The organism is Granulosicoccus antarcticus IMCC3135, from assembly GCF_002215215.1.
Classification (GTDB): domain Bacteria; phylum Pseudomonadota; class Gammaproteobacteria; order Granulosicoccales; family Granulosicoccaceae; genus Granulosicoccus; species Granulosicoccus antarcticus.
Window position 1 is genome coordinate 6,034,327 of record NZ_CP018632.1, and the last position, 115,343, is coordinate 6,149,669.

Sequence of the window (115,343 nt, forward strand, 5' to 3'; positions counted from 1 at the left end):
CCGTGGTGGCTGTGCCATCGCTTAGCTCAACGACAAAAGAGGCTGTTGTCGTTTCACTGCCATCATGAAGAAAAGTCAGTTGACCACTGCTGAGTTGCTGATAGGTAAATGTTTCGCCATCAGAGAGTAATGAGTTTTGATATTTCAGCTGACCGTTTTGTTGAGCACTGACGATATAGAGGTAATCAGTACTCAGGTTGTCAACGTCACCGCTAACCAAAACCGTTTCGCCCAGCAGCAACTCATTGCCTTCCGCTACGTTAAACGGTGCACCAACGATACTCAGTGTCGGTGCATCATTCACAGGATCCACCGTGATGCTGACAGTCTGTGCTGCAGTGGTGGCGCTGCCATCGCTTAGCTCAACGATAAAAGAGGCTGCTGTGGTTTCACTGCCATCATGAAGAAAAGTAAACTGACCACTACTGAGTTGCTGATGGGTAAAGGTTTCGCCATCAGACAGCAATGTGCTCTGATACTTTATCTGACCGTTTTGTTGGGCACTGACGGTGTAGAGGTAATCAATAGTCAGGTTGTCAACGTCACCGCTAACCAAAACCGATTCGCTCAGTAGCAGCTCATTGCCTTCCGCTACGTTAAACGGTGCACCAACAATACTTAGCGTGGGTGCATCATTGACAGGGTTCACCGCAATGCTGACAGTCTGTGCCACCGTGGTGGCTGTCCCATCGGTCAGTACAATCGTAAATGAAGCAGTTGTCGTTTCACCGCTATCATGAAGAAAAGTTAATTGACCACTACTGAGCTGTTGGTAGGTAAATTTTTCGCCATCAGAGAGTAGTGTGTTCTGATATTTCAGCTGACCGTTTTGTTGAGCACTGACGATATAGAGGTAATCAGTACTCAGGTTGTCAACGTCACCGCTAACCAAAACCGTTTCGCCCAGCAGCAACTCATTGCCTTCCGCTACGTTAAACGGTGCACCAACGATACTCAGTGTCGGTGCATCATTCACAGGATCCACCGTGATGCTGACAGTCTGTGCTGCAGTGGTGGCGCTGCCATCGCTTAGCTCAACGATAAAAGAGGCTGCTGTGGTTTCACTGCCATCATGAAGAAAAGTAAACTGACCACTACTGAGTTGCTGATAGGTAAATGTTTCGCCATCTGACAGCAATGTGCTCTGATACTTTATCTGACCGTTTTGTTGGGCACTGACCGTGTAGAGGTAATCAGTGGCCAGGTTGTCAACGTCGCCGCTGACCAGTACCGTTTCGCCCAGCAGCAACTCATTGCCTTCCGCTACGTTAAACGGTGCACCAACGATACTCAGTGTCGGTGCATCGTTCACAGGGTTCACCGCAATGCTGACAGTCTGTGCCACCGTGCTAGCTGTGCCATCGCTTAGCTCAACGATAAAAGAGGCTGTTGTCGTTTCACTGCCATCATGTAGGAAAGTAAACTGACCACTACTGAGTTGCTGATGGGTGAAGGTTTCGCCATCAGACAGCAATGTGCTCTGATACTTTATCTGACCGTTTTGTTGGGCACTGACGGTGTAGAGGTAATCAGTAGTCAGGTTGTCAACGTCATTGCTGACCAGTACGGTTTCGCCCAGTAGCAACTCATTGCCTTCCGCTACGTTAAACGGTGCGCCAACAATACTTAGCGTGGGTGCATCATTCACAGGGTCCACTGCTATGCTGACAATCTGTGCTGCCGTGGTGGCTGTGCCATCGCTTAGCTCAACGACAAAAGAGGCTGTTGTCGTTTCACTGCCATCATGTAGGAAAGTAAACTGACCACTACTGAGTTGCTGATAAGAAAAGGTTTCACCATCAGACAACAGAGTACTCTGATACTTCAGCTGACCGTTCTGCTGAGCACTAACGGTGTAAAGGTAATCAGTGGTTGGGCTGTCCACATCGCTACTCAATAAAAGTGCCTGATCAACCGTCAACTCATCGCCTTCAGAGACTGTAAACGGAGCACCTGTAATAACCAGTGTGGGCGTATCGTTATCTGGCTCAATACCAATATCGAATGTAAACGGATCTGTGGTGTTTGACCCATCGGACACTTCAAATTGCAGCGACTCCGTTAAGGTCTCCGAACCATCATGCTGGTATGCAATAACAATATTACTGTCTTGCAGTTGAGCTTCAGTAAATGAGACTGCAGAACTATCTCCATTAACAATCAGATTGCCATTGAGCGGCGTGTTCAGCAGTGTATACACGATGTTTGAAGCATCGGTGTCTGAGTCGATCACTTCCAGCACACTGCTATCTATCGTAGCCAGACTGCCTTCCAACACTGTGAGCCCAGCGTTGACGTTAAGCTCAGGCATTGCAGAGGCAACGGTAGTTGATGTGGTGGCTATTTCAATAACATCTTGAGGATGACTGTAGCCAGCCAGCTCACTCCAGTCGCTCACACTCAGGGTTACGATTCGATTGCTTACGTCCGAAGAAAATATGACATTTCCGGTCGATTGATCCACACGCACCTCACCGGGATCCAGGTCAGGCAACGTGGCATGAAGAGTGGTTGTCTCGGTGCTCGTGTCAATTCGAGCAATACTGTCGCTTGTTTTTTCCGCGTAGTAAATGTATGTACTATCCGCATTGAGGGCAATGTTAGCCAGGCCTGTATCCGTCTCATGGATCTGTAAATCCCCGCCAGCCAGATCCGTAGAACGCACAGATTGAGTAAGCACGGTCGAGTTACCTTCAATCCAGTACAGGCGATTTCCATCAAAAGCCAGATCCTTGGGATCGGAAATACCGCTTGAAACCACAGTTTCCAATAAGCCACCGCCATCCAGATCATAGCGGTTGATGCGTCCTGTACCACCTTCAAATGCAACGTAGACATGACGATTAGCTGCATCCACAGCCAGACTACGAGCATTGACCAAGCCGGTGAGAAATGTGGTAACGGTGCCTGGATCACCCAATGCTGCTGACACGATTGTAGTACCACCTTGCTCAACCCAGTACAGTCGCCCGTCATCGAGATTGACAGAAAGAGAGTGCGGATCTGTACGGCCACTTATAAATAGCTGCACATTAGTAAAATCGGTATTGGAGCGATATATCGCCCCATTAGAATCAGACCAGAAGATCACGCTGTCGTTGGAGCTGTATTCCGCAGCACCAATATCAGCAAACTCATCCAGCACAACGCCCTGGCCGTCGGTGGTTTGTGAGGCATCAGCATTACCAGCATTGATAGCGGGACTGCCAGGAAGCAATGTATAGCCTCCTACTCGACCACTACTTGCATCATAAGCTCCCAATAGAGGGTCGATATTATTCAAATCTGTCTCAGAACCAGAGTTGAAATCTAACAAGTTATAGCCTCCTGTTACAACAGTGCCATCACTAAAAATGGTTATTCCAGCATCAGTGGCGGGATTGTTGTAGAAAATACTGCTGATAACGCTGATGAAACCACCTGTTCCTTCAATCACAGTGAAAGCAGTGCTTGCATCGTTTTCCACAAAGGTAGAACCACGAATTGTTCCGGCTCCACCGCTATGAATTGCACCTGCTCTGTCTGCAGAATTACCAGAAAATGTTGAACTGGTTACTGTGATTGATGTGTTGTCATTGTGATAGACAGCTCCACCCTCACCACTGCTTGCCGTATTCAGCCTAAAAGAGGATCGTTCAATAATCAGAGCCGTATTGACATAAACAGCACCGCCATTGGCAGCGCTTGTATTACTGCCAAACCCAGAGTCTGTCACCGTCAATGATTCATTGGCGAATATTGCACCACCGTCTTTCACCGCGTCGTTATATTGGAATCCGGAGTTACTAATATCCACAGCCTTACTGGCCAGAATTCCCCCACCTTCCTGCTCAGCTTTGTTCAGTATGAAATCAGTATCACTGATGAGACCTGTCTCAAGACTGTAGAGGCCGCCACCTTTCTCGGTAATTGATCTGTTGTTATTAAACTGGCCAGAATCAATGGTAAAGGTGTCCACAACGTACACACCTCCGCCGCTTGTTTGTGCGGTATTGTCCTTCACCATGAAGTTTGTCAGCTCAAGGGTACCGGTTACATACAAACCTCCCCCGTTAGCATTACTACTGGTATTACCCGTCACCCCACTATCGATGACAATGACATCCTGAGCCAACACACCACCGCCATTTCCAACACTGGTATTGCCAGAAACCTCCATATTGGACAATGAAGTAGCACCACTGGTGCTATAAATACCGCCTCCGCCGCCGTTACTACTATTGCCAGTAATCTTCCCAAGCTGGGCGGATACAGAACTACTGGCGTAGATCCCGCCACCATTGCCATTAGCCTGGTTGCCACTGATTTCAACGCCTGTCAGGATAATCTGCGAGCTGCCCTGGGCCCGAATGCCGCCACCATCACCCAGAGCACTGCCTCCGGTGATCTTCAACCCGTCCATCGTAAGCGTGCTGTCGAACACATCAACGACCCGCTCTCCAACCTCCGATATCTGAATATGGGTATTGTCGAGCCCTTCTCCCGTAATAATGATGTCATCAGCGATATCAAGATCACCCACTTGGGCATCATCATCGCTACCGGTAATGCTCAGCTGATAATTACCCGAACCCAGAATAATGGTATCAACACCGGATGCCCCCTGATTGGCCGCATAGACCGCTTCGCGCAAGGACACAATCTCCCCGTTCGATTGCAGCACCAAAAGCTCATCCAACGTAACACCCGCTGCTATATCAAACTCATCGACCAAGGTATCGACAACGATGGTGCCCAGTGAATGCGTCCACTGACTCTGCGCATCGTCATCCAGAGCAAAAGCCGTCTCGATCGTGCCGTTATGATATTCCAGGTCCCAATCACCACCCAGAGAATCATGCCCAGTGATATCGATACTGGCTGCCACATCGGCGCCACTCAGACGAGCCAGCTCATCGACAAATCGCAAACCTTCAGGCCCTGCGGCCACATCACAACCCATCAACAAAAAATCGGCATCCTCACTCAGCGCATTTGCCCAGCGACTCACCGCAACCTGATTAGCAATCAGCGTTGCCTCGTCAACTCGAACAGCGCCCAATTGCAGTTGACCCGGCTCTCCATGAGAGATGATCTGGACAGAGCTCAAGGAATCGTATTCTGCCAGTGTCTGGCTGATCAGCAGCAAGCCATCATCCTGGCTATTGATTGTGACGATTCTTGTATGCGCATCATCAAGGGTAGCCGTCAATGATTGACCCGACGGAACACTCTCGTCCAGAAAGATGATGTGATTGATGGATTCTATCTGAGGGGATGGCAGTTCAATGGGAATTAGATAATGATCATCATTCTCCTCACCCTCATCAAACAACAACGGCAGCAAACCTGACAAAGCATCGGCAGAATAGAGCAGGCGCGGCTCAAGCACATCCACGATCGGCTTTCGAGCGAGCTTGCCCTGGTGCTGACTCCGTCTTTTCATTACCCTGTTATTCAATGCTTCGCAGTCTTAATGCGCAATCCTTTGTCACGCTGCAAGCCATAGAAATCGGCAAAAAATCAGGGAACTAGAGTCTTTTGTGACGTTGGTGCATTTTAGTGCGACAAAACGAACCTATCGCCAGTTACATTCAAATGGCTAGTTGATCAAGTAGCAATTGTCGCAAGGAACGCCATGAGCGACTGCCCAGAGATTCTGCCTGATGAGTCAAGGTAACGTAGGCACGCCCGCCAATGCCTGATGAGGTCACCCCAGCAGGCAATTCCAGCTCCAGATGAAACACCGGCTCCACCGTCTCCCATTGCTGCTCAGAGCCAGAGGCCACAGCGATGGCACCGGGCCCGTTACCCGCCAGTGCCTGACTGGGCAATTGCCGATCCCCAGCGGGGGTTTGCTGAATCAGTGTGGCCTCCAGCGGCTGCGAGAACTGCTCAGCCAGCCTGACGCTAATATGATCGACACCGGCCTTCACTCGAGATATATCGCTTTGACGAACCACCGCCTTAACGTGCAACGACTCCTGATTGACAATATGCCCTAGCGAGGCGCCCGCTTCGACAAACTGCCCCACACGCAGCAAACGCGAATCCAGTTTGATGGTGCCTTGCGCACCGGCTCGAACCTGTAATGAGGCCACACGATCCGACAGTGCTGCCAAATTCTTGCGCTTCTCCTGCAGATCTTCACGATACGACGATGCACTGTCCTTGTCATTACTTAAAGCTGCCTGCACTTGCACCTTGAGAACCTCAAGCTCGCTTTGGGCCACCGCCAGTTGCTTGTTGAGCACCGGAGCGTTCAGTGTCAGTAACAACTGACCCGGCAGAACAAGCTGCCCATCGCTGATATTCAGGCTGGCAATCTCCCCAGACTGTGGTGCATACAGTCGAGCCTGCACAGGTACAGACACCACCCCTTGCGCCCGCGTGCTGGTAGGCATAGGAACCAGAAAAACCAGACCCATAAACATTGCCACCAGCGTACTGGAGACCATTATTCCCCTGGTCCTTTGCCCTGCCAGCTCGGAGGAATGGGCCAGGTAACCCACGCCTTTGAATAGCGGTTTAACGGCCAGCTGATAGAGGGCAAAAATCGCAAGCAAAGATCCCAGAATAGGAAAACGGGTTGCCAGATACAGGGCAATGCCCATGGTAATCACCCAACGGTAAACACCTGCACTCACCCCATAAAGAAAAAGCCACCGCCGCTCCCCCATACCCGATACCGGCGAGACAGCAGATTTTATATTAAGCAGATAACGCCGAAGCAGGTAACGCAGATAACGTGTGGCACGTGGTGCCAGGTTGGGAATATCCAGTAGATCTTGCAGGATCTGATAGCCATCAAATTTCAATAAAGGATTGGCATTGAATAAAACAGCCGACAAGGAGCCTGTCAACGCCAGCGCAAAGGCCATCTCGTGAATCAGCCCCGGTTCCACCAACGACCAGATAACAAGTGCAAGAGAAGCCACCACGCCTTCTGCCAGCATGCCGGCGGCACTCACCAGAATGCGGCGTCGACGGCTTTCAATCCGCCAGCTGTCTGAGGCATCCACATAGGGCACCGGCATCAGCACCAAGAGCGTAATACCCATCTCGTGCACAGCGCCTCCAAAGCGTTTGACGGCTATGGCATGGGCAAATTCATGCAGACATTTTAGAAACGGATACACCACGATCATCTGCCACCATTGATGCGGCGAACGAGCCATGAATGCCAGCTGCTCACCGAGTGCCTGTGTATTGACTGCTGCGACCAGAAAGCCGACGAGCAACAACAATAGTGCAAGCTGAACCATACGTGTGACAGAGACAACACGGCCTGCCTGAACCAGTGCTGCCAGGCGCTCATCCGGGTCCAACAGAGCAAAGCGCACCGCCAGCGGGTTATGCCACGCCCGCGGCTTGCGCTGATCAAACTGCTCGGCCTGCCGCTGTAAATGACTTTGCGCCTCAGCACTGCCTAAACTTATCAGCCCCAGATTAACCAGCGATAACAAGGCCGTAGCCAGAGCTTCAAGCGCTTCATCAGATAAAGAAATGCAGGCTTGTTCCAGCAGTTTTTCAATCGAGGTTTTAGCGTCAAGCAGATGTACCACCTGCCTTGCCAGCCCGTCGATTCTGACATGCTGGCCGGTTACCTCATTGTGCATGAAGGTCCACGGTTCTGAGCGCACCATTCGATCCTGATAGTGCACACCAACAACTCGCTGAGGTCGAAGGTGACGCACCCACTGCCACTGAGAGGGTTGCAGATTACTCACCCTAGCGAATCAGTCCCAGATGCCACAACCAGATCTTGACGGACTCACGCAATCGACGGGTATATACCCAGGCCAGAGATTGCGTACCGACTTGTAGTTTTGCGACCCCTTCCATTCCCGGACGTATGGCATCGGTTTTGTTATTCAGCTGTGCAGGCACCTGAAAGACATTGCCTTCATCCGTGCTTGTAGCCACCGGCAGCACCGCCTCGATGGTGGCTTCCCATATTCTGTTTGGCTGCGCCGCCAGCCGAACCCGGGTAGCTTGACCCGGCTTGACCAGCCCTACATCGCGCTCATCCACATCCAGTATCAATCGATAGGCATCACTGGAACCTACGGTAAACAGGGTATCCCCCTGCACCACCGATGAACCCAGCTGCTGACTCAAATCACCGCTGAGCACCACCCCATCAAAAGGTGCCCGCAGTTGCGCACGGGATAACTGTCGATCAACCAATAACTGCTCGGCCTCTATACGCGTGGCATCAGCACGCAGACGAGCAAGCTCGACCCGATCACGCGATGCCAGCGCCAAGTCCCGAGCCTGATCATTCTTGTTGGCCTCACTATGCCATTTACCTACCGCCAGCGTCAGATCCCTATCATCAAGCGTTGCCAGCAGTTGCCCCTTGCTGACACGATCACCGGCCCGCGCATGTGACGAGGCAATAAAGCCTGCCTGGGGAGCTACCAACACTTGTAGATCCTGAGCTTCAATCAATGCTCTGGCGCTGATGCGATGTGGCACCGGCCACAATAGAACCACTGCGGCCAGCAAAGCCCCAAAAATAGTGAACAACCGCCTACGAGTCATCGTGCGCCAAAAACTGACATCCAGCCATAGGCCAGCCTGTTGCCTACAGCGTTGCAACAGACCCGTATGTTCACGCACTCTACCCACCAGTAGACTACAGGCAGGTATCGCCTTTAGCTGAATACTCTCCTGTTCTGCCTGATCAAATTCACTCTCGGCAGCACGCTCGAGCAGAACCACCACAATCGTTGCATCCGCAGGTGGTGAATGTTCGATGCAAGCATCAGTGGCAGTCTCGGCATGTACGCAGGCAATGGATGACAATCTGCCCTGATCTTCAAACAGGCGGAAACTAGCCGGATACTGAGCCTCCATATAATCAGGCAGCTTGCCATGAAACAGACGCGGCTCTTTGCTATCAAGCATCTCCTGCATGGTAGATACAATCTGACTAGGCAACACCTTGCGGGCATCAATGCGCGATTGGTCCGACATGGCCAGAAGCTGCAAGTGTGATGAGCCGCAATGCCGGATAGCCAATGAGACCCGTTGACAGTTATGTATCCGTTTTAAAGTATTAACGATAGCAATGGCCATCGAGACAGGACTACGACAGGCCAGTAATGATGCCAACGTTGAATCGGGTGAAACCGGAGTTACACGATCAGGCGGGTATAGCCAGGTGCTGGCCCATCGGCACAGATTGACACAGGCTTCACGTTGTTTAGCGGCCAAAGGAGGGCCGCTGAAGATCAATACGCGATCAAAGGGCTTTGAAGCTTGTCTCAAGGGAATGGCAAACAGTACGGTACCCGAACTCGCTTTGGGATTGAGTTTGACCGAGGTTACTCGCCCCGACACCAGTGCTTTTCTGGCGACCAGCATGACAGCAGCCGGCGCTTTGGCATCAACGGGATATGAATGCGTAATAAATGTACCCGCCGTTGCCCCCTGCTCTATTACCCCCAACCACTCACAAGCAGGCAGCAGCGGACGCAGCCAGCCAAGCCACCCTGGCACGCCGGCATGCGCATCGATAGGCAGGCGGGTCTCTGACTGATGATGTCGTTCAGGGGCCTCTACAGCCATGACAATTTCCCAGGACTCCGTTGGGGAGGTTATCTGGTGGGAAATTGCAACTTGTAGGCCATTGATGGAATTGCCGTGGCGAACGAGGGAGGGAGGGAGGCCCGCTCACCGTGCAGGCTATCAAACATCATTCCTGAAAGCGACGCTGATGCCGAAGACATGAAATTTTAAGCAGTGGGTCAGATTCTGGACAAGCCTGGTTTCGCAATCCACAACACCTTCCTTCGCCTTGTTTCTACAAAATCCCCTTGTTACATGCCTTCAACTGCTCCATGAGTGCCTCATCATCACGGCGGCTCAGTGAGAAATCACTGGCATAGGACGGCAACTCTGCCCCTGTGACCCAGGCCGCACACAACTCACCCGCAGCACAGGCGGACATGGTGCCAAAGCCTGAGAGTGCGCAGTTCATGAATGCACCCTCGACTCCCATCGGACCGATGAGGGGCCAGTTTTCTTCAGTCATTGTGTACCAGCCGCCATAATGATGCATGTTACGCGGCAACTGACCGTAGTAGGCTTTCAGCGAGGGATTGAGTCGGGCAGCACCGCGCAGAACCACATCAGGGTAATGATCGTCCAGAGGTAATTGCCGCGTCGGTTCAGCAGGATTCTGATTATAGGCCCAACCTAGTTTTATCCAGCGCCCTGCATCCCCGCCATCGGGTCGACAATGTATGGCACCAGGCATTGACTCTGCCAACCAGCGAAAATCCGGATCCTCCAACAGCATCTCGCGCTCATCTTCCAGCCAATCGATATCTTGCCCATCCAGGTCAATTGAAAAGGGCATATCTCTTGGAATAAGCTGTTGACGATCCTCGAAAGCAATCTTTTGCTGGAAGGTATTGAACACGGGTAGCGAAGTATCCAGCATTCTGGCGATATCATTCGCAAACGGGCCAGCGGCATTCACGATCTTGCCCGCGCTGATTGACCTACGGCCTGTCTCACCAATGAGCTCCAATGTAAAGTCGCCTTTATGCTTTATTGCCTTGACTGTACCGTTAATACGTTGCGCCCCCTTCTCGCGCAGATACTCCAGCATGTGCATGCCCAGTTGCTGGCCACTGATATCACCACCACGACGAATATGGATGACAGTCTGGATGTCAGTCGCGTAAGAGGGGAACGTTGTCTTGATCAGATCGGGATTGCGCAAAATGTCCACACCTTCACGCACACCCTGCCAATCCGCCTTCAATGGTCGCTCATAACTGGACGCCTGCGAATCGTCGTGAAAACGCAACAGGCTTTCAGCTTCATCGCCCAACCCATCATGTAACTGCTGAAGCAACTCATCAATGTTGGATTCTCGGGTAGCCAATGCATAGCCTCGCCGATTCATATTGATTCTGTTGTCTGTTTCTCGGGCAATGTCCTCCAGCAAATCAATCGAACGATTCGTAAAAGAGACCATCGAGGGGTGCGGCCACCAGTTTCGATAGTTCTCACCGGACTGAGCAGAGGTAAACGCCATGGGCTGGCCACAGTCGATCAGGGCAATGTTACTGATGCCATGGAAGCGGCTCAGGTAATAGGCGGTTGCAAGCCCTATGGAACCACAGCCAATGACGGCGACATCGAAGGATTTTGAATTCATGAGGACAGGTACCGAGGCATCATTTTCTCAACAGTCAGATTAGCCAAAATATCGTATACGATTTCTAATCTTAGGATACTATTTTTTCTTATTGTATACTTTAGTGGATGAATTGCAATTGAAAGACTGTCATGAGAAATCTATCCACTCAAGATCAACCAGCCGCTTTCTACAACGTTTACCAGCACCTGAGAAAAGACATTCTTGCTGGAGATCTTCTGGGAGGCGCAGTGCTGAGGCAAGATGACATTGCCCTGCAGTATGGCGTGAGCAAAGTGCCGGTCAGAGAAGCGCTACGCCGTCTGGAAATGGAAGGTCTGGTGGAATTTCGCCCCCGACGAGGCGCTATCGTCAAACAGGTCACTGATAGTGACTTGCTGGAAATGCTGGACATTCGCATTGCATTGGAATGCCGTGCTCTGGAGCTGGCGATTCCGAACTTTGCCGACTCGGACTTCGATCTGGCGCAGGATGTTCTGGATGAATACGCGCTCACAACCGACAAGGAACGCTGGAGCGAATTGAACCAACGTTTTCATGGCTGTATTCTGGAACCCTGCGGCAACCACCAGTTACTGGCACTTATCAATGACTTCGAGCAACGCGTGGGGCCTCTGGTGCGCCTGCGTGTCACCGAGACAGCAGGCCTCGAGCGCCCAATGAAGGAGCATGCAGAGATTCTCGAACTCTGCAAAGCCCGAGCAGCTGAACCCGCAATCAAAGCACTGCGGGCTCACATAGAAACAACTCATCGGGAAGTCGCCGCCGCCATTCGCCGCAACGCTAACAAGGGCCCTTGATCTGCAAATGATCGGCAGTTTTGTGGGTCGACTTCATTCTCCACGCGGGAAACGTTGTTTCTCTTCCACGGTATCAAGGTTCATGTGGTTACGCATGTAACGATCCGATGCTTTCTGCAAGGGCTGGTAATCCCAAGGATAATACGCACCGTTTCGCAAAGCTTCATACACGACCCAGCGTCGTGCCTGCGAACGCCGAACATCATCGTCAAATCGATCAAGATCCCAGCGCGCATCTGCCAACGCACTGAGTCTCTCCAACACCTGCGCATAGGCCGGATCCTGCGCAAGATCCGTCAACTCATGAGGATCATTGGCCAGATCAAACAGCAAGTCCGGATCCAGCTTGCAACGCACGTATTTGAACTGCTCGTCACGCAACGCCACCAGTGGCGCATAGGAAGCCTCAGCGGCATATTCAATCGCAACAGGGCCACGCTTGAGCTTTTCCTGCGCAACACCCATCAGACTCTGGCCTTCTGTCCAGGGTAAAACAGCTTTCATATCGACACCGGCAAGCTCGGCCAGTGTTGGGCAGACATCAATTGTCGAGGCAGGTGCATCATAGCGACCCGGCGGTACACCGGGAGCTGAGATCATCAAGGGCACGCGTGAGGATCCTTCAAACATACTCATTTTGAACCACAGACCTCGCTCACCGAGCATGTCCCCATGGTCTGAGACAAATAGTATGGCGGCCTCTTGCCGAGTACTTTCCAGGACATCCAGGATTTCACCCACCTTGTCATCCAAGTAGCTGATGTTGGCAAAATAGGCTCGACGAGAACGACGAATATCCTCCTCCTTGATATCGAATTTGCGCCAGTCATTAGCATCAAAAATACGCTTGGAATGGGCATCCTGCTGCTCATAGGGAATGGCAGGAATCTCGGGAAGCAGATGCTCACAGCCTTCGTATAAATCCCAGTATTTTTTGCGTGTGACGTAAGGATCATGCGGATGGGTGAAACTGGCCGTCAGGCACCAGGGACGCTCGTCACGGCCACGCGCAAGATCGTACAGCTTGGCACAGGCGTGATAGGCCACTTCATCATCGTATTCCATCTGGTTGCTGATCTCTGCAACACCTGCCCCCGTAACCGACCCCAGGTTGTGATACCACCACTCGATACGCTCGCCAGGTTTTCGATAATCGGGTGTCCAGCCAAAGTCTGCAGGATAGATGTCAGTGGTCAATCGCTCTTCGAAGCCATGCATCTGATCCGGCCCGACAAAATGCATCTTGCCTGACAGACAGGTGTAGTAACCCGCAGCTCGAAGATGGTGTGCGTAGGTTGGAAGATCGGACGGGAATTCTGCAGCATTGTCGTAAACACCCGTCACCGAGGGCAACTGGCCGGACATGAAGCTGGCACGTGCGGGGGCGCACAAGGGAGATGCGGTATAACAATTTGAAAAGCGCGCTGAGCGTTCGGCTAATCGTTTCAGATTAGGCGCATGCAGCCACTCGGCCGGGCCATCCGGGAACAAGGTTCCGTTCAGCTGATCCACCATAATGATGAGTATATTCATAGTCAGACGGTACTCGGTAATAGCCAATCGCGACAGCGATCCCTGTGCCCTATCTTGATTGAATACGCCAAAGTTTTGTAGTAGGGTCGTGCCGATGACAGACCCAGTAAATTCCTATACCACGCTTGCAAAGTGTTCCGCGGATCTTTGTGCCTTCATGCTCGTGTGTGAACTGGGCAAGCTGTCTGCTGCGGCACAAGTGATGAATATTTCTCAGCCCAGCCTGAGTCAACGCATCAAGAATCTGGAATCTACGGTGGGTCGGCAGCTTTTCGTCCGACACTCCAGCGGTGTTGATTTAACACCACAGGGCAAGCTCTTGCTGCAGTTGCTGGAGGATCCACTCAAACAAGCGGCCACTCGTTTTCAGGAGTTTCAGACGAAGCAGACAAGCGATCGGGTTACGATCTCGGTAGATCATGCCTTCGCCTCGTTCTGGTTGCTGCCGCGCCTGCCACAGTTGCGTGAAAAGTCAGGCTCTACCGATATCTGCATCGTCAGCTCACAGGACCCATTTGTTAACGCCACCCCTGAAACAGACATCACCATTTTCATGGCTCAAGCAAAGGATGTGTCTGCAGGCTCGACCTGTTTACTGCAGGAACAGGTTTCAGCCATTTGCAGTCCACAATTTCTGGCCGATAACCCGGGTATTGACAGCCCGCAAGCGCTGCTTGAAAGAGGCTCACAGCTGCTGCACCTGAACACGCCCGGCACGCATACAGCCTGGCTGGATTGGGCCAAGTGGCTTGCAGCGTTGAATGCTTCACCTGAACAGCTGCCGGCTGAAATCGTGTTCAACAGCTATGAAATGATTATCAAGGCTGCATGCCAGGGTCAGGGAATCGCGCTGGGCTGGCATGGGCTGATTGACGATCTGTTGGCAGAAGCCGAACTGGTGGTGCTGTTGCCAGATACCGTCAACACCGATGTCGGTTATTACATCGAATTGGCGGGTACCAGCAAATCGTCAAAAACAGCTCTGATCCGGGACTGGGTTGTAGACCAGATCAACACCTGAGCCAAGCCCGGAACCACTCACTCAGGTAACGGATTGCGCTACCTGGAATGCCGGATCTGCCCAGCGTTTGTTATCCAGAATATCCTGCAGGATATCAACCGCTGCCACCACATCCGCCTCGTCCAGATACAGTGGTGTGAAGCCGAAGCGCATGATATTGGGAGCGCGAAAATCCCCGATAACGCCCTTGGCAATCAATGCCTGCATAGCGGCATAACCGTGTTCAAAGGCAAAGGATACCTGTGAGCCTCGTATTGTCGCATCACGTGGACTAGCCAGGACCAGAGCCGGACAACGTCGCTCGACTTCTGCTATGAAGCGCTCGGACAAGGCCACGCTTGTTGCTCGCAGATCATTCATGTCCACATCGTTCCAGACATCCAGTGCCGCTTCCAGTGCACTCATCTGGATAACCGGCGGTGTGCCGACCCGCATTCTTTCGATGGAAGTAGCAGGACGATAACCTTGTTCGAATGCAAACGGAGAGTCGTGCCCCATCCAGCCCGACAGTGCTGGCTGGGCGGTCTCGATCAGGTCAGGGCGCACATAGATGAAGGCCGGAGAACCGGGGCCACCATTGAGGTATTTATAGGTACAGCCGACGGCAAACTCACACCCGGAGCTGGCAAGCTCTACCGGTACCGCACCCGCACTATGGGCCAGATCCCACAAACTCACAGCACCGGCTTCATGGGTGAGCCTGGTAATGCGTGCCATGTCATGCATGCGACCGGATCGATAATCCACCTGTGTCAGCATCACCACAGCCACTGTTTCATCGATGGCTTGTTCGACAGCCTCAGGATCCACAACTCGCAGCTCGTAGTCCTTGCCAATGGTATCGATCAAACCTTCTGCCACATACAAATCGGAAGGAAAGTTGCCATTATCAGAGAGGATAACCCGGCGTTCGGGGCGCATTTTCACAGACGCCGCCAATGCTTGAAAGACCTTGATGGACAGCGTATCCCCCATCACCACACTACCCGCCGGTGCCCCCACCAGCGCTGCAATTCGGTCACCGACACGGCCCGGTTGTTCCATCCAGCCTGACTCATTCCACGCACGGATCAGCTGCTCGCCCCACTGCTCATTGACGACCTCGGCTATGCGCGCAGGCACCGCTTTGGGCAAAGGCCCGAGGGAATTTCCATCCAGGTAGATGACACCTTCAGGAATTGAAAACAGATCTTTTCTAGGTAGCGACTGGCTCATGGTTTCCATCTCATCAAGTCAAACATCAGGCTATGCAAAGGTTAGCAACGTTCATGGGTTTCACAGTCCGCCACGCATATGCCATAACTCGGGAAAGAGCTCAACTTCCAGCATACGCCGCAGATACTTGACACCACTGGTGCCACCAGTACCGCGCCGAAAGCCGATAACCCGCTCTACCGTGGTGACATGATTGAAACGCCAGCGTCGAAAGTAGTCCTCCAGATCGACCAGCTTTTCAGCCAGCTCATAGAGTACCCAATGCTCTTCTGGTGCCCGATAGATCTTGGTCCAGGCGGCAATGATCTCGTCGCTGGATTCATGCGGTGTATTCATGCGATACACCTCGGGCGCGAATGTCGTACCCGTTTCCACTTCCAGTGCATTGAGCGCAACATGGTATAGGGAGGGTTTCTCCAGCTCGGCTGCCAGCCTTGCGTGCAGGTCCGGTCGATGCTCATGGACTTGCAGCATATTGGTATTACGATTTCCGAGCATGAACTCAATCAGCCGGTACTGGTGGGATTGGAATCCCGAGGAGGCTCCCAGATCATCACGAAAATGAGAATAATCGCTGGGGGTCATGGTTCTGAGCACATCCCAGGCATTATTCAACTGCTCGAATATTCGAGCCACACGCGCCAGCATCTTGAAGGCCTGATTGTGCTTGCCGGCGGCGATCAATGGCCGGGCAGCACTGATTTCGTGCAATATAAGACGCATCCAGAGCTCGGATGTCTGATGCTGGATGATGAACAACATTTCATCATGGGCCGAAGACAAGGGCCGCTGTGCCGCCACCAGGTTGTCCATATCCAGGTAATCGCCATAGCTCATGTCGTTCTTGTACGACATCTTGGCACCGTCTTTTTCAGGATCGTAGGCGTCACTCATCTGGCTGTTATCTCATAGTGCAGTCAGACATCTTAGTGTAATCAGGTGTAAATGTGGCCAGGCGGCAGAGTCTCATACTCAACGACAAGTGCCTGCGTGACAACACGGCTGGCTGCGACTGGCTCATAATGAGTGGCTGCTCTCTACACTTACGCTATAGCCACCTTCTATGACTCATCGACAGTATTTGACACTTGCCGTGCTCGTCGCTCTCATGATGGCCATCGCCATCGGCCTCGGTCAGTGGTCTGCCAACCTGAATCCGGATGGCATCATTCCACACACACCCATAGCAGAGGTGGCACCTTCTGCAGAGTCGAACGAGGCCGCCGATGTGGTCGAATCGGTACCCGCAGAAGCACGCAGCGCATTCACCTTTGGCGCCTCCATGGGCTTGCTGGCAACAGGAATGCTGTATTGCATGCTGGCAGCGGTTCTGCTTTTGAAGGCAAAATCCCGAGGCTTTCCCGCTAGCAAATTCATCTACAGTGTGGCAGGGCTGGCGGTCGCCGGATTTGCATTGTCGTATCTGATAGACGACTATTTCTATTGAACAGACCGGTGCCTGAGCACCGGCCGACGTGCAGGTAGTTCTTACTCTGCCGGGACAATTCCGGCAGCATTGTTGGCCAGACCAGCAAGGGCCGCACTGATAGCCGTCAGACGCACATCCTGGCCGCTGATACCATGACGCTCTGCCAGATAAGCAGGATCGTTGTAGGCGATTGTCACCACACCATCCGCGTCTTCAAACACCAGCATCTTCTGCGGCAGATCGATACCAATGGTCTGCTCCGCCTGCATCAGCGGTGTGCCCGCATTCGGGTTACCGAAAATGACCAATCGCGTCGGGTTAAGATCCATTTCCACCGTCTGCGCATTGGCGGCATGGTCCAGCTCTGCGACCAGGATCAGCGCATCAGCGCTCTCAATTGAGGTAACCAACGCACTGTAGGTTGTGTCCATATCACGAGTACTGACTACCGTGATGATGCCCTCCCCCGGGAATGCTGAAGTTGAACCCTCCTCCGTATCTCCAGACGCCTCTTCAGCTGTGTTGCCTGATGCATTGCTTGCCAACGCATTCAAGGCATTGCCAATATTCTCTAGCGACGTCAGTGCTGCCTCGTTGCCTGCGATTGCATGTCGTTGTTGCAGGTAATCTGCTGAGTTGTAGGCCAGGTGTGTAGCACCATCTGCATCTTCCCAGGCAAGAATTTTCTGTGGCAGATCCAGTCCTGCCATCTGATTCACTTGCATCAGTGGCGTTCCCAGAGCAGGATTGCCGAACAATTGTACTGACGTTGGTCGTAGCTCTTCATCGATATTGGCTGCATTGGCCTGATGATCAATGAGAGGCAGTGATGTGATTGCCTCGTTATTGTCCAACGCCAGCTGTAACGCGCCAATAGCTTCACCAACCGGACGAGCACTATCGATGGTTATGAAACCCGGATTGCTGTTCAAGTCGCCATCGACGCCCCCTGTTGAATTGTCATCATCACTGCAACCGCTGACAACTCCGGCAGCAATGGCAACACTGAGGATGGCACCTTTAAAAAGGGCATTAGGCATCTAATTTTCACTCCGTTTTGATTGTTCAATTACCTCGCCTTGGAAAATCATTGAGGCAATAAGTTCCATCCTTTCGCCAATATGAACAGTTGGTAACGCGGAGCGCTTGTGACATCGACTTAGCGAGTGTGCCACTTGATGAATCTGACCCGGCATCAAGAGGCCAATAATCAGCCATGCAATATTCTTACAGCTGAATTTTCCGACTGCAGAATTAAAAAAACCCGCCAAAGCCACTGCCTGCAGACTCTCCACCATCTAACTAAACACTTCTAAATAGGTGTTTGCTAAAACGGAATATCATCGTCAAAATCAGTCTTGGCAGATGCCGCAGGAGCTTGAGGTGCCGCCGCAGGAGCTCTGGACCCTTGCGACTGGCCACCACCGCCACTGCTCTCACCACCACCCTCGCCGCCACGCGATATGCGCCAGGCTTGCAGATTGGTGAAATACTTGCCGTTCCACTCACGGCCACGCAGATCAAATTCGACTTCGATCGTGTCGCCTTCGGAATAATCATCCACCAGTGCACATTTGTCCTGCACTAACTGGAATTTGACCATCTGCGGGTATTGCCCGTCAGCCACTTCAATCACGAACTCGCGAGCCTGAAAGGATCCGCTTTTCTGTTCGGTATCAAAAATCTTTTCTAACTTTCCTTCGGCCTTGTAGCCCATGTATTAGCGCTCTACTTATTTGTTCGTGTATTGATTAACAGACCGGTGCGCTTATGCGCGGCCAGCCGGAATGATGGGGGTTCCTTGTTTTACATCGGCATTCTGTGCCCGATGACGCATGGCATGGTCAGCCAGCACCAGAGCCAGCATGGCTTCGGCGATAGGCGTTGCGCGAATGCCCACACAGGGATCATGACGTCCAGTGGTAATCACTTCAATATCATTACCCTGGATATCCACGCTGCGTCCGGGCAGACGCAAACTGGATGTCGGCTTCAGCGCCAGAGCTGCAGTAATGCTCTGACCCGATGAAATGCCGCCCAGCACACCACCTGCCTGATTCGACAGAAAACCCTGACTGGTGATTTCATCGCGATGCTCTGTACCACGTTGGGACACAGCGGCAAAGCCTGCCCCGATTTCCACACCCTTGACGGCATTGATACTCATCAAGCCATGTGCGATATCGGCGTCGAGTCTGTCAAAGACGGGCTCGCCCCAGCCAACCGGCACATTGTCCGCCTGCACATTGACCTTGGCACCAATAGAATCGCCATCCTTGCTCAGTTTCTGCATATAGGCTTCCAGTTCTGGTATCTGCGAGGCATTAGGCCAGAAGAAAGCATTGTTCTCGATTTCATCCCAGTCGAAGCCAGATCGATCCAGCACGATAGGGCCTAGTTGTGACAGATAACCACGCACCTTGACGCCACCGAACGAGGGCTGTGCCAGTGCAATCTTGGCAATCGAACCTGCGGCGACGCGCATCGCAGTTTCACGAGCTGAGGAACGCCCTCCACCTCGATAATCACGGAAGCCGTATTTTTGCTGATAGGTGTAGTCGGCATGTGCCGGACGAAACTGCTCTTTGATCTTGTCGTAATCGCGAGAGCGCTGATCGGTGTTGCGAATCAGCAAACCAATGGGCGTACCCGTCGTCTTGCCCTCGAACACGCCGGAGAGGATTTCCACCTCATCAGCCTCGCGCCGCTGTGTTGTATAGCGACTGGTGCCCGGTTTGCGCCGGTCCAGATCTTTTTGCAGATCTGCACTGGACAGGGGTAAGCCCGGAGGGCAACCATCCACGATACAACCCAATGCGGGACCATGACTCTCACCAAAGGTTGAGACGGTGAAGAGCTTGCCAAATGTATTTCCTGCCATGGGCGAGAGTATACCGCGCTAGTAGTCCTTCAACGTGATAATTGCGGGTTCAGAGGGGGCCACAATTAACACTTTGGGGCACGACTAATTGACTCGTTCAACATCTTGAACGTTCCTGAGTTGACGAATCTTGTCCATGATCGTGGTTAGTTCAGATGTATTGGCGATGTGCAGACCAATTTTCATATCGGCCGTCTGCGAGGCTTCATCGCTCAGTGTATTGACGGAGACGACATCGACGTTCAGCGCAGACAGAACCGTAGACACATCACGCAACAGCCCGTTACGGTCATACGCAATAATATGAATCTCGACCCGATACCGACTGCTACCGCTCTCCCCCCAGTCAACGTCAATCAGGCGCTCACGTTCAGATTCACGCAAATTGAGAATATTGCTGCAATCAGCCCGATGAATGGTTACGCCCTTGCCACGGGTAATGAAGCCAACGATGCTGTCCGGTGGTACCGCCTGACAACAGGGAGCAATGGTTGTCAGCAGATTCCCCACACCACGCACGTGAATCGCGCTATTCGAGTGATCCAGGCTATCTTGCCGATTGACAATGTCTGTAGATCGGGCAACCGGCTCTGCCAGGTGATCGATAGCACCGACGATCTGGGAGACCGTCACATCATTGCGACCAATGGCGACAAACAGATCATTGGCCTTGTCAAACTTCAACCGCTTGACCAGCGTATCGATGGCCAGCGAGGTGGCTCTATAGCGCTTGAGCTCACGGTCCAGAATGCTGCGACCATCACTCAGTTGCTGGTCATGGTCCTGCTGATTGAACCAGGCGCGCACTTTGCCGCGGGCTCGGCTGCTGTTGATATAACCCAGTGATTGATTCAGCCAGTCGCGACTGGGAGCGGGCTCCCGGGTGGTCAGTATTTCAACCTGATCGCCATTGGTCAGCGCATAGGTAAGCGGCACAATACGTCCGTTGATCTTGGCACCACGACAGCGGTGACCAATCTCGGAATGCACGTGATAGGCAAAATCCAGCGGTGTAGCGCCCTTGCTCAGATCGATGACCTCACCTTTGGGCGTAAAAACATAGACTCGCTGGGAATCCAGTTGCTGGGAAAAACCTTCGACCAGAAACTCATCATCATTATCATCGAGTAGCTGGCGCAGCGCATTGATCCCCTTCTGCAGATTCAGATCCACCGGTGCGCCTTCTTTATAGGCCCAGTGAGCTGCGACGCCATTTTCGGCATCATCATCCATCAGACGTGTACGGATCTGAATTTCCACCGGTTTGCCGCGCGGACCGATAACGGCCGTGTGCAATGAGCGATACCCGTTACCTTTGGGGTTTGCAATGTAGTCGTCAAATTCGCGACTGATCGGTTGCCAGATGCTGTGGGCAATACCCAGTACGCTGTAACACTGCTGGATATCATCGACCAGCACCCGAACCGCGCGTACATCGAAAAGATCAGAGAAGCCGATGTGCTTGTCGCGCATCTTCTTCCAGATGCTGTAGATATGCTTGGGACGACCAAAAACCGAGGCAATCTTGATACCGTGAGATTCCACACGGTTGGACAAATCGTTGACGAAATCCTCGATATAGACCTCTCGCGAGGCGCGGTTTTCCTCCAGTGCCTTGGCTATACGCTTGTAGGCCTCGGGCTCCACAATGCGGAACGCCACATCTTCCAGTTCCCATTTCAGCTGCCCCAGGCCCAAGCGGTTGGCTAGCGGGGTGTAGATGGTCAAGGTTTCCTGTGCAACCGCGATGCTGCGCTCGACTGGACCTGTCTTTATCAACTGATAAAGGCGCTGCGTCCGGTAGGCCAGCTTCACCAGCACCACTCGAACGTCGGTCACCATGGTGAGCACCATACGACGCAGGGTTTCAGCCTGATCGCCCGAGCCGAATGCATCACTGATCGTCAATGCATTCAACCAGCGCACACCATCGGTCAGCTGCGCGATTTCCTGGCCGTAGTGTTCACGGACAAAATCAATGGAATATTCCTTAGCAGCGACATCGGTGCCCAGCAGAGCGGACACCAGTATCGGCATGTCCGCTCGCATCTGCTTTAGCTGACCTGCCACGTGAATCGCTTCGGGATAACCGGTTTTGCGTTCTCGTACAGCCCAGCAATGTTCCACAGCTCGCCGAATGATAAGAGCCTGATTACGTGTACAGTTTTCTGTCAGGTAGTCCTGCGAGGACTCCATTGTTGCAAACGCTTCATCATCAGGACTGTAGGTATGCCTCATGGTCGCTCAAACACTGTTTGAGCCAGAGTTCCTGAATCGTAACAAGACCTCAGTTGGCATGGCGCAAGGCAACGATCGGCGGCGTATAAAGCACCCGCCGTGTTGCCAGATAGCCAGCTGTGGCAATTCCGAAAGCTCCACCAAAAATACCGATGATCCATAACCAGGCGTTCAGTTGAAACGGAAGTTCAAATACAAACTGACTCAAAGACCAGGCGATGAGCGTTGCAAACAAGGATGCCAGCAAGCCCGCGATGGCACCCAGTATGGCAAATTCTGCAATTACCGCCTCACGCAACTGCTGATGTGATGCTCCCAGTGCACGCAACAATGCGGACTCACGAATACGCTCGCCCCGGCTACTTTGCACGGCAGCCAGCAATACACAGAAACCGGCCAATAATGTGAACAGGAATACATATTCTACCGCTAAAGAGGCTCGATCCATCAAAGACTTGATTCGGGTAATGATTGCACCAACATCGAGCGTGGCAATGCCTGGAAATTGACGCACCCAACCGGTTGTTGTCGCGGCAAAATCCCCATCGATATGAAAGCTTGTGATGTATGTCGATGGCAGCCCTTCAAGCATTGCCGGAGAGGAAACGGCAAAAAAATTCACTTGAAAAGACTCCCAGTCCACTTCTCGCCAATTGGCAATAGTTGCACTTGTCTCCACCCCTGCACTCTTGAAGGTCAGAGTGTCACCAATGGCGTAACCTCGCTCTTCCGCCCATTCCTGCTCGACAGAGAGTAAAGGCGGTGCACTGCCATCGGTAGCCCACCACTCTCCGGACACAATCTGGTTACCTGCGGGAACACTGTTCGAATAGGAAAGGTTGTACTCGCGCCGAGCCCGTCGCTCATCCTGATCGCTGGAATCATCCGACAGAACCGGCTCGCCATTGTGGGCAACCAGACGGGCCCTGATCATCGGATGTATTCCCGTGCTCTGTATGCCCTGGGATTCGAGCTGAGCCGCCAGACCCTCAACCTGATCGGGTTGAATATTGACGATGAATACATTGGGGGCATCCTCAGGCAAGTCCTGCTCCCAGGCGGATAGCAGGTCAATCCGGACAATGGATATCAACAGCAGGGCCATGATACCCATGGCAAAAGCGGCCAGCTGTACGGTACTACTGGCGGCGCGGCGCTGCAAACCGGCAGTACTCAACCGAAATCGCGGCCCGGCCAGTGATCTTACGCCCTTGATCATGACGCGGCCAAACAGGCCAAAAATCGCCAACATGACAACCACGCCAAGCACCACGATAACGCTCAACAGCAAATCGCGAGACAGTAGAAAAACAACAATGAACGTGGCCACAAAACCAAACAAGGCGGTCGTCATGGCACTGGCGTCCATACTGGAATAATCTCTCTGTAAAACACGCATGACATTGACACGCCCTGCCTGAATGATAGGTAGAAGACCAAAACCTGCCAGTGCAATAAAGGCTGTCAATGTGCCTATAAGCGGAGCCATGAAGCCCGGCGCGGGTAGTGCCAGACCGAACCAGCCCTGCAGAAGATTGGCGAGTACCAACTGGGCGAACCAACCCAGAGTTATGCCGATTACCGAGGCAACCAGAGCAATCAATGCCAACCGTGTGGACAGCCATACAATCACTTCAGCACGGGTCGCACCCAGGGTGCGCATGACAGCACTGGCGTCAGCCTGCTTCAGGGCAAAATGACGAACAGCCAGAGCAATGGCAGCACCTGCCAACAGGACGGTGACAACCGAGGCCAGCCCCAGAAAACGCTGAGCCCGATCCAGAGCACGTTTCATCTGCGGGCTGCCATCACGCACTCCCTGCACACGTACCTCACTGGTGTATTCGGTTTCCAGAAAATCCCTTGCCGTGTCCACCGCTGCCGTTTCGCCAGCCATCAGCAAGGTATAGGTTGCCCGACTGCCTTCACCCAGCAACCCTGCCGCCTCCAGATCATCCAGACTGATCATGACCCGAGGTGCAAATTCGAAGGCATTCTCGCCCCGATCGGGCTCAAAAAGAATGATCTTGTCTACCGCAAACTGACTGGCGCCCAGTGTCAGAGTATCGCCAACACTCAGCTCCAGGGCCGAGCGTAACTGGCTGTCGACCCAGACAGTTCCGGGTGCCGGCGAACCAGCTTCGGCGTTGAAACTGGTCTCCGGCGTATTCATTTCTGCAAGGCGCAACGTGCCTCGCAGGGGGTAATTACCGGACACCGCCTTGATGGCAACGAGCTGTGATTCTTCGCGCTCATTAATGACAACACTCGGAAAACGCACGTATTGCGCTGTCTGCAGGTCCCGCTGCTCTATATTGCTGAGCAGCTCCGGCGGGAGCTTGAAGCCAGAGCTTGCCATCAGATCGGCTGCCAGCACATCGCCTGCCTGACGCTCGACGGCACGACCAATACGATCAGTAAAGAAACCCACGGCTGTGACCGAGGCGACGGCGACCAACAAGGCCAGCGCCAATACTCGCAGTTCACCAGCACGCAGATCTCGCCCCAGGGAACGCAGAGCAAACATGAATTGACGCAGCCAGCCGGCTTTGCGCTTTTGCTGAGCTGCCGGAATTGCGCCTTCGACGCTGACAGGATTCGCCAGGCTCATACCGCTTCCAACCGTCCGTTGCCCATACGCAGAATACGATCACAACGGCCCGCAAGTTTATCGTCATGGGTAACCAGAACCACTGCCGAGCCTTGCTGACGGGTCAGGGCAAACATCAGCTCTACGATCTTTTCACCCGTCTCGCTATCCAGATTACCGGTCGGCTCATCAGCAAACAGCAAAGCGGGCTCGGAAACAAAGGCACGAGCCAGCGCGACTCGCTGCTGTTCACCGCCTGACAGCTGCAAGGGCTGATGCCCTTCACGATGCTCCAGACCGACCTTGGCCAGCATGGCACGGGCTCGTTTGGCAGCATCAGCGTCACCAGTCAGTTCCAGTGGCAGCATGACATTCTCAAGTGCCGTCAGACCGGGCAACAACTGAAAGCTTTGAAAGACGAAACCAACCCGCCCTGCACGCAAACGGGCACGAGAATCCTCATCCATCGTCGACAGCGGCTTGTGCAAGAGCTCCACGGTACCTTCCGTCGGTGTATCAAGACCGGCCAGAATACCCAGCAAGGTAGATTTGCCTGAGCCGGACGGACCGACAATAGCAACAGCCTCGCCCGGGTGAATCTCGATATCCAACGCATGCAGGATAGTCAGATCACCCTCGGGACCGCTAACGCGCTTGGCAATCTGTTGACCGATTAGAACGGCATCCGATGTAGCAGCAACGGCACTATTGTCGCTGGCGCTGGTCTGACTATTCATACGGTCTCGCAAGAGTGGGGCTGCCAGCATTGCTTACTGCCAGCGTTAAAACGCGGATAATGGGGATATTTACGAGATGCACAAGCTATGAGATTCACTGCAGTCATTCGAAATTTGTTATTTCTCACTCTCATCCTGGGCGCCAATGGGGCTCGTGCTGAGAGCTACACGGTTCTGGTAATGGGTGACAGTATCGGTGCCGCCTACAACCTTGACGAGGCAGATGGTTGGGTCAACCTGCTAGGCGAGACCCTGCGCGAAGAAGACCTGGATGTGGAAATGGTCAACGCCAGCATTAGCGGTGACACCACCTCTGGCGGACTGCGTCGTCTACCCGACGCCCTGGACCGGTTTACACCTGATCTTTTGGTCATAGAGCTGGGTGGTAACGATGGTCTGCGCGGTTATCCACCGAAAAACATGCAGAAGAACCTGGAAGATATGGCAAATATTGCTCGTGAACGCGATATTGATGTCCTGATACTGGGCATGTTGATACCAACAAATTATGGCAACGCCTATCTGAAGATGTTTGCCAAAGCATTTTCCACGGCTGCAGAAAATACCGACAGCACACTGATTCCTTTTCTTCTGGAACCTATTGCTCAGGATCGAGCCTATTTCCAGGCTGATGGCATCCACCCGACCGCCGAGGCCCAACCCTTGCTGATGAAACATACACTTCCGTTCATCAGAACATTCGTTGCAGGAGACAGTTGATATGCCAGCTCGCCGTAAGTTCAATTTCGAAGGTTCACAAGGGGAGCAGCTGTCTGCACTGCTGGAAACACCAGACCAGGAACCCTTAGCCACAGCTCTGTTTGCACACTGCTTTACCTGTGGTAAAGACATTGCAGCCGCTTCCAGAATCTCCCGAGCTCTTGTCAAGCGCGGCTATGCCGTCATGCGTTTCGACTTCACCGGATTGGGTAATAGCGACGGCGATTTTGCCAATACCAATTTTTCCTCCAATGTGCGCGACCTGGTAGCCGCTGCCGACCATTTACGCGAAGAAGGTCTGCCACCTTCCATTCTGATCGGGCACAGTCTTGGAGGTACCGCAGTACTGACGGCGGCCCATCAGGTTCCCGAATGCCTGGGCGTGGTCACCATCGGCTCACCCGGTGATGCGCGGCACGTGTCAGCACAATTTGCCTGCGATATCGGCACCATAGAAGAGAATGGCGAAGCTGAGGTTAGCCTGGCGGGCCGCAAGTTCACCATTCGCAAACAGTTTCTGGACGATATCAACCAGACATCCATCGATCATATCGGCAAGCTCAAGAAAGCCTTGCTGGTCATGCACTCTCCCATTGATGCCACTGTCAGCATTAGCGAAGCCGAGCGTATCTATAAAGCGGCGCATCACCCCAAGAGTTTTGTCAGCCTCGATGATGCAGATCATCTGCTAACCCGTGCGGCCGACTCTGAATATGTAGCGGATATCATTGCCGCCTGGGCTTCCCGGAAAATCCCCATGCAGGCCGCTGCAACTCGACCAGACATCAAGTCTGGTGAGGTGAAAATCAGTGAGCGTGATCATAAATTCATGCTGGATGTCTACAGCGATGACCATCAATGGATTGCTGATGAACCGACCAAAGTGGGCGGTCGCAATGCCGGACCCGACCCTTATGAACATCTGCTGGCCTCGGTTGGCGCCTGCACGGCAATGACTCTTCGCATGTACGCGGCTCGCAAGCAATGGCCACTGGATTCTGCCGAAGTGGTTCTACGACACAATCGGGAGCATTTGCAAGATTGCGAAGGCTGTGATGAAAAACCGATGCAGCTGGATGTGATTGATCGAGACATCACCTTGCATGGTGATCTGGATGAAGAACAACACGAGCGACTCATGGCCATTGCCGACAAATGCCCGGTACATCGAACTCTCACAGGAGAGCTGAGTATCCGGACACGTCAGATTCGCGCATGACGACAGCATAATCCCCATCCCCTGCTGGAGAGTTCTGGATCTAGTCTGAAGTCGACTAGAATCAGAAAAACGATTCAGGAGTTTCCGTACAGCCGCTCTTCAAGTGATTTGCCGCGCGATATCTGGCGATAACGCCAGCCTTTGTCAGACAGCAGTTGCATTAATACCAGACTGCCGTGCATATCATCATCTGCCTGAATCAAATAGTCTCCCTGAGCACTGCGACTGGCCTGCCGGATACCCGGCAGCTTCGCAGCTGCTTCGAGAAATTCGTCCTCAGGCACTGTGGCAAGCCGCAGTGTGATGAAACCTTGATCATTGTCCTCCACTACCAGTGGTCCACTACTGATCAAGCGCCCTTTTTCCAGATAGACAACCGAATTGCAGAGACGCTCAAGCTCATCCAGATTATGCGAGCTGACAATAAATGTCGTGTCCCGGGATTGCTGACGAATCAGATCGCGTATCAGCTTTGCGTTCGGTGGATCGATACCCGCCGTCGGCTCGTCCAGCAGTACCAGCCGGGGCGCACCCAGCAGGGCCTGTGCGATGGCAATGCGTTTTCGCATGCCATGGCTCAGATCAGAAGGCTTGGTATTGATCGACTCCAACAGATCAACCGTCTCCAATACACGCTGCACATCTGCACGCGCCTCACGACGGTTCATGCCCTGTAAGCGCGCAAAAAAACGTAACTGCCTGCCAACACTCAAACGTGGATCAAGCAGAGCGTCCTGTGGCAATGCCGCCAATTGTCCACTCAGCGACTGTGCACCCGGCTTGCCGCCAAGTACGGAAATCTGACCACTGCTTTTACCAATAAAGCCGCAGATCAGACTGATCAGTGTCGTTTTACCGGCCCCATTGGGACCAATCAAGGCGATAGGTTCGCCGGTTGATAGCGACAGGGAAACATTATCCAGTGCTAGCTGGCTGCCATAGCGCTTGGATAAACCCTGGCATTCGATGAGTGTTTCAGACATTTTTACAGATCGCGCCTTTGCATCATGAATGCACCCACCAGTAACAGAATAACCGTGTGCAGCACGGGAATCGCTGCAAAATTCAGCGTCTGCCAATCAGACAAACGCAGAAGCTGCCCTACCTGAGAACCTGGCAAGACCCAGTCAAGCACAGGCAAGGGACCAAATCGTGATTGCAGAAAACCAACCAGCAAAGAGACACCCAACCACAAGATGGTGGCGTACAAGGTTGCTTGGCGGGCAGAACGCGCCAAAACTGACACCCACGCCATCAAGGCAATATAAGGCAGGACCAACAAGACAAGATTGATGACAATCACCGGTACACGTGCCATCGCTGCAGGCATCAGATCGGCAGAATTCAGGCTGATAACCAACATGACACTACCCAGTGTTGCCAGAACCACTAGCGTCATGATCACGCATTGGCCCAGAAAGCGGCCGAGAAAAATCTCCAGCCGCGAACAGCGCAAAATCAGAAAGCGCAGGGTGCCACGGCTGCGGTCCGAGGCTGTCTGGTCGGCTGAAACAATGATCGCCATGAACGGTAGAAGATACAGACAGACAACCCAGTAGACGGCCAGCTCAGGAGCTGGCCATTGCTGCCAGGCCGTTAATCCCAGCCTGGGCAGCAGCGCCTCTGCCAGACCGGATTCATTGGCGCCTGCAAAAAATGCCGATGCCGGCAATATGCCGTAATTCAGAACACCTGCCCAGATCAGTACGAACCCGAACAGCGATAATACGCCGCGTCGGGTCGACAACAATCGCAGGATTTCATCCTGCGCAATGGTGAATATTCTCATACTGAAATCAGGGTCTCGCTGATGGATCTACTGGCAGCGATATCAGGCTTCCGGTCGCATATGTGGAAACAAGACGACATCACGAATACTGGGCGATGCTGTCAGCAACATGACCAACCGATCGATACCAATGCCCTGCCCGGCAGTCGGCGGCATGCCGTATTCCAGAGCTCGCACGTAGTCTGCATCGTAATGCATGGCCTCTTCATCGCCCGCATCCTTGTCGGCTACTTGCGCCTTGAAACGCTCAGCCTGATCTTCCGCATCATTCAACTCAGAGAAGCCATTGCAGATTTCCCGTCCGCCGACGAACATCTCGAACCGGTCTGTGACAAAAGGGTTGTCATCATTGCGACGCGATAGTGGCGATACTTCTGTCGGGTAGAGTGTAATGAAAGTCGGGTCCATCAACTTCTCTTCCACCGTAGCTTCGAAGATCTCTGTCTGGATCTTGCCAAGGCCCCAGTTAGGCTTCACCGTGATGTGCAGCGCACGTGCCAGAGTGGTTGCACTCTCAATGTTCTGCAACTGCTCAGCGGTGACATCTGCGTTATAGGCAAGAATGGAATCAAACAGGCTCAACCGTGTAAAAGGCTTTTCGAAATCGTAGTGCTGATCACCCTTTTCCGAGGGTATCTGCAGGGTGCCAATAACATCACTGGCCAGCCCCCGAAACAAGGTTTCAGTCATATTCATCAGGTCGGTGTAATCGGCGTAGGCCTGATAGAACTCAATCATGGTGAACTCGGGGTTGTGCCGTGTGCTCAGCCCCTCATTGCGAAAATTCCTGTTGATCTCAAACACGCGATCGAAACCACCAACCACTAGTCGCTTGAGATACAACTCCGGTGCAATGCGCAGATAGAGCTGCATATCCAGTGCGTTGTGATGAGTCTCGAACGGCTTGGCTGCAGCACCTCCGGGAATCACATGCATCATGGGAGTTTCCACTTCCAGATAATCACGTTCGAGAAAGAAATCTCGAATATAAGCAATGATTGCCGAACGCAGTCGGAAGGTCTTTCTGGTCTCCTCACTAGTCATCAGGTCGACGTAGCGCTGACGGTAGCGTGTTTCCAGATCAGATAGTCCGTGAAACTTTTCAGGCAAAGGACGCAGTGACTTGGTCATCAGTTCAAAGTTGAGCACTTTGACGGACAATTCGCCCGTCTTGGTAATGAACACCGTGCCGCTCACACCCAGAATATCGCCCAGGTCCAGACGCTTGAATTGCTCATATAGCTCTTCACCCAGAGTGCCTTGGTGGAAGAAAAGCTGGATAGTGCCACTGACGTCCTGCAAGTCGGCGAAACTGGCCTTGCCCATGATGCGCTGAGACATCATGCGACCGGCAACCTTGACGCTCACCGACTCTTCAGCCAGAACCTCTTTTTCCTTCTCACCGTGCTCAGCCAGCAATTGCGCTGCCTGATGTGTCGGCCGGAAGGTGTTGGGGAAAGGATTGCCCACTGTCCGCTGTTCGGCAAGCTTGGCTCGCCGTTGCTGGATCAACTGGTTGTCATCGTCACTCATGTGCAAGGTCTGGTTTCTGTCAGTGTGTCTGACGGGTTAAAGAAATCTGTGCGGCTCGTTGGCCGACCAGAAAGCCGACTAGAGGCCGGCTTTCAGGCTTTCGGTAAGGAATGCGGTGATGTCACCGTCCAATACGGCTTGTGTGTTGCTGGTCTCGATACCGGTACGCAAGTCCTTGATACGGGATTGATCCAGTACGTAGGAGCGAATCTGACTGCCCCAGCCGATATCCGACTTGCCCTCTTCCACCACCTGCTGATCGCCCATGCGTCGCTGCAACTCAGCTTCGTACAGCTTGGACTTCAACTGTTTCATGGCGGTTGCCTTGTTCTTGTGCTGCGAACGGTCGTTCTGGCACTGCACCACGATGCCACTGGGGCCATGTGTGATACGAACGGCGGACTCTGTCCGGTTAACGTGCTGACCACCGGCACCGCTGGCGCGGTAGACGTCGATACGCAGATCAGCCGGGTTGATATCGATGTCGATATCATCATCGACCTCAGGGGAGACGAATACCGCAGCGAAGGATGTATGGCGCCGACTACCCGAATCGAAGGGGCTCTTGCGCACTAGCCGATGCACACCGATCTCGGTGCGTAACCAGCCAAAGGCGTGATCACCTTCGAAACGGATCGTCGCTGACTTGATACCGGCAACATCACCGGCCGACACTTCAATGAGCTCGGTCTTGAAGCCCTGACGGTCGCCCCAGCGAAGATACATGCGTAGCAGCATCTCGGCCCAGTCCTGGGCTTCGGTACCGCCACTGCCGGACTGAATGTCCAGAAAGGCTGGAGCAGCATCCGCTTCGCCAGAAAACATACGACGAAATTCCAGTCCTGCAACGCGCTCTTCCAGACTGGCCAGATCGGCAGCGACTGCCGTCACGGTATCCTCGTCGTCTTCCTCACGAGCCATTTCCAGCAAATCAGCAGCATCTCCCAGTCCGGAATCCATTGCCTCGATGATGTCTATAGTCTCTTGCAAGGTCGCCCGACGCTGACCCAGCTTCTGAGCCTTGTCAGGATCGTTCCAGACCTTGGGATCTTCCAGCTCTCGAAGAACTTCTTCTAGCTCTTCCTTTTTGCCTTCGTAGTCAAAGATACCCCCGGAGGGAGTCGGCACGCAGCCGCAGATCCTCGATGTGGGTGATGTAGGGGTTGATTTCAATCATGACAGCAGGAGCTTGGATAGATTAGGACACAGGATGCAAGTTTACCGCAATACGACCGCTTCCAGATGATGCACTCGTAGCTGAACCTGTTGACGATCACGCCAGGTATTCATCTCCAGAGAGTAGACAAGCCTGACCTCCTCCCCAGGGGAGGCCACAGCAACGCAATTGAAGGCGATCGCATCCACGCTGGCGTGATTCTGCGGGTCTTCCAACGTCAATTTCAGGTGTTTGCCATCACCCACTTCACGCTGACTGGCGATAATGAAATTCCCGGCAAACAAGGGAGCCTCGAACCCCTGCCCCCACGGCATCAGGTTCTCCAGCAAGCGGGCATTGTCCAGGTTACGTTCGTCACAATCCAGAGTGCCATCGACCTCATATTCACGCTCGACCAGACGCCCACCCATGGCCTGACGTACGGTTTCTTCAAAATAGCCACGAAACAGCTCAAAACTGGCTCGCGGCAGACTCAGGCCGGCAGCCATGGCGTGACCTCCGAACTTTTCTATCATGCCCGGATGAAGAGTCGCGATCGATTGCAACACATCGCGGATATGCACGCCTTTGATCGAGCGAGCCGAGCCTTTCAGATTGTCACCATCACCCCCTGCGAAGACGACACAGGGCCGATGCAGGCTCTCTTTGATACGCCCGGCCAGAATACCAATGACGCCTTCATGCCAGTCCTCATCCATCAGGCATACCGAGAACGAGTCGTTCTGTTCCAAGCCGTTGATGTCCATATTCAGCAATTGCTCTTCTGCAGACTCACGCATGTCCTGTTCGATGGTACGGCGCCGCTGGTTCAGATCATTGAGCGAGCTTGCCAGCGGCATGGCGCTCGATTCTGAAGTGGCCATCAGACAACGCACTCCAACGGACATATCGTCCAGCCTGCCCGCTGCATTCAACCGCGGGCCAATGCCAAAGCCGATATCCTGCGTTGAGATAGTGGCGGGATCCTTGCCAGCTACCTGCATCAATGCCAGTACACCCGGACGAGTATGAGCGCTTCGAATACGTCGCAAACCCTGCTCAACCAGTATCCGGTTACAGCGATCCAGCGGCACCACATCGGCAACCGTGCCGATCGCAACCAGATCCAGCAGATCTGCCAGGCGCGCCTTGCCATGCGCATCGCCCTGCTCTGCCAGCTGGCGACGCATGGCCAGCAGGACATAGAAAATAACGCCCACACCTGCCAGATTCTTCGCCGGAAAGGTAGAACCAGGCACATTCGGATTAACGATGGCTGTCGCAAGCGGCAAGATTTCAGGGGCCAGATGATGATCAGTGACAACGACATCAATTCCCCAGTGCCTTGCCGTTTCAACACCTTCAACCGAGGCAACACCATTATCGACGGTCAGGATCACAGCCGGCTGGTGCAGTTCCTGAGCAACATCGACAATGGCGGGTGACAGGCCGTAGCCAAACTTGAAACGACTGGGTATGAGAAAATCGATGTGTTCAAAACCCAGCATTCGCAAACCCAGCAAGGCAACGGTGGTGCTCGTCGCACCATCGCAATCGTAGTCACCCACTACCAGCAGACGTTCACCCTGATCACGCGCCTGAAGCAGTCGTGTAACCGCCTTGTCGATATCAGGCAACAAGTCTGGTCGCGGCAGATCCGCCGGTGAAAAGTCCAGCTCGGCGACATCCGTAACACCGCGTGCCGCCAGCAAGCGATGCACCAATGCATTGGAGTGCAGCACGACCGGCAACTCGGGCACGGCTCGCTCGATGATGTGAACCGCCAATGCTTTGCTTGTACTGACCATTACGATCTTCCTGCAAGTCGGTTCCAGAGCTTTCCGGCAGTGACAGCAAGGCTGTCCCTCAGGCGCTCTGCTGCGGACATTTGCAAGACTCTGGCAGCATGCTCAGCAGATGCAGCGGCAGTGATGGTGTCAGCGTTCATCAACCCTTGGAAACCGTCTTCATTAAGAATCTTGAGTTCGATAGCATCACCTTGCTTCATTCTGCTCAATAGTGGTGCAAGCCAGTTATCTACCAGTTGGCCTTCTGCTGCGTCCAGGGCTGGCTCATCATCGCTGAACAGTGCTTGTGCCAGGCGTGTATCAACCAACAGGGAGTGCGGATGAGCAGAGTCTGGACTGTAGGCATCAAGTGGTTCGCATACCACTCCCAGATAGGCGGCAAGCGCTACCGTGTACTCATCATCGGCATAAAGCCGCAACGACTGTTGTAGCTCAGAGCTAGCGACCTGACCGGATTGCAGCGCAGCACCGCCCCAGAACCAGACACTATTGATTGGCAGGTAGCCATTTTGTTCGCGTTCAATATTGACCGGATGCGTGTGCAGCAGCATCTGCAACTCGGTCATCAGGCGCCGCCAGTCGCCCGATGCGTCACCCTCTGGCAGAAAGGCGGATGCATTGCGATAAGCCAGAAACGACGGAGGATAACTGGATAGAGCTGTGCCCTCCTTGCCACCCATGAACCAGCGCCCAGCCTCGGTTCGGCCAAAACGCAAACCATCTGCCTGCACAAAATCATTGATTGATTTCAGTAGTGCATCCGCCTCGCTTGCCTGCAGGTTCAACTTGTCGACGGGTATCAGAGTTGCGGAATCCCGATCAGCACGAAAGTGGATCGGATCCGCACAAACCAGCATATTTTCGAATTCTTGCACGAATGTGCACTCATTCGCACTATGCGAACGACGAAAAAGCTCTGCCGCTGGTAAATGCTGAGCATCCCAGTCGGAGTGCGCAATCAGTCGCGATAACTGCGCCTGCCAGGGCTCCATGGCATGGCCCTCGCTCCAATGTAGCGCCCCAATTTGTGACGTACGCGGAAAAACCGGAGCCAACACGGTTACATTGATCTGGGGACTGACCATCATCAGAAACTCTCGGAGGAACTCTCGGGGGAACTCTCAGCAGACTCTGCACTCACAAACTGGCAATACTGCTGTGTGTGGAACCTGTTTGCACTACCGGTGGAATCCGATATAGCTGACTATTCTACGCTGCTAGTACCAACAGCCACCAATAGTCAGTCTCACCTTCGAGAGTGTTTGAACAAGAATGCAGAACCGCAAGCTACTTATCTCAGTCCTGGTCATTTTAGTGGCAGGTTTTTTCTTTTTCGATATCGGGCGGTTTTTCAGCCTCGAGTATCTGAAAAACGAACAGGCGGCACTGGCTACATTCTATGAGCAACAGCCACTACTGGTCATAGCCATTTTCTTCTTTGGCTATATTGCAGTGACAGCACTGTCACTGCCGGGCGCCGCCATTCTGACTTTGGCAGCCGGGGCTCAATTCGGTCTGCTCACAGGCACCGTGATTGTCTCCTTCGCCTCGACCATTGGAGCCACTCTTGCATTTTTAGTGTCACGCTACCTGCTTAGAGACACGATTGAGAGCCGTTTTGGCGACAAACTCAAGACCTTCAATCGAAACATCGAAAAGGACGGCGCTTTCTATCTGTTCACAGTACGCCTGGTCCCCGTCTTCCCCTTCTTTCTAGTGAACCTTGTCATGGGACTCACGCCACTGAAAACCGGTGTTTTTTACATCGTAAGCCAGATCGGCATGCTCGCAGGAACACTCGTATTCGTTAACGCCGGCACACAATTGGCGAAAATCGACAGCCTGAGCGGCATATTGTCTCCGGGCCTGATTTTCTCCTTTGCTTTGTTAGGCATTTTTCCACTTGTTGCAAAAAAGGTAATCGACATGATCAAGGCCGGCAAACGGTTTGAAGGCTATACCAAACCGCAGAAATTCGACCAGGACATCGTAGTACTGGGAGCCGGCTCAGGCGGACTCGTAAGTGCCTATATAGGCGCCGTGGTCAAGGCCAAGGTGACGCTGATTGAAAAAGCTCAGATGGGCGGTGACTGTCTCAACACCGGCTGTGTGCCTTCCAAGGCGCTGATCCGCAGTGGCAAACTGATGCACAACATCAAGAACAGCGAAAAATACGGCATCCAGAATGCCAGTGGCGAGGTCGATTTCGCCAAGACCATGCAGCGTGTTCACGATGTCATTGCCAAAATCGAACCTCACGACTCGGTCGAGCGTTATTCCAGCCTGGGTGTCAATGTGATTCAAGGCGAAGGCCGTATCACATCCCCGTGGACTGTCGAGGTCAACGGCCAGACTCTAACGACACGCAACATCATCATCGCTACCGGTGGTTCACCGTTTGTGCCTCCCATTCCGGGCCTGGACAAGGTGAACTATCTGACATCACACAACCTCTGGGAGCTGAAAACTCATCCCAAGCGCCTGGTTGTTCTTGGTGGCGGCCCTATCGGTTGCGAACTGACACAGTCATTCCGACGACTCGGCAGTGAAGTGGTACAGGTTGAACAGGCCCCACAAATCATGGGTCGTGAGGATCCGGACGTGGCCGAAATGATTCGTCAGCGATTTGTGAACGAAGGCGTGCAGGTGATGGTCAACACCAAGGCGGTGTCTGTGGAGCTCAACGGCGACGAGAAATCACTGGTGTGCGAAGCTAATGGCGAAACCATCAAGGTCCCGTTTGATGAAATCATCATCGCTGTCGGGCGCAAGGCCAACACCTCCGGGTTCGGTCTTGAAGAGCTGAAAATCAGTCTCAACAAGAACGGCACAGTTGCCACCAATGAGTATCTGCAAACCGACTTCCCGAACATCTATGCAGTCGGTGATGTAGCTGGCCCTTACCAGTTCACCCATGTCGCCGCTCATCAGGCCTGGTATGCAGCTGTCAACTCCCTGTTCGGCATGTTCAAGAAGTTTCGAGCCGACTACCGGGTCATTCCCTGGGCAACTTTCACCGATCCGGAGGTTGCTCGTGTAGGACTGAACGAGTCCGACGCTAAAGAGCAGAATATTGCCTACGAACTGACCACTTACGGTATCGACGATCTGGACAGAGCCATTGCCGACAGTAGCGATTATGGTGTCGTAAAAGTCCTGACCAAACCGGGTAAAGACAAAATTCTGGGCGTCACGATTGTCGGTGAACACGCTGGCGACCTGATTGCCGAATATGTACTGGCCATGAAACACGGCTTGGGGCTGAACAAGATTCTTGGCACCATACACATCTACCCCACCCTCTCAGAGGCCAATAAATACGCGGCAGGCGAGTGGAAACGAGCCCACCAACCTGAAAAGCTGCTGGCCTGGGTTGAAAAGTTTCACACCTGGCGTCGAGGCTGAATTTAGCAAGTTACTCTGGATCTGTTCAATTCAAGGATCCAGAGGGTTTGCTCATGGAAATTCCCAATCTCGACAGCAAGTCGTTGACCCTAATGCGGACTTGATTGACTGCAATCTGGGCATGATTGACGGCTCATTCCCTGACACCTTCAAGTCGCCCACAAAAAAGGCGGCTGATAGTTTTCACTATCAGCCGCCTTTCGACGCAACCCTTTCCAAGAAAGGCCGTTGACTAAGTCAACGGCTCTAGTTCTTGGTAATCGTTGCTTTTTACTGCTTCTTGTAGACGCGAACGTAGTCGATCTCAAGTGCAGGATTGGAGAACTCAACCAGATCATTGGCATTAGGGTAACGATTGTTGGAATCACGTCCCAGACCACCCGAGTTAGCTGGGAAGTTGGTCCAGTTACCACCCATGGCCAGGTTGAGCATGACGTACAGTTCTTCGAAGTTTGCCTCGTTGTTGACCATTCGACTTGTCTCTACGCCATCGATGTACCAAACGACAGTGCCTGGAGTCCAGTCAACAGCATAGACATGATAGTCCTCGCTGTAGTCTTTACCGGTGTACACCTGACCACTGGGAGAAGGCTTGATGAAGTTGGCATCACCGCTGTAGGTTGCAGTCACGTTCTTGAAATAATGGAATGAATTGTAGATATACCAAGGTGCATGACCCAGGTTTTCCATGATGTCGATTTCAGTACGCTGTGTACCTTCCCATGCACGGTTTTCATGGAACAGCCAGAAAGCCGGGAATGTACCTACATGACTTGGAATCTTGATTCGAGCTTCAAAGTAGCCGTACTTCTGGCTGAACTTCTCATGTGTTGAGATTGCGCCGGAAAGGAAGGTCTGCTGTGCAGACATTTCGTCCAGAGAACCGTAAGTACGCTTGTTGGTATTGGTCTGCAAAGGATTCTTGGCGGCACGAATAGAAAGCGTTGAGCCATTGAACTGGAAAGGATTATAAACCGGGACCACTTTCTCGGTATGTGCAGAATCGGGACTGAGCACGTTGACATAGAACTGATCTTCGCCATTGATGACGCGATATTCGTAACGCTCGCCATTGAACTCACCGTCCCAACGCAGCTGCGAATGCCAACGGTAAGGGTTCAGAGCAGTACCGTTGAACTCATCACTGAAAACCAGCTCGTAGCCACTCTTCTGTGATGTTTCCGAATAATTGTATGAAGCCGGGTCGATCAGGCTTTGCACACTGGATGCACTCTCGTCGCCCACTATCTGTTCCGGTGGTGGCGCAGTAGAGTCACTCAAGAGAACGCCGCTGCTGCTTCTGCCGTTTCCAAGAGTTGTTACATTGGCCTTGAAGGTCTCTGACTGAACAGATTTGAGGCCATTGGCGTCAACCGCCTTGACTGTCAGTGAATGCTCGCCAACCCAGAGGTTGCTGCTGGTATATAGCAATTCTGAAGTTTCGCCAGCATAAGCACCATCAACGGTGACTTCGTAAGTGCTGGCGCCCTCTACGCTGCCCCAGCTCCAGACGATCGAGCCATTACCGTCTTCGGTGCCACGACCATCACCAGGAGCTGTAAAGCCACTGCTAGCGTTGCGTGAGACGGGTACCACACTGTTGTTGTTGCTGCTGGCTGCCTGCTGAGTTCCACCAATGACAGTACTGCGGCTGACAGATGAGGCGTTGAACTGGCTATTGACAGTGATCTTGACCGTATTGGTGCTCACTGAAGAGGTGCCGTTGGCTTCGATCGCACGCACTTGCATGGAGTGATCGCCCTGCCAGAGGTTACGACTGAAATATTGAGGATCTCGAGTAATACCCTCGTAGTTACCGTCGATGGAGATCTCATAGTGAGCAGCACCAGGAACACTGGCCCACTCCCATTTGACAGTAGATTGGGCTACCTCAGTACCGCGAGGATCCTGTGGGGCATCGATAGCGTAAGCCACGGAAGTTGTGAGTCCTGAACCTACCAGAACAAGCAACATGCACGACCTAATTACAAAGTTATTACTGGTCATCGTTTATCGTCTAAATTCTCATCAGCACTATGCGCTTCAAGGGAGGTCCTACCTTGGCCCCCTGAAGACAATAAATGCCTTGGTGTAATTAGCAGAAACCATTTGCGCTTGAAAATCCTCTCGCGGCAAACGGCTTACAACGTATGAAGTAAAGTAGTTTCGAGCTGCCCCAGACTTAGGTCTCGGTACTGCACACACATGAAATATCCACTACAGATTAAAAGTCTACGGGAAAACTACCGTAAACCCGGCCAAACCTTGCCTGTAATTCGTGAGGATTTGGACATGATAGAAGGGCAAAAAGGGGCCAAAAGGCCCATGCCAATAGCATTGACAATCAGGAATAAGTCTTATTCTTGACTAAATGGCAAGGATAAAGTCATTACTGAATTGGTGCTACATCAGGCTTAAACTATAAAAAATAGTAATATAAATCACTATTTTAACGGTAAAATTTCTTTTATTCAAGCTCAGGAAATTAATTCTGGCTCACCCAAATGGAAACCCTGGCCAAAGTCAATACCTATTTCCCTAACAGCATCCAGCAGCTGTGGTGACTCGATAAATTCGGCAACGGTGCGTTTTCCGAGCGATTTGCTGATATCGCTGATGGCTTTTACCAGGGTGAAATCAGTCTCGTCATCCAGAATATCCTTGATCAACAAACCGTCTATTTTCAGAAAATCGACGGGTAATTTTCTAAGATAGGCAAAGGAGGACAAACCTGAGCCGAAGTCGTCAATACCGAAACGGCAACCAATTGCAGACAGCTCATGCATGAAGGCGCTGACCTTTGACAGATTGGTTATGGCGGCAGTTTCGGCAATTTCGAAACACAGCTTACTGGCCGGCACTGGACTGCTGGCAATTGACTTGACCAGTCGCTGGCAAAACTGCGCATCCGTGAAGGAGCCTGCTGACAAGTTGATGGAGACGTGTCGAATGTTATGCAGCAACTCCGAATTGGCACTGAGCCAGCTCAACGTCAATTCTATTGCTCTCTCGTCCAGCGCCGAAACCAGCCCATAGCGCTCAGCGGAGGGTAGAAAGGCCTGCGGCACGATCAACTCTCCATTAGGCAACTCCAATCGCAACAGCATTTCGAATCGCAATCCGTCAGAAGCCTTGTTCAACGGCATGATTCTCTGACAGGCCAGGCGCAGCCGCCCCGTCTCCAGAGCGGCGTTGATTTCCTCTACCCAATGGGTCGACACTTTGCGATTGCTCGCATTGCCCTCGCCTTCCCGGTAGACAACGACTCGATTACGGCCTTCGTTCTTGGCGATATAGCAGGCTGAATCAACGGCACCGAACAGGGACTGGATGCTCTCCCATCGATCATCCACCACCACCAGCCCCACACTGACACCGATCGTGAAGCGGTTCTCGTGCCAGAGAAACTGAAAATTCTCGACTTCGTGCCGAATCTGATTCGCCAGTTTGAGCGCTTCAGGAACACCACACTTATATAGCAGCACACCAAATTCATCGCCACCCAATCGAGCCAATACGTCACTTTTTCGCACCAGAGAGTCAAATAGCTGAGTCAGCTGACGCAACAGCTCATCGCCTGCCTGATGACCGCAGGTATCGTTGACGATCTTGAAGGAGTCCAGATCCATGAAGCACAGGGCGTGTGCCTGTCGCGTCAACCGGGAAGCGACCAGGGCTTCTTGCACCGTACTCTCAAAACTACGCCGATTCACCAGACCTGTCAGTGCATCGTGACTGGCATGATAGGCCGTTGTCTCAGCCTGGCGAACCGAGGCGGTCACATCGCACCCGACACCCCGGTAACCAACAAATTCGCGCGCCTGATTGAAGACCGGAATACCGCTATAACGTACAACGCGAGTTTCGCCACCCACAGACCATCGGAATTCAAAATCACGAAAAGGCCGGCAAGCACGCAACTGTTTCAAATGCCCAGCCCAATGGGACTCTGTATTGATATTGGCTGGATGATCCAGCAGTTGGTCGATTGTTCGACCGACAATATTTTCGCGCGTAATACCCAGCACACGTGCCAGACCGTCCGATGCCACTCGAAAAGTCAGTTTGGCATCCAGCTCCCAGAAAAAATCGGCAGCCGCACTTGCATAATGCCGGTAACGTTGTTCATTGGCGCGAATGCGCTGCATTTCTGCCAGTTGTTTTTTCAATTCACCAGCCCGCATGGCCAGTGCGACATTTTGTGGTTGCTGAGTAATTGCCACATCGACGAAAGACAGAAGAGTGGCTTGCGTTTGCCCCCACTGTACTTGCGTGACTCGGGCAATCAACCGCACCAGACTGCCGGTTTGCGATTGCGCCTGCAAATTGATGCGCTGTTCTTCAGCACGCACCGCAGAGATCTGATCAGTGAGCGCCATACGAGTCGCACGCTGCAACTCTTGAGCACTGAACAACTCACTGACCTGCCCATTTTCCATCAGAGCCTGAGCGCTGGGATAACCGAGCACCCGTGCAGCCATGTCGTTGGCGAACAGTATCGTGGTGCGATCAATGATCAGGCTGCCCTGGATACCATCGTTGACAAGGGTCTGATAGTCGATGGTAACCGCGGAGTTCGGCAAGTTCAGTTGCGGGCCGCCGATCAACCGGATATCGATGCCACGAACCTTGTTATCACTCGTAATGATCGGTGTCCGCACAATCATGGCTTGCACCTGCCCCTCGTCACGAGCAAGGGAATCAAGACGGATTGCGCTGATGTCAGCCTGCGCGGAAAATATGGCCTGACTGTCCAGAGCCATCTGCTCACGGGCAATTTCACCGGAAAACAGATCAAAATCGGTTCTGCCAATGACTTCGTCAGGCGACCCGCGACCGACGCTGAGAGCGAAAGCCATTGAACATGCACGATAGATCAGGCGTTCGTCCTTGAGGGCAACTCGGTCGCTACCTTGCCCAAGGACGCCACCCCGAATCAGCATCTGCACATTGATTCCATTCTTGAGCAACTGAGGTTCACGGAGAAACAGGCATCTCGTTCTGGCCACCGGAAGGAACTTGATTATAGTTTAATATCCAAAGACAAACGTTATACGTGTCAGTGAATATTGTTGAATCTTTGCGACAAAATGCGTGGTTTACACGTTTCTGGCTGCCACCAGCAGCTGCTGACACAATATGTGACATTACCGCCCTGTTCGTTGAATTTCAAACCTTGTCAAAGCCTGCCTGATCGGACGATACCTCATCATGAAAATAATGCCCACCGACCCCATCGTCATCGTAGAAGCCGCCCGCACCCCGATGGGGGGATTCCAGGGAGACCTGTCGCCGGTTTCAGCAACCGAGCTGGGTGCCGTCAGCATTCGGGCAATACTGGAACGTACCGGCATCAACGTCGAGGAGATTGACGAAGTCATCATGGGCTGCGTTCTGCCTGCCGGTCTTGGCCAGGCGCCGGCCCGCCAGGCATCTCTGGCAGCCGGCTTGCCCGACTCTGTTGGTTGTTCAACGGTTAACAAAATGTGTGGTTCTGGCATGAAGGCCACCATGTTCGCTCATGACCAGCTGCTGGCTGGCACCAACAAGATTGTGGTGGCAGGTGGTTTTGAAAGCATGAGCAATGCTCCCTACCTACTTCCCAAGGCCCGGGAAGGTTTGCGTATGGGGCACGGCGAGGTCAAAGATCATATGTTCCTCGACGGCCTGGAAGATGCCTACGAGACTGGCAAGTTGATGGGCCACTTCGCCGAGCTCACGGCCACTCATTATCAATTTACACGTGAAGCTCAGGATGCCTTTGCCATCACATCGTTGCAACGTGCTCGACAGGCAATTGAGTCTGGCGCGTTTTCCCGCGAAATTGCGCCGGTTACCGTCAAGAGTCGCAAAGGCGACACACAGATTTTGCACGATGAGCAACCGCCCAAGGCCAACCTGGAACGCATACCCGGACTGCGCGCCGCCTTTGCCAAGGACGGTACCGTCACCGCTGCCAACGCCAGCTCCATATCCGATGGCTCTGCAGCCATGCTACTGATGCGTGAGTCCGAAGCCGAGCGACGCGGCCTGACGCCACGAGCCCGCATTCTGGCACACGCGACCCATGCGCAGGCACCCGCCTGGTTCACCACGGCACCGGTCTATGCGATGGAAAAATTACTGGCAAAAATAGGCCGACAAGCCAGTGATATCGACCTGTATGAGATCAACGAAGCCTTCGCTGTCGTCACCATGGCCGCCATGCACGAACTCAAACTGCCGCATGAGAAGGTTAACGTTCATGGCGGTGCCTGTGCTCTGGGCCATCCCATTGGTGCCTCAGGTGCGCGCATTCTGGTTACCTTGTTGCACGCACTCGAACATCATTCGCTATCTCTGGGCATGGCCTCTCTGTGTATCGGTGGCGGCGAAGCAACAGCAGTTGCAATAGAGAGAGTCATATGATGTGATTACAGCGCTGGAAAAACAAAAAGGAATCGGATGAGCAACTGCATAGACTTCTATTTTGACTACTCTTCGCCCTACGGCTATCTTGCCTGTGAACGAATTGAAGCGATTGCCGCCAAATCCGGTTGCACGGTGGTTTGGCATCCGATATTGCTGGGTGCCGTTTTCAAGATCACCGGACAGAAGCCTCTGACTGAATCGCCTCTGAGAGGCGACTATGCTGTCAGAGATTTTTCTCGTTCAGCGCGGGAGCACCAGCTCGAGTATCAGCACCCTGCCCAGTTCCCTATTGGCGCAATCGCCGCCTCACGCGCTAGCTTATGGCTACGAGACAACAGCGACCCGCAATTAAGAGCCAAAACCGCAGACTTCATCCATGCGATTTATCGTGCCTATTTCAGTGCGGGCCAGGACATTACCGATGCCACCGTCATCGCGGCGGTAGCCGGTTCGCTAGACATCGATTCTGAGGCGCTACTACTGGCCATCGCAACACAAGCGGTCAAGGACTCTTTGCGCATTGAAATCGAGCAGGCAATTTCTGCAGGTGTTTTTGGTTCTCCCACCATGATTGTCAACAATGAGCCTTTCTGGGGACACGACCGACTGGAACAAATGGAACGCTGGATCAGCAGTGGTGGCTGGTAAGCCTACCGCGCTGCGATTTCGAATTCAGTCCGCTTGACGTAATTCTGTGATGCCCGCTATTGATCGTGATGGCCGTTGTGGCTTATCGTCTGTCTCTGGATCTTAATCACTGACTGACACCGAACCCGTTATTACATGGCTTACCTGAAAACTGAAACCGATACACGCGGCGTTACTACCATTACGCTGAATCGCCCCGACCATCACAACGCAATGGATCGTGCGTTCATCGATGAATTCACGGCCACACTGAGTCATCTTTTTTCCAGCAACACCCGCATATTGATCATCAGAGCCACTGGCAAGAACTTCTGCGCCGGTGCCGACATCAACTGGATGAAAGCCTCGGTCAAGCTTAGTCCCGAGCAAAACGCCGCCGATGCCATGGCATTGTCAAACATGCTCGATGCCTTGAACTCGTTCGACCGCCCGACCATTGCCCGCGTTAGTGGAGCCGCCCTGGGTGGCGGCACCGGCCTGGTGTGCTGCTGCGATATCGTCGTTGCCGATGAAACCGCTCAATTTGGTTTCTCAGAGGTTCGCCTCGGCATCATCCCTGCCACCATCAGTCCCTATGCCATTGCTGCGATTGGGCCACGAGTCGCCAGACGCTACTTTCTGACCGGCGAACGCATCGACGCTGTCGAGGCCTACCGAATTCGACTGATCCATGATGTCTGCTCCAGCGACAATATGGACCGCCGGGTTAACGAGAAGGTCAGCGCGTTACTGGCAGGTGGTGCGATGGCTCAAGGCGCCTCCAAGAAACTGATCGCCGACGTCACCGGCAAACCCATCGACGAACAACTCAGAACCACCCTTAGCCAGCGACTGGCACACATTCGTGCAGAGGACGAGGCTCAGGAAGGGCTCGCAGCATTTCTGGAAAAACGTCCCACCAGCTGGTCCAAGCAGTAGCCAAGTCTAATTGGTCACCACACTACACATTGCCATTTTCAGAACAAATTACCACTTGTTTATTGGAATCAAGGATAAATGGCTAGCTGTTGTCAAGAAAACTACCTATCCGTAAATGTAATTTTTACAAAAAAATGACAACAAAAATCGTGCTCGATCTAGACGGAACGCCTCAGCCTCATATCTTTATAGTGCTAGCGATTCATCAAGCTCATGATTTCCAGGGTTTCAGCACTATCTTCACCAAACGTTAATTTGCTTGCCGTTAATGCCTTTTCATAATAATTATTTGCAATAGCGAATTCTTTTTTCAGGCCATGGATATTTCCCAATTTTTTAAAGGCAGATATAGTGGCTTCATTGTTTAGCCTAATGTATCTTAATCGCGAATTATGCATCCCTGTAATCATACCTTCTTCTTCCTTTTTTATATTTTCCGTATCACCCAATCTTTTTAATAAGGATTTTTCATAATACATTTGTGCTTGATCATATTGCTTATCGTCTTCAGCAAGTGATCCCAGCTTATCGTATGTGTTAGCAAAGCCATACATATCTGATTCCTTCAGTTGCTCTTTTATATGTAAAGATTTCAGATAATAATTTTTTTCTTCCACCTTGCTGCCAAGCAACAAAGATAGCCTTGCCATCTCTTCATAAATAGCCGCTGTTTCGGCATTATTTTCATTGTCGTCCTTTATCCGTTCTTCAATAATTTTTTGATAAAGGTCCAGTGCAATGTTGTTTTCTCCTTTATCTACCGCTTCTTTTATGGATAGTTCTTGTTTGCTTTTTGTTAGATTTCCAAAAAAATCAGGGTAGATAAAATGAATGATTAAAGCGTAAATAATGATGGATATAACGCTATAAAATATTATGTTCGATTGACGGTTTGTCATTAAATCCTGTTTATTGATCGTTCTGAATAATTAATCGGAATATGGTCATTTTATATTTTTATACCTCATTACACTTACAAAACCATCTCACACTGTAAATCGATTAGCTCTACAGATAAAAAATCTGCTAATTTTTCAGAATCACTCTTCAATTGAACAAGGTCATTATGATTAAGGATATTAATTCGACGACCATTCTTGGTTAACATATTGAGCTCGTAACATGGGTAATTTAGCCCGTTCTTACTCGTAATCACTTTATCGAGTATTTGTAATGAGACGATGTTTCCAAGTTCTACCTTACGATCGATATTATTTCTGAATGAACCTCTATTCTTATCAAAAGTAACCTGCTTGACAAAAGGCATGACCAGGGTGATACCGAAAGTCAGAATGGCTATCCCAAACGCTCCAAGGAAGATTGTAAAATCTAATTGATGATTTTTCACATAGACAATCACTGCCAGTAGCAATAGAAACAAACCCACTACGATATAGATAACACAAAATAACAGTGAGCTGATGGTAGGTTTAAGATCGGCTACATTCTCATTAAAAATAATCGTATGTGATCTAAATTTCGGCCCTTTTTGCAGTAAAGCTTTTTTGAGATCTATGGGTGTATCTTTTACCTTCATTAGAATTATTCCTGCTAATTATTTTTCGTACATTTCTGTTATTTATTACTAACACACATAAAAAAAGCCCACCTGAGTGGGCTTTTTTTTAACTACGTGGATTTGTTAAATCCATTATTTGTATTTTTTGATTTCACCTGATTTTACGCGAGCTACAAATGAAGCTAACTCATCTTTAACAATCGGCATCAAGAAGTACAAACCAATAATATTGAAGATAGACATTGCAAATATTGCCGCGTCAGAGAAGTCGATTACCGCACCGAACTGGATAGTTGCGCCAACGACTACGAAGATACAGAAAATTATTTTAAATATCATCTCTGTTGCTTTGCCTTCACCAAAAAGGTAAGTCCAGGCTTTAAGACCGTAGTAAGACCATGAAATCATCGTTGAGAATGCAAACATGATTACTGCTACAGCAAGGAAGTATTTGAAAACACCAATTGAATCTGAGAATGAAGCAGCTGTTAATTGAACACCTGTCAAGTCAGCGCCATCAAATGGAGCTACGTTCAAACCTGCAATAGTAATTACCAATGCAGTCATCGTACAAATAACCACTGTATCGATGAATGGCTCAAGTGTTGCAACCAAGCCTTCTGTAATTGGCTCTTTTGTTTTAACTGCTGAGTGAGCAATTGCCGCAGAACCGACACCCGCCTCATTAGAGAACGTTGCACGTTTCAGACCCTGAATCATTGCACCGATAACACCACCTACAACACCTGCTCCTGTAAATGCACCGTCGAATATTGCACCGAAAGCAGCTCCGATTTGACCCGCATTCAGCGCAATAACAATGATACCCATACCAAGGTATAGAGCAGCCATGTAAGGAACAATCTTCTCAGTTACTGATGCAATTGAAGGCATACCACCGACAATTACCGAGAACACTAATGCTGCAATAACCACACCTGTGATGACTCCGAACTCAGCAGGAACACCAAATGCATAAGTTAACATCGCATGAGCCTGGTTAGCTTGGAACATGTTACCGCCACCAAGTGAGCCCAAGATACACATTAATGCAAAACCAATGGCAAGGAACTTCCCTAAGCCACCAAAGCCTCTTTCTGCCATTGCATCACGCAGGTAATACATTGGACCACCAGAAATAGCTCCTGAAGGAAGAACTGTTCTATATTTAACACCCAAAGTACACTCAAAGAATTTTGAAGCCATACCTAACAGGCCACACAAAATCATCCAGAAAGTTGCACCTGGTCCACCGATAGCTACCGCAACGCCAACACCTGCGATATTACCCAAACCAACTGTACCTGATAACGCCGTTGTTAAAGCCTGGAAATGAGAAACCTCACCATCTTCTTTCGCGTCTGGATCAGAATATTTACCACTAACAATACCTAAAGCCAAACCAGAACGTCTGAATTGAACAAATCCGAAGTAGATCGTAAAAATTATTGCTGCAATAAACAACCAACCGACGATTAAAGGAAATGCAGTATCACCGACAGGGACACTATAGAAAATAAGATTAACAAACCAACCTAAATAATCCTTGAAAAAGGTATCTACCCCAACACTTATACTTGTAAGCAATGAACTGAAAGCACCTGGATCTCCTTCAGCAGCATATGCACTCATTGTAAAAAAAGTTAAAAATATCCCTATGGGATATCTATTCGGTTTTTTCATAAAATATAAACCTTATGTTTTGATTTGTAGGGTTTCAAAAATGACTGCTGAGAAGCTATGCAGCTTTAGTAACTAAAAATCCAAGTAGCTTACCCTAGTGTCCTGTAAAAACAGTTGTGTAAACGTGTGACTATTCACCTATAGCAGCAAACCCATTGTGACTTTCTTATTTACTGAGAAATCACCGGGAGTGAGGTTTCAGTACATCGTATTTTTACCGTTTCCAGAAAGAGGATGCGGGTTGAATTGAAATAAAATGGAATTGTGAAGTTACACTCAAATCAACACAGCCCGCACGATGAAACATAGCAAATCTGACGTTCCTTGTAAATTTATGCTCGTCTGAATAGTCAGAGAGAACAAGTACTGGAATGCAGATCAAGACTATCCTGAATCACGTCCAGAAGTTCAAGTCTTTTGTGCACGGAGAGGTCCGATTGCTGGCAAACACCAAGCAGCCTATCCTGGATAGTCGAGGTGCAATAGGATTGAGCAGATGCCCTGGGCACTGGGCAAGCGACCTTAGATCTTCGACGGCGCCTTTACGGGTCTGGGAGTCGCTGGTGGTTTCGTTGCTGCTCTGATTCAAGGCTTCAGGTGAGCCGCTTTCCCCAATGAAGCGGGTGTCGGGTTATGCAACGATTGCTCACTCAGCGGTAAAAACCAAAGAGCCAATCACAGAGGGCTTTGCCTCTCTGCGTTTGAAGTCAGGCTACCGCCCTTTTTATTGGTCGCCCGTTCGCAGCTGCTTGGCAGTCTCGAACCAGAAGTTCAGCAAGTTGCTGATATCCGTCCTGATAGTCTTGATGTCTATGCCCTTGGACATATAGGCGTTGGCATGATGCTGATAGCAGAATTCGATATCGTCCGGGTTCTCGGATGTCGTCATCATGACCACCGGAATCTCCTGATATTCCTCGCTCTTCTTCAAAAAAGCCAGAGTTTCACGCCCGTCCATCAAGGGCATGCGAATATCCATGATGATCAGCCTGGGACGCAAGGTAGCCAGAGCGACAATGGCCTCACGACCATTGATGGCCCTCACAATTTTGACATCCGGACGCAAGACAGTGATGCTGCGCTTGAGCATCATCGCATCAATATCATCATCCTCAACCAGCAGAATTGTATTTTCACTAATCATGTCAGATTCGGGCATCAAGTTTTTTCAAATTGGCTTGGCAAGGTAACGTTATACAAATGCGCGTCCCCCCTCGATAATCGTCGTCTACTTTGATCTGCCCACCATGAGCATTCACTACGGTTCTAGCAAGAGATAGACCGATACCGGTCCCTGAGTACTCTGCCTGGCCTGAATGCAAACGCTGCAGAGGTTCGAAAACCCGTTGTGCATGCTCACACGGAATGCCAATCCCGTTGTCGCTTATCACTATTTGCATTGCCCCCCCTTCCAGATCATCAAGATACTTCGCTACTATGTTGACGTCCGGAGGCAGGCCCGTCTTCATGTATTTAAGACTGTTATCCATCAGATTGTGCAATACACGACGTATTAACAAGGCGTCTGCCAATATTTTGCCTTCGGCCTGCACTGTAACCCTTGCGTGCGTCTCATCTATGGGTATCTGAAACTCCGAGACGACATCCATGATGAGCGGCTTGATGTCTATCAGTATCAGTTCAGGCTGTTTAAAACCGGTCTTGGTGAAATCCAGCAGACTGCTGATCAACTCGGTTATACGCAATACCGACGCCTGACTCATGCAAACGTGATTTCGAACCATTTCCCCGTTGTCTATATCTTCCAGAATCTGGTTGTTGAACAAACTGATATGACGCAGCGGGCCTTTCAGGTCGTGAGAGACGATGCCCGCAAACTGTTTCAATGAGGTGTTGGCTTCCGTCAATCGGGAGTTACTGGCGGCCAGTTGTTCATTGAGCGCATCAATCGAAATCATATGCTCATTGCGGTGACGACGCTGTATGAACAGGGTCAAAATCAATAATGACAACGCGATGGTGCCAGCCAGACTTACCAGGTTCAGGATTCGTCCCTGCGTTTCGATGTTCTCGACCTGAAAATTAACTGACACCGACAACTGATCCAGCAGACTGCTGATCTCCTGAATGGCGAATCGGTCATCCAGTCTCAGCGCTCTGTCCAGTTGATGGGCGGACATGCCAGAATCGACCAATCCGGGAATGCGTTGCAGCCTCTCACTGTAGCCATCAATTATGGAGCGTGTGTTCGACAGGGTTGTTTCGAAACCCAGACTACTGGCGCTTTGCTCCAGCTCCCAAACCAGTTCATCGGCAGTTCTTGCAGCCTCTTTGCCGGCCTCCAGATACTGTATCTCGTCAGGTCGCAGCAGAAAATTCTTGAAATGATGGATGAGCCCACCGTAACCCAACACCTGAGTCAACTCCAATGCCACACCATAGGTGGTATTCAGACTGTGGCGAAGATCCAGAGTTCGTGCCTGCACACGAGCACCGACCCAGAATTGCACAGAGATCAACAGAACGATGATCAACGGCACAATAAACCACTGAACTCCTCGCGGTTTCAGAATGTTTGAGAACCCCATAGTTGGTTCAACTCAACAATAGAAAGGCTCGAATCATCATCGTATGAAGGAATCTGCATTACATATCCATTGCGCACTAGCCATTTTCATCCTCTGAATTACCAACTGCTCGCCGACCTTAACCCAAAAGATATAGCCGTCAACTGCCATAGTGTTACAGAAATTTACACTTCCATTTATCGGATCGTAAACCCCATTTTTCAAAAATCAACGTTCTGCTTATTACTACTTACAGAAAGTTGACCTACGAACATGAAAAAATTGACGCAGTCCACTACTTGCCTGGTCCTGACCTCGCTCACTCTGATGACAGCGGGTTGTTATCGGGAAAATGCAGGTATTACCCGGTCTTCGCCTGATCAGATTGCTTCAGACTCACCGGTCAGGGTGTCTCCTTCACCCACTACGTCGAGTAAAGGTCGCCAGGCTGAAATGCCAATGGGGATAGTCAGCGACGAAGCCGTGTCGCAACCTCAAAGTGCCATGAGCTTCACACGCCAAAAGATCCAGAGCAACGAGCACCGGCAAGCACCAGTGAATGCATATTCTGCCCAGAGCCAGGAAACCTATGCAGCATTGATACGCAATGCGACGGTGCAAACGTCGACACAAGCTGTGTCTACCTTCAGCATCGATGTCGACACAGGAGCCTATTCAAATGTTCGACGGTTTATCCAGAACGGCCAGCTGCCACCTGAGAATGCCGTGCGAGTTGAGGAATTACTGAACTATTTCTCCTATAACTATGAAGCAGCAACTGATACGCAAGTGCCCTTCAGCGTTACCACGGAAGTGGGCAAGACGCCATGGAATGACAAAACCCAACTGCTGCACATAGGTCTGAAAGGCTACGTTCCCCCGGCAGCGGACACTATCGCTGCCAATCTCGTTTTTCTGATTGATGTCTCCGGTTCGATGGATAGCCCCGACAAACTCGGCTTGCTGAAGTCGTCCATCAGCCTGCTAAGCCATGAACTGTCGGCCAACGACACCGTCAGCATTGTTGTCTACGCCGGATCCTCGGGCACGGTACTGGAGCCCACCCCCGGCAACCAGCATCAAAAAATTGACCAGGCATTGAACCGGTTAACCGCTGGCGGCTCCACCAACGGAGCTCAAGGCATTGAGCTGGCGTATCAACTGGCCAATGAAAATTTTCAGATCAATGGTATAAATCGCATCATTCTGGCCACCGATGGTGATTTCAATGTCGGCAACAGCGATGTCAAATCACTCACAAAACTGATCACCAGAAAACGTGAATCGGGTATCGCTCTGACGACTCTGGGATTTGGTACTGGCAATTACAATGACCAACTGATGGAACAGTTGGCCGATGCGGGCAACGGCTCCCATGCCTATATCGACACCTTGGGAGAGGCTCGCAAAGTCCTGGTTGATGAAATGCAGGCAACCTTGCTTACGATTGCAGGAGACGTCAAAATCCAGGTCGAATTCAATCCTGAACAGGTCAGCGAGTACCGTCTCATCGGCTACAGCAACCGGCAGCTTGCCAACGAGGACTTCAATAATGATCGTGTGGATGCTGGCGAGATAGGAGCCGGTCATACAGTCACAGCGCTTTATGAAATTGCCTTGCAAGGCGATGGCGGCGAAAGGCATTCAGCCAAACGATACGAAACGTCAGCACAGGCAGAGAAAGAGTTGAACGGTGTGGCTTCGAGCGATCCTCGACTGGATGAAATTGCCCAGGTTCACCTGCGCTACAAATTGCCGGATGAGACAAAGAGCCGCCTGACGACGCATATCATCAAGAAACCCGATCCGGAACACCCGGCACCACTGTCAGAGGATTTTTTGTTTTCGGCAAGCGTTGCAGCATTCGGACAATTGCTGCAAGGCGACAATCGACTGGAATCTTTCAGCTATCAGGACGTTCGCCAATTGGGCGCAGGCTCCCTGGGTGACGATCCTTTCGGTTACCGGGCAGAATATCTGCGCCTGGTTGACATGAGCGGCAGTCTGGACCGATTCAGCCGTCTTGAAAATCGTGCTGACATACCCGATGCAGGTTGATTGGATATCACGCCCTGATCGTCGCTCATCATGTTGATGAGCGACGTTGCACTGCTATCATCGATGACTACTGAGCGATGGGGGCAGCAGCTTTCAGTCGCAGGAGCCGGCATTCACTTGACGACCGATATGGACGAAGATGGGCAATTGATGAAAGCCTATGCAGGCGGCGACGCCGCAGCATTTGAAACCTTGTACTCACGCCACAAACAACCGTTGTTTCGATTTGTAAAAAACAGTTGTGGCAACGAAGCTATCGCACATGAACTCTATCAGGACATCTGGTTGCATGTGATAAAAGGTCGATCAAGCTATCGTCTGGAGTCGCCGTTCCGAGCCTGGCTCTACCGCATCGCACGCAATCGCCTGATTGACCATTACCGCCAACAGCCGGTACTAGCCGATAGCTCGTTTGATCCGGACACCCATGTCATCAGTCTATCCACAATGACCAGCGCGCCATTGACACCCGATGAAATTGCCGAACTCGGTGAGCGCGCACAGGTGCTTCATGCGGCACTGCAAACCCTGCCCGCAACACAACGAGAGAGTTTACTGCTGCGCTACATTGCCGGCATGAGCCTCAAAGAGGTTGCCGCAATAGTCAACGAAGGTACTGAAACAATAAAGAGTCGATTACGCTACGCCACCGCCAAACTGAGAACGCAACTGAAGGAGTTGTCGCAATGAGCAACGACAAAGAGGTCGCCTCATCAGACGACCGCGATCTGGTCGAACTATTCGACTCGCAACAGGAGAGTGTTCCCGAAGCGCTGGACAAGTACATTCTGAATGCGGCGCAGGATGCCGTATCACAAACCGGTACAACGGACGATAGACAAACCGGTGTCGGGATCAAGGGCTGGTTCGCAATAGCGGCAACCCTATTGCTCGGTGTGACAATCACGCCCCTGCTTCTGCAGTCTCCAGAGTCTGCACTCAAGAGCACTACATCCAGGGTTACGGCGACAGCAGATGCTGCGTCCGAGTCCGCCTTCGAACCCGAATCCGCCACCCAATCCGAATCCCGTTACCTGGCTTCGGCAGATAGAGAAGAGATCGTCTCTCCAGCAGCCGACGCCCCCATTCTTGAGAGCCCTGACAATCAAATCAGCGCAGATAGTGCCATTACCCATGAGCAAGCCGGCATCGTGGCTGCCAGTCCCATGGTATCTGCCATTCGAGCACCGAGCCCCACCGCAAAAAGTGAACGTGGCGAGCTGGTTGAAAACCGCAATGTGCCGGATGAGCCTCTGTATCGTCAGTCAGCAAAGGATTGGATCAAGGAAATTAGTCGTTTGGTGGATGACAAAAACCCTGACAAAGCCCAGACAGAATACGATCTTTTCCGAAAGGTCTACCCGGAATATGAACCAGATTTCCAACTGGACTACTAGTGGACTATTCATGTGCTTCGCCACTCTGATATCGCCACCCTACTCCCTCATGGCACCGAAACACGACACAACAATATGAACCTGAAGACCAAGAAGTACTGGCTGTTCGACATGGACGGAACTCTGACTCAAGCCATGCATGATTTTGATGCCATGCGCAGTACCCTCGGACTGCCAGCCGGCATGCCGATCCTGGAAGCTCTGGCAGCCATGGATCCCGAACAAGCCAAGGTGAAACATGCCGCTCTGGATGCCATGGAGCTGGACATGGCCGCAGATGCAATACCTCAACCAGGTAGCCACGAATTGCTTTCTCTATTACAAAGTCAAGGGGCTACACTTGGCATAGTAACTCGCAATGGCAAGCAGATAGCCAATGTAACATTGGCGGCTTGCGGTCTGGATGAGTTTTTCTCCGATGCGGACATCATCAGTCGTGACTGCTGCGTTGCCAAACCGGATCCAGCCGGTGTTCAACTACTGCTGTCTCGCTGGACAGCTGATCCTGCCGATGCTGTCATGGTAGGCGACTACCTGTTCGATTTGCAGGCCGGTCATTCTGCAGGAATTGACACTGTTCATATGGATGTAGACAGCCGCTTCGAATGGCCTCAGTACACCAGCGTTTCCGTGAATTCCTTGCAGGCGTTGACTGCTTATATAAGCCCTTAGGGATCGTGAAACAATCCCTTAGGACTAGCGAGAAACCACCATCTCAATTGAAACTCATTTATGCTCCCCGGTGAAAAAATCAGGAAATTCGCAAGCAATCTGATCAATGGACTTGAGGATGCCTTGCAAGTGTTTTCGCATCTGTTCAATGGCATCCAGGGGCTGGCCCTTCGCAATGGCAGACACGATATCTGCATGCTGGCTGACCAGACGCTCCATGTGAAAATCGTTGAATGAAAGAAAACGCACTCGATCCATTTGCGTCTTCACGTCTTCAATGACACGCCAGGCGTAAGGTTTGCCTGCAGCTTCCGCCAGTGTCCGGTGGAATTCGTCATCCAGCTTCATGAATTGCACCGGTGGCTGCTTCAGCAGTTTTTTCTGTGCTGCCAGCAAGGCCTTTAGCTCTTTGATGACAGAACTCTCGGCAGACTCAGCCACGACTCTGACGATATCAGCCTCAATCGCTTCGCGCACAAAGCGCGCATCCAGCACCGCTGGCACCGATATACGCCTGACAAAGGTGCCTCGCTGTGGGCGGACGTCCAGCAGGTCTTCTGCCTGCAATCGCATGAAAGCCTCGCGAATAGGCTGACGGCTGATGTCCCATGTTTTTGCCAGCTCGATATCGGACAGGCGCTGACCAGGCAGCATATCTGCTCTGATGATTGCTTCCTTGAGCATCTGGTAGACCTGCGGACTCAAGGCACTACCCGGATCGATCTCTCCTGTCAGAACGGCAGCCATGCGGCGTTATCCAGTTGCGTAGGATACTAATATATTACTATACTAGTTTCGCACGCAAGCCTTTTTTGGCGGTTTGGTTCCCCAGGGCGCAATATGGTCCTGTCAGCTTTCATTCAACAACGCATGGACATACGAACATGAAGCACACATGGCGATGGTTTGGTCCCAAGGATCTGGTTAGCATTGATGATGTCTGCCAGGCAGGGGCAAAGGGAATAGTCTCCGCCCTTCACCATATCGACAATGGTGAAATCTGGAGTCCGCAGGAAATCCAGACGCGCCAACAGGCCATTGCAGTACGCAAGGACAATTCAGCCTCGGGGCTGACATGGGATGTCGTGGAGAGCGTACCCGTCTCGGAAGACATCAAGAAACAGGATGGCCAATGGCACACTCATATCCAGAACTATAACCAGACACTCACCAATCTGGCGGCAGCCGGTATAGAGACGGTCTGTTACAACTTCATGCCGATACTGGACTGGACACGCACTGATTTGCGCTGGGAACTACCCAATGGCGGCACCTGCATGCGCTTTGATCTGACTGACTTTGCGCTGTTTGATATCCACTTGCTAAAACGCCCGGGAGCCGCTGAGGATTACCCTGAACAGATTGTCGAAGCCTGTACACGCAAACATCGCAGCCTGTCTGACGAGCAACTGAAGCAGCTGCAAACCTCGATTGTCTGTGGTCTGCCCGGAGCCAATCAGGAACTGACTATTGACGATGTGCGTGCACTGCTTTCACAGTACGATGCCATTGATGCCGATCGACTTCGCAAGCATCACCATCAGTTTCTGGAGATGGTCGCCCCGCATGCACAGAGTCTGGGTATGCGCCTTTGCTGCCACCCTGATGATCCACCGTTTTCACTGCTGGGTCTGCCTCGCGTGGTGTCTACCGAGGCGGATTATCAGGCCATGCTAGAGGCGGTTGATGTCCATGCCAATGGCGTCACTCTATGCAGCGGATCGCTGGGTGCACGTGCCGACAATGACCTGCCTGGAATGATGCGACGCCTGGGTTCACGCGTGCATTTTCTGCATATGCGCAATGTCACACGTGACAATGACGACCTGCCCTGCTCTTTCTACGAAGCAGAGCACCTGGCCGGCAGCACCGATATGGTGGCGCTGATTGGTGCAGCCCTTGATGAAGAGCAGCGCCGCCGCGATGCCGGTCAGAGTGACTGGCAGATCCCGATGCGGCCAGATCATGGTCAGGATATTCTCGATGACCTGGGCCGCCGAACGCAACCCGGCTATCCGTCCATCGGCAGGCTCAAAGGTCTGGCCGAGCTGCGAGGGGTGGAAACCGCACTGGCCTCCTTGAAACAGACCGTCGTCGCCTGATCAGGAATTATCTTGCAAGCAGCTGCGCCGGGCCCGTACTACGGGGTGACGGCGCAGCCATAAAGTCAGGGCCAGCAGCCATGGCAGCACAACACCTGCTCCACTGCCACTCTCGCCACTGGTCTCAGAGACTTCATCTTCAGCAGGTCTCTGGCCAGCTTCAGTGCCATCAATGCCTCGCCCCGTGTTATTGGCAAAACTGACAGCATCGCCGATGGCACTTGCCACCTCCTGACGCGAAGCCTCGCTACCCGAAGGACATAGATCGGTGGGCAATAGTGCTCCCGCCAGACAGACATCCAGGGCATGCTCGCCTTCGCGAATCAGTTGCAGCTGAGAACTCGCTCCCGAGCCCGCACCGCACTGAACGATTTCCCGCAACGTGTCAGGTTGTTCCACTTCGGCATCCAGAGCCAGTAATTGCCTGCCCGCCAAAGCGTCACACAGACGAACGGACTGTCGCGCCTCAACCAGCCCATCCTGCATGCCATGCACCATGAACACAGGTGGTATATCGATTCCTTCCTGCACGATTCGCAGTGGAAAACTATTTTCCGGGATCGGCGACGCACTCACATCGGCCTCATCGGCACTCACATTCAGCAAGCGCTCAAGAATGCCCAGACCTTGCTCGTCGGTGTAGAAGCCCTGCTGCGCACGCAGAGCAAAATCCGTGAAATCTGTCGGCGTATAGAACAACACGGCGCTTGCCACTTCGCTGGACCTGTTAACTGCCAGAGAAGTAGCCAGATGTGCCCCGGCCGATTGCCCAAAGACCACCGGCTTGGGAGAGCTGCCATAGTCGGTCGCATGAATCTGCACCCAGTCCAGCGCAGCCGCCGCATCATCACTGATCTGTTCGATACTCGCCTCATTACAGGCAGCACTCCCTTCAGAATCTCCCAGCAGACGATAGAACGGTGCATAAACCACAAACCCTGCGTCAACATAATGCGGGATAGTCATTTCAAGGCCGAAGAAACCAAATCCGCGGCTACTCCAGCTGCCACCATGCAAGGCGAGCAACGAAGGCCGCTGTTCACCCTCACTCACCGGACTCGGAGCGTAGACTCGCATTTCCAGAGCACACTCCCCCCGCAACGTCTGCACCGTGCGATAGATCTGCCGTTGCAGATAAGGCTGCTGCACACCCTCCAGCGAACGGGCACCCACATCCAATCGTGTACCCGGTGGAAGAGTCCATACCGGCGGTGTATTGATGCCCTGCCCCTCACCCAGTTGGTCAGCATTGAGCAGTAACTCGCAATGACTGGCGAGTGTAGTCGGCTCGAAGGCGACGGGGATTTCACAGCCAGCATCACTGAAATAGTCTTGATCAAGTTCATCAGGTACGCGGCTGACACAACGCCCCTGCTCCTGCCGATACAGAGGCGTAACCCTCATGTCTGCCAACAATGGCTCTATCAACGCGCAGGCCAGAGAACTTCTGAAAATATCGCTCAACGATGGCTGGGCTGCCACTGCACTCGTTGTCGATAGCAAGCTGAGGATCAGCAGCGTGCCATAAGCGGAACATCTAGCGAACGTTCTTTTACTACTGCATTCTGGCTTCAAGAATGACCACCCTGAGTTGATTTGCCTGTTGCTGCGTCAAGCGACGCTTCGTATCGATCTGATGCCGCTGTCCGGCAGGGATTACCTGACGAACACTGTGCAGCTGCTGTCGTGACCCCGATCTAGCGCTAATACCCAGCTTTACAAAGCCAATATCACGAGATGTCTGGTTGATCAGTTCAATCGCAAATGTACCCCGACTGGTCAGCCCCTGACGCACCAGCAGAGTGGTCTCGGGACCGACCGGTGGATCCAGTCGCATGAGTGAGGCACGCGCCTTGCTCGCCTCATCTCCTGTTGCCTGAGCGGCCATCGCATAATAACGCTTCGCCACCGAGAGTTTGCCAGCCCGCTCGGCATACTGCCCCAGACTGAGTTGAGCCGCCGTTGTCGGCAGCAACTTGATACTGTTGGCGTAGTCGGCCTGGGCTGCCCGTGAGTTTTTCTGCAGCTCGTTGATCTTGCCACGTTGCAGATAGTAGTAATAGAATTTGTCGTTCAGCGAAATAGCCTTGTCGAATGAGCGCTTGGCACTGGACAGATGACGCTGCGAGAGTGCGATATCACCCATCAGTGAATGGAAATGGGCCTCATTGGGCTCAATACGCATGGCTTCGCGTAGCAGAGCCGATGCCTGTTTCGAATTCTTTTTCTGGAAAGCCAGCTGCGCCATATCAAAGTCTTTATAGGCTTTTTCCGTCTTGAACAGACGCGCCATGGCTCGGCGATATTCGCTCTGTCCTACCTTGCCACCCTTGCTCAGGCCACTGGCGGTCTTGATATTCTGAGCCACTCGTTTTTCTGACGGCGGATGACTGGCAAACAGCCGCGACAGCGAATCACTTCTCTGCCCTTTGGACAAGGCGACGAAAGTTCGCTGTAACTCGACCGCGCCCTGCGGATCATAGCCAGCCTTGGCCATGTAATCCATGCCATAACGGTCCGATTCCAGCTCGGCACCCTGACCGTACTGACTGTTGATGATTTGCGCACCCACACTGGAAACCAACTGCACCTGCTGGCCATAGCCTTCACGTGCCCCCAGGATGGATGCGGTCATGATGCCCACCTGCAAGCCGATTCCACGAGTCTGCCCTTTAGCACCATGCTTGGCGGCTGCATGCACAATTTCGTGACCCAACACGGCCGCCAGTTCAGATTCGCTCTTCAACCGGACAAGCAGGCCCCGGTTGATGCTGATCTTGCCTCCCGGCAAAGCCCAGGCATTCGGGGTGGAATCGTTGATGACATGAAACTCATACGCCAGCTTCCGGTCACTATGGGCGGCCAGTCGTTGCCCGACTGACTTTACATAGGCCTCCACGCTCGGATCAACGACATAGTCACCACCTTGAGCCTGCCGCTGAGGCAGGTATTCCCGCGCCCCCACCTGCATTTCCCAGTCTTCGGATACCAGCAGAAAATCCTTTTTGCCTGTCACCGGGTTCTGTACGCAGGCACTGAGCACCAGCATACTGAGCATGCCAGTGGCAGGCAGCATTCTCCATCGCTGCACAACAGCCCGGATACTGCTGTTCTGAAGATATGTTCGTAGTCCTGAGCAAATCATGTACTGGAACCCTTTGGCTGTTTACTCGTTGAAAGCGCCTGCACTGCAAACCCTGCAATCGAGATTTAGTGGTGGTGTCCACCCACCCCATGAGCATGCCCATGGGCACGCTCTTCAGCACTTGACTCACGAACTGAAACGATCTGTATATCAAAGGTCAGATCAACCCCTGCCAACGGATGATTGACGTCCACATCAATATTGAATTTTCCCACTTTGATCACGGTGGCTGGACTCGGCCCGTGCTCACCTTGCATGGTAATCACCTGACCGGGACGGAACGTTTGCTGTTTGCCTCCGTCTATCTTCTTGCGAGGCAGGCGCTGCTTGCGATCGGGGTAGCGTCTGCCATAGGCCTTTTCATGGGGTATGGTTATCGAAAAATCATCACCGGCAACCTTGCCAACAAAGGCATCCTGTAATGCCAGCAACACGCCGCGTTCGCCGTGTAAACACAGGACGGGCTCGCCTGCTTTGGATGATTCCATCTTTTGCGCTTTGCCGTCATACAGGTCGTAATGAAAACCGATAACCATATTCGGCCCTGCAACAGCACCACTGTTGCTACCCGTGCCTTCGCTGGCATCTGCTTCTATAGGTGTCTGATCGTCTGGCATTCTAGTGTCTCTGCTGCTCTTCAAAGTGTCGACAGTGTCATCCTCGATGCGTCAGTAGAAGGCAGACGCGCGTTGTACACTGGAGTGACCATGATAACCACTACTCCACAGCCGCGGGCAACTCGCAAGCACTTGTCTGATCTGCCACGTATCATCTCTGCTCTGGCCCTGCTACTCATGCTTGCCAGCTGCACCAACAGCAAATTGCTGGTCACGCCTTTCTATAATAAGCTTGATGACAAGATTCTCGCTGAATTCAACAAGCTCGCCGACTTCAACAAAGCCCAGAGCGCTGTTTTTGAACAAGCTGTCGGTACCTTTCATGTCTGGCACAGGCAATCTGAACTACCGCAGTATGCCCAGCTGCTACAGGACATTGCCCGCACAATCACAGAGCCCGAGGCCACCACGGACAAGGCAGTCACACAATGGGTGAACACGGCTGAAACACTCTCGCGCTCTGTACGTGAATGCTATCCGATCAATTTCATGGCCGGCACTGCCAAGACGCTCACTGACAAGCAGATCAATAGCATCGAGAGCTATATCCAGAACGAACAACGCGAGGATCGCCAGCGCCATGAATCACTCAGTGCCGAAGAGCGCATGGACAGACGCGTAAAAAATGCCGACAAATGGGCTGACCGTATCGACCTGAAACTGACTCAGCAACAACGCGATGCTTTGCGTGACAGCTTCTCCCGGCAAATCAGCCTTCGCAAACAATATCTGGACCTGCTGGAGACCTGGAACCAACAATTGTTTGCCATCGCACGCAATCAACAAGACAAGAATTACGAAGCAAAAATCCAGGCGCATATCGCCAAGCGATGGACGTTGCTTGAAACCAATCATGCGGATGAATCGCGGAGCAACCGCCAGCTGTTTCGAGAGACGGTTCAGGAATTTGTTCACAGCCTGGATGCACAGCAACGCCGCAGTGTCAGTCGCTGGGTAGGCAAGATGGGATCCACGCTACAGGCGGTGTCGCAAGACAAGCCCTCATTCAGACCAGGCAAAGATGCCAGCGTCGGCTGTCTGGTGCAAACGGCAAACTGAGAGCACCTCCCCTGATCAGGCAAGCCTGTCGGGGGACACCGCTCGTCGATGCTCGGCAAAGGCTGCAACCATGGCATTGACATCGCGCAGCGTTCGCAATCTGGCGAACAATTCATTGGCTTCCGGATAGGTCCGCTTCAGATACGCCAGCCACTGTTTCGTCCGGTTACCGACATGCCGCGGGCTCTGACTGTCCGATCGCAGAAACTGCGCCTCCACATGCTGTGATATATCCAGCCATGCCATGGGAGCCAGTGGCGCCTGGCCTGCAGCCGCTGCGCGGATACGCAGCGCCAGATCGGGAGCTGCCAGTGCTCCGCGCCCCAACATCAAATGCCGACAACCGCTGGCCAGACGCGCCCGCACACTGTCATCTACATTCCAGATTTCACCATTGATATAGGTCATGTTGTCATCGGGCTGCACGACACTCGCCACCTCAGCCCACCACGCCGGTGGCTTGTAACCGTCAAACTTGGTGCGGGCATGAATGGCCAGTTCGGTTGCACCCGCTTCACGAACCCCCTGGACTATCTCGGCCAGGGCGTCGCTGTTGTCGTAACCGAGACGAATCTTGGCCGTCACCGGTACTTCGGCCGGAACCGCATCCCGCACAGCTCGCACGATACTGGCAACCTTTTGCGGTTCGCGCAACAGAATCGAACCTCCCAGGCTGTTGTTGACCGTTTTTGCAGGACAACCAAAATTCAGATCGACTCCTGGCGCCCCCAACTCCACCGCCCTGCGGGCGTTGGCCGCCAGACATTGCGCATTACTGCCCAATAACTGCGTGTAGACCGGCACACCACTTTCGGTCTGACCGTCGGTCTCCAGCTCCGGACAAAGTCGCAGAAAGACCTTTTCAGGCAGCAGGACCGTGGTTACCCGGATGAACTCTGTCACACAGCGGCTGTATCCTCCCAGCCCGGTCAGCAAGCGTCGCATGGGCGCATCGATGACGCCTTCCATGGGTGCAAGCACGATTTGCCCTATGGGTAGCTGGTCCCTTGTTAAGGGCGAGGCAGAGATCGGATCGAGCACGATAAGTAGAATTATTGTCAAAAACCAGGACAGACATCTTATACGGAACGCATTCTCGACGGGTTTTACGACATCACAGGACGCGAAGTAGTAGCATCCCGCGGCTTACCCGCCTAAACTGCCCAGATAATGGATATTGGCCTGACACAAGAACTTGTCGTTCTCGAACGCAACCGCAACTCACTGCTGCTGGACGATGGCGCTGGAGGTGTGGTCCCTCTCCCGACCAATGAAGCTGAATTGGCAGAACCGGGAGAGCTCCTGCGCGTGTTCATTTTCGTCGATGCTCAGGGAAAACCGCTGGCCACCACGAAACAACCACTGGTCGAACGCAATCAATGCGCCTCTTTGAAGGTGGTGGACATCACCAATGCCGGTGCATTCCTGGACTGGGGTCTGGCCAAGAATCTGCTGCTGCCCTTTGCCGAACAGCGCAGACCTCTGGAAGTCGGACGCCATGAAAGCGTGCTGGTCTATCTGGACAAGAGCGGACGCCTGGCTGCCAGCAGCCGTCTGGATCATCATATGCCTGAGACCGGTGAAGATTTTCAACCTTGGCAGAGCGTTTCTCTCCTGATCTTTCAACGCACCGATCTGGGCTTGAAAGCCGTGATCGACAACCGCGTCCTGGGGCTGCTCTACAAAGATGAGATCTTTCAGGACGTACGTGTGGGTGACACACATCAAGGCTATATCAAGCGCGTGCGACCCGATGGACGTATTGATCTGACATTGCAGCCACAAAAAAAGATGCTCCAGCCCAATCTGGCCGATGCGATCATCGAGAATCTGCAAGCTAACAATGGCGTGTGCTTTCTCAGCGACAAAAGCTCACCAGAAGCCATCCAATCAGTATTCCAGGTCAGCAAGAAGAATTTCAAGCAGACTTTGAGCACGCTATACAGGGAACGACGCATCACCATCCATCCGGACCGAATAGAGCTCGTTGAACCTGACACGGGCAATCACTGATGGCTATTCAGTGGTTTCCCGGGCATATGCACAAAGCCCGCAAGGAAATGGCCAAGGTATTGCCCGAAGTCGATGTAATCATCGAGGTTCTGGATGCCCGCATTCCCTGGAGCAGCGAGAACCCGATGCTGGCCAACATTGCCGGCGACAAGCCCTTGTTACGGGTTCTGACAAAAGCCGATCTTGCCGACCCTGTCCGGACTGAGCAATGGCTGGTCGAATTACGTCGCCACGAGCGGCACGATGCCATTGCAATCACTGCCGGTGACCCGGCGATCACCAAGGCCATACCGCAACGCCTCAAAGCACTGGTCCCACCTCCGACCTCACCTCGCCTCAAGCCCTATGTCGCCATGGTGATGGGCATTCCCAATGTTGGCAAATCCACATTGATCAACAAACTGGCAGGTCGGGTTGTGGCTAAAACCGGCAATGAGCCTGCCATCACCAAACGACAGCAGCTGATCACTCTCAGCGAACACTGGCGCCTGCGCGACACCCCGGGCATGCTGTGGCCCAAGGTTGAGAACGAAGCCAGCGGCTACCGGCTGGCTGCTACGGGAGCGGTGCGAGATACCGCCATGGACAGCTCAGAAGTAGCGGCCTACCTGCTGGATCACCTCTGTGTTCACTACGCAGAAGCATTACGGGCCCGTTACGGCAAGACGCTACCGTTGGATGAGAGCGTGCAGACGCTAGAGGCCATTGGCAAGATGCGCGGCTGCCTTGGTGGCGGTGGATTGATCGATTTTGATCGAGCCGGACGTCTGCTGTTGTCCGAATTTCGTGCCGGCCTACTGGGTGGAATGACGCTTGAGACTCCGGCCATGCGCCAGAAAGAGGAGGCAGAAACCGCCAAACGGCTCGCTGAAATCGCCGCACGACGCGAACAGCGTCGCGAAAAGAAATCCGAAGAGCGCAGTGCCAGAAAAGCACGCAAGAAAAACAGTTAGGGATTGTTTCACGATCCCTTAAGCGAGTAAGCAGTGGCGATCGTTCACAACTGAACAGTCGCCGACTCGGTGTCCAGGAGCCTAAAACCTTGACCACTCCACAGAACAGGCCTGCAATCGCTCCGAATATGCCGCCATCGCGAGTCACTGCTCGATAAAATAACCCCAACGCCGCTAATTTCTCTACCTGCCTCGGCTTCATTAGGTTTTCGACAGGTTTGGAGGCTTCCGAACCTGTCGGAAGGGAGATACAGCAATGTCCGGCGACAAGATTTCGATCGTACCTGCACTACTCATCAGTGTCAGTTTACTGGGCGCGTGTTCCACCACGCCCAGCTCTCACAAGGCACAGCAGGGCGAAATCATTGCGCGCTGGACTCATTGCATTCAAAAATTCAGCCATGCATACACAGGCTCAGCTGCCATGATGGCGCGGCGAGCAGAGGCGCACTGCGAAGGGCACCGTCGGGATGTTGTTGCCACCTTCCCGGGGCACTTGAAGAACCGGATTGAATCGCTACTTTCACAACGTGCATACAAGATAACCACAGCGCAAGTTATCAAGACGACTGGTAGTGACTCCTGGAGTGCCTCGAAAGATGCCCAATTTGACATCTTGAGGATGCGCTTGCTGGAGGCGCGAAAGGCCGATCTGTGACATAGTGCCGAGGTTTTCAAATCTACCTCTATTCTTTCAAGACAAGGATCGGATCGACTAATGAAACGAACACTACTAGCTTCCGCCACGGCTGCAATACTCACCGGTGCGCTGGCCAGCTCAGCTATCGCGCAAGACACAACCCTCGAAACTCCAGAGTCCAAGATCAGCTACGGTCTGGGCATGATGATCGGTGAACGCGTTCTGCAGCAATATGGCGAACTGGACTACGACCTGCTTATGCAAGGTATGAAAGCCCAGAAAGCCGGTGAAGAAACGCTGATCACGATGGAAGAGGCACAAATGGCTCTTCAGGCTCAGCAGGAAGAAGTTGCGGCAGCCGCAGCTGCTGTTGCTCAGGAAAAAGGCGACGGCTTTCTGGCTGAGAACAAAGCAAAAGAAGGTGTTGCAGTCACTGATAGCGGCCTGCAGTATGAAGTCATCACTGAAGGCGACGGCGCCAAGCCAACTGCCGATGACACGGTCAGTGTTCACTATGTCGGTACGCTGATGGACGGCACTGAGTTCGATAGCTCAATTGCTCGTGGCGAACCAGCCTCTTTCCCTCTCAAGGGCGTCATTCCGGGCTGGACCGAAGGTCTGCAGCTGATGAATGTTGGCAGCAAGTACCGCTTCGTGATTCCTTCTGATCTGGCTTATGGTGAGCGTGGCGCTGGCCAGGCGATCGGACCCGGCGAGACACTGGTATTCGAAGTCGAACTGCTTGAAATCAAGTCGTAATAACGACTAGTCAGTGAAGTCGCATGGCGGGCCGATACTCTGGCCCGCCATGCAAAATAGCCCGATCAGACTGCTTTTCTGTCGTGTCCAGTCTTGGACCGTTGCAGATTTCGCCAGTCATCCGGCTCCCACACTGGCGCATCTTCCGCTGGTAGTGACTTGCCCCTGATCAGATCAGCGGCACGCTCAGCCACCATCATGCTTGGTGCATTCAGATTGCCATTGGTGATACTGGGGAAAATCGAAGAATCGACCACCCGCAAGCCCTGGGCTCCGCGAACACGGCAATCCTGATCCAGCACCGCCATCGGATCATTGTCGGCCCCCATCTTGACGGTACACGAAGGATGATAGGCACTTTCCACATTAGCCTTGACCCAGCGATCAATCGACTCATCTGATTCCACATCGAAACCTGGCTGAATTTCGTCGCCACGAAAAGGTGCCAGAGATTTTTGTTGCAATACTTCCCGGGTCAGCCGAATGCAGTCACGCCAGTCCTGGATATCCTGCTTGTCCTGCAGATAGTTGAACTGAATCTTCGGCGGCTGGAACGGATCAGCCGAACTGATTGCGACATGCCCGCGACTACGCGGCTTGTTCGGTCCGACGTGAACCTGAAAACCATCACCGGCAAAAGCGGCACGTCCGTCATAACGCATGGCACCTGGCAGGAAGTGGTACTGGACGTTTGGCCATTTAAGACCGGCGCGTGAACGGATAAAGCCACAGGACTCAAAATGATTGGTAGCGCCCAGGCCCTGCTTGGTGAAAACCCAGCGAGCACCGATCAACCCCTTGCGCCACCATGACAACTCACGATTAAGCGAGATTGGCTGTGTGCATTTGTACTGGAAATAGACTTCCAGGTGATCCTGCAGATTGGCACCGACACCGGGAGACTCTATTACAACGGGTACATCAGCCGCCGACAGAACATCGACAGGACCAATGCCAGAGCGTTGCAATATGGCTGGTGAACCGATGGAGCCTGCCGACAGAATTACTTCACCGCGCGTGAATATCTTCATCTGGCGACCGGCGGTGCGATAACTCACACCTATAGCCCGAGTACCTTCCATGATCACCTGATCGACAACGACGCGTGGAATGATCTTCAGATTAGAACGACCACGTATCGGCTTGAGGTAACTGCGAGAGGCTGAGGCGCGCTGGCCTCCGGCAATCGACATGTTCTTCTGACCAAAGCCTTCCTGCTGATAACCGTTGTAGTCGGCAGTAAAGGGATAGCCGGCATCTTCGCCGGCGTCAATAAAGGCCTGATAAAGCGGGTTGAGACGCATATCGTTGCCGCCGTTGACCCCCACAGGTCCGTCACCACCACGATAGCGATTCTCGCCGTGATGCCAGGCTTCCATGCGCTTGTAATAGGGCAGGCAATTGGCGTAGTTCCAGCCGGTGGCACCGGCCTCTTCCCATTCATCAATATCGCAGGCATGCCCCCTCACGAACGCCATGCCATTGATGGAAGAGGAACCACCAATAACCTTGCCACGTGGGCAATCCATGCGACGCCCGTCAAGCCCGGGCTCCGGATCCGACTCGAACCCCCAGTTGTATTTCTTCATGTTCATGGGAATTGACAGCGCCGTAGGCATTCGGATCAACAAGCTACCGTCATCCCCGCCCGCCTCCAGCAAGGCAACCGACACACTGGGATCTTCTGACAGCCGTGCAGCCAGCACACAACCGGCTGAACCGGCCCCTACAATGACGTAGTCAAATTCGATCATGAATAATTTTTCTCAGTTCGCTCGTGAAACCTCTGACTACTTGGTACCGAAGATGCGGTCACCGGCATCACCGAGACCCGGGACGATATAGCCATGGTCGTTGAGTTTTTCGTCAACAGCTGCCGTCACGACCGGTACGTCCGGATGTGCCTTGTTGAATGCTTCGACGCCTTCTGGGGCGCTGATCAGGCAGACAAAGCGTATATCACGAGCACCACCTTGCTTCAGGCGATGAATCGCGGAAATAGCCGAATTTCCGGTAGCCAGCATGGGGTCGACGACAACAATCAGACGATCCTCCATGTTGTTGGGCACCTTGTAGTAGTACTCAACCGCCTGCAGCGTTTCCGGATCCCTGTACAGACCGACATGCCCGACCCGGGCAGAAGGAATGACGTCGAGCATACCGTCGAGCATGCCATTACCGGCACGCAAGATGGAGATGAAAGCCAGCTTGCGACCCTTCAGCATGGGTGCATCCATGGCCTGTACCGGCGTCTCGATACTGCGATTTTCCAGAGGCTGATCGCGCGTGACTTCAAAACACAGCAACCACGATATTTCGCGCAGCAACGCGCGAAAAGCCGATGTCGGCTGCTCTTTCATGCGCATCAGGGTCAGCTTGTGCTGCACCAATGGATGGCGAACGATGGTGGCCTTCAGGCCTCTGTCAATCAAGTCCTGTTCAGTCAGCATGTTTTTGAGGTTTCCGTGTCGTGGTTAGTCTTGATCTCATTGTCCAGCAGCCGTTCAAACAGCCAGTTTCTTGTAACGTACACGCTTGGGCTGACTCGCAGACTCACCCAGGCGTTCGCGACGATCGGCTTCGTACTCGGTGTAGTTACCGTCAAAGAAATTGATTTCACTGGGGTCTTCGTAAGACAGAATATGGGTAGCCACACGATCCAGGAACCAGCGATCATGCGAGATGACAATGGCGCAGCCGGCAAAATCCAGCAGTGCCTCTTCCAGTGCACGCAGTGTTTCAACGTCCAGATCGTTTGAGGGCTCATCGAGCAGCAAGACGTTGGCGCCCTGCTTGAGGGTCATGGCCAGATGTAGTCGTCCACGCTCTCCACCGGACAGATCCTTGACGAACTTCTGCTGATCGCTGCCTTTGAAATTGAAGCGTCCCACGTATTGGCGCGCAGGCATTTCATAGTTGTTGATGGAGATCATCTCACTGCCTTCAGCAAGCACATCGAAGACAGTTTTCTCGCCATTCAGATCATCACGACTCTGATCCACGTAGGCCAGTTCAACGGTTTCACCGATAGTGATTGCACCAGAATCTGGCTGTTCCTCACCCATCAACATGCGGAACAAGGTCGATTTACCTGCCCCGTTGCCACCAATGACACCCACGATGGCGCCTTTGGGAATACTGAAGGAGAGATCTTCTATCAGGACTCTGTCACCGTAGGACTTGGTAACATTTTCAAAATCAATGACCTTGTCACCCAGACGCGGGCCAGGTGGGATATATATTTCGTTGGTCTCGGAACGCTTCTGAAATTCCTGAGACTGCATTTCCTCGAAACGCTGCAAGCGCGCCTTGGACTTGGACTGACGGCCCTTGGCACCTTGTCGTACCCATTCCAGTTCTGCCTTCATGGCCTTGGCATGGGAAGATTCTTGCTTGGACTCGGCATCAAGTCGGGCGGATTTCTGATCAAGCCAGCCTGAATAGTTGCCTTCGTAGGGAATGCCTTGCCCCCGATCCAGCTCCAGAATCCAGCCAGCCACGTTGTCCAGAAAGTAACGGTCATGGGTAATGGCAACCACAGTACCGTTGAAATCGTGCAGAAAGTGCTCCAGCCAGGCAACCGAATCGGCGTCCAGATGGTTGGTTGGCTCATCGAGCAACAACATGTCGGGGCCAGAGAGCAGCAAACGACACAAGGCGACTCGTCGTTTCTCACCACCGGACAAATGGGCGACATTCTCGTCCCAGGGTGGCAGTCTCAGGGCGTCTGCTGCGATATCCATCTGATGTTGCAGATTGTGGGCATCGGATGCCTCGATAATGGCTTCCAGTCTACCCTGCTCTGCTGCCAGAGCGTCGAAATCAGCATCGGGCTCGGCATAGGCGGCATAGACCTCGTCCAGCCGTGCCTGAGCGCTCTTGATCTCGTCAACAGCCTCTTCGACCACTTCACGCACGCTCTTGGCCGGATCCAGCTGGGGCTCCTGCTCCAGGTAACCCACCTTGATGCCCGGCATGGGCCGTGCTTCACCTTCTATTTCCTCATCCAGACCAGCCATGATCTTGAGTAAGGTAGATTTACCGGAACCATTCAGGCCCAGCACGCCGATCTTGGCGCCGGGAAAGAACGAGAGCGATATGTTCTTGAGAATTTGTCGCTTGGGTGGCACAACCTTGCCAACCCGGTTCATGGTGTAAACGTACTGAGCCATTGATTATCCGGCGAGCTATAAAGAACCCTAGTGTATCGAAAATGGCGCCGACTCCCCAGTATCAGGAGCTTCTGGACGACCTTGACGGGTCTTTAATAACCACAAACTGCGAACTTGTCATTTCCAAACTAGACTAAGCCAGCATTCGTACGGCTTTGACGGCTGCGCCTGAGCCATCGCCAAGCCTTCTCCGACACTTCTTCAGATCCAGAACGCCTCATGTTCCAATCCTTTTTCCCCAGACCCAAGGTCTTTTTTCTTTCCGCTGTGGCATGGTTTTTTGTCTGCCTGGCCATCTGGTATGGTTTTGCTGATGGACTGGCTGATCAACTCAGTCTCATGCGAGAGGCCATGCCGACGATTGAGGGTGAACGCCCTCCTTTCCTGGACCCAGACAAGGTATGGGTCTATCAATTCATCGTGCTGGCAACTGCGTTGTTCTGTGTCGCCTGGTATTTCATTGATCGTAACCGCTGGTATTGGTGGGCTGTGTGCGGTAGTGCCGTGATTCTGCTGGTCTCCTACTTCCAGGTACAGCTAGGTGTCTGGTTGAACAACTGGTATGGCGATTTTTACGACCTGATTCAGCTGGCACTCTCGGAACAGGGCGTCAGCAAGATTACCACCGAACAGTTCTATGGCCAGCTGCTCACAGCGCTCTATATCCTGGTTCCCAATATCATCATTCTGGTTACCTTCGCATTCTTCACGTCGCACTATGTTTTCCGCTGGAGAACAGCAATGAACGACTACTACATGACGCACTGGCAGGTTTTGCGTAACGTGGAAGGTGCCGCGCAGCGTGTCCAGGAAGACACCATGCGATTCGCCAGCATCATGGAAGGGCTGGGCTCAGCGTTCGTCAGCTCCATCATGACGCTGATTGCCTTTCTGCCATTGCTCTGGACTCTCTCAACCCATATTACAGAACTGCCTCTGGTGGGTGCCGTCAACGGCTCTCTGGTTTTTCTGGCGCTGATGTCTGCCATCTTCGGGACCGTCTTGCTGGCCCTGGTTGGCTACCGCCTGCCGGGATTGGAGTTCAACAACCAGAAAGTCGAAGCGGCTTACCGAAAAGAGCTGGTGTACGGTGAAGACAGTGACGAACGGGCTGCGCCACCCACTATTCGCAATCTGTTCAGCGATGTACGCCGAAACTACTTCAAGCTGTACTTCAACTATCTTTATTTCAATGTCTTTCGCTACGCCTACCTGCAGGGTGCCAACTTCATTCCGCTGATTGCTCTGGGCCCGACCTTTGTTGCTGGCGTCATCACCTTCGGTCTGTATCAGCAAATCAGCAATGCCTTCGGTCGTGTCGAGAACTCCTTCCAATTTCTGGTCAATTCATGGACCACCATCGTCGAGCTGATGTCAATTCACAAGCGTCTGAAAACATTCGAGTCACGCATAGATACCAGCCCGCAAGCTGCCGTCAAGCCTTCTCTAGAGCTATAAGTCCAAGCGCTGGAACAAGCCACGAGGAAATATTGCCTCGTGGCTGCAGTCACTGTCAGGGGATCAAAATATCGGGTTGTATCACTCTTGGGCCCTTAGCATCTGACCACCGATAATTCGTTGTTATACAGATCAATCTTGTCCTTGTAGTTTTGTGCAGCCTTTGACAAATCCACCAAGGCCGCCTCACTCAGAGGCTTGATGATCTTGGCCGGCGAGCCCAGCACCATTGAGCCATCAGGCACGATGGTGCCTTCGGTCACCAGGGCATTGGCGCCTATCAGGCAATTCTTGCCTATCACCGCATTATTGAGTACCACCGCATTCATGCCAATCAGGCTGCCATCGCCAATGGTGCAGCCATGCAGCATGACCTTGTGGCCCACCGTGACATTCTTGCCGATACTCAGCGGTACGCCCTCATCCACATGCAGCACTGAACATTCCTGAATGTTGCTGCCCTCGCCAATCTCGATTGCCGCGTTGTCGCCACGAATGACGGCGTTAAACCAGATGCTGACATCTTCGCCGATCGTGACATTGCCGATCACCACTGCATCAGGGGCAATGAAATGACGCTCACTCAGGACAGGCTGGTTATCTCCCAGGGCATACAGCATGGCGTTTCATCCGATTTTGTGAAAATGAGCTAAATCTTAACGTAGTCGCCCCTCATCGTGATAATTGCGGGTTCGCAGGGGGCTGCATTAACAGTCATCGCTGAAGGACTACTCAGCTCTCATGAAATCAAGGTTTGTGAAACACATCTCAGCTTGAGCAACAGTGGGACGACAAAGTACCAGCGCAGATACTTTCCGACCTTCAGCATCGCCCCCAACAAACCGCTAAGACAGAGGTAACACAAAACAGCAGAGCCTCATGAGTCACTCGAACGTTCTAGATCAAAGTGCGATCAAAGCCGAGAAGACTGCGCAAAGACGCAGCGTCCTCAACGCCGTCTGGCAACCGTTTCTGCAATTCAAATTGCTTATGTACATGCTCGGTAGCACGGCGCTGGTAGCCGTGTTGTTAGGAGCATTTCTATACTTTGCTTTCAGCGACCTGATCAGTGTCATGACGGGCCAGGCTGAGGCGACCAGCTACTACGGTGAGATGATCGAGATTCAGCTGGTGCATCTGTTCCGCTACTGTGGTGCTCTCTTCGTTCTGTATATCCTGCTGCTGGCAGCTGTCTGTGTTGCCTACACACACCGCCTGATCGGCCCACTGCGCCCTTTCACCCGGCATGTGGAGTCTTTGAGCAAGGGCGACTACGGCAGTCGGATCGTATTGAGAAAAAGCGACCTTGAGTTGTATACCGACTATGCCGCGAAGCTCAATGAGCTGGCTGTGCATCTGGAGATGAAAGAAAACGATCGCTGATCGTTGCCTTGTGTTGATGTCCTGAACTGGCTGCCAGGCTGTGCGATTGCCTGGCGGTCAGCCAAATTTCAGACGCTACCCTGCCCACTCACACAGCCTTGCAACGCCTCAACATCGGCTGCAACAATCAGCTCAAGATGCTCTGTGATTTTTTCGACAGGCCAATCCCACCAGGCGATTGATTCAAGCACGGTGATCACATCCGGTTCGAACCGGTATCTTATCGGCTTGGCCGGATTACCACCCACGACACAGTAGGCTGGTACATCAGCGCTCACCACCGAGCGCGATGAAATGATGGCGCCATTGCCGATATTGACGCCTGGCATGATCAAGGCCTCATAGCCGATCCAGACATCATTGCCAATGATGGTGTCGCCCTTGTAAGGTAACTCTCCCGGTTTGGGCATGGCTTTCTCCCAGCCATTGCCAAAGATATAAAACGGATAGGTGGAGATACCATCAAGCTTGTGGTTGGCACCGTTCATGATGAACCGGGTGCCTCGTGCAATAGCGCAGAACCTGCCGATGATCAGCTTGTCGCCGATAAAGGGAAAGTGATAGAGAACGTTGCGTTCGAAGTTCTCGGCATCCTCAGGGTCGTCGTAGTAGGTGTAATCCCCAACGATGATATTGGGGTTGTCCACGGTGTTCTTGATGAAACACACTTGTGGGAAGCCTGTCAGCGGATGCTTGTTATAGGGGCTTGGGCCTCTCGTGGATTGATCTTCCATTTTTCCTCCCCAACCGCAGCGCAGTCAAGCTGCCCTGAGACACTGGCCCAAGCCGGGCCAGCTCCAACAATTCGACATCAACTACTTGTTCGTGAACTACTTGATCATGATCTCCGGTCCCATCATCACTGTTGGCAACCAGGTTGACAGTGGCGGCCAGTAGGTCACCAGAATCAGGAAGGCAAACAGGATGGCGACAAACGGTAGTGCTGCGCGAACAACATTCAATACGGACAGCTTGGCAACTCCTGCCGTAACGAACAGGTTCAGCCCTACAGGTGGCGTGATCATGCCTATTTCCATATTGACCACCATGATGATGCCCAGATGAATCGGATCGATCCCCAGCTCCATGGCAATGGGGAATACCAGCGGCGCCACGATAATCAGCAAGCCCGACGGCTCCATGAATTGTCCACCGATCAGTAGCAACAGATTGACCACCACCAGAAACATGATGGGACCCAGACCGGCACCCAACATCAGATCAGCGATAGCCTGAGGGATCTGCTCTTCGGTTAATACATGCTTGAGTATCAGAGCGTTGGCAATGATGAACATCAGCATGACGGTCAGCTTGCCGGACTCGAACAGGACCTTGCGTGTGTCCTTGTGCAACCAGACAGTCAACAGACTTTGTGGGTTTTTCCACAGAGACAGATGTGGATTACCATCGGGTGTCACCAGAGGTCCCATGTCCTTGTAGACGAAATTGGCGATGAAAAAGGCATACATGGCTGCAACGGCTGCCGCCTCTGTCGGTGTGAATTTGCCACTGTAGATACCACCCAGGATGATCACGATCAGCAGCAGTCCCCACAAGGCATCCAGACCCGAAGCGCCAATCTCTTTCCAGCCTTTCCATGGCTGACTAGGTAGCTTCTTGATGCGCGCCATCACATAGATGCCGATCATCAGAAACACACCGGCCAACAGACCCGGGAAAACTCCAGCAAGAAACAATCGCCCAACCGATACATCGGTTGCAGCGGCATACACCACCATGACTATGGAGGGTGGAATAAGAATACCCAGCGTTCCGGCACTACAGATGACACCGGACGCAAATTCCTTGGTATAGCCCACCTCACGCATACCGGCAATGACGATGGTACCGATAGCGACTACCGTCGCCGGTGAGGAACCGGACAAGGCTGCAAACATCATGCAGGCAAATACCGATGCGATAGCAAGGCCACCGCGCATATGGCCTACCACGGCGATGGCAAAACGAATAATGCGTTTGGCCACACCGCCCGTGGACATGAAGCCCGAGGCCAGCACGAAGAAGGGAATGGCCAGCAAAGTGTAGTGACCCGTAAAGGCACTCATCAGAGTCTGGGCCATGGACGCCAATGAAGCGTCGGAGAAAATCATCAGAAAACCGATACTGGAAAAACCCAGAGACACGGCGATGGGCACGCCCATCAACATCAGACCGATGACAACAAGAAATAGTAGTAGCGCATCCATATCAGTCAGCTACCTTTGCGTCGATGAGATCTGATTCAGCTTCATGACTTTCGATGATGAGAATTTGTTCGTTGCGCCAGATACGCAGTCCCGCCTGAATAAAACGGATGGTCAACAGCAAGGTGCTAAAGGGCAATACGATATAAGGCATGAAACGCGGCATTTTTTCGTACAACTCGCCATCATTGAGCCAGTGTGCGAAAAACTGCAAAAAGCCTGGCATGGGTATGTCGTTGACTTCATAGAAGGCACGACTACTGGCAAACGGCCACCAGTAATCCCAGCTGCCTTTTAGCAGCAGCAGACTGAAGGCAATGCAAACAGCGACTGCAAACAAAGTGACTATTCGTCGCTTTGCCGGTGCCAACAATTGCACGGCCACATCAATACCGATATGAAAATTGTGCTTGACGGCGTACGAGGCTCCGATAAGCACCAACCAGGCAAACAGGAATACGGTTGCCTCCAGAGCCCAGAGTATATTGCTGCTCATGAGACGTGCGATCACATTGGCAAATGTGATCAAGGTCATGGCGCCCAGCAGAAACGCCATTGTCGATTCTTCAATGCTGTCGCCAAAACTTCTACCGTGATCAACGGGACTGGCCATGCACTTCTCCGCAGAGTTTCTGGCTGATTGGAATCAAACAGGCGCCAACCGGTCGAGGTTCGACGATCGGCGCCTGAGTCACATCTTTAGTTAAACGATTGAGCCGCTTCGATCATGTCGGCACCGACATCACCTTCGAACTGTTCCCAAACAGGTTTCAGAACTTCAACCCAGGCAGCACGCTGCTCATCAGTAAGCTCACGCACCACGCCACCGGCGGCGATGATAGCAGCCTTGGCCTCTTCATTGACTCGGGTGGACTCGGCGTTGCGAGTTTCAGTCACCTCTTTCAAAATAGTAGCCAGCTGATCACGTACCGGCGCATCCAGCCCTTCCCACCAATCGGAACCGGTGACGACCAGGTAGTCCAGTACGCCATGATTTGACTCGGTAGTACCATCCTGTACTTCAAAGAATTTCTGACCGTAGACGTTGGACCAGGTGTTCTCCTGTCCATCGACAACACCCGTTTGCAGCGCGCCATAGACTTCGCTGAACGCCATCTTCTGTGGGCTGGCCTTGAGTGCATCGAACTGGGCGACCAGAACATCTGAAGGTTGTACGCGGAATTTGAGTCCAGCCGCATCACCTGGCAGCTCAAGCGGCTTGTTGGCCGAGATCTGCTTCATGCCGTTATGCCAGAAACCCAGCCCTTGCAGACCGCGCTTGTTCATGGAGTTCAGCATGGACTGACCAGCTTCCGAGTTCTGGAAAGCATCGACTGAGTCAATGTTCTTGAACATGAAAGGCAGGTCGAATATGCGGTATTTCTTGGTGAAAGTTTCGAACTTTGACAAGGATGGAGCTGCCATCTGGACGTCGCCATTCAGCATCGCTTCCAGCACTTTATCATCGTCATACAGCACTGAGTTGGGGAACACTTCCATGCAGGCAACGCCGTTCATTTCCTCGTTAACCCGCTTTTGCAGCAAGGAGGCAGCGATTCCCTTGGGGTGTTTGTCGGTGTTGGTGACATGGCTGAACTTGATCACCATTTCGCCATCATCACAATCTGCCTGAGCAGCGCCGGACAGCCCAGCCAGCAACAGGGCTGTGGCTATAACACTTGTTCGCAATTTCATATCAGATCCTCTGTGTCGTTTCAATGACATACGGTGGTCTAGTGTGAAAATAAAAATCACATTCGGCTTCTTCAACGTCCGGGCAATCTGTGCCTGATCGTCGCAACACTGCCAACCATATGCAGGCAATTTCCTGTTCGCATGTTACGACAGGCGGGAAAGAAATACCGCTAACTCAGGTAAGAATTAACCAAAAGTGCGATCCGACCCTAATGGGACTTGGCAGAATCGAGCAGGCGCTGACGGCTCCACTCCCGCCCCGGTATGGCTTCCAGCAGTTCACGGGTATAGGGGTGTGTTGCATTTTCGAACAAGCCAGCCGTGGGCCCCTGCTCCACCACTTTGCCAAGCCGCATGACAGCGATACGATCACAAACCTGGGCCGCAACACGCAGATCGTGGGTAATGAAGACCATCGATAGTTGTAACCGCTCCCGAATGTCTGCCAACAGATCCAGAACCTGAGCCTGAATTGAAACATCCAGTGCCGAGACGGGCTCATCGGCGACAAGAATCTCCGGACGCATGACCAGCGCGCGCGCCAGTCCAATCCGCTGCCGCTGCCCACCGCTGAACTCGTGTGGATATCGATCAAATGCGCGAGCATCCAGGCCGACCGTTTCCAGCATTTCTCGGGCACGCGATTCTGCAACCTTTGCAGACTCTCCCATGATGATGGGACCGACGGTCAGAATACGACCCACCGTGGCTCGAGGGTTCAAGGATGCATAAGGATCCTGAAAAACCATCTGTATTTTAGAGCGGTACGGTCTCATGGCTGATCGATCAAGCGAACACAAGTCCTGTCCTCGATAGATGATCTGGCCAGAATCGGTGGTATGCAGACGCACAATACAACGTGCCAGTGTGGACTTCCCCGAACCGGACTCCCCGACAATGCCGAGCGTCTCGCTTTCATTGAGTGTCACATCGACATGGTCACAGGCATGCACCTCTTTCTGCGGTTTGCCCAAACCTAAAAAGCCGCCACCGGATCGGTAGCTCTTCACCAGTTGGTTGACCTTCAGAATGACAGCACCGCTATCCGATTTCAAAGGCCGTGGCTGCAGACTGGGCACCGCATTGATCAATGCGCGTGTGTATTCGTGTTGTGGATGATTCAGAACCTTGTCGACCGTGTCTATTTCGACAATCTGCCCATGCTGCATGACTGCCACCCGATCGGCAATATCGGCCACCACACCAATATCGTGCGTGATGAACAAGACTCCCGTATCGTGCTTCGCCTGCAGCTCCTTGATCAGGTGCAGTATCTGCGCCTGCGTGGTGACATCCAGCGCCGTGGTTGGCTCATCGGCTATCAATACCTTGGGTTCCAGCGCCAGTGCCATCGCAATCATGGCTCGCTGTCGCTGCCCACCGGACAACTCATGTGGATACGCGCTCATGATGCGTGGTGGGTCTGGCAGGTGGACGTCGGCCAGCAAAGACAAGGCCAGTTCATGCCGTGCTTTGCGCGGCAGTTTTTCATGGAAGCGAATCACTTCATCAATCTGGTCACCGATACGCATCACTGGATTCAGCGCGGTCATCGGTTCCTGGAAAATCATGGATATCTCACTACCTCGAACCTGCCGCATACGCTCTGGGCTGGCTTGAGTGAGATCTTCTCCCTGAAACAGAATGCGCCCTTTTTCGTAGAGTACGTGCGGTGCCGGCAGCAATCCCATGATAGCGCGCGCTGTCAGTGACTTGCCTGAGCCGGACTCACCCACGACACACAGTATTTCGCGAGGAGCCAGCGAATAGCTGACATTCTCCACCGCGTGGGTGCGCTCACTGCCCAGGGGTAGTTGCACATGCAGACCTTCTATAGTCAGAACAGGAACTGACGAATCACTGTGCGTCGAGGCAGTCTGTGCCACACCTTTCATCTGCTCTGAGATTTTCATGAGCGTTCGCGCAACCGTGGATTGAGGGCATCGTTCAGACCCTCACCGACCAGATTGATGGCCAGAACTGTCAGCATGATGGCAATACCGGGAAAAGTGCAGACCCACCAGGCACTTCGCAAAACCGTACGGCCAGCACCGATCTGAAACCCCCAGCTGATGATGTTCGGATCACCAAGACCCAGAAACGCCAGAGCGCTTTCAATCAGAATGGCCGAAGCCACCATGAGTGAACCTGTCACGATAATGGGCGACAGACAGTTGGGCAGTATTTCCCTGACCATGATGCGCCAGTCACTCATGCCGATGATATGGCAGGCCTGCACGAATTCACGATTACGCATGGACATGAATTCGCCACGCACTAGTCTGGCCACCGCTGGCCAGCTGACAACAGCGATAGCGAGTACCACACTGTAGATTGACGGCTTTATGATGGCCACGATCAAAATGGCGAATATGAATGAAGGAATGGTCTGGAAAATCTCGGTGATACGCATCAGCACATCATCCACCCAGCCACCAAAATAGCCAGCCAGAGCACCCAGCAACACACCCAACATGACGGCAACTGATGTGGCAAGTAATCCGATCATCAAGGACACTCGAGCACCATGAGCCATACCGGCAGCGACATCCCGACCGAGCGTGTCACTACCGAGCAGAAAACCGTTCTCTCCCGGGGGCGACATAGCCTTCCCGACCAGCCTGAACGGATCCTCGGGAAAGATGACATCCGCCATGATTGCGACGAATAACACGGTTCCCAGTATTGCCAGGCCGATCACTGCCGAGCGACTTCGGCAGAACCGCCTCCAGAAAGACTTATTCATGCCACCTCGATGCGAGGATCAAGAAATGAATACAACAGATCCACCACCAGATTGATTGCTACCACCAATAGAGCTGAGAGCAGGAAGATTCCCAACAACAGATTGAGATCGCGTGAAAACAGGGCTTCGAAAGCCAGCATACCCAGACCAGGCCATGCGAATACAGACTCGACAATGACTGAGCCACCTATCAGAGAACCGACTTGTACACCCGCCATGGTCACGACAGGTAACAAGGCATTTCGAAGAATGTGCACAAAGACGATCCGACGTTCTGTCAGCCCCTTGGCTCGAGCCGTGGTGACATAGTCCATATCAGCCTGCTCCAGCATGGAGGCCCGCATGAGACGTGTGTACAGGGCAAGATAGAACAACGACAGTGTCAAGGTTGGCATAACCAGATGGTGGGCAATGTCCTTAACCCGCTCCCATCCCTCGTAGAACATAGCTACATTCTCCATACCGCTGGTTGGAAACCAGTGAAGTTTCAGGGAGAACACCACGATCATCATCAGACCTACCCAGAACAACGGTGTGGCATAGGAGATGAGTGCAAACACACTGATGACAGTGTCGCGCCAGTTGTTGAGATTGGATGCTGCAATCAGCCCCAGTACGATACCAAAGCCAACTGCCAGCGTAATGGTGCTGACCATCAGCAACATCGTTGGCATCAGACGGTCCAGCACCAATTGCGCAACAGGCATGTCATGTCTGAATGAATAGCCCAGATCAAAACTCAGCACATTTTTCATGTACACACCCAGCTGCACCAGCAGGGGTTGATCGAGACCGAATTTTTGCCGTAACTGCGCCATGTACTCAGGCGTGGCAGAACCTGCCTCGCCTGCCAGCACATCGACCGCATCGCCTTCTGCAAGTTGTAACAGGAAGAAGTTGATCACCACAATGGCAATCACAACCGGTACAGCCTGCAGAAGACGCTTCAACACATAACGCGAACGTTGAGCCGTTTGACTCATGATAACTGTCTACTCTACTTGTCGAGATAAGCGCGATCAAAGGAACCATAAGGACCCATTGCCGAGACGGTATGATCCTTCAGCTTTTCGCTATAGACCGTAAGAAACTCCATCTCGAACAGATTCACGACAGGCAACTCGTCTGCAAGAATATTCTGCAATTCGGCATAGATGGCACCGCGCTTGTCAGCGTTCGCCTCGACGGCACCCGCCTCCAGCAGTTCATCTACCCGCGCGTTAGAGTATCGGGCAGAGTTGACGAAAGGTGTGCCCTGACGAATCTGATCAGTACCGTAATGGCGTTGAACGCCGATGACCGGATCGGGTAGCTGATAGAAGTAGTTGATATTAAGCGAGAAGTCATAGTCCGCATACACTCGCTTGAGCCACGTTGGCACATCCTCGTATCGCAATTCCAGCTTGACGCCGATGTCACCCAAAGACTGTTTGAGGTATTCACCCACTCGTCTCCATTCTTCACCGTAGGGAATGAGATCAATGACTGCCGTTGCCCGGACGCCATCGGCATCAGGCTTGATACCAGCAGCATCCAGCAAGGCAATCGCTGCAGGAACATCGGCTGTGGATGGGTAGTTTGCAGTTGGTGTGTACAGACCCAAAGGTGCGTAGTTAGAGGTCATGGCGCTGGTAGCAGGCTTGCCATATCCGAACCAGATATTATCGATCATGAACTGACGATCAACGGCCAGAGAGATAGCCTGACGCATGGCCTTGCTATCGAACGGAGGTTTGGTGACGTCAAACTCTATCAAGGCCATGGGATTGATCATGGCATATCCATCAGTGGTCACACCGATCTCATCAAAGTCACGCAGGCGAATCACATCGACATTCGGAATGGCACCGAACGCACCATAATGTACCTCACCACTTTCCATGGCCGCTGTACGGGTTGATGCATCAGGGATGACCCGGGCAACGATCCGGTCCAGCAGTGGATAGCCTTTCTTCCAGTAATCAGGGTTTTTATCCAGCCTTATATACTGACCTTTTTTCCACTCGACGAATTTGAATGGACCTGTGCCCACCGGGTTATTTGACAGATCAGCCTCACGGACATCTTTGCCTTCCAGTAAATGTTTGGGCACTATCGGAGATTCGTAGGCGGAGAATGCGCGCAGCATATAAGGCGCTGGTCGTTCCAGATTGAAGACGGCGGTCAGTTCATCAGGTGTATCGATTGAGTTGACTTCACGAAAAGTGTTAGGTCCGCGCGGATGGAATTTTTTCAACACTTCCATGATCGAGAACTGAACATCAGCGGATGTAAAGGGCTCTCCATCGTGCCAAGTGACACCTTTGCGCAAGTTGAATGTCATTGTCTTGCCATCTTCACTGATGTCGAAAGACTCTGCCAGATCTCCTATCGGGTTCAGCTGAAGATCGTAGTCCAGCAAACCACTGTAGATCTTTGGAGCCACCAGACCGATCGGACCGGAGGTTGACAGATAAGGCGCTAATGACGGTGGCTCTGGCTGGGCAATCATCACCATGGTGCCACCCGCGTTTTGAGCGATGGCATGTGATGAGACCGCCAGAGCGAGTGTAGCCAAAACGGAGGCACACACTTTCTTGACTAGTGTCTCTGGCATTAAAGACTTCAACGAACAACGGGTCATGAACGACTCCTTGATTTCAGGAATTGACGGACAACCGTAGTCGAACGGCTATTGCGTAGATGATCCGGACAAACATAACCTTGCAAGCCTCTTGCAGTCAAAACTAATTTCATCAGGCAATAGCGACTAGCAGCATCCCAACCGCAGAGCCTGATCAGAACTGCCCTGCACCAGTGCAAAACGGGTAGACGTATTGTATTAGTGCAAACCCGTAGCTTGCCTTCGACTGGATCTTCGGATGAAACAATAAATTGTTTCACCACCATTAACGGCTTTTCAACAATCTCTCGACGGCTCGACCGGTAGCCAGTAAACGCGCATCATGATTCAGTGGCATGGTCATCTGCAAGCCGGTGGGCAGACTACCAACAGCGCTCGTATCATGCATGGGCAGTGTCAGTCCACACATATCCAGTAGATTGCCTGGCTGTGTATTACGAGAGGCGAGCAACGCCCGTTCGTGGATGGCAGGATTAGCCAGGTCGGCCAGTGGCATCGGCACGATCGGACAGGTAGGTGAAAGCCAGAGGTCAACATCATTGAAAGTCGCATTGGCCATTTCTATTAATGCTCGCCGCCGATGCTGCGCCTTGACGTAGACATGCGCTGGAGTCTCCAGACCGACCGAAGCTCTTGCCTCCGTCACTGGGTCCACGCCATCGCGAATCGCCATAAACCGCTCAGGTGTCAGTGTTTTTATCAGCTCAGCTGGCACGATGGCACTGAACAATGAGGTGCGTTCATGCACTTCGGGAAATGACAGCGGTACTCGGGTAGCTCCGTAACGCTCCAGAAGCTGGCAGGCCCGTTCGAAATCCTCCGCAACCTGTGGATCGAGATCGTCCATGAAAAGATCATCGATAATTCCCAACCGCAGTCCGCTGACATCCGCTCGATCAGCCACTGGCTCGCCCGTCATGAAAGTATGCATCAATGCCGCATCATCAACGGTTCGGCATAACGGACCGGCCGAGTCCAGCGTCGAGGAGAGCGAGAAAATACCGTCCAGCGGCCAGATCCCTACCGAGCTCTTGTAACCCACGATTCCTGTCAGACAGGCTGGCGCCCGAATGGAGCCGCCGGTGTCCGACCCCAAAGCCATGCCAACCATACCGCTGGCGGTAGCGACAGCCGAACCACTGGATGAGCCACCCGGAATACGATGAACTTCTCTATCGACCGGGTTCCAGGGTGTGCCGCGCGAGGTGTTCACACCTGTTGCACCCAGGGCGAACTCGACCGTCCGCGTTTTTCCCAGGGGAATCAGTCCTGCCATGCGCAAACGCCTGACCAGCCTGCCTTCACCACCGGTCAGTTCAGCCGTATCGGCGTTCGAGCCATTGGTCGTCGGCAACCCTTCGACAGCCATGATGTCCTTGACGCCCATGGGCAATCCCATCATGGGACCCAGATCAGTACCCTGTGCCAAGAGTGCATCCAGTGCGGCAGCCGTGCCAAGCGCACGCTGCGCATCCATGCATTCAAAGGCGTCCAGCGACTGATTGTCATCAACACGTTGCAGACAATTTTGCACGCTTTGTACAAAACTCAGCGAACCGTCGCGCACCCGTTCGGCCCAGGGCTGAATACCATCGGCAAAAAGATCATCGGTTGTCTGCGTATCAGTCATGTAACGATCCTGCCGTTGGCCGGAAAAATGAAGAGACTTGAATGATAGCGCCCTGTCGCGCTCGCCCACAAGCTGCGCCGAAAGACAAGACGGACCGGAACTTGTCGTTGAATCAGCTGCCTCACACTTTTACTAAAGTCGGCCTACACTAATCAGTGTAGTCGACGCCCGATTACCGATGCAATCTGCCCCCGACAAAGCTCGCCATGGCTCGATAGTGAAAAAAAATTTAGTAAATCCCGACGCAGTACCTCGGTGGCATGGACGAATACCAATAACCATCACACTGGCGGCGGCCATTGGTTTGCTGGTGCTGGTCACTGTCGGCGTCGTATTTGGTGTCGGTGTCTGGATTGCACAGAAAAACACCTTCGATCTGCTCAATCTCAATGCTCAACAAACCGTGGCCGCTGAGGTCAACCAGTTCGAACAGCACCTCAGACCTTCAGAGAATCTGACACGATTTCTGGCCGAGCGGATCTCCCGAGGTGAAGTCGATCCCGCAAACAAGGAGCAGTTCAGCCGCATGCTGATCGGCGCCCTTGCCGGCGTACAGCAGGTTGAAGTGATCGGCTTCATCGATACGCAACTGCAATCTACCTCCGCTCGGCGCGAGCGTGAGCTAGGCAGCGTCATCGTCAGCAATACCGATCAATCCAGTGACCCGGTGTTTCAGAGCCTTCTGGGTCGTGTTTCCGAAGGAGCTGTCTGGGGTCCGCCGGCATGGCGTGAGGAAATCCAGCGATCCTACCTCTACCGAGCGCATCCGGTCAGGCGCAACGGCGAGCTGATCGGTGCCATGGTCGCCGTGACATCGATCGAGGGCCTGTCAACCTTCATCAGTGAGCACGGAATCAAATCAGCGGGTAACAGCTTCATCCTCTACGGACGAGATGAGGTGCTGGCACACTGGCTCCTGATCGACGGCTATCCGAATCGATCCAGCGAATATCCGCTACCCAGCCTGTCACGATTTGGTGATCCGGTGCTGGCATCGATCTGGCAGCCGGCTGAACCATCACGAAACCCGAACAAGCCTGTGGATGGCATTCAGACTCATCTTCTGGAACTGTTCAACGATAGCTACGTCTATGTGTATCGCAGCCTGAAGGGTTTTGGGCCGGAGCCCATGATCATCGGTGCCTATTTCCAGGCCAACAACTCCGTCAAGGAAATCCGGCGGATGTTCGCCGCATTGGTGGCAGGCATCGTTGCACTACTGATTTCACTCATTGCAGCCATCATTCTCGGCCATCGGATAGCACGTCCCATCGTGCGCTTTTCGGCCGCTGCAGGCCAGATTCGGGAACTTGATGTCTCCCAGATAGAGGACCTGCCCGGTAGCATGTTGAGGGAACTCAACGACCAGTCAATCGCGTTCAACACCATGCTCAGGGCATTACGCTGGTTCGAACTCTACGTGCCAAAGAAGATTGTAGAACGCCTGATCAGACAAGCTGATGTTCGTGACACCATTTCGGATGCGCGCGAAATCACAGTCATGTTCACCGACATTGCCGGATTCACCAGCGTCTCGGAAGGCATGCTCGCGCCTGAAGTTGCAGCATTTGTGAACCATCACTTCTCACTGCTGGCAGATTGCATAGAGGCTGAAGAGGGCACCATCGACAAGTTCATGGGAGATGCCGTCATGGCCTTCTGGGGAGCTCCCGATGAGCAGACCGACAGCGCCGAACGCGCCTGCCGAGCCGCGCTTGCTATCGCCAGCACCATCCATGAAGACAACAAACAACGGCTGGCCAACGGAGAACAGGCTGTCGATATACGTATTGGCATTCATACGGGCATGGCCACCGTGGGCAATATCGGCGCACCAGGCCGGCTTAATTACACCGTCATTGGCGACACTGTCAATATCGGCCAGCGGCTGGAGCAATTGGGCAAAGAGATCTACCCGACTCACAACAAGGTGTCTATTCTGGTCAGCGACAAGACGGCCATCAAACTCAGCTCTGCCTTCACCCTCGCTGCAGCAGGCAATCACAAACTCAAGGGCCGCCAGGATGGAATGGCAGTATTTGAAATTGTCACTGATATTGCCTGATCAAGGCAACGGGCTGCCATTGACGCTCGCCTATTCTGACAAGGACCAGCAGGGCTTTCAGTTGTTACTGAACTCGCGGCCATCCGCCCCGCTGGACAAGCGCTGTTTGCGTCTGGACTCGCGATGCACCGTGTAGATGGAAGCCCCGATAATGATTGCAGCGCCCACCCAGGTGCTTATGCCCGGCAATTCACTGAACAACCACCAGCCGAACAGTGTGGCGTACACAAGGCGCACATAGTCCAGAGATGCCAGCAACGACGCTTCACCATAGGAATAGGCGTAAATATTGGCTTTCTGCGAAAAGTAGGACACCACGCCGATACCCGCCAGTAAAACCCACTCATGCAAGGTGGGCGGCACCCAGTAAATATAGGCGGGGATAGCCATGACCAGGCCCACCCCTATAGCCTGAAAAGCGAGGATCGTACTGGGCGCCTCGGTTCGTGAGAGCATGCGGATGATCACCATGACCAGCCCGGCGCTGGCAGCGCCTGTCACAGCCATCAGACCGTAGATTGTGAAACCATCAGCGCCGGGCCTCAACATCACCAATACACCGATAAAGCCGATTGCCACAGCCGACCATCGATAGAGCCCGATAGTCTCCTTGAGAAACCACACCGCAAAGATGGTGACGAAAAAACTCTTGGCGAAAGCAATGGCGGTTGCATCAGCCAAGGGCATATTCAGAATAGCTGTGAAGCCACACAGCATGGCAATCATGGCCAATAGAATTCGGGCAATCTGCAACGGTAAACGGGATGTTCGCAGCGAATCAGGAAAAGTCCTGACCAGCACAGGAGCCAGCATCACGGTCATACCCAGCTGACGGACAAACAGAATCTGGGTGACCGGCAGGCGTTCTCCCACCAGCTTGATCATGGCGACCATCAGGGAGAAACCAAAGGCTGCCAGCATCAATATCAGAGCACCCTTGACGTTGTCAGACTGCTTGTCGAAATGCTCCAATTAATTCTCTGCCCTTGAGTAGAGAGTCAGCTTACCGAAAAAAACTACTGCAGAATACCGCTCATTGCTTGATCGGCCTGATCGTTTTTCTGGTCGGGTCACCCACGACAATCATGACCTCTCGCGAGGCGCGCTGGAGTGTGTCGCCCGGGTTGATGGCCGTAAAGCGGAAAACATGCTCCCCCTCATCATCATTGTCCGTGTCCCAGTAAAATGTACGACTGCCGTCGCCATTGGCCTCGAAGCTGGCAGTGTATGGCAGCCTGTCTACCTGCAACACGGGAATCAGACCACCGGGCAGGATTGCATCCACATGCAGACTGACAACAACACCGGCGCTGACAACCTGGTTAGGCAGCTCAATCAGCATGGGTTCAGCAGCAGAGTCCACAGCCCAACCCGAGGGCAGATAGTCCTCCTTCGGCTCAAGCAAGGACTTCTGCCAGGATTCCTGCAAGAGCTCAGGGGGCGCTACTGCCCGCCCTGTTTTCATAGCGCGTTGAATCAACAGATCACGACTCTCCAGCATCTGGCCGGTGTCGACATTGGAGAGCAATATTTCGATTCGGGTTTCCAGAGCGAGATCGGGCCCTGCTCGCCAGTCCACGAATAACTGCCCTGCATCGTCCACAACCAGACGCGCGCCCGCCGGCGCATCGCCCAGGGAGACCTGGACCCGCACACCCTGATCGGTCACCGCCGCCATCGGCTGCTGCAAATGCTCGCCCGGCGCCAGCATGAGGGACTTTGTCACGACCAGGTTAGCGGCGTTCGCGGCGGACATTCCCACCATTGCCAACACGACCAACAACACGCCACCTGGAGTCACTGTCCTATGCCTCTTGCAATAACTGTATTTCAAAACCCTACCCCTCCATGTCATAGCGCCTTGCGAAACGTCAGATTCCAGCGCACCGGGCCAAAACGTGGATGCTCGGAAAACTTGAGTTTGCGCACCCCGTGAAAAAACAGACGTGCCGGACCACCAAATACCAGTACGTCACCGTCGCTCAAGTTTACTGGGATTGAGCTCCCCCGTCGCTCTGATCCGAGCACGAAAAAGCGTGCATTAATCCCTAAAGATACTGAAACGATAGGTGCATCACAATCTGACTCATCCCTATCCTGGTGAGCCCCCATTTGTGTGCCGGGCTGATAGTAATTGATCAGGCAGGCATCCGGTCGAAAGCCTGGAAATCCGGCCAACTCCGCAGCCGTTTCTGCCAGCTGGCGAAAAATTACAGGCATCACCGGCCACGGCTCTCCTGTCAGCGGATCAATGTCGCTGTAGCGGTACCCTTGCCGGTCAGACAACCAGCCAAACTGGCCGCAATTGCTGGTCTGCACAGACATATACGAGCCTCTTGATGTCTGCATGCGGCGCAACGGCGCCGCCATCAGAACCGACTCGAGCTCACCCTGCAAAGCAGCCGAGTCGGCGAAGTCACGCAACAAGACCATACCTGGACAAATTTCAACCGAATCGGAAAAAAGATCTCTCATCGAAGCCCCCTTCGCTGCTTTCTACCCGGGATCGGGCATAATTCCTGACTTACTCCCTCGCATTACGCACAATGCGCTCTATGCTCACTTCCAAGGCTCCAACCGAACTGGTCGAACATCTGTGCCGACACAGTAGTCTGAACTCATTCGATGCAGTCCGTCTGATCGATGAAATTCTGGCCTTCTATGACGAATCCAGCGCCAGCTTCATCCAGCGCAGACATCATGAGCTGCAGAAGTCGGGACTGGCGAACGCTGCCATTTACAAACAGATCAGCGAAGAGCTGGAACACCACCGGTTCAAGGTTGAACCACTCACGGAACGCCAGATCCGCCGCACTATCTACGGCTGAACTGGCTAACGACCTTCTGACCCATCAATTTCCAACGGCATCTAGACACTCATGTGCGGAATCATCGCTTATACCGGTAGCAAGGAGGCCAGCTCCATTCTCATAGACGGCCTTCACCGTCTGGAATATCGCGGCTATGACTCTGCCGGCATTGCGCTGGTCCATCGCAAACGGATTCGCTGCTGGAAGGCTGCTGGCAAGATATCGATGCTGGAACAAGGCTTGCCCGAGACCACGCCGGGCCATTGCGGCATCGGTCATACTCGCTGGGCGACACACGGCGCTCCGACCGATGCGAATGCCCACCCTCATACCGATACCGATCTGAGAATTGCTGTCGCTCACAACGGCATCATCGAAAATGCGGACTCTCTGCGTGCACAACTGATTGCTCAAGGTGTCACGTTCAGCTCGGAGACCGATAGCGAGGTGCTGGCCCACTTGCTGGCCGCATACGACGGCTCGCTTATTGATGCCATGCGCACCGTACTCCCCAAGGTACAGGGTACCTACGGACTGGCTGCTATCGATCGCAATGCGCCAGACACGATCGTTGTGGCCCGTCTGGGTAGCCCGGTCATTCTGGGCATCGGCGAAAACGAGATGCTGGCCGCCTCCGACATGTCTGCGCTGGCCAGACATACACAGGAGATCGTGCACCTGGATGACGGTGAAGTGGCAGAACTGAGCCCCAGGGGTTTTCACGTCACCACCATGGATGCCCGTCCCAGTCAGAAGTCCTCAACTCAGCTCTCAGGAGCTCTGGCCGATTACGACAAAGGCGGCTATGCCCACTACCTGCACCGCGAAATACGCGATCAGGTTGAAGTAGTGCAACGTACCCTCAGCGGCCGACTGGACTTGCGTTTTTCCACCGCTCACCTTGGCGGCCTGAACCTGGCCCCGCGTGATCTGCTCAATACCCGTCGAATAAAGATTCTGGGCTGTGGCTCTGCCTACTACGCAGGCATGGCCGGAGCTCATATGATCGAAGGACTGGCGCGTCTGCCGGTCAGTGCCGAACCGGCTGCCGAGTTCCGCTACCGGAACCCGGTAGTGGAGCCGGAGACCTTGTACATCGTGGCCAGTCAGTCGGGGGAGACGTTCGATACATTAGCCGCATTGCGAGAGATACGACGCAAGGGAGGCTTCGTACTGGGCATTGTCAATAGTGTGGGCAGCACGATTGCACGAGAGGTAGATGGTGGCATCTATATGCATGCAGGACCTGAAGTCTCCGTAGCATCGACCAAGGCCTATACCAGCATGCTGACTGTATTCTCCCTTCTTGCCTTGATGCTCGGACGTCTACGAGATGTCTCACCACAACGTGGCAGCACCCTGGTGGCAGCTCTGCAGGAACTACCTGACAAGGTCGGTGAGACACTGGCTCTGGAAGACTCCATAGCAGCCATAGCACCGACACTGATCAAGGCTCACAGCGCTTTCTTTCTGGGTCGCACCGCCTCCTATCCGGTAGCCCTGGAAGGTGCGCAAAAACTCAAGGAAATCTCCTATATACATGCTGAGGCCTACCCCGCCTCCGAACTCAAACACGGGCCGCTGGCGTTGATCAGTAGTACAACCCCGTGCATCGTTTTGCTACCTGATGATGAGTTGCTGACCAAATCTCTGACCTCGCTCGAGGAGATCAGAACACGCGGGGCACCCATCATAAGCCTCACCGATTCCAATCATCCACGCATCCACGAGCTCAGCGATCAGCTCATAACACTACCGGCCGTAAGCACGCTGCTACAGCCCATCGTGGCAGGCATTGCCTTGCAATTACTGGCCTATCACTGCGCCCTCTTACTCGAACGAGACATTGACCAACCGCGCAATCTGGCCAAGAGCGTCACGGTGGAATAACAACACGCCTGCCCGTGACATGCGCAGCAAATATGGCACCATTCTGGTGCCGATAACGCACCATTAAATTGCATCATTGCGGCAATACCCGGTTACATAAAACCCAAGCCATTGAAAACATGAGCTAATTACCATTGGCACAGTCCCTGTAATAACAGTACTGATTGTTCATGAAAGAACAACGGATCTGCTAACCATTCAGGGATACATGTCACATGCTGTTTAAACGAAGCTCTCGTCGATCAATTCTGGCCATGACCGCAATCGGTCTGACTACTTTGAGCCTGTCGCTGCAGGCGCAGGAAGACACGATCAAGGTCGGAATTCTTCATTCCCTGTCCGGCACCATGGCGATCTCGGAAACCACACTCAAAGACACCATGCTGATGCTCATCGAGCAACAGAACGCCAACGGTGGCCTGCTGGGAAAACAACTGGAAGCCGTTGTTGTCGATCCTGCCTCGGACTGGCCTCTGTTTGCAGAAAAGGCACGTGAGTTGATTGACAAGAATGGTGTCGCTGCCATTTTTGGCGGCTGGACCTCAGTGTCACGAAAATCAGTATTGCCGGTCATCGAAGAACTCGACAGCCTGATGTTCTACCCGGTTCAGTATGAAGGCGAAGAGTCTTCGAAGAACGTCTTCTACACCGGCGCCGCTCCCAACCAACAGGCAATCCCTGCGGTCGATTACCTGACAAACGATATCGGTGTCGAGCGCTGGGTACTGGCAGGTACCGATTATGTCTACCCTCGAACCACCAACAAGATTCTGGAGGCCTATCTGAAAGCCAACGGTGTTGCTGATGAAGACATCATGATCAACTACACCCCTTTCGGCCATTCAGACTGGCAGTCCATCGTTGCTGATATCAAACGCTTCGGTTCAGAAGGCAAGAAAACCGCTGTTGTATCTACTGTCAACGGCGATGCCAATGTGCCTTTCTACAAAGAGCTGGGCAATCAGGGTATCTCTGCTGAAGACATCCCGGTTATCGCCTTCTCTGTCGGTGAAGAGGAACTCTCAGGTTTTGATACAGCACCTCTGGTAGGTCATCTGGCTGCATGGAACTATTTCATGAGTATCGATAGTGAAGCCAATGATGAGTTCATCGACAGCTGGATCGAGTTTACCGGCAACGAAGATCGCGTAACCAATGACCCCATGGAAGCTCACTACATCGGCTTCAACATGTGGGTAAAAGCGGTAGAGAAAGCAGGTACAACAGAGTCCGCAGCTGTGCAGGATGCAATCATCGGTGTTGCCGTACCTAACTTGTCCGGCGGCTACTCGGCCATGATGCCTAACCACCACATCACCAAGCCCGTTCTCATTGGTGAAATCCAGGATGACGGCCAGTTTCAGGTCGTTTGGGAAACACCCGGTCTGGTAGCCGGTGACGCATGGTCTGACTTTCTGGATAGCTCCAAGGACATTATCTCCGACTGGCGTGCACCCTTGTCCTGCGGAAATTACAACGTGACCACCAACGTGTGCTCTGGGCAGAATCTCTAAGCTGCGCTAAAGCCGACGCAAGTGTACGACGCCCTGCACCCTGTGGTGCAGGGCTATTAGCCCCAAACTTCCTCACGCGACCTCAACTGACGCCTCTGGCATGCAGCCAGATATCCGGTGTTTTTCTGACTTATCAACTCACGGCTCAGAAAGGAAATTCATTACAACTATGGCCCTTTCACCACAATCACGATTTCGCCTGCTCCGACCTTTATTATTACTCTTACCGCTGGTGTGCTCCCTACTGGCCACAGCAGCCAATGCCGAAGTAAAGAGTGGCATCGACGAGCTTGACGGGCCCTTCACCCAATTTGTCGAAGGCAAGGGTGCGGATCGCACCAAGGCCCTTGATGCCATCGCCGCGCTGGAGCGCAATGACACACGAGAAGTTCTCGACGGCATCCTGAATGGAGATCTGATGCTTCACAAGGCTACCGATACCATTGTCTGGGCAAGCCTTGATGGACGAAAATACACCATGCAGTCGCTGGATCGCAGCAAGGATCTGGGCAGCGATACCAAGCGCAAACTGTCACGACTGAAGGTAACCAATAGCATCAGGAGCCATCTGCGTAGCCTGATTGCCAGCCTCGGCCTGCGATCTGACAACCCGGTCCAGCGTCTGGCAGCCATTGACGCCCTGATGGAAACACCAGAACAACTGCCTGATGAGACTCTGACAGAGCTACTCGGCAGCGAATCTGACAAAAAGGTACTTGCCTCGCTGCATGCTCTGGAAGCACGCAAACAGGCAATCTCTGATAATCCGGCGACACGGCTTCAGGCTCTCGAGACATTAAAGACAGACCTTTCCGGCAGCAGCCGTTCTCTGGTCCAGCAAATGGCCGCCACCGACGTTGAGCCATCCGTGCAGGAAGCCGCTGCAAAGGTCGTCATTCGTCAAGCCGAGAAAGTCACCTTCTTTGCCAGACTGGAAACTGTTTTCTTCGGACTGAGCCTTGGTTCGGTTCTGGTGCTGGCCGCCATTGGCCTTGCCATCAGCTTCGGGGTCATGGGCGTCATCAACATGGCCCATGGAGAGTTGATCATGCTGGGTGCCTACTGTGCCTGGGCCATGCAGCAACTCATGCCCAACGCACTGGGGGTCTCCCTGCTGCTTTCAATTCCTGTCGCTTTTCTATTCACAGGATTAATCGGCATATTCATCGAACGCACCGTTATCCGCTTTCTGTATGGACGCCCACTGGAAACACTGCTTGCCACTTTTGGTATCAGCCTGATTCTGCAGCAACTGGTGCGAACCTTTATCTCCTCCCAGAACGTACCCGTGGCTAACCCCGAATTCATGAGCGGTGTCGTTGAAATCAACAGCGTCTTCAGTCTGACTTCTAACCGTTTGTACATACTTGCATTCTGTTTAGTGGTTTTCTTCCTGCTGTTATCACTGCTCAGATACACACGCTTTGGCCTGGAAGTACGTGCGGTAAGCCAGAACCGATCCATGGCCAGAGCCATGGGCGTGCGCTCCTCACGTATTGATTCACTGACCTTCGGTCTGGGAGCCGGCATCGCCGGCATTGCCGGGGTCGCGCTGTCGCAACTGACCAATGTGGGACCCAACCTGGGTCAGGCCTATATCGTCGACAGCTTCATGGTTGTTGTATTTGGCGGTGTAGGCAATCTGTGGGGCACACTCATCAGTGGCATGACACTGGGTATAGCCAACAAGATAATGGAGCCATGGGCCGGCGCCATACTGGCGAAAATTCTGGTGCTGATTTTTCTCATCATGTTCATACAAAAGCGCCCCAGAGGGCTCTTTCCACAACGCGGCCGTGCTGTGGAGGCAGGTTGAAATGACTACTAAAACCGTAGAGACCGTAGAGGCTGTGAAAGAAGAAGCCGTAGAAACAGCTGCCCCCAGATCCGCAGGGCGACAACGTGGCAGCCTTGTATTTATCCTGACGCTGATCGCACTGATCATCGGCGTCTCGATTTGCAACAAGCTACCTGAAGGCCATGCCCTGTATGTCAGCAACTACATGGTGACGTTGCTGGGCAAATACTTGACCTATGCGATTCTGGCAGTCGCTGTCGATCTGGTCTGGGGATACCTGGGCATCCTCAGTCTGGGCCATGCAGCCTTCTTTGCACTGGGTGGTTATGTCATGGGCATGCACCTGATGCGCCAGATTGGCGATCGTGGTGTTTATGGCAATCCGGACCTTCCCGACTTCATGGTATTTCTCAACTGGACAGAACTACCGTGGTACTGGACAGGCTTTGACAACTTTGCCTTCACCGCCTTGATGATCCTGCTTGTGCCAGGCCTGCTGGCCTATGTTTTTGGCTGGTTCGCCTTCCGCTCACGGGTCAATGGTGTCTACTTGTCTATCATCACTCAGGCTCTGACCTATGCATTGATGCTGGCCTTCTTCCGCAACGAAATGGGCTTTGGTGGCAACAATGGTTTGACCGATTTTCGCGAACTACTGGGATTCGACCTGCGCTCCAACGATGTCCGACTCGGTCTTTTCATCGCATCCGGCGTCGCCCTACTGCTGACCTATTTGTTGTGCGACATGATCCTGCGCTCGCGCCTGGGCAAGGTGGCTGTTGCCATTCGTGATGCTGAGAATCGTACCCGCTTCATTGGCTATCGAGTAGATCGCGTCAAACTGGCCCTGTTCGTCTTGTCTGCCATGATTGCCGGTTTAGCCGGAGCCTTGTATGTGCCTCAGGTAGGCATCATCAACCCCGGAGAGTTCTCGCCGTTGAATTCCATCGAAGTGGTGGTCTGGGTTGCTATCGGCGGTCGCGGCACCCTCTATGGGGCCGTGCTGGGTGCCTTGGGTGTCAACTATGCCAAGACCTGGTTCACCGGAGCCTTTCCTGAGGCCTGGTTATTTGCCCTGGGCTTGCTGTTCGTCGTGGTGACACTCCTGCTGCCACGTGGAATTGCCGGGCTTCTACGCTACAAACGATCAACACAGGCGGCCTCATGAGCAGCAATTCAGCAATGAACCCTCAAGCGGCTTTCCGACGAGATCGCGTCTTCGAATTCCTGATTCCCAAGCAGGTGGAGGATCTGGATCTTTCGCATGGAACGGCTCTTTACCTGGAAGACATTTCTGTCAATTTTGATGGCTTCCAGGCCATCAAGGATCTGAACTTCTACGTCAACACCGGTGAATTGCGTTGCCTGATAGGTCCCAATGGCGCAGGCAAAACAACCTTGATGGATATCGTGACCGGTAAAACCCGGCCTGATACCGGAACGGCCTGGTTCGGTCAGAAAATCAACCTGCTACGAATGGATGAAGCTGAAATCGCACAGGCAGGAATTGGCAGAAAATTCCAGAAACCGACCGTCTTCGAAAATCTCACTGTTTTCGATAATCTGGAACTCTCCATGGCCGGCACCCGCAAGCTCTGGGCAACCTTCCGTGCCAAGCTGGATAACGAGACCATGGATCGTATTGAAGCCATGGCCGATACCATCAATTTACGCCAGCAACTGCATGCCCAGGCAGGTAGCTTGTCGCATGGCCAGAAGCAGTGGCTGGAGATCGGCATGCTCATCATGCAAAATCCCGTATTGCTACTGGTTGATGAACCGGCGGCTGGCATGACTCACCAGGAAATGGACAGAACGGTTGAGCTGCTGAGCAGTCTGGCTGGCGATCATGCCATCGTGGTGGTCGAACATGACATGGACTTTGTCCGCGCCCTGAACTCTCCCGTCACTGTTTTGCATCAGGGTAGCGTGCTGGCCGAAGGCAGCATGTCTGACATTCAATCGAACGCAGACGTCATGCGCGTCTACCTGGGAACGGAGGATGCCTCATGCTGACACTCGACAAACTCAATCAGTTTTACGGCTCCTCGCATACGCTAAAAGACCTCAGCCTGACCATCAGACCCGGTGCCTGCACCGTCATCATGGGCAGGAACGGCGTCGGCAAGACAACTTTAATGCAATGTGTGACAGGTCTACAGGCGCTCAAGAGTGGCTCGCTTACCCTGTCTGGCAAGGATATTACCAATATCCCCGCTGAAGAGCGGGCCGCCGCGGGTATCGGCTATGTGCCTCAGGGACGCCAGATATTCCCTCTACTGAGTGTGGAAGAGAATCTGCGTATCGGCTTGCGGGCCAGACGTGATGGCCTGAAAACCATCCCTGATCTGATCTATGAGCTGTTCCCGGTATTGAAAGAAATGCTGCACCGGCGCGGCGGGGATCTGTCCGGCGGACAACAGCAACAGCTGGCCATTGGCCGAGCCCTGGTCACCCAGCCAGAACTACTGCTGCTGGATGAACCGACCGAGGGCATTCAGCCCAACGTCGTTCACGACATCGGCACGATCATAACGCGACTCAACAAGGAGATTGGCCTGACCGTGGTATTGGTGGAACAAAAGCTGCCCTTTGCCCGACGGGTCGGTGATGACTATGTCTTGATGGACCGTGGCGAGGTTGTCGCCAACGGTCCGATGGAGGATCTGGGTGAGGATCTGGTCAGGCAATACCTGACCGTCTGAGCCCGACAGATCTGCTTCAGTTGGCCATGTTCTCCTGACGCACCGCCAGAAAGGCGTCGACAGCCGTACAGGCTTTCGCCGTACACAACAATGGATTGATTTCCAGTTCGACCAATCGCTCTCCCAGCTGCAGGGCTGCCAATTGCACAGATTCGAGTGCATCCAGCAGGCATTCTCGATCCACCGCAGGGCGATTGCGAAAACCATTCAACAACGGCGCACAGCGAAGACGCTCGAGGCGACGATCCAGCTCATCACGGGATGCCGGAATCAGGCACTGTACCGAATCTGCCAGCACCTCGGTAGCAATGCCACCGGCACCGATGGTCATCACCAGACCATGCACAGGATCATGGATGACACTGACGAGAAGCTCGACAACCGAGCCTTGGACCTGTTCCTCGATCAGGCAACCACCCGCACAATCAATCTGCCGGATAGCCCGCTCCAGATCCCGACGATTGTCAATATTCAAGGCGATGGCATTGGCCTCGCTCTTGTGAGCAATACCCAGGCCCTTGGCCACTACAGGATAGGTGAACACGGGCGAGGCCTTGTCCAGTGCATGACTCAAACGCAAGGATGAGCGAACATCTGCAAATGACAAACGGATATTCACAGGAACATTCACGCCAAAACGACTGAGCCAGCGTTTAGCCGTGCTTTCGTCCAGCTGCCGGGTTGCCGGAGCATCGGCTTCTGCACACTGCACCAGTCCCCAGGCTTTCTGACTGGCATAACGCGCACTACGGCCCGAACGTGTACTACCGGTACCTTCCACCAGAGAAAGGCCCGCACTCGTGAATGGGACATCCGAATGCTCAGGCAGCCACACCGGCTCACTGGGTTTGGTAGCATCCGCCATATCAAACCATGCTGCATTGGCCAGGGCTTTCATGCCATCAGCCAGCCCACACAGTGCCACCACGTCGTGCGCCATCAGAGATTCGACAACTTCCTCGGGCATATTCTCAGGCAAAGTGGCGACAACGGCCGCCACACCCTGCCAATGACTGGCCACGGCGACAAAGGCATCCAGCGCTCGCTGCCAGGAAGGTGCCTCGCAACGATCCGCTCTTGGAAAATCCAGAACCATCAAAGCCACATCTGCCACTGAAGGAAACTGATCATTGGCGGAAGTTGTCACACTGGCGGGTGGCTTGCGTATCTGCAACATGGCCGACACCATTGCTTCCATCGCCGCCATGTCGTCCCAGATGACCGTGTGATAGTCCAGAGGATTAGCCAAGGCAACATTCTCACCCAGCGCCTCACGCAATGACTGTTTTTGAGTCGCCTCCAAGGGTGGAAACTGCAAGCCATGCGACAAGCCAGAATCACTGACCAGAGCGGCTTCGCCACCAGAGCAGCTCATCGACAACACCCGATAGCCACCGACCTTGTGCGGCAGATGCAATACTTTCAAGGTCTCGATGAACTCACCGATACCACGCACCCGCAGCAGTCCCAGACGTTCGATAAACGCGCTGGCTGCCGAATCGTTACCTGACAAGGATCGGGTATGAGAAATCAATGCAGCTCGAGCCAACGGTGTGACACCGGTTTTCAGAACGATAATCCGCTTGCCCAGGGCACGTGCCCTTGATGCCAGGCTTTCAAAGGCTCGTATGTCTGAAAAACCTTCTATATGCAGACCCAACGCGGTAACCCGCTCATCTTCCAGTACAGCGATTGCAAGTTCTGCCAGAGAGGTCTGTGCCTGATTGCCGGCGGTGATCAGATAGGCCACCGGCAGACCCCGCTTCTGCATACTCAGATTGATGGCGATGTTGGATGACTGCGTAATGATGGCCACACCCCGCTTGACCGTCTTGCCGCCGTGCACATCGGGCCACATCACAATCTGATCCAGATAGTTGATCAGTCCATAGCAGTTGGGACCGATAACCGGCATGTCGCCGGCCGCCTCGATCAGACGATCCTGCCGTTTATCGCCATCGCTATCCAGTGCCGCACTCTCACCGAATCCGGATGCGAAACAGATGGCGCCACCTGCCCCCGCATCAGAGAGTTGCTTGACTATCTCGATGGTACGGTCTTTATTGACACCGATGAAGCAGGCATCAGGCACGCCAGGCAACTCATCGATATTTCGAAAACAACGCTCCCCAGCCAGGGTTTCACGGGTCGGGTGAACCGGCCAGACATCCCCCTCGAAGCCAGCCTTTCGACATTGCTTGATGACCTCTTCTGCCCAATGCCCTCCCAGAACTGCAATCGAGCGGGGCTTTAGTAGTCTTCCAAATCTATTGTGCATTTTTTATGAACGCTGCCTGTACATGGCGCCCTGCATCAGATTGGCGTATTCAATGGCAGGTTTCAGGAACGCATCGTAACTATCCATGACTTTCTTGAAGCCTGCATTTTCTCCTGCCAGCTTGTTGATGACATCACTCGAGGCTACGCGCAACGCCGCGACAACATCATCTGGAAACTCCAGAAATTCCACACCTTCTTCGCGCAGCTGGCCCAGTGCCTGAGTATTGAAGTAGTCGAACTGCGCCAGAGTCTCTGCCGAAGTTGCTTCTGCCGCATTGGCAACAATCGCCTGCAGGTCCGCAGGCAGCTCATCAAAGGCATCCTGATTCACGACGATGGACAGCGCTGCACCCGGCTCATGAAAGGCTGGCACGTAGCAGATCTTGGCAACCTTGTACAAGCCGAAAGCCTGATCCAGCAATGGCCCTACCCACTCAGCAGCATCGATTGCTCCTGATTTGAAAGCCGGAAAGATTTCAGGAGGCGGCAGCAATACTGCATTCACGCCCAGGGCACGCATCGCCTCTCCACCAAGACCGGCAATCCGCATGTTAAGGCCCTTGAGATCATCGACTGAATTGATCGGCTTGCTGAACCAGCCACCACTCTGAGTACCACTGTTTCCCGAATAGAAAGGCTTCAGGCCTCGTTCGGCGTACACCTCGTCCCACAATTCCTGTCCACCACCGTAGCGTAACCAGGCTGCATGCTCGGTTGCAGACATACCAAAAGGGACGGTGCTGAAAAAGTGCAGTGCCGGGTTCTTGCCTGCCGCATAGTACGGTGTTGAATGTCCAATCTCGGCAGTGCCCTGCTGAACGGCATCTTCAACGGCAAACGGTGGCACCAGCTCACCACTGGAAAAGATCTTGAACGTCAATCTGCCATCTGACATGGCAGCCACACGTTCGGCAAAACTGACCACATTGGTGCCGATCCCCGGAGCCTTGGCCGGAAAACTGGTGGGCAATTTCCATTCGATCTTGCCTTGGGCAATAGCCGGAGCACCGGTAATAAGCGCAGTCGATGCTGCCGCACCGGCGATGCTGGACTTGACGAAGTCACGACGTTTCATGGGAAGATCCTCTATGGTTTCAAGCCAACGATAAATCGTTGATATCCATTTTTCATATCAATAGCGCCGGCAGCCAGGTTGCCAGCTGCGGGAATAGCGCCACCAAGCATAGCGCAAGCAATTGCAGCACAACAAATGGAATAACGGCCCTGTAGATGCCTAGTGTACTAAGAGAAGGCGGCGCCACCGAACGAAAATAGAAAAGTGCGAACCCGAACGGTGGAGTCAGGAACGAGGTTTGCAGATTCAGAGCCAGTAAAATGGCTATCCACACCGGATCGAAATCGCTGGCCAACAGGATAGGACCGACTATCGGTACCACGATGAAGATGATTTCGACAAACTCAAGTACGAATCCGAGCAGAAAAACGACCAGCATGACCACCAGCAGCGTGCCCCACTGCCCCCCGGGCAAGTCACTAAGCAGGTGTTCGATCAGTTCATCGCCGCCAAAGCCACGAAAGACCAGCGACAACATGGACGCACCGATGATGATGCCGAACACCATGGCAGACACCAGTGTGGTTTCCCGCAGCACGGCCTGCAATACCTGATGCCTCCAGAGCACGACACAGGAGGCCACCAGCCCCACCGCGCTCAGTATCACCACACCGCTAGCCAGGGTCAGGCCCATCTCATGATGGCGGATACCGCCCGGCAGAATGAAGTTCATGACCAGCAGAAACACCAGTGCGAGCACGGCAAGCAGATTCAGGCGACTGATAACACGTGTATTTGCCACATGACTGGCGGCCAGTAGCAAAGCACCCGCAGCACCAATGGATGCCGCCTCGGTCGGGGTGGCAACACCACCCAGAATCGAGCCCAGCACCGAGAGAATAAGCAGCAGTGGCGGCATAAAAATCTGCAACACAGAAAGCCATGTCAATTGTTCCGGAAGCGCTACCTCATCGACAGTCTCCTCTGACCCAGCCGGCTGCTTGAGCGGCATGACAGGGCCATTGCGACGGCTCCAGAATTTGAGAAACACCGCCACATAGACCGCGTACAGACTGACTAGCAGCAGGCCCGGGATTAGTGCCCCGGCAAACAGATCTGCAACCGACACCGGCTCTGGAGCAAAATTGCCAGCCGCATGCTGAGCTTCAAGGTAGGTGTTTGAAATCTGATCACCCAGCAGAATAAGCACCACCGAAGGCGGAATGATCTGCCCCAATGTGCCAGAGGCGCAAACCAGCCCGCTGGACAGCTGAATTGGTAAACCCGCCCGCGTCATGGCCGGCAAACTGATGAGTCCCAGCATGACAATGGTGGCACCGATGATACCGGTAGAGGCCGCAATCAGTGCACTGACAACCAGCACCGAGAACGCCAGACTGCGTGCAGAGCCGCCCAATAAGCGAGCCATCACCAGCAGCATGCGCTCAGCTGTACGCGAGCGCTCCAGCAACACGCCCATGGCGATGAAAAGTGGTACTGCAATCAGCAGCGTATTGCCCGTCAGACCAAATACACGCTGTGGAAACGCCTGCAGATAGCTCAGATCAAAAGCACCCAGCAACGAGCCCAGAAATCCGATGATCAATGGCACACCCAGCAGCACCAGCATGACCGGCACACCTGAGAGGATGCCTGCCAGCAAGCCCAGGAACAATATGATGATAAAAACAGTGGAGATATCCATCAGTGGGCTCGTCGCAGCAAGATGGAATTAATGCCCTGCAGAATCATCAATACGCAGCTCAGCGGGAAAAGTGTCTTGATTAGATAGACGCCGCCCAGTCCACCGGTTTCCCGGGAGCCTTCACGGATCTGCCAGGCATAGGCAATATCGGGATAGACCAGATAGATCGACAGAATGAAGACAGGCAGAAGCAACAGGATGATGCCAGCATTGTCTATCACTAGCTGCAGGCCCGGCGATTGGCGCTCCCGCAGAACATCGACCCTGACATGCCGGTCAGCAACGAGTGCAACTGGAATACTCAGAGTCACCAGGCTGGCGAATACGTAGGCCGAGAAATCTTGCAACTCAAGAAAGCCGACGCCAAAGCAGTAACGAAGAGCGACGATGGCCACTTGGGAGAACAGCAGCAGCACCAGCAATGACAGACAGACACCCAGCGTCAGTCGGTGCAGAGTCGCGCACACCCTGGTTAAATGAACGTTCAAGCAGGTCTCCTCCTCTATTAGGCAATAGTCGAAAGCTGGCGATCAGGCAGGATCGGCCGACTTGCGTCGATAAACGTCGCGGCCACCTATCCAGACTCGCTGGACATGCAGCTTGCGCACATCTTCCTCCTGCAAAGGATCGCCCGACAACAGGATCAGATCGGCGAGTTTACCTGCTTCCAGCGACCCCCTGTCAGTTTCCAGATGATTCTGCCAGGCGGCATCGATGGTCATTGCCCGCAGCGCACGTGCGCGACTCACCACCAGGCTTCCCCCCAGCGAGGCCCCGGAGAGCGTCTTGCGCTGGGTTGCGCTCCAGAGCATGGTCATGGGCCGCATCGGTGTTACAGGCGCATCGGAATGAATTGAGTACTTGACACCGAATTCATCCGCTGCCGCCAGCGGACTGATGTTGGCTGCACGCACCTCACCCAATAATCGATCGCGGTACCAGTCTCCCCAGAAAAACGTATGAGCCGGAAAAAACGACACGCTGACCGAGAGTTCCGCCAGTTTGCGCAGCTGATCGCGACGAATTGTCTGTGCGTGCACCACAATATGCCGGGCATCATCTCGTTTGTAGTGCTCGTTGGCCATCGCCAATGCATCAATGATCAAGTCAATCGAGGCATCGCCATTACCATGAATGGCCATCTGCAACCCCGCTGCGTGATAGCGCTCCACCCACGCACGAAATTCTGCCTCAGGCATGGCCGGATGACCTCGATAGGCCGTATCAAGAGCTGCATCGGGCTCACCTGGCAGCAGCTTGTACGGCTCGGTCAGCCAGGCAGTACGTCCCTGGGGGCTGCCATCAGCAACCAGCTTGATCGCTCCCACGTGAAACTTGCTGCTGTCCTGAATCGACCAGCCAATAAGCTGCGACAATTTTCCTGAAGCACTCCACGTGGCGACATCCGGATCTGTCTCAATGGCAGGCAGGATGTCTATCAGCGCCTGCTCCAGCTTGTCATGGGCCGGCCAGAGCACGGCTCGTTGCGGCAGTAGCCCCGTTCGTTGTGCCCACAGCAGAATATGCATTGAAATCCGGTCGGCATAACCATTCTGCAAAGTTGTCACACCCGCGGCCAGGTATTCATCACGAGCCAGCAAAAAGGCCTTCAACAAGCTTCGCAGTGGCAATTGCCTGAGCAACTGTCGAAGTTTGGGTGCCGCCGACTCCTGTAACAGCCCATTCAGGCGACCATCAGCATCTCGCCCGACATTGAGCTCAGCAGGCCATTGGGTCAAACCAACATGATCGACATGTCCCAGCGCTTCAAGGGCCAGAGAGTTGCCAACTCCCATATGCCCGGATCGATGCCAGAGGTAGACTGGATGGTCGGGGGCTGCCAGATCAAGCTCAGCCCGAGTCGGATGCCTTTCACTGTTCAGAGCGGCATTGTCATAATTGAACCCGATGACCCAGGAGCCGGCGCGGCGCTGTTCGCTGGCACCCTTCACTCTTGCCAGCAGAACGGCCAGCATATCCACCGTACCCACGGGGGGTGGCGACAAATCCAGCCCTGCATGCACCAGGCCGGGGGTGGGGAAATGGCTATGAGCGTCTACAAATCCGGGCATCATTGTTTGCCCCTGCAGGTCGATGACACGGGTATAGACAGGAGCACGGGCTTCCAGAACCTTGCGCTCCCCCACAGCAATGATACGTGTCCCCTGAGTCAACAAGGCCTCTGCGTATGGCCGGGATTCATCCATAGTCAGGATCTGACCGTTGACGAACAGCTTTGCTTCCGGATTCCCAGCCGCCCCTTGTAGAAACAGGCTAACCAGCAACACAGCCCACAAGGCGGTCCGATTCATGTATTTTCGGATAAGATTTCCTTACTGTCGTATTGAACCGCAGCGTTGATCACGGCAAGTTTCACCAGCTCTCGTATACTGACCTGTAATCATCTTCGGAGTTCGTCATGCCAGCCAAGGACTCGTCCGATAATAAACTGAGCGTTTCAGGTGCCCATCCGGGCTCTGGATTCAGAGCAAAAGCCATGCACACCTGTGTAACAGCTGCCACCTCCCTACTGCTGGTCCTATCGCTTGTCGCCATACCTGGCCAGGCACAGGAGATCGATCCAGAGACCGATTCTCTGCCCCCCATCATCGAGCTGGAGCAATTGACCGAGGGTGTGGCAGACCGCTCCCAGGTATTCACCGTGCAGATCGCCGAGGATCGGGAACTACAGGACGCAACCTTCTATTACCGTCGAGAGGGACAATTGCCCTTCACCCCTGCACCGATGGAAGCTCTGGGTAATACCGGTTACTACAGCGTCTCGATACCTACGGACCGTTCGGACTTGCGCACCATCGAGTATTACGTGCAAGCACGCGATCTTTCCGGCAACCGTACAGTCAGCGGGTTTGCATTTGACCCCTACAGACGAACGCTGCAGCCCTCAATAGACCCACTGCAGTCATCTGATTCATCAGGCAATGCACAAATTCGTTCGCAAACAGATGGCGCGCCTACCACATCACCTCGCAAGGCTGGCAATGACTCCCCTCTGCTACAGCGCCGTTGGGTTCAGATCACACTTGGCATACTCGCTGTCGGGGTGGTCGCCTCTCTGGCTCAGGACGATAGCGAGGATTCGCAAGTAGTGCCCTTGACGTTCAACCTTCAATAAGAATGACATGAACACCATGACACGGTTACCCAGATCCCTGTTCGTCATAGGCTGCAGCCTGTTACTTGCGAGCTGCTCCGACAGTGGCACGGTAACAACGCTGGATGCCGAGCCATCTGTAGGCATTGAACTGCCCGGATTTCTGGCAGGCTCTACCTCGCCGTTGGAAGGCCAGATATTGCCCACCATAACGCTGTCGAATGGCGCCAACGTCAGCGTCAATAGCACCAGTCCACGAATCTGGACCGGCACCATCAACGTTGAGGTTGGTCGTAATTACACGGCAACCATCCAGTGGGTGGAAAGATTCGAAGGCGGTCTTCTGCCATTGGTGCAACTGACACAGGTTTTCGAGATTGCAACCGATGGCAGCATAGCCAAAGGCGCCACCAGCGAATACTCGAGCGAGCAGTTCGACTCTGACTCTGATGGCGTGTCCAATCTGGCTGAACGCCAGGCAACGACAGATCCGCTAACCCCCCCGTCGACCGATGAACCGACAACGACTGATCCAACTGACACAACTGACACAACTGACACAACTGACACAACTGACACAACTGACACAACTGACACAACTGACACAACTGATCCAACTGACACAACTGATCCAACTGACACGACTGACACGACTGACACGACTGATACAACCGACACAACCGACACAACCGACACGACCGACACGACCGACACGACCGACACGACCGACACAGAGATACCGGCGGTTGCTGACGTTGTAATCCCGCGCATCCTGGCCGCACTGGCGCCTGTCATTGACGGTGACGGGGTGACTACCGACTCGCAAGGTCAACTGACAGGCGAGTGGGCAAGTGCGTTACAGACTGATAACAGTGGTGCACCGCTGCTGATCGACAATCTGATGATCGATATCGACGCCGATGCTGCCGATGGCACGCCCTACCGGCGCTGGGCTGCGATGCACGATGGCACCTATCTTTATGTAGTGGTCATGGTGGACGACGATGGCGATCGCTATCGCGATTCGGGAGCAGCCATCCATGACGACGATAGCCTTGAGCTGTTTATCGATGGCGACAATAGCAAATTGCAATCCTATGATGGTCTAAATGATTTTCAGATCACCATGCCAGTGCAGCGATCAGGCGCAGACAAACAATCTGCCACCAGCGGCTCCATCGTAGGCCCCAACTCCAGCACGGCTCCTTTGGGTTTACGGTTTGCAACCGGACCTGGTATCGGCCCTGACGGTCTGCGTCGTGAAAACTATGAACAGGATATCTACGAATTGCGAATCGATATAGCCTCGGCTGGCATCGATCTGGACGCAGCTTTTGGCTTCGAACTTCAAATCAACGACGACGACGATGGCGATGAGCGCGACTCCAAATGGGGCTGGAAGCACGCCTCTCGCAATGGTGTTGACACCGATGGCACCTTCACTAATCCATCCTTGATGGGCACACTGGTTCTGGATTAAATCAACGTCTATTCGTTGCTGGCAATCAACAGCTTTTTGATCTGACGCAGATTGCGGCTCTCTGCCAGCAGGACCGCATCAATTCCGTTGGCATCGCGGATGCGGATATTGGCTCCAGCCCGGATCAGAGAATTCACGACGCGGTGCCGATCACGGCCTACGGCGGCCAGCAGTGCCGTACGCCCGAGCGTATCCGATGCGTTCAGATCGGCACCTTTTGCGATCAATTGCATGACCAGGTGCTCGTACCCCTTCTTGGTCGCTTCGATGACCGGAAACGAACGATTCACTGTCGGCATATTGACATTGGCTCCGGCATCGACCAGATACTTGGCCACCACTGGCTGCTCCAGCGCAATAGCAACAGCCAGAGGGGTCTGACCTTCACGGTCCTGTCCATCGACATTGGCACCTGCTTCAATCAGATTTCCAACCAGCTTCACCAGTGAGGATTGCGGCGCTTGTTGTATCGCATTCACCAGAATGTCATCCGGTAATGCCCCCGTCAGACCCTGGTCACGAACCATCGTCTGTACCACCGCCGCACAGCCTGCGCTTACCGCCCGGCTCAGATGAGACTGCCCGTGATAGACCGACAACACGGACAAGTCAGCATTGTCGTCCAGCACTTTTTCGATCTGCGAGGCATTACAACGTTGCACCTGATCGGCGAAGTACGCCTGTAAGCTGGCCTGATAGCTGGATTTACTCAGCAAATGGTTGGTTAAGACCTCACTGCATACCGGCTTCTTTATGTAAGTAGTCAATGGTTGACCAGCCACAAGCTCAGGCGCCTGCATATCACCACGACTTTGCAAAAGTGAGCTCAGGCGTTGAACATGGCAAATGGCTGCAGCATGACGGTATTCACCGTAGAGGTTTCTAAGCTCGCGCTCACGCTCCTCGGGCGATGGTAGCTGGACATCCAGAATTTTCCTGTTGCCAGCGAACTGCGGGTTATATCGTGCTGATACCATCAAGATAAAGCGCTCGCCTCCCAGCCTGCGATCCGTGACGATGGCGTGATCCATCGCTGTCATGCCTCGGTAATCCTGCTGGGTAACCGAAGCTCCATGACTGAGAAGAAAAGCCACTACATCAGCATGGTTACTGGTAATGGCTACCATCATTGGCGTACGACGCTCTGAGCTGAGCGCTCCATTATCGACTCTGGCACCCTCAGCAAGTAACCGCTTCACAATGGACAGCTCGCCGATTTTGGCTGCCAGCATCAATGGCGTATTGCCGTTAACCACCGCCTCTGGCTGCGCTCCGCTGACCAGCAACTGGTCCACCAGCACCAGATCCTTGTTGGCAATGGCATTCATCAGCTTGCTTTCGTTACTTGCAGGCAGATAAGTGCAGTTGGGTTTGAGTCGCTCAAGAACTGACGGATTGATAGAGTCACTGGTGCAATTCCAGCTCAGCAGACCACTCACAGGATTGATGCTGGGCGTGAATGTCATCGCCTTGCTACCGATCTTGTCTTCGAAGTCTACAATAAGCACCCCGCCACGATTGATGCCGACACGCTTGACACTGGTTCCATAAATACTTTTCGGCGGCGGCAGACCGGCCGCCGTATTATCATTGGGCATGATGCCGCGCTTGATGTAATGGTCTGACACTCGCAATTTGACTGGCGAGGTCAGATTGAAAGCTTCAGACAGCAGCGCTGCCTCGACGTACAGGCCACGCGAATACCAACTATGCAGAGCACCTGCAGCAGTGGCAATCATGGCGAGCACAATGATCAGCAGTTTCACGTATGAGTTAACAAGGGTTAGGTTAAATGTCCGGGAGAAATGAGCACAGGGTACGATTTGCGCTCCCCGGGCCTTACCTCTTGCGTATCGACCCGTAACACCCCACCCTTGATGGATTGGTTGGCATTTTCTGGCTATGCGCAGGAAGTAACATGCCCACCCTCCCCTTGAAGCCGAATACAAAACGAATTTCACAGATTCAGGAGTCCGCCCTACCCATGAAAACGCCGGTCAGTCACCCCGCTTTTGTCCACGTACGCAGCGAGCATATTCAGTCGCTGGACATAGATGTCCACGAATTCCAGCATACCGTCACTGGAACAACGCATATACACCTGGCAGCAGACAAGCCTGAAAACGTGTTTCTGGTAGGCCTGCGTACCGTTCCCACCGACTCCACCGGCGTGGCTCATATACTTGAGCATACGGTCTTGTGTGGTAGTGAAAAATATCCGGTTCGCGACCCCTTCTTCATGATGATCCGGCGCTCGCTTAATACCTTCATGAACGCCTTTACCTCCAGCGACTGGACCGCCTATCCTTTCGCCACCTTGAACCGCAAGGATTATTTCAACCTGCTGGACGTCTATCTTGACGCAGTATTCTTCTCGCGCCTGGACGAACTGGATTTTGCGCAAGAAGGTCATCGGGTTGAATTCGAAAAAGCCGATGACTCGACTACCGATCTTGTTTTCAAAGGCGTCGTGTTCAACGAAATGAAGGGCGCAATGAGCGCTGCGACCAGCGTGCTCTGGCAGACTCTCAGCAAGCACCTGTTTCCGAACAATACCTACCACTTCAACAGCGGCGGTGAGCCGGAAGACATTCCTGATCTGAGCTATGAAGAGCTCAAGTCATTTTATGAAACCCACTATCACCCTTCCAACGCGGTTTTCATGACCTACGGCAATCTGGCACCCGATGAGCTGCAAACCCGCTTCCAGGATCAGGTGCTGAACCGTTTTGAAAAGCTTGACCGGACTATTCAGGTAACACCGGCAAAACGCTATCACGCGCCCATGCGTGTGCAGGAATCCTATGCCACCCAGGAAGAGGACACTACAGACAAGACCCATATCGTTGTGAGCTGGTTGCTCGGTGAGAGCATCAATCTGGATGAACGACTACAGGCTCACCTGCTGTCTAGCGTGCTGCTTGACAATAGCGCCTCTCCAATGATGCGCGCACTCGAACAAAGTGAACTGGGCAACTCGCCATCACCCATGTGCGGACTGGAAGACAGTGCTCGGGAAATGGTCTTTGCCAGTGGCCTGGACGGCTCCAACCCGGAACATACTCTGGCAACGGAGCAGATGATTATCGAAGTGCTGGAAACCATTGCTCGCGAAGGTGTTCCGCAAGAGCAGATCGAAGCGGTGCTGCACCAGATTGAGATGAGTCAACGTGAAATTCGTGGCGATGGTATGCCATTTGGTTTGCAACTGGTACTCAGTGGCCTGTCCGCAGCCATGCAACGTGGCGACACGCTTGCATCAATAGATCTGGATCCGGCGTTGCAACGTCTGCGGGAAGCGGCACAGGATCGGGATTTCATTCCGGGCCTGATACGCACATTGCTGCTGGACAATCCTCATCGCGTGACGCTGACCATGACTCCGGATACCAGCATCAGCGAGCGTCGCATCGTGGCTGAAAAGACACGCCTGGCAACCATGAAAGAGGCCATGAGCGAGACTGAGAAGCTGCATATTGTCGATCAGGCAGCAGCCCTTGCCAAGCGCCAGGCTCAGGAAGACGATCCTGAAATACTGCCAAAAGTGACCCTGGCTGATGTGCCGGTAGAACTGCACATCCCCACCTCCGAGTCACGCACGATCGAAAACGCGCCTGCAACCATTTATGCACAGGGTACCAACGGTCTGGTCTATCCGCATGTTGTGGTTGACCTGCCACAACTGGATCCCGAACTTGCAGCGGTTCTGCCTCTGTATACCAATTTTCTGGCCGAGCTCGGTTCTGGCGGACGCGACTATCTGGACACTCAGACAGCCCAGGCTGCGGTAACCGGTGGCATCAGTGCCTACACCTTGCAACGTGGCTCAGTCGATGATGAGCAAGCGGTCAGTGGCTTCATGGTGCTGCGCGGCAAGGCACTGTTGCGTAATACCGATGCACTATCGGGGCTTATGCTCGATACGCTGACCGATGTCCGGTTTGATGAACATTCACGCATCCGTGAACTGATAGCCCAAACCCGTTCCAGTCGTGAGCAAAGTGTGACGGGCAGTGGCCATATGCTGGCCATGATGGCCGCAGCCAGTGGCATGAGCCCAACCACACGCCTCTCTCATCAACTCAGTGGCCTGGCTGGTATCAAGTCACTGAAGGCACTCGATGATTCCCTGAGCGATGACAAGGCAATGGCTGAGCTGGCAGAACGTTTTGCCACGTTGCATCAGATGCTGCGCGATGCCCCAAGGCAATTCATGATTGTGGCCGAAGATGAAAATCTGGAGAGCGTTCAGAAAAGTCTTGGAGCTGCTTTCGGAGCTGCATCCGTGATCAAGGATTTCGCGAAATATTCGCCAGCCCCGATACGTGAGCAAGTCAAGCAACTGTGGACCACCAGCACTGAAGTGAACTTCAGCGCCAAAGCCTACCCCACGGCCACCTCTTCACACACAGACGCCGCGGCACTATCCATTCTGGGACCCTTTTTGCGCAACGGCTATCTGCACCGCGCTATCCGTGAGACCGGTGGCGCCTATGGAGGCGGGGCATCTCAGGATTCCGATACAGCATCATTCCGCTTCTACAGCTACCGCGATCCTCGTCTGACAGGCACTCTGGACGACTTTGATGCCTCTATTAAATGGCTACAGGAAACCAGCCATGAACCTCGTGAACTTGAAGAGGCCATACTGAATGTGATCAGCGGTATCGACAAGCCTGGCTCTCCTGCCGGTGAAGCTCGTAGCGCCTATCAGGCTGAACTGTTTGGCCGTACAGCCGAACGTCGACGTGAATTCAGAAAGCAGATTCTGGAAGTCAGCCTGGAGGATTTGAGACGAGTAGGTGCCACCTACTTTGATCCGCAAAAAGCGAGCGTTGGGGTTGTCACCAACGAGAAGACAGCGGCCACCGCGGAAGTCTCAGCACTGGGTCTGGAAAAGTTCGCACTCTGAACTGTGTGAACTACCTCTAGGTTTATATGGGCCTGCCATCACTAACAGTGATGGCAGGCATGCTGCGCTTTAGTGGGTCATTGAAACAATTATTCCAAGCACAGCAGGCCATGAACCAAAAAACCCCGATGTAACGGGGTTTTATCGTGTTCATGGCCTTTGGCCAGCGTACTGCTGACCTACAACCTGCAACAGGCTATTTAGTCTTCGGTCTCACCAGAGTCTTCGGAAGTTGCATTCTCTTCCGGATCACCTGCTTGAATCCGTTGGTAGATCTCTTCTCTATGTACGCTGACATCAGGAGGCGCAGTAATTCCAATGCGCACCTGTTTACCTTTGACACTGAGAATGGTAATAGTCACTTCATCACCGATAACAATCGATTCATCAGTTCGTCTGCTCAGAATCAACATCCGAGTCACCTCCTAAATCCTAAAATCCAAAATAAAACGTGAAACCGCGGTACCTCCTTTCACACAGGTCGAGTAGCTCCCATGGGACTGGTGACATTAGCTATGCAACGTCAGTCAGCCATGACTGCATTACTACCAGATCCAAGCCCTAGTATGACTCATACTTAAGCCCTAGACACAAACTTATGCGGACGAAGTTTTCAATTCTTTACTTCGGTATCACCCTGGTTTGACTACAAGTTCCCACACTTTCCATGCATCGGGAAAGATAACTACCTGACAGCCAGTTTGTCGCTTCTCTCTGACCCTATATCGATGACTAGAGTTCACTGGTCCGATAGCAAACACACTTGTAATTTGTGTGAATTTTCATCAGGAAAACCGGCCTTTACGACTGCTTTTGCTCTAGCAAGCTTCAGACAATGTATCTGCTCAACGTCGGTTAAAAAGCCAGATACCGTAATATCAAGCCGATAACGTAACCCTTTAAAACCTGAAAATTCTCATGACAATGCAGGTTTTTGCATAGACAACGCCCTGGAACGCCACTTTTTTGCCATTCATTTATGGCAAAACACCTTCACCGACAGCCTAAAACCGGGAATTCCATAGAGCCATGACTGGCAGATTACCAGCACTTGTACAGGTTAATGGGTCCGTATCACACAAGTTCACCGAGACATAATGTCGTACCGATTCAGGCTTCAGGCGAATCTGTGTCGTGCTCGAGTGTGTCCCAGAACTGTTCCGTCTGTTCAAGCAACTTCGCCTGGTCCCTCGGCAGCTGAACCTGCCAATGCTGGGGAAACAACGCGCGATAAAAACGCTGCTTGAAACGATCGTCAACCAGGATGACCGTGCCACTATCCGTCTCACTTCTCACCAGACGTCCAACCGTCTGCAAAACCCGAGTGAAACCAGGATAACGGTAAGCGAAATCGAAACCATCATGGCCCTGTTGCTGGTAGTGACTTGCTACTAATTGCGTCTGTGCATCCAGCCCTGGCAAACCGGGACTGACAACAATCACACCAATCAGGCGCTCCCCGATGTAGTCGATCCCTTCTCCGAAGACACCACCCAAGATGGCAAAACCCACTCGATGCCCTGGCTGCTCGAGATGCTCCAGCAACTCATGCTGCTGCACACGGGACTGATCACTCGACTGCCTCCAGACCTCCCTCTCCGGATACTTCGATCGGTATGCCTCCCATGCCTGTTGCAGATAAGCATAGGAAGGGAAAAAAACCAGATAATTTCCGTGCCTGATATCGCTAGTCCGATAAATCAGCTCCACCAGTGCATCCAGGGATTCAGTGCGTTTGCGATAGCGCGTATCAATCCAGTCAACGATAGCGTGATTGGCACGCTCCGGAGGAAATGGCGAGGTAAGCTCCAGGAGACCCGTGGTCTCCGGCATACCCAGCGCATCCCTGTAAAACGCTGCCGGACGGAGAGTCGCAGAAAAAACGATGGAGGCCCGAAACAATCGATATTGTCGTAACAATGCAGTTGATGCATCAAGACAGAAGAGCTTGACCAGCACCTCCTTACGTCGACCCGCCTTGTTGATTGAGGTGATACAACGATGATGCTCCCCGAACAAATCACTGATAACAACGAAACGACATAGCGTTCTGAACAGCTCGCCGCTGCTATCCGGCAGTGAGGGTGCTTGAGAAAAACTTGCAACCATGGCCTCGATTACCACCCCTGCAGAACGACCAAGCACTCCACTCATGCTGTCCACTATCTGCAATTCATCGACTTGACCTGCTGCATGCGCCAGGAGTTGACGCGCCAGATTGTCCAGAGCATGTGCTACCAGGGGATGGAACTGACGACAAAGTGAAGCCTGCTCCAGACAATCGGACCGACTCAACTGCGCAGAAAACATCGAACGCGAACGATCAACCAGGTTATGTGCCTCATCAATCAGCAATAGCGTTTTGCTACACGAATCAGAAAAGTGTGGAAGTTTTACAAGTGGATCGAATACATAGTTGTAATCTGCTATGACGACATGAACCCAGGGAAGAAGCTGCAAGGCCAGTTCAAACGGACATAGTTGATGCTCCCAGGCAATATCATCTAACTGCGCATCGCTGATGATCCCGCAGTCCAGCAATTCATCACGTGCAGCGGGCAAACGATCGAAAAAATCCAGAGTCATCGGACAACGTCCGGATTCATCCCGCTCGCATCGCCCGTTGGAACAGAAGCAGGTCGCCTGTTTTGCACGAATCTGCACCGCCGTTACTGCAAGTCCGGATGACTGCATATGCGACAGTGCCTGCAGTGCACTGAGTCTGCCGGCCACCTTGGCCGTCAGGTAGGCAATTTGTGAGACCTGCCCTTCGCCCAGAGACTTGATGGCTGGAAACAGGGCACTGAGCGTCTTGCCGATTCCGGTAGGTGCCTCACACATCAGTGGCTGAGCATCTCGTGCAGCGCGGTAAATAGCCACCGCCATATCACGCTGACCGGCTCGAAAATCCCCAAAAGGGAAGCTCATGTCTCTGGCACTGGCCATCAATTTCTGCTGCCAGAGCGATACCCGTTCTAGCCACTGCAGATAGGTTTCAAGTGCCGAGCGTGCGTACTGTTCCAACTCGACCCTGCTGAGAGTCCGTCGTTGATACTCCTGCGTGTCCGCACGAATATTGACGTGTACCAGTTCGAGTTGCAATTGCTCCAGACCCGCTGCAGATTCCTCTGCGCAGAGATAGATGAAACCATAAAGGTATAACTGCGCCCACTGCAGACTTTGCTGCGAATCAGGCACCTGTTCTGCGGGCACCAGTGTCGTCTTGATTTCGGTCAGGCAGTGGCGGGTACGATCGAGCAGATCAACACGGCCGCGCAATCTGACATCACCCTGCGCCGTTGTTATCGTACAGACAAGACTGACTTCAGATTCTATCGACGTTGCCTGATTTTCACTATCAAGCACTGCCGCACGTTGCATTTTCTGATGCGCAAGAATGCCTTCTCGAGCGGTAGGAGCCGCATTTCCTGCAGGATTCAAATCTCCTGTACGACACGAAAAATCAGCCAGCGCAGTCACTGAGATGCGATGTGCTGGCATCGCTTTCATTGCCCGGCTTTGCCGATCACATCCTGGGCCCAGCGTATATTCACCACCCGACAGGGGATGCCGTGAGAATCAAAGTACTGCATCCAGCGAAGCTGGTTTTTCTGCAAGACATCACCAGGGCCCTTGACCTCGATGAACTCGTACCCAGCCTCTTCGCGAAACAGAATCAAGTCCGGAAACCCGGAGGTATTGTCGCGTGTATCACTCAGAATACGTTGAAACATGGCACGCCAGTGGCTTACCGGAATTCTTTCCAGAGAGTGTGACAGCAACGCCAAG

89 protein-coding genes (2 of these 89 only partly in view) are annotated in these 115,343 nt (G+C 53.1%); 33 read left to right on the forward strand and 56 right to left on the reverse strand.

Annotation, left to right across the window (positions count from 1 at the left end):
* The 4 genes from IMCC3135_RS26180 to IMCC3135_RS26195 all read right to left on the reverse strand — a co-directional run.
* Window positions 1-5,425: the 5' portion of a cadherin-like domain-containing protein gene (locus IMCC3135_RS26180; RefSeq protein WP_088920271.1), read on the reverse strand. It extends 4,037 nt beyond the left edge of the window; 5,425 of the gene's 9,462 nt are visible here — the first part of the coding sequence; the start codon lies at window positions 5,423-5,425; its stop codon lies off the left edge, out of view.
* A 148-nt stretch (window positions 5,426-5,573) separates the two neighbouring features.
* The gene (locus tag IMCC3135_RS26185; protein ID WP_088920272.1) at window positions 5,574-7,709 is read right to left on the reverse strand and encodes an HlyD family efflux transporter periplasmic adaptor subunit; all 2,136 of its coding nucleotides are present in this window, start codon (window positions 7,707-7,709) and stop codon (window positions 5,574-5,576) included.
* 1 nt (window position 7,710) lies between these two features.
* Complete coding sequence (locus tag IMCC3135_RS26190) at window positions 7,711-9,555, reverse strand: efflux RND transporter periplasmic adaptor subunit (RefSeq protein ID WP_088920273.1); 1,845 nt, start codon at window positions 9,553-9,555, stop codon at window positions 7,711-7,713.
* A 235-nt stretch (window positions 9,556-9,790) separates the two neighbouring features.
* Window positions 9,791-11,158: an NAD(P)/FAD-dependent oxidoreductase gene (locus IMCC3135_RS26195; RefSeq protein WP_088920274.1), complete on the reverse strand. Its 1,368-nt coding sequence runs from the start codon at window positions 11,156-11,158 to the stop codon at window positions 9,791-9,793.
* 131 nt (window positions 11,159-11,289) lie between these two features.
* Between IMCC3135_RS26195 and IMCC3135_RS26200 the strand changes: the two genes are divergently transcribed.
* Window positions 11,290-11,958, forward strand: coding sequence for a GntR family transcriptional regulator (locus tag IMCC3135_RS26200; RefSeq protein ID WP_088920275.1), 669 nt, complete (start codon window positions 11,290-11,292; stop codon window positions 11,956-11,958).
* Between the two features lie 33 nt (window positions 11,959-11,991).
* Here IMCC3135_RS26200 and betC read toward each other — a convergent pair whose 3' ends face one another.
* Window positions 11,992-13,491, reverse strand: a complete 1,500-nt coding sequence (gene betC, locus IMCC3135_RS26205; protein ID WP_088922088.1) for a choline-sulfatase — start codon at window positions 13,489-13,491, stop codon at window positions 11,992-11,994.
* 94 nt (window positions 13,492-13,585) lie between these two features.
* On the opposite strand from betC, the gene IMCC3135_RS26210 reads away from it, so the two are divergent.
* Complete coding sequence (locus IMCC3135_RS26210) at window positions 13,586-14,512, forward strand: LysR family transcriptional regulator (RefSeq protein ID WP_088920276.1); 927 nt, start codon at window positions 13,586-13,588, stop codon at window positions 14,510-14,512.
* Between the two features lie 21 nt (window positions 14,513-14,533).
* Here IMCC3135_RS26210 and kynU read toward each other — a convergent pair whose 3' ends face one another.
* Both kynU and IMCC3135_RS26220 read right to left on the reverse strand, forming a co-directional pair.
* Complete coding sequence (gene kynU / locus IMCC3135_RS26215; protein WP_205737721.1) at window positions 14,534-15,727, reverse strand: kynureninase; 1,194 nt, start codon at window positions 15,725-15,727, stop codon at window positions 14,534-14,536.
* A 60-nt stretch (window positions 15,728-15,787) separates the two neighbouring features.
* A complete protein-coding gene (locus IMCC3135_RS26220; RefSeq protein WP_088920278.1) occupies window positions 15,788-16,621 on the reverse strand; it encodes a tryptophan 2,3-dioxygenase in 834 nt (277 codons plus the stop codon).
* A gap of 169 nt (window positions 16,622-16,790) precedes the next feature.
* Here IMCC3135_RS26220 and IMCC3135_RS26225 point away from each other — a divergent pair, with 169 nt between their 5' ends.
* Window positions 16,791-17,174: a hypothetical protein gene (locus IMCC3135_RS26225; protein ID WP_157736279.1), complete on the forward strand. Its 384-nt coding sequence runs from the start codon at window positions 16,791-16,793 to the stop codon at window positions 17,172-17,174.
* 41 nt (window positions 17,175-17,215) lie between these two features.
* Here IMCC3135_RS26225 and IMCC3135_RS26230 read toward each other — a convergent pair whose 3' ends face one another.
* The 6 genes from IMCC3135_RS26230 to IMCC3135_RS26260 form a co-directional block, all read right to left on the reverse strand.
* On the reverse strand, window positions 17,216-18,196 hold the full coding sequence (locus IMCC3135_RS26230; RefSeq protein WP_088920280.1) for a DUF302 domain-containing protein: 981 nt from the start codon (window positions 18,194-18,196) through the stop codon (window positions 17,216-17,218).
* A 287-nt stretch (window positions 18,197-18,483) separates the two neighbouring features.
* Window positions 18,484-18,873, reverse strand: coding sequence for a DUF3127 domain-containing protein (locus IMCC3135_RS26240; protein ID WP_088920282.1), 390 nt, complete (start codon window positions 18,871-18,873; stop codon window positions 18,484-18,486).
* 51 nt (window positions 18,874-18,924) lie between these two features.
* On the reverse strand, window positions 18,925-20,037 hold the full coding sequence (aroC, locus tag IMCC3135_RS26245) for a chorismate synthase (RefSeq protein WP_088920283.1): 1,113 nt from the start codon (window positions 20,035-20,037) through the stop codon (window positions 18,925-18,927).
* An 84-nt stretch (window positions 20,038-20,121) separates the two neighbouring features.
* Window positions 20,122-22,275 carry a RelA/SpoT family protein gene (locus tag IMCC3135_RS26250; protein WP_088920284.1) on the reverse strand — a complete coding sequence of 718 codons (2,154 nt, stop codon included), beginning with the start codon at window positions 22,273-22,275 and terminating at the stop codon, window positions 20,122-20,124.
* 49 nt (window positions 22,276-22,324) lie between these two features.
* On the reverse strand, window positions 22,325-24,886 hold the full coding sequence (locus IMCC3135_RS26255; RefSeq protein ID WP_088920285.1) for an ABC transporter permease: 2,562 nt from the start codon (window positions 24,884-24,886) through the stop codon (window positions 22,325-22,327).
* Entirely contained in the window at window positions 24,883-25,602 is a 720-nt protein-coding gene (locus tag IMCC3135_RS26260; protein ID WP_088920286.1) for an ABC transporter ATP-binding protein, read from the reverse strand. Before IMCC3135_RS26260 ends, IMCC3135_RS26255 begins: the two co-directional genes overlap by 4 nt.
* 87 nt (window positions 25,603-25,689) lie before the next feature.
* Here IMCC3135_RS26260 and IMCC3135_RS26265 point away from each other — a divergent pair, with 87 nt between their 5' ends.
* On the forward strand, window positions 25,690-26,322 hold the full coding sequence (locus IMCC3135_RS26265) for an arylesterase (protein WP_088920287.1): 633 nt from the start codon (window positions 25,690-25,692) through the stop codon (window positions 26,320-26,322).
* A gap of 1 nt (window position 26,323) precedes the next feature.
* Window positions 26,324-27,541 carry a bifunctional alpha/beta hydrolase/OsmC family protein gene (locus IMCC3135_RS26270; protein ID WP_088920288.1) on the forward strand — a complete coding sequence of 406 codons (1,218 nt, stop codon included), beginning with the start codon at window positions 26,324-26,326 and terminating at the stop codon, window positions 27,539-27,541.
* Window positions 27,542-27,615: 74 nt separating this feature from the next.
* On the opposite strand, the gene IMCC3135_RS26275 is transcribed toward IMCC3135_RS26270, so the two are convergent.
* The 6 genes from IMCC3135_RS26275 to IMCC3135_RS26300 form a co-directional block, all read right to left on the reverse strand.
* The gene (locus IMCC3135_RS26275) at window positions 27,616-28,524 is read right to left on the reverse strand and encodes an ABC transporter ATP-binding protein (protein ID WP_088920289.1); all 909 of its coding nucleotides are present in this window, start codon (window positions 28,522-28,524) and stop codon (window positions 27,616-27,618) included.
* 2 nt (window positions 28,525-28,526) lie between these two features.
* Window positions 28,527-29,330 carry an ABC transporter permease gene (locus IMCC3135_RS26280; RefSeq protein ID WP_088920290.1) on the reverse strand — a complete coding sequence of 268 codons (804 nt, stop codon included), beginning with the start codon at window positions 29,328-29,330 and terminating at the stop codon, window positions 28,527-28,529.
* 42 nt (window positions 29,331-29,372) lie between these two features.
* Window positions 29,373-30,863 (reverse strand): lysine--tRNA ligase, encoded by a 1,491-nt coding sequence (gene lysS, locus IMCC3135_RS26285; protein ID WP_088920291.1) that lies wholly within the window; start codon window positions 30,861-30,863, stop codon window positions 29,373-29,375.
* Between the two features lie 78 nt (window positions 30,864-30,941).
* Window positions 30,942-32,040, reverse strand: a protein-coding gene (gene prfB / locus IMCC3135_RS26290) for a peptide chain release factor 2 (protein ID WP_157736280.1) whose coding sequence is annotated in 2 segments (ribosomal slippage) — window positions 30,942-31,964 and window positions 31,966-32,040 — 1,098 coding nt in all. Because the reading frame shifts where the segments join, the coding sequence is not laid out codon by codon here.
* Between the two features lie 41 nt (window positions 32,041-32,081).
* Complete coding sequence (gene recJ, locus IMCC3135_RS26295) at window positions 32,082-33,827, reverse strand: single-stranded-DNA-specific exonuclease RecJ (protein WP_088920293.1); 1,746 nt, start codon at window positions 33,825-33,827, stop codon at window positions 32,082-32,084.
* Complete coding sequence (locus IMCC3135_RS26300; protein WP_088920294.1) at window positions 33,827-34,915, reverse strand: hypothetical protein; 1,089 nt, start codon at window positions 34,913-34,915, stop codon at window positions 33,827-33,829. The genes recJ and IMCC3135_RS26300 overlap by 1 nt, the downstream gene beginning before the upstream one ends.
* 184 nt (window positions 34,916-35,099) lie before the next feature.
* Here IMCC3135_RS26300 and IMCC3135_RS26305 point away from each other — a divergent pair, with 184 nt between their 5' ends.
* Window positions 35,100-37,232 (forward strand): FAD-dependent oxidoreductase, encoded by a 2,133-nt coding sequence (locus tag IMCC3135_RS26305; protein ID WP_088920295.1) that lies wholly within the window; start codon window positions 35,100-35,102, stop codon window positions 37,230-37,232.
* A gap of 270 nt (window positions 37,233-37,502) precedes the next feature.
* Here IMCC3135_RS26305 and IMCC3135_RS26310 read toward each other — a convergent pair whose 3' ends face one another.
* Window positions 37,503-39,167, reverse strand: coding sequence for a glycoside hydrolase family 16 protein (locus IMCC3135_RS26310; RefSeq protein ID WP_157736281.1), 1,665 nt, complete (start codon window positions 39,165-39,167; stop codon window positions 37,503-37,505).
* A gap of 542 nt (window positions 39,168-39,709) precedes the next feature.
* Window positions 39,710-42,241: an EAL domain-containing protein gene (locus IMCC3135_RS26315; protein ID WP_088920297.1), complete on the reverse strand. Its 2,532-nt coding sequence runs from the start codon at window positions 42,239-42,241 to the stop codon at window positions 39,710-39,712.
* Window positions 42,242-42,452: 211 nt separating this feature from the next.
* Between IMCC3135_RS26315 and IMCC3135_RS26320 the strand changes: the two genes are divergently transcribed.
* The 3 genes from IMCC3135_RS26320 to IMCC3135_RS26330 all read left to right on the forward strand — a co-directional run bounded on the left by IMCC3135_RS26320 (window position 42,453) and on the right by IMCC3135_RS26330 (window position 45,209).
* Window positions 42,453-43,640 carry an acetyl-CoA C-acyltransferase gene (locus IMCC3135_RS26320; RefSeq protein WP_169727591.1) on the forward strand — a complete coding sequence of 396 codons (1,188 nt, stop codon included), beginning with the start codon at window positions 42,453-42,455 and terminating at the stop codon, window positions 43,638-43,640.
* Window positions 43,641-43,676: 36 nt separating this feature from the next.
* Window positions 43,677-44,291 (forward strand): 2-hydroxychromene-2-carboxylate isomerase, encoded by a 615-nt coding sequence (locus IMCC3135_RS26325; protein WP_088920298.1) that lies wholly within the window; start codon window positions 43,677-43,679, stop codon window positions 44,289-44,291.
* 135 nt (window positions 44,292-44,426) lie between these two features.
* Window positions 44,427-45,209, forward strand: coding sequence for an enoyl-CoA hydratase-related protein (locus IMCC3135_RS26330; protein ID WP_088920299.1), 783 nt, complete (start codon window positions 44,427-44,429; stop codon window positions 45,207-45,209).
* Window positions 45,210-45,403: 194 nt separating this feature from the next.
* Here IMCC3135_RS26330 and IMCC3135_RS26335 read toward each other — a convergent pair whose 3' ends face one another.
* The 5 genes from IMCC3135_RS26335 to IMCC3135_RS26360 all read right to left on the reverse strand — a co-directional run bounded on the left by IMCC3135_RS26335 (window position 45,404) and on the right by IMCC3135_RS26360 (window position 50,960).
* Complete coding sequence (locus IMCC3135_RS26335) at window positions 45,404-46,108, reverse strand: tetratricopeptide repeat protein (RefSeq protein ID WP_088920300.1); 705 nt, start codon at window positions 46,106-46,108, stop codon at window positions 45,404-45,406.
* A gap of 74 nt (window positions 46,109-46,182) precedes the next feature.
* The gene (locus IMCC3135_RS26340; RefSeq protein ID WP_088920301.1) at window positions 46,183-46,746 is read right to left on the reverse strand and encodes a hypothetical protein; all 564 of its coding nucleotides are present in this window, start codon (window positions 46,744-46,746) and stop codon (window positions 46,183-46,185) included.
* A 114-nt stretch (window positions 46,747-46,860) separates the two neighbouring features.
* Window positions 46,861-48,411 carry an alanine/glycine:cation symporter family protein gene (locus tag IMCC3135_RS26345; protein WP_088920302.1) on the reverse strand — a complete coding sequence of 517 codons (1,551 nt, stop codon included), beginning with the start codon at window positions 48,409-48,411 and terminating at the stop codon, window positions 46,861-46,863.
* A gap of 724 nt (window positions 48,412-49,135) precedes the next feature.
* Window positions 49,136-49,570, reverse strand: a complete 435-nt coding sequence (locus IMCC3135_RS26355; RefSeq protein WP_088920303.1) for a response regulator — start codon at window positions 49,568-49,570, stop codon at window positions 49,136-49,138.
* Window positions 49,557-50,960 carry a sensor histidine kinase gene (locus tag IMCC3135_RS26360; RefSeq protein ID WP_088920304.1) on the reverse strand — a complete coding sequence of 468 codons (1,404 nt, stop codon included), beginning with the start codon at window positions 50,958-50,960 and terminating at the stop codon, window positions 49,557-49,559. Before IMCC3135_RS26360 ends, IMCC3135_RS26355 begins: the two co-directional genes overlap by 14 nt.
* Before the next feature lie 252 nt (window positions 50,961-51,212).
* Between IMCC3135_RS26360 and IMCC3135_RS26365 the strand changes: the two genes are divergently transcribed.
* From IMCC3135_RS26365 to IMCC3135_RS26380, 4 genes are all read left to right on the forward strand, one after another.
* On the forward strand, window positions 51,213-52,997 hold the full coding sequence (locus IMCC3135_RS26365; RefSeq protein WP_088920305.1) for a vWA domain-containing protein: 1,785 nt from the start codon (window positions 51,213-51,215) through the stop codon (window positions 52,995-52,997).
* Window positions 52,998-53,033: 36 nt separating this feature from the next.
* Window positions 53,034-53,687, forward strand: a complete 654-nt coding sequence (locus IMCC3135_RS26370; RefSeq protein WP_157736283.1) for a sigma-70 family RNA polymerase sigma factor — start codon at window positions 53,034-53,036, stop codon at window positions 53,685-53,687.
* Window positions 53,684-54,394, forward strand: a complete 711-nt coding sequence (locus tag IMCC3135_RS26375) for a hypothetical protein (RefSeq protein WP_088920307.1) — start codon at window positions 53,684-53,686, stop codon at window positions 54,392-54,394. Before IMCC3135_RS26370 ends, IMCC3135_RS26375 begins: the two co-directional genes overlap by 4 nt.
* A 75-nt stretch (window positions 54,395-54,469) precedes the next feature.
* A complete protein-coding gene (locus IMCC3135_RS26380; protein ID WP_088920308.1) occupies window positions 54,470-55,066 on the forward strand; it encodes an HAD family hydrolase in 597 nt (198 codons plus the stop codon).
* A gap of 54 nt (window positions 55,067-55,120) precedes the next feature.
* On the opposite strand, the gene IMCC3135_RS26385 is transcribed toward IMCC3135_RS26380, so the two are convergent.
* Window positions 55,121-55,813 (reverse strand): GntR family transcriptional regulator, encoded by a 693-nt coding sequence (locus IMCC3135_RS26385; protein WP_088920309.1) that lies wholly within the window; start codon window positions 55,811-55,813, stop codon window positions 55,121-55,123.
* Window positions 55,814-55,950: 137 nt separating this feature from the next.
* On the opposite strand from IMCC3135_RS26385, the gene uxuA reads away from it, so the two are divergent.
* The gene (uxuA, locus tag IMCC3135_RS26390) at window positions 55,951-57,168 is read left to right on the forward strand and encodes a mannonate dehydratase (protein WP_088920310.1); all 1,218 of its coding nucleotides are present in this window, start codon (window positions 55,951-55,953) and stop codon (window positions 57,166-57,168) included.
* Here uxuA and IMCC3135_RS26395 read toward each other — a convergent pair whose 3' ends face one another.
* Complete coding sequence (locus IMCC3135_RS26395) at window positions 57,169-58,572, reverse strand: alpha/beta hydrolase (protein ID WP_088920311.1); 1,404 nt, start codon at window positions 58,570-58,572, stop codon at window positions 57,169-57,171. It abuts the gene before it with no gap.
* Here IMCC3135_RS26395 and IMCC3135_RS35285 point away from each other — a divergent pair.
* Window positions 58,571-58,696, forward strand: coding sequence for a hypothetical protein (locus tag IMCC3135_RS35285; RefSeq protein ID WP_257790396.1), 126 nt, complete (start codon window positions 58,571-58,573; stop codon window positions 58,694-58,696). The two genes, IMCC3135_RS26395 and IMCC3135_RS35285, sit on opposite strands and share 2 nt — an antisense overlap.
* A 27-nt stretch (window positions 58,697-58,723) precedes the next feature.
* Here the strand turns inward: IMCC3135_RS35285 and IMCC3135_RS26400 are convergent, their stop codons facing one another.
* Together IMCC3135_RS26400 and IMCC3135_RS26405 are read right to left on the reverse strand one after the other, a co-directional pair.
* Complete coding sequence (locus IMCC3135_RS26400) at window positions 58,724-60,244, reverse strand: M48 family metalloprotease (RefSeq protein WP_157736284.1); 1,521 nt, start codon at window positions 60,242-60,244, stop codon at window positions 58,724-58,726.
* A gap of 134 nt (window positions 60,245-60,378) precedes the next feature.
* On the reverse strand, window positions 60,379-60,930 hold the full coding sequence (locus tag IMCC3135_RS26405) for an FKBP-type peptidyl-prolyl cis-trans isomerase (protein WP_157736285.1): 552 nt from the start codon (window positions 60,928-60,930) through the stop codon (window positions 60,379-60,381).
* Between the two features lie 90 nt (window positions 60,931-61,020).
* On the opposite strand from IMCC3135_RS26405, the gene IMCC3135_RS26410 reads away from it, so the two are divergent.
* On the forward strand, window positions 61,021-61,989 hold the full coding sequence (locus tag IMCC3135_RS26410; protein ID WP_088920313.1) for a DUF6279 family lipoprotein: 969 nt from the start codon (window positions 61,021-61,023) through the stop codon (window positions 61,987-61,989).
* Window positions 61,990-62,004: 15 nt separating this feature from the next.
* On the opposite strand, the gene IMCC3135_RS26415 is transcribed toward IMCC3135_RS26410, so the two are convergent.
* Entirely contained in the window at window positions 62,005-62,970 is a 966-nt protein-coding gene (locus IMCC3135_RS26415) for a tRNA-dihydrouridine synthase (RefSeq protein ID WP_236994663.1), read from the reverse strand.
* A gap of 189 nt (window positions 62,971-63,159) precedes the next feature.
* Here IMCC3135_RS26415 and IMCC3135_RS26420 point away from each other — a divergent pair, with 189 nt between their 5' ends.
* The 4 genes from IMCC3135_RS26420 (at window position 63,160) to IMCC3135_RS26435 (ending at window position 66,354) form a co-directional block, all read left to right on the forward strand.
* Complete coding sequence (locus tag IMCC3135_RS26420) at window positions 63,160-64,002, forward strand: CvfB family protein (RefSeq protein ID WP_088920315.1); 843 nt, start codon at window positions 63,160-63,162, stop codon at window positions 64,000-64,002.
* Window positions 64,002-64,955: a ribosome biogenesis GTPase YlqF gene (gene ylqF / locus IMCC3135_RS26425; RefSeq protein ID WP_088920316.1), complete on the forward strand. Its 954-nt coding sequence runs from the start codon at window positions 64,002-64,004 to the stop codon at window positions 64,953-64,955. Before IMCC3135_RS26420 ends, ylqF begins: the two co-directional genes overlap by 1 nt.
* Before the next feature lie 256 nt (window positions 64,956-65,211).
* Window positions 65,212-65,613 carry a hypothetical protein gene (locus tag IMCC3135_RS26430; protein WP_088920317.1) on the forward strand — a complete coding sequence of 134 codons (402 nt, stop codon included), beginning with the start codon at window positions 65,212-65,214 and terminating at the stop codon, window positions 65,611-65,613.
* 60 nt (window positions 65,614-65,673) lie between these two features.
* Window positions 65,674-66,354, forward strand: coding sequence for an FKBP-type peptidyl-prolyl cis-trans isomerase (locus IMCC3135_RS26435; RefSeq protein WP_088920318.1), 681 nt, complete (start codon window positions 65,674-65,676; stop codon window positions 66,352-66,354).
* A gap of 65 nt (window positions 66,355-66,419) precedes the next feature.
* Here the strand turns inward: IMCC3135_RS26435 and betA are convergent, their stop codons facing one another.
* Genes betA through ettA form a run of 3 tightly spaced genes read right to left on the reverse strand, consistent with a single transcriptional unit; the run spans window position 66,420 to window position 70,526 of the window.
* Window positions 66,420-68,108, reverse strand: coding sequence for a choline dehydrogenase (gene betA, locus IMCC3135_RS26440; RefSeq protein WP_088920319.1), 1,689 nt, complete (start codon window positions 68,106-68,108; stop codon window positions 66,420-66,422).
* A gap of 36 nt (window positions 68,109-68,144) precedes the next feature.
* Entirely contained in the window at window positions 68,145-68,804 is a 660-nt protein-coding gene (gene upp, locus IMCC3135_RS26445; protein ID WP_088920320.1) for a uracil phosphoribosyltransferase, read from the reverse strand.
* 54 nt (window positions 68,805-68,858) lie between these two features.
* On the reverse strand, window positions 68,859-70,526 hold the full coding sequence (gene ettA / locus IMCC3135_RS26450) for an energy-dependent translational throttle protein EttA (protein WP_088920321.1): 1,668 nt from the start codon (window positions 70,524-70,526) through the stop codon (window positions 68,859-68,861).
* Between the two features lie 219 nt (window positions 70,527-70,745).
* Between ettA and sbmA the strand changes: the two genes are divergently transcribed.
* Entirely contained in the window at window positions 70,746-71,984 is a 1,239-nt protein-coding gene (gene sbmA / locus IMCC3135_RS26455) for a peptide antibiotic transporter SbmA (protein WP_088920322.1), read from the forward strand.
* Window positions 71,985-72,079: 95 nt separating this feature from the next.
* Here sbmA and IMCC3135_RS26460 read toward each other — a convergent pair whose 3' ends face one another.
* Window positions 72,080-72,604 carry a gamma carbonic anhydrase family protein gene (locus IMCC3135_RS26460; RefSeq protein ID WP_088920323.1) on the reverse strand — a complete coding sequence of 175 codons (525 nt, stop codon included), beginning with the start codon at window positions 72,602-72,604 and terminating at the stop codon, window positions 72,080-72,082.
* 259 nt (window positions 72,605-72,863) lie between these two features.
* On the opposite strand from IMCC3135_RS26460, the gene IMCC3135_RS26465 reads away from it, so the two are divergent.
* Complete coding sequence (locus tag IMCC3135_RS26465) at window positions 72,864-73,367, forward strand: hypothetical protein (protein WP_088920324.1); 504 nt, start codon at window positions 72,864-72,866, stop codon at window positions 73,365-73,367.
* Window positions 73,368-73,435: 68 nt separating this feature from the next.
* Here IMCC3135_RS26465 and IMCC3135_RS26470 read toward each other — a convergent pair whose 3' ends face one another.
* From IMCC3135_RS26470 to IMCC3135_RS26510, 9 genes are all read right to left on the reverse strand, one after another.
* Window positions 73,436-74,101: a Vat family streptogramin A O-acetyltransferase gene (locus IMCC3135_RS26470; protein ID WP_088920325.1), complete on the reverse strand. Its 666-nt coding sequence runs from the start codon at window positions 74,099-74,101 to the stop codon at window positions 73,436-73,438.
* Between the two features lie 96 nt (window positions 74,102-74,197).
* A complete protein-coding gene (locus IMCC3135_RS26475) occupies window positions 74,198-75,574 on the reverse strand; it encodes a TRAP transporter large permease (RefSeq protein WP_088920326.1) in 1,377 nt (458 codons plus the stop codon).
* A gap of 1 nt (window position 75,575) precedes the next feature.
* Window positions 75,576-76,184, reverse strand: coding sequence for a TRAP transporter small permease (locus tag IMCC3135_RS26480; RefSeq protein ID WP_088920327.1), 609 nt, complete (start codon window positions 76,182-76,184; stop codon window positions 75,576-75,578).
* Between the two features lie 86 nt (window positions 76,185-76,270).
* Complete coding sequence (locus IMCC3135_RS26485) at window positions 76,271-77,266, reverse strand: DctP family TRAP transporter solute-binding subunit (RefSeq protein ID WP_088920328.1); 996 nt, start codon at window positions 77,264-77,266, stop codon at window positions 76,271-76,273.
* A gap of 209 nt (window positions 77,267-77,475) precedes the next feature.
* Entirely contained in the window at window positions 77,476-79,179 is a 1,704-nt protein-coding gene (locus tag IMCC3135_RS26490; RefSeq protein WP_088920329.1) for an ABC transporter ATP-binding protein, read from the reverse strand.
* Window positions 79,176-80,012 carry an ABC transporter permease gene (locus IMCC3135_RS26495; protein ID WP_088920330.1) on the reverse strand — a complete coding sequence of 279 codons (837 nt, stop codon included), beginning with the start codon at window positions 80,010-80,012 and terminating at the stop codon, window positions 79,176-79,178. The genes IMCC3135_RS26490 and IMCC3135_RS26495 overlap by 4 nt, the downstream gene beginning before the upstream one ends.
* Window positions 80,009-80,995, reverse strand: coding sequence for an ABC transporter permease (locus IMCC3135_RS26500; RefSeq protein ID WP_088920331.1), 987 nt, complete (start codon window positions 80,993-80,995; stop codon window positions 80,009-80,011). The genes IMCC3135_RS26495 and IMCC3135_RS26500 overlap by 4 nt, the downstream gene beginning before the upstream one ends.
* Before the next feature lie 14 nt (window positions 80,996-81,009).
* Window positions 81,010-82,608, reverse strand: a complete 1,599-nt coding sequence (locus IMCC3135_RS26505; RefSeq protein ID WP_157736286.1) for an ABC transporter substrate-binding protein — start codon at window positions 82,606-82,608, stop codon at window positions 81,010-81,012.
* A gap of 292 nt (window positions 82,609-82,900) precedes the next feature.
* Window positions 82,901-84,265 carry an amidase gene (locus tag IMCC3135_RS26510; protein WP_088920333.1) on the reverse strand — a complete coding sequence of 455 codons (1,365 nt, stop codon included), beginning with the start codon at window positions 84,263-84,265 and terminating at the stop codon, window positions 82,901-82,903.
* A 217-nt stretch (window positions 84,266-84,482) separates the two neighbouring features.
* On the opposite strand from IMCC3135_RS26510, the gene IMCC3135_RS26515 reads away from it, so the two are divergent.
* Window positions 84,483-86,330, forward strand: coding sequence for an adenylate/guanylate cyclase domain-containing protein (locus tag IMCC3135_RS26515; RefSeq protein ID WP_169727531.1), 1,848 nt, complete (start codon window positions 84,483-84,485; stop codon window positions 86,328-86,330).
* A 57-nt stretch (window positions 86,331-86,387) separates the two neighbouring features.
* On the opposite strand, the gene IMCC3135_RS26520 is transcribed toward IMCC3135_RS26515, so the two are convergent.
* The 3 genes from IMCC3135_RS26520 to IMCC3135_RS26530 form a co-directional block, all read right to left on the reverse strand.
* Complete coding sequence (locus IMCC3135_RS26520) at window positions 86,388-87,302, reverse strand: DMT family transporter (RefSeq protein WP_205737722.1); 915 nt, start codon at window positions 87,300-87,302, stop codon at window positions 86,388-86,390.
* A gap of 61 nt (window positions 87,303-87,363) precedes the next feature.
* On the reverse strand, window positions 87,364-88,131 hold the full coding sequence (locus tag IMCC3135_RS26525) for a hypothetical protein (RefSeq protein ID WP_088920335.1): 768 nt from the start codon (window positions 88,129-88,131) through the stop codon (window positions 87,364-87,366).
* A gap of 50 nt (window positions 88,132-88,181) precedes the next feature.
* A complete protein-coding gene (locus IMCC3135_RS26530; protein WP_088920336.1) occupies window positions 88,182-88,805 on the reverse strand; it encodes an alpha-ketoglutarate-dependent dioxygenase AlkB in 624 nt (207 codons plus the stop codon).
* A gap of 80 nt (window positions 88,806-88,885) precedes the next feature.
* Here IMCC3135_RS26530 and IMCC3135_RS26535 point away from each other — a divergent pair, with 80 nt between their 5' ends.
* From IMCC3135_RS26535 to urtE, 7 genes are all read left to right on the forward strand, one after another.
* Window positions 88,886-89,158: a hypothetical protein gene (locus IMCC3135_RS26535; RefSeq protein ID WP_088920337.1), complete on the forward strand. Its 273-nt coding sequence runs from the start codon at window positions 88,886-88,888 to the stop codon at window positions 89,156-89,158.
* A 51-nt stretch (window positions 89,159-89,209) separates the two neighbouring features.
* Window positions 89,210-91,030: a glutamine--fructose-6-phosphate transaminase (isomerizing) gene (gene glmS, locus IMCC3135_RS26540; protein WP_088920338.1), complete on the forward strand. Its 1,821-nt coding sequence runs from the start codon at window positions 89,210-89,212 to the stop codon at window positions 91,028-91,030.
* 215 nt (window positions 91,031-91,245) lie between these two features.
* Entirely contained in the window at window positions 91,246-92,544 is a 1,299-nt protein-coding gene (urtA, locus tag IMCC3135_RS26545; protein ID WP_088920339.1) for an urea ABC transporter substrate-binding protein, read from the forward strand.
* A gap of 232 nt (window positions 92,545-92,776) precedes the next feature.
* Entirely contained in the window at window positions 92,777-94,360 is a 1,584-nt protein-coding gene (urtB, locus tag IMCC3135_RS26550) for an urea ABC transporter permease subunit UrtB (protein ID WP_236994664.1), read from the forward strand.
* Between the two features lies 1 nt (window position 94,361).
* Window positions 94,362-95,510, forward strand: a complete 1,149-nt coding sequence (gene urtC, locus IMCC3135_RS26555; protein ID WP_088920341.1) for an urea ABC transporter permease subunit UrtC — start codon at window positions 94,362-94,364, stop codon at window positions 95,508-95,510.
* Window positions 95,507-96,358 (forward strand): urea ABC transporter ATP-binding protein UrtD, encoded by an 852-nt coding sequence (gene urtD / locus IMCC3135_RS26560; protein WP_088920342.1) that lies wholly within the window; start codon window positions 95,507-95,509, stop codon window positions 96,356-96,358. The genes urtC and urtD overlap by 4 nt, the downstream gene beginning before the upstream one ends.
* Window positions 96,352-97,047: an urea ABC transporter ATP-binding subunit UrtE gene (gene urtE / locus IMCC3135_RS26565; protein WP_088920343.1), complete on the forward strand. Its 696-nt coding sequence runs from the start codon at window positions 96,352-96,354 to the stop codon at window positions 97,045-97,047. Before urtD ends, urtE begins: the two co-directional genes overlap by 7 nt.
* A 16-nt stretch (window positions 97,048-97,063) precedes the next feature.
* Here urtE and IMCC3135_RS26570 read toward each other — a convergent pair whose 3' ends face one another.
* The 5 genes from IMCC3135_RS26570 to IMCC3135_RS26590 are packed head-to-tail and all read right to left on the reverse strand — an operon-like array spanning window position 97,064 to window position 104,359.
* Window positions 97,064-99,325, reverse strand: coding sequence for an acetate--CoA ligase family protein (locus IMCC3135_RS26570; RefSeq protein ID WP_088920344.1), 2,262 nt, complete (start codon window positions 99,323-99,325; stop codon window positions 97,064-97,066).
* A 3-nt stretch (window positions 99,326-99,328) separates the two neighbouring features.
* Window positions 99,329-100,402 carry a TRAP transporter substrate-binding protein gene (locus IMCC3135_RS26575; RefSeq protein WP_088920345.1) on the reverse strand — a complete coding sequence of 358 codons (1,074 nt, stop codon included), beginning with the start codon at window positions 100,400-100,402 and terminating at the stop codon, window positions 99,329-99,331.
* A 52-nt stretch (window positions 100,403-100,454) separates the two neighbouring features.
* A complete protein-coding gene (locus tag IMCC3135_RS35080) occupies window positions 100,455-102,047 on the reverse strand; it encodes a TRAP transporter large permease (protein WP_088920346.1) in 1,593 nt (530 codons plus the stop codon).
* The gene (locus IMCC3135_RS26585) at window positions 102,047-102,535 is read right to left on the reverse strand and encodes a TRAP transporter small permease subunit (RefSeq protein WP_205737723.1); all 489 of its coding nucleotides are present in this window, start codon (window positions 102,533-102,535) and stop codon (window positions 102,047-102,049) included. Before IMCC3135_RS26585 ends, IMCC3135_RS35080 begins: the two co-directional genes overlap by 1 nt.
* A gap of 42 nt (window positions 102,536-102,577) precedes the next feature.
* Complete coding sequence (locus tag IMCC3135_RS26590) at window positions 102,578-104,359, reverse strand: amidohydrolase (RefSeq protein WP_088920347.1); 1,782 nt, start codon at window positions 104,357-104,359, stop codon at window positions 102,578-102,580.
* 107 nt (window positions 104,360-104,466) lie between these two features.
* Here IMCC3135_RS26590 and IMCC3135_RS26595 point away from each other — a divergent pair, with 107 nt between their 5' ends.
* The gene (locus tag IMCC3135_RS26595; RefSeq protein WP_088920348.1) at window positions 104,467-105,183 is read left to right on the forward strand and encodes a hypothetical protein; all 717 of its coding nucleotides are present in this window, start codon (window positions 104,467-104,469) and stop codon (window positions 105,181-105,183) included.
* 7 nt (window positions 105,184-105,190) lie between these two features.
* Window positions 105,191-106,642 (forward strand): sugar-binding protein, encoded by a 1,452-nt coding sequence (locus tag IMCC3135_RS26600; protein WP_088920349.1) that lies wholly within the window; start codon window positions 105,191-105,193, stop codon window positions 106,640-106,642.
* Between the two features lie 8 nt (window positions 106,643-106,650).
* Here the strand turns inward: IMCC3135_RS26600 and IMCC3135_RS26605 are convergent, their stop codons facing one another.
* Window positions 106,651-108,408 carry an ankyrin repeat domain-containing protein gene (locus IMCC3135_RS26605; RefSeq protein WP_088920350.1) on the reverse strand — a complete coding sequence of 586 codons (1,758 nt, stop codon included), beginning with the start codon at window positions 108,406-108,408 and terminating at the stop codon, window positions 106,651-106,653.
* A 152-nt stretch (window positions 108,409-108,560) separates the two neighbouring features.
* Here IMCC3135_RS26605 and IMCC3135_RS26610 point away from each other — a divergent pair, with 152 nt between their 5' ends.
* Window positions 108,561-111,554: an insulinase family protein gene (locus IMCC3135_RS26610; RefSeq protein ID WP_236994665.1), complete on the forward strand. Its 2,994-nt coding sequence runs from the start codon at window positions 108,561-108,563 to the stop codon at window positions 111,552-111,554.
* A 200-nt stretch (window positions 111,555-111,754) separates the two neighbouring features.
* On the opposite strand, the gene csrA is transcribed toward IMCC3135_RS26610, so the two are convergent.
* The 3 genes from csrA to IMCC3135_RS26625 all read right to left on the reverse strand — a co-directional run.
* Entirely contained in the window at window positions 111,755-111,967 is a 213-nt protein-coding gene (gene csrA, locus IMCC3135_RS26615) for a carbon storage regulator CsrA (protein ID WP_088920352.1), read from the reverse strand.
* Between the two features lie 697 nt (window positions 111,968-112,664).
* Entirely contained in the window at window positions 112,665-115,064 is a 2,400-nt protein-coding gene (locus tag IMCC3135_RS26620; protein ID WP_088920353.1) for an ATP-dependent DNA helicase, read from the reverse strand.
* Window positions 115,061-115,343 carry the 3' portion of a VRR-NUC domain-containing protein gene (locus IMCC3135_RS26625; RefSeq protein ID WP_088920354.1) on the reverse strand. The gene runs 1,391 nt beyond the window's last position, so the window shows 283 of its 1,674 coding nt (coding positions 1,392-1,674); its start codon lies off the right edge, out of view; its stop codon occupies window positions 115,061-115,063. The genes IMCC3135_RS26620 and IMCC3135_RS26625 overlap by 4 nt, the downstream gene beginning before the upstream one ends.

Bases quoted from the DNA above. Each gene is read 5' to 3' on its own strand.
- IMCC3135_RS26190 (WP_088920273.1), bottom strand. From the start codon at position 9,555: ATGGCTGTAGAGGCCCCTGAACGACATCATCAGTCAGAGACCCGCCTG.
- IMCC3135_RS26195 (WP_088920274.1), bottom strand. From the start codon at position 11,158: ATGAATTCAAAATCCTTCGATGTCGCCGTCATTGGCTGTGGTTCCATA.
- IMCC3135_RS26200 (WP_088920275.1), top strand. From the start codon at position 11,290: ATGAGAAATCTATCCACTCAAGATCAACCAGCCGCTTTCTACAACGTT.
- betC (WP_088922088.1), bottom strand. From the start codon at position 13,491: ATGAATATACTCATCATTATGGTGGATCAGCTGAACGGAACCTTGTTC.
- IMCC3135_RS26210 (WP_088920276.1), top strand. From the start codon at position 13,586: ATGACAGACCCAGTAAATTCCTATACCACGCTTGCAAAGTGTTCCGCG.
- kynU (WP_205737721.1), bottom strand. From the start codon at position 15,727: ATGAGCCAGTCGCTACCTAGAAAAGATCTGTTTTCAATTCCTGAAGGT.
- IMCC3135_RS26220 (WP_088920278.1), bottom strand. From the start codon at position 16,621: ATGAGTGACGCCTACGATCCTGAAAAAGACGGTGCCAAGATGTCGTAC.
- IMCC3135_RS26225 (WP_157736279.1), top strand. From the start codon at position 16,791: ATGACTCATCGACAGTATTTGACACTTGCCGTGCTCGTCGCTCTCATG.
- IMCC3135_RS26230 (WP_088920280.1), bottom strand. From the start codon at position 18,196: ATGCCTAATGCCCTTTTTAAAGGTGCCATCCTCAGTGTTGCCATTGCT.
- IMCC3135_RS26240 (WP_088920282.1), bottom strand. From the start codon at position 18,873: ATGGGCTACAAGGCCGAAGGAAAGTTAGAAAAGATTTTTGATACCGAA.
- aroC (WP_088920283.1), bottom strand. From the start codon at position 20,037: ATGGCAGGAAATACATTTGGCAAGCTCTTCACCGTCTCAACCTTTGGT.
- IMCC3135_RS26250 (WP_088920284.1), bottom strand. From the start codon at position 22,275: ATGAGGCATACCTACAGTCCTGATGATGAAGCGTTTGCAACAATGGAG.
- IMCC3135_RS26255 (WP_088920285.1), bottom strand. From the start codon at position 24,886: ATGAGCCTGGCGAATCCTGTCAGCGTCGAAGGCGCAATTCCGGCAGCT.
- IMCC3135_RS26260 (WP_088920286.1), bottom strand. From the start codon at position 25,602: ATGAATAGTCAGACCAGCGCCAGCGACAATAGTGCCGTTGCTGCTACA.
- IMCC3135_RS26265 (WP_088920287.1), top strand. From the start codon at position 25,690: ATGAGATTCACTGCAGTCATTCGAAATTTGTTATTTCTCACTCTCATC.
- IMCC3135_RS26270 (WP_088920288.1), top strand. From the start codon at position 26,324: ATGCCAGCTCGCCGTAAGTTCAATTTCGAAGGTTCACAAGGGGAGCAG.
- IMCC3135_RS26275 (WP_088920289.1), bottom strand. From the start codon at position 28,524: ATGTCTGAAACACTCATCGAATGCCAGGGTTTATCCAAGCGCTATGGC.
- IMCC3135_RS26280 (WP_088920290.1), bottom strand. From the start codon at position 29,330: ATGAGAATATTCACCATTGCGCAGGATGAAATCCTGCGATTGTTGTCG.
- lysS (WP_088920291.1), bottom strand. From the start codon at position 30,863: ATGAGTGACGATGACAACCAGTTGATCCAGCAACGGCGAGCCAAGCTT.
- recJ (WP_088920293.1), bottom strand. From the start codon at position 33,827: ATGGTCAGTACAAGCAAAGCATTGGCGGTTCACATCATCGAGCGAGCC.
- IMCC3135_RS26300 (WP_088920294.1), bottom strand. From the start codon at position 34,915: ATGATGGTCAGTCCCCAGATCAATGTAACCGTGTTGGCTCCGGTTTTT.
- IMCC3135_RS26305 (WP_088920295.1), top strand. From the start codon at position 35,100: ATGCAGAACCGCAAGCTACTTATCTCAGTCCTGGTCATTTTAGTGGCA.
- IMCC3135_RS26320 (WP_169727591.1), top strand. From the start codon at position 42,453: ATGCCCACCGACCCCATCGTCATCGTAGAAGCCGCCCGCACCCCGATG.
- IMCC3135_RS26325 (WP_088920298.1), top strand. From the start codon at position 43,677: ATGAGCAACTGCATAGACTTCTATTTTGACTACTCTTCGCCCTACGGC.
- IMCC3135_RS26330 (WP_088920299.1), top strand. From the start codon at position 44,427: ATGGCTTACCTGAAAACTGAAACCGATACACGCGGCGTTACTACCATT.
- IMCC3135_RS26335 (WP_088920300.1), bottom strand. From the start codon at position 46,108: ATGACAAACCGTCAATCGAACATAATATTTTATAGCGTTATATCCATC.
- IMCC3135_RS26340 (WP_088920301.1), bottom strand. From the start codon at position 46,746: ATGAAGGTAAAAGATACACCCATAGATCTCAAAAAAGCTTTACTGCAA.
- IMCC3135_RS26345 (WP_088920302.1), bottom strand. From the start codon at position 48,411: ATGAAAAAACCGAATAGATATCCCATAGGGATATTTTTAACTTTTTTT.
- IMCC3135_RS26355 (WP_088920303.1), bottom strand. From the start codon at position 49,570: ATGCCCGAATCTGACATGATTAGTGAAAATACAATTCTGCTGGTTGAG.
- IMCC3135_RS26360 (WP_088920304.1), bottom strand. From the start codon at position 50,960: ATGGGGTTCTCAAACATTCTGAAACCGCGAGGAGTTCAGTGGTTTATT.
- IMCC3135_RS26365 (WP_088920305.1), top strand. From the start codon at position 51,213: ATGAAAAAATTGACGCAGTCCACTACTTGCCTGGTCCTGACCTCGCTC.
- IMCC3135_RS26370 (WP_157736283.1), top strand. From the start codon at position 53,034: ATGAGCGACGTTGCACTGCTATCATCGATGACTACTGAGCGATGGGGG.
- IMCC3135_RS26375 (WP_088920307.1), top strand. From the start codon at position 53,684: ATGAGCAACGACAAAGAGGTCGCCTCATCAGACGACCGCGATCTGGTC.
- IMCC3135_RS26380 (WP_088920308.1), top strand. From the start codon at position 54,470: ATGAACCTGAAGACCAAGAAGTACTGGCTGTTCGACATGGACGGAACT.
- IMCC3135_RS26385 (WP_088920309.1), bottom strand. From the start codon at position 55,813: ATGGCTGCCGTTCTGACAGGAGAGATCGATCCGGGTAGTGCCTTGAGT.
- uxuA (WP_088920310.1), top strand. From the start codon at position 55,951: ATGAAGCACACATGGCGATGGTTTGGTCCCAAGGATCTGGTTAGCATT.
- IMCC3135_RS35285 (WP_257790396.1), top strand. From the start codon at position 58,571: ATGTCTGCCAACAATGGCTCTATCAACGCGCAGGCCAGAGAACTTCTG.
- IMCC3135_RS26395 (WP_088920311.1), bottom strand. From the start codon at position 58,572: ATGAGGGTTACGCCTCTGTATCGGCAGGAGCAGGGGCGTTGTGTCAGC.
- IMCC3135_RS26400 (WP_157736284.1), bottom strand. From the start codon at position 60,244: ATGCTGCCTGCCACTGGCATGCTCAGTATGCTGGTGCTCAGTGCCTGC.
- IMCC3135_RS26405 (WP_157736285.1), bottom strand. From the start codon at position 60,930: ATGCCAGACGATCAGACACCTATAGAAGCAGATGCCAGCGAAGGCACG.
- IMCC3135_RS26410 (WP_088920313.1), top strand. From the start codon at position 61,021: ATGATAACCACTACTCCACAGCCGCGGGCAACTCGCAAGCACTTGTCT.
- IMCC3135_RS26420 (WP_088920315.1), top strand. From the start codon at position 63,160: ATGGATATTGGCCTGACACAAGAACTTGTCGTTCTCGAACGCAACCGC.
- ylqF (WP_088920316.1), top strand. From the start codon at position 64,002: ATGGCTATTCAGTGGTTTCCCGGGCATATGCACAAAGCCCGCAAGGAA.
- IMCC3135_RS26430 (WP_088920317.1), top strand. From the start codon at position 65,212: ATGTCCGGCGACAAGATTTCGATCGTACCTGCACTACTCATCAGTGTC.
- IMCC3135_RS26435 (WP_088920318.1), top strand. From the start codon at position 65,674: ATGAAACGAACACTACTAGCTTCCGCCACGGCTGCAATACTCACCGGT.
- betA (WP_088920319.1), bottom strand. From the start codon at position 68,108: ATGATCGAATTTGACTACGTCATTGTAGGGGCCGGTTCAGCCGGTTGT.
- upp (WP_088920320.1), bottom strand. From the start codon at position 68,804: ATGCTGACTGAACAGGACTTGATTGACAGAGGCCTGAAGGCCACCATC.
- ettA (WP_088920321.1), bottom strand. From the start codon at position 70,526: ATGGCTCAGTACGTTTACACCATGAACCGGGTTGGCAAGGTTGTGCCA.
- sbmA (WP_088920322.1), top strand. From the start codon at position 70,746: ATGTTCCAATCCTTTTTCCCCAGACCCAAGGTCTTTTTTCTTTCCGCT.
- IMCC3135_RS26460 (WP_088920323.1), bottom strand. From the start codon at position 72,604: ATGCTGTATGCCCTGGGAGATAACCAGCCTGTCCTGAGTGAGCGTCAT.
- IMCC3135_RS26465 (WP_088920324.1), top strand. From the start codon at position 72,864: ATGAGTCACTCGAACGTTCTAGATCAAAGTGCGATCAAAGCCGAGAAG.
- IMCC3135_RS26470 (WP_088920325.1), bottom strand. From the start codon at position 74,101: ATGGAAGATCAATCCACGAGAGGCCCAAGCCCCTATAACAAGCATCCG.
- IMCC3135_RS26475 (WP_088920326.1), bottom strand. From the start codon at position 75,574: ATGGATGCGCTACTACTATTTCTTGTTGTCATCGGTCTGATGTTGATG.
- IMCC3135_RS26480 (WP_088920327.1), bottom strand. From the start codon at position 76,184: ATGGCCAGTCCCGTTGATCACGGTAGAAGTTTTGGCGACAGCATTGAA.
- IMCC3135_RS26485 (WP_088920328.1), bottom strand. From the start codon at position 77,266: ATGAAATTGCGAACAAGTGTTATAGCCACAGCCCTGTTGCTGGCTGGG.
- IMCC3135_RS26490 (WP_088920329.1), bottom strand. From the start codon at position 79,179: ATGAAAATCTCAGAGCAGATGAAAGGTGTGGCACAGACTGCCTCGACG.
- IMCC3135_RS26495 (WP_088920330.1), bottom strand. From the start codon at position 80,012: ATGAATAAGTCTTTCTGGAGGCGGTTCTGCCGAAGTCGCTCGGCAGTG.
- IMCC3135_RS26500 (WP_088920331.1), bottom strand. From the start codon at position 80,995: ATGAGTCAAACGGCTCAACGTTCGCGTTATGTGTTGAAGCGTCTTCTG.
- IMCC3135_RS26505 (WP_157736286.1), bottom strand. From the start codon at position 82,608: ATGCCAGAGACACTAGTCAAGAAAGTGTGTGCCTCCGTTTTGGCTACA.
- IMCC3135_RS26510 (WP_088920333.1), bottom strand. From the start codon at position 84,265: ATGACTGATACGCAGACAACCGATGATCTTTTTGCCGATGGTATTCAG.
- IMCC3135_RS26530 (WP_088920336.1), bottom strand. From the start codon at position 88,805: ATGAGAGATCTTTTTTCCGATTCGGTTGAAATTTGTCCAGGTATGGTC.
- IMCC3135_RS26535 (WP_088920337.1), top strand. From the start codon at position 88,886: ATGCTCACTTCCAAGGCTCCAACCGAACTGGTCGAACATCTGTGCCGA.
- glmS (WP_088920338.1), top strand. From the start codon at position 89,210: ATGTGCGGAATCATCGCTTATACCGGTAGCAAGGAGGCCAGCTCCATT.
- urtA (WP_088920339.1), top strand. From the start codon at position 91,246: ATGCTGTTTAAACGAAGCTCTCGTCGATCAATTCTGGCCATGACCGCA.
- urtC (WP_088920341.1), top strand. From the start codon at position 94,362: ATGACTACTAAAACCGTAGAGACCGTAGAGGCTGTGAAAGAAGAAGCC.
- urtD (WP_088920342.1), top strand. From the start codon at position 95,507: ATGAGCAGCAATTCAGCAATGAACCCTCAAGCGGCTTTCCGACGAGAT.
- urtE (WP_088920343.1), top strand. From the start codon at position 96,352: ATGCTGACACTCGACAAACTCAATCAGTTTTACGGCTCCTCGCATACG.
- IMCC3135_RS26570 (WP_088920344.1), bottom strand. From the start codon at position 99,325: ATGCACAATAGATTTGGAAGACTACTAAAGCCCCGCTCGATTGCAGTT.
- IMCC3135_RS26575 (WP_088920345.1), bottom strand. From the start codon at position 100,402: ATGAAACGTCGTGACTTCGTCAAGTCCAGCATCGCCGGTGCGGCAGCA.
- IMCC3135_RS35080 (WP_088920346.1), bottom strand. From the start codon at position 102,047: ATGGATATCTCCACTGTTTTTATCATCATATTGTTCCTGGGCTTGCTG.
- IMCC3135_RS26590 (WP_088920347.1), bottom strand. From the start codon at position 104,359: ATGAATCGGACCGCCTTGTGGGCTGTGTTGCTGGTTAGCCTGTTTCTA.
- IMCC3135_RS26595 (WP_088920348.1), top strand. From the start codon at position 104,467: ATGCCAGCCAAGGACTCGTCCGATAATAAACTGAGCGTTTCAGGTGCC.
- IMCC3135_RS26600 (WP_088920349.1), top strand. From the start codon at position 105,191: ATGAACACCATGACACGGTTACCCAGATCCCTGTTCGTCATAGGCTGC.
- IMCC3135_RS26610 (WP_236994665.1), top strand. From the start codon at position 108,561: ATGCCCACCCTCCCCTTGAAGCCGAATACAAAACGAATTTCACAGATT.
- csrA (WP_088920352.1), bottom strand. From the start codon at position 111,967: ATGTTGATTCTGAGCAGACGAACTGATGAATCGATTGTTATCGGTGAT.
- IMCC3135_RS26620 (WP_088920353.1), bottom strand. From the start codon at position 115,064: ATGAAAGCGATGCCAGCACATCGCATCTCAGTGACTGCGCTGGCTGAT.